Source organism: Actinophytocola sp. (assembly GCF_036378875.1).
Lineage (GTDB): Bacteria > Actinomycetota > Actinomycetes > Mycobacteriales > Pseudonocardiaceae > Actinophytocola.
In genome coordinates this window covers 227,198-340,023 of sequence record NZ_DASUVO010000101.1, presented here as the reverse complement: position 1 = coordinate 340,023, position 112,826 = coordinate 227,198, and the positions used below count along the sequence as shown (strand labels likewise).

Sequence of the window (112,826 nt, the reverse complement as noted above, 5' to 3'; positions counted from 1 at the left end):
CACCCGGTCCGCGTACGCGGCGGCGTTGGCGTCGTGCGTCACCATCACGATGGTCTGGTGGAACTCGTCGACGGAACGGCGCAGGAAGGCCAGGATCTCCCCGCCCGAGCGGGTGTCGAGGTTCCCGGTCGGCTCGTCCGCGAAGATCACGTCCGGTTTCGGCAGCAACGCACGCGCGCACGCCACCCGCTGCTGCTGCCCGCCCGACAGCTCGCTCGGCCGGTGTGTCAGCCGGTCCGCCAGCCCGACCGCGCCCACCACCTGGTCGAACCACGCCGGGTCCGGCCGCCGCTTGGCGATCGCGAGCGGGAGCATGATGTTCTCCTCGGCGGACAGCGTCGGCAGCAGGTTGAACTGCTGGAAGACGAACCCGACCCGGTTGCGGCGCAGGTCGGCGAGTCCCTTGTCGGACAACGAGGTCAACTGCGTCTCCCCGACCCGCACCTCGCCGGAGTCCACTGTGTCCAGACCGGCCAGCGCGTGCATGAGCGTGGACTTGCCGGACCCGGACGGCCCCATGATGGCGGTGAACCGGCCGCGTCGGATGTCGACGGAGATGTTGTCGAGCGCGGTCACGGCGGTCGCGCCGGTGCCGTACCGCTTGGTCACGCCGACCGCGCTGGCCGCCAACCCGGTGATCGTGGTCGTCATCGCACACCGCCGAACCGGACGGCCCGCGTGTGCACCAGGAAGCTGCCCCACAGCAGGAGCATCGGTCCGGCCGGCCAGAAGAACGGCACGTCCATCGCGACCCAGCGCGCGATGAGCAGCACGGAGACGACAACGGCGATCGCCGCGTGCAACCGGAGCCGGGTGGGGAAGCGCTCGAGCGGACGCGCCGGCGCCTGCCGCTGCGGCAGGTCGGCCACGAACTCGGCCAGCTCGTGCCGGAAGGTGGCCGCGTAGACGCGTTCGAGGCGCTCGTCCGCCTCGGTGATGGAGAGCCGCCCCTCGGCGGTGGCCTCGCTGATCTGCTTCGCGATGCGTTCCCGTTCAGTGTCCGAGGCCCGCACCGCCTCGATTTCCTGTCGCTCGTTCATGACTACCAATGTCGACTCCTCCGCGCCGAAAATCGTCGGACCGCGGACGGCACCTGCGGTACGACGTGCGGATACGCTCGCGAAGTCGATCTGCGCCCGACGGAGTACGCGTACGCTTCCACCACGTGAACTCCTACCGCGCGTTCTCGTTCGGGGCACTGCACCCGCTCGTGATCGTCGTGCCCATCGCGGTCGTGCAGGTCGCCTTCACCTTCGGTGCGGCGGCAGGCCAGGAGCTTCTCCACCGGGTGAACGCGCTGACGATCGTGCTGGCGCTGCTGTCGGCGGTCGCGCTCTCATGGCGTCGCCGCTACCCGATCACGGTGCTGGTCGTGGTGTACGCGTTGCTCACGACGTACTTCGCGTTGAAGAACCCGTACGGCCCGGTGTTCCTCAGCCTCGTGGTCGCGCTGTTCAACGCCACGGCGAACGGCCGGCGCCTGTACGCGTGGACCGCCGGCTACACGGCGGCCGCCGTGATGTACACCGCCATGGTCACCTTCCGCGACGACGCACCATCCTCATGGGCCGGTGCCGGCGCGATCTTCGCGTGGATCTCGCTGGTCATGGGCCTCGGTGAGCTCGCGAGGGCCCGCAGGGACCGGGCCGAACAGGCCGCCGCGGCGAAGGCCGAACAGGACAAGCGGCAGGCGAGCGAGGAACGGCTGCGCATCGCCCGCGAGGTGCACGACGTGCTCGCCCACCACGTCTCGCTGATCAACGTCCAGTCCGGGGTGGCGCTGCACCTGATCGACTCGCAGCCGGAGCAGGTTCGCGAGGCACTGACAGCGATCAAGCAGTCGTCGAAGGAAGTACTGGTCGAGCTGCGCAACATCCTCGGCGTGCTGCGCGACGTCGACCGGGCCGCGCCCCGGCACCCGGTGGCGAGCCTGGACCAGCTGGACGCGCTGCTGGAGCGGATGCGCACGGCCGGCCTGCCGGTCACGCTGACGGTCGAGGGCGACAGGCGGCCGGTGCCGAAGGGCGTGGACGCGGCGGCGCTGCGGATCGTGCAGGAGTCGCTCACGAACACCTACCGGCACGCGGGCCCCACGTCGGCGACTGTCACACTCAGCTACCAGCCGGACGAGCTACGCGTCCAGGTCGACGACGACGGCCGCGGCGAGCCGGGCGGGTCGGCGGTGGGCACCGGCAGTGGCCTGACGGGCATGCGGCAGCGGGCCGAGGCGCTGTCGGGGACGTTCGAGGCAGGCGCGCGGCCGGGTGGCGGGTTCCGAGTGCTGGCTACTTTTCCGACTGGGGGCGAAGAATGACGATCCGAGTGGCACTGGCCGACGACCAGGCGTTGGTGCGAGCCGGTTTCCGCGCACTGCTGAACGCGCAGGACGACGTGGAGGTGGTCGCCGAGGCGGCGGACGGCGACGAGGCCGTGCGGGTCGCCCGCGAGCACACGCCGGACGTGATGCTGATGGACATCCGCATGCCGGGCACCGACGGCCTGGCCGCCACCCGCACGATCTCGGCCGACCCCGCGCTGTCCACTGTGCACATTCTGATCCTGACGACCTTCGAGGAGGACGAGTACGTCTTCGAGGCCATCCGCGTCGGCGCCAGCGGCTTCCTGGTGAAGGACACCGAACCGGCCGAACTGCTCCACGCCGTGCGCGTCCTGGCCCGAGGTGACGCGCTGCTGTCCCCCGGCGTGACCCGCCGCCTGATCGCGGAGTTCGCGACGAAGGCGAAGAAGGTGCGGGCCCCCGCCGCGCTGGACGTGCTGACCGAACGCGAGCGCGAGGTGGTCGCCCTGGTCGGCGAGGGCCTGACGAACGACGAGATCGCCGCCCGCCTGGTGGTGAGCCCGGCGACGGCCAAGACACACGTCTCCCGCGCGATGATCAAACTCAACGCGCGGGACCGTGCGCAGGTGGTGGTCCTGGCCTACGAGTCCGGCCTGGTCCGCCCGGGCTGGGCCTAGCTCTTGAAATACATCGTGACAATGGGGAACGCGATGCCGAGAAACGCCATGGCCAGCTCGCGCACCATCTCCGGTGTCGCGTTCCCTTTGAACCACCAGATCGCGACCGCGAAAATGCCGAAGAGCAGGTAGACGAGGGCGTAAACGCCGCCGATCGCGGTCCGCATCCGCAGTGGCGCGTGGTCGGTGAAAGCCAGCACACCTAATCCGCTCAGCGGGTTCCTGCCGCCCGGCGGGTCGTTCGGCGCTGGTAGCCGAAGCCCGAAGCCGGCCGCCACGACCCCACCGACAAAGACGATGAGGCCGTTCCACAGGTCCGTGGAAACGCCACCGGAATTCGCGGGCGCCGAATTCGACAACGTTTCCAGTATGGCGATCCCGCCGATGATGACGAACAGGCCGATCGCCCCGAGGGCGACGATTCCGGACGCGATACTTCTGAGGAAAACAGTCATGGTGGCTCCTCCTTGAGCGCGACTATCTAGATCTAGATGTCGGCTCGAGGCAGGTTCGGTTAGGGCCTGCCACCACCACGATCGGGTGACTTATCGATTTGCTGTCACCGCAGGTCAGCGCCCGATGACCGTCAGGCTTTGGCGGCCGCCACGAACTGGGTGATGAGCGCCGCGTCCTTGACGCCACGGCTGGACTCCACGCCACTGGACACGTCGACGCCCCACGCGCCCGAGATCTCCCGGGCGGTGGCGACGGTCGCCGGGGTCAACCCGCCGGCGAGGATCCACTGACCGGACAGGCCCGCCACGGACTCGTAGTCCCAGGCCTCGCCGGAGCCGCCCCTGGGTGCGTCCACCAGCAACAGGTCCTCGCCGTACGCACCGACCCGCAGGTCGGGCGCGGAGTGCGGGACCGCGCGGATCAGCTGCCAGGCGGGATCGGCGACCTCGGTGAACGCGTCCTTGGAGTAGTCGCCGTGAAGCTGCACGGCACGCACCCCGGACTCAGCGGCGATCGCCCGGACCTGAGCCGCCGGCATGTCCTTGAACACCCCGACCGTGAGCACGGACCCGGCGGCTTCGCCCAGCTCACGCGCGGTCCGCGGGTCGATCTGCCGAGGGCTCCGCGCGAAAAGGAACCCGATCGCGTCCGCGCCGGCCGTCACCGCGGCGTCGACGTCGCCCGCCGTGCGCAGGCCGCAGATCTTCACGAACGTGGTCACGGCCCCAGCCTACGTCGCGGTGTCCTGACCTCCCGCTTGATCTCCGGCTTGGCGATCTCCGCGGCGCGGTGTAGTGTCGAACACATGGTCGAAATGGTCGCCTCGTTCATCGAGAGTCTCAGCGAGGAAGAGACCCTCGAACTCACCCGTGAGCTGGACCGCCGCCGCGAGAAGATCGACCTCTTGCAGGAGCAGGCCGTCGCTCGATTAGCACGGCTGCGAGGATCGGCACAGCCCTCGGTGGCCTAGGCAGCCAACACCAGCAACCTAGAGCGCGTTTCGGGAGTGTGCTTCGGCTAGCGCGCTCGGAAGTGGGCTTCGGGAGTGGGCTGGGGTCGCCAGTCTTTGGCGAGGGCGGCCGCCGCACGATGCCAAGGGCAGGGGTGAGGAACGAGCCCCTGGCCGCGGGCATCGTCAGGTGACCACCTACGGCAAGCAACCACGCACCCCGGCCCGCAGCCGCCTAAGCAAGCCGACCCGAGGCCTCTCGCCGGAGGCGAGAGGCGGACTTGCCCGAGCTAGAAGACACAGCCGTCTAGGACCAGGGGCTGCCATGCCGCCGCGCCCGTGCGTCCGTGCTTCGGGTCGACGCCGATGAACAGGCGTCCCCCGACGCGGACCCGCACGTGGCGGGCGTGCCAGTCGACGGCGGCGCGTTGGCGGATCCGGCCGGCGCAGCGCCACTGCTGGTCGGTGTAGCCCACGAGCGCCGAGTGCCCGTGGATCTGCCCGAAGGGCACGATGCCGTGGTAAGCCATCCACGGCTCGTGCAGCGCCGCGCCCGACTCCGCCCACAGTGGACCGGCCCGGTCGTCACGCGCGTGCTCGCCGACCTCCCAGATCAGCTCGGGCCGCTGGTTGAGCAGGTCGGCGGCAAGCGTCGCCGACATGGGCTCACCCAGTTGTCGCCACGCGGCGAGAGTCAGTCCGGCGTGGGTCACCAGCAACTCGTCGCCGTCGGCGGTGTGCACGGCCGCCGCCACGCGGAGGGTGCCGTCGGCCCACCACGTGCGCAGCCGGTCCACCTCCGCCGCGCCGATCGGCTCCCGCCAGAAGACGCTTCGACCAGGCAGGTACTGCGCCTCGTGGTTCCCGGTGAGCTGAACCCACTGCCGCGGCTGCTCAACCATGATCCGCCCGACGATGTCGAGCACACCCGAACTGTCCGGCCCCCGGTCGACGAGGTCCCCGACCTGAACCACCGTCAACCCGTCCGGCAACCGTCCACTGTGGGCACCCAGTCGTTCGAGCGCCCATCGCAACTGGTCCGCGTGCCCGCCAACATCACCGATCACGGCCAGTCTGGCCATACCCGCCCCCAGGAGATCGACAGCCGACAACACCGACTGTACGGATCAGGCAGCCAGTGCGGGCGTGTCCCAGTCGACGCGGTGGCCGTACAGCCAGTTCATGCTCTCCTCGCCCGGCTTGTACAGCTTGAAGAACAGGGGCAGCACGCGCCGCATGACCGGGCCGAGCGACTTGCCGTCCCCGTTGCGCTTTCCTTGGGACACAACACGTTCCACGCGCTTGCGGCGCAGTGACTCGTATGCGGCGAAAGCGGCCGGCACGCTGTCCGCGTCGCGCAGGCACTTGCCGAGCGTGACCGCGTCCTCGATCGCCATGGAGGCGCCCTGGCCGGACGCCGGGGAGGTGGCGTGGGCCGCGTCGCCGATGATGATCATGTTGTCGCGGTGCCAGGTCGGCACCTTCGGGAAGTCGTAGGTGTTCCAGCCCGCGAACAGCTCGTCCGTCGCGTTGATCAGGTCCCTGGGTAGACGGTCGCCGGTCGCGAACAGGTCGAGCAGTTTCTCCCGCCACGGGGTCTCGGCCAGTTCCTGCCGGGACAGCTCGTGTGGCTGACGCGGGTTGGCGAACCACCACACGTCACCGTTCGGGTGCATGACATACGCGTAGAAGCACTCGCGCCCGAAGACCATGTGCATCACGCCTGGCTCGATGTCCAGCCCAAGGCCCTTGGCGTAGCCGCCCTCGTTGCGCAGCGGCACGTACCGCGGGGCCGGCGCGTTCGGGTCGATGATCGTGCGGACGGTCGAGCGCAGGCCGTCGGCGCCGATGAGCAGGTCGGCGTGTGCGGTGGTGCCGTCCGCGAAGGTCGCGGTCACGCCGTTCCTGGTCGGGGTGGCCGCGACGAGCTTCTTGCCGTACTCGATCGGCACGCCGCGGCGCACCGCCTCGTCCCGCAGTGCGCCGTACAGCGCGGCACGCGTGATGGTCTGGGTGCTGGTCCCGTCTGGCAGGGCGGCACCGAAACCGAACTCCGCCATCGTCTTCCCCTCGCCCATGCCGAGGGTCATCTTCGTGGTCGCGAAGCCCTTCTCGCGCACCACCGTGTGCAGGTCGAGCTCGCCGAGCGCGGCGATGCCGTTGACCGCGAGCGTCAGGAACGCCCCGACGCCGTCCGCGCTCCGGTCGTACGCCTCGTAGATCGTCGCGTCGATGCCGGCCTTCTGGAGTGCCATCGCGGTGACCGGACCGGCCACTCCGCCACCGATGATCAATGCTGAAGTCATAGTATGACTATACATAATATGACTGCGAGCGCAACGGGGGTTAGGGTCTTGTCCGTGGCGAGGAGCTCCCATCGACGGTCCGTGCTGGCACTCGTGCTGCTCTCCCTGCTGGCGGAGGAGCCGATGCACCCGTACCGAATGCACGAGATGATCAAGGAACGTGGCAAGGACCGGATCGCGAACGTCGCGCAGCGCAACAGCGTCTACCAGACAATCGACCGCCTGCTGCGCGCCGAGCTGATCGCCGTCCGGGAGACCGCGCGCGACGAGCGCCGCCCGGAACGCACGGTCTACGAGCTCACCGACGCCGGCCGGGACGCGCTGCGCACCTGGACCGCCGACATGCTCGCGAGCCCGGCCCGCGAGTTCGGCGAGTTCCCCGCCGCGCTCGCCTCGGTCATGATCCTGACCCCCGAGGACGTGACGGGCCACCTGGAGAAGCGGGCGGCCGACCTCGCCAACTCGTTGGCGGCCGACCGTGCGGCCGTGACCGCGGTCCCCGACCTGCCGCGCCTGTTCCTGCTGGACGAGGAGTACTCGATCGCGGTCCGTGAGGCAGAGCTACGGTGGGTGGAGGGCGTGCTCGCGGCCCTGCGTTCGGGTGAACTCACGTGGTCGGAAGAGTGGATCCGCGCGGTCGCCGAGCGGTTCGCGTAGTCACATTCTGTGCCCGTTCACTCGCTGGCGTCACACCTTGGCTACAGACGTCACCCATTCGTCGTCGTTTCAGTGGCAGTCCACGTAGTCGCTGCACTAAGTTCCGAACCACGTCCAGGTAGCCATGAGGGGGGTACGGACATCATGAGTGGTGCCCTGGGTCACCGATGGTGACCACTCCCGTGTCCGAGGGACCGGCCACACCGGGGACACGGCGGGTACTCAGCCTGCCGGCGACCGCGGCCCGCAGTGTCCGCAAGTCGGCCGCCAGCACACCTGGCCGGCTGTTCCTCATCGGCGTGAGTCTCGTCGTGCTCGCACTGCTGACCGGCGTCGTCGGCGCGATCGCCATGCAGGAGAAGCAGAGCACGATCGACAGCCTGATCGACCACCGCGAGCCGGTCGCCGCCGCCTCCCAGCAGATCTACCGCTCCCTGTCCGACGCCGACGCGACCGCGGCCAGCGCGTTCCTCGCCGGCGGCACCATCCCGCCCGCGCTGCGGGACCGCTACGACATGGACATCGCGACGGCGGGCGCGAACCTCGCGAAGGCGTCCGCGGACGTCAGCGGCGACCCGGAGGCCGAACGCCAGGTCAACGAGCTAGCACAGCAGCTCCCCGTCTACACCGGACTGGTCGAGACCGCGCGGGCCTACAACCGGCAGGGCTTCCCGGCGGGTGCCGCGTACCTGCGGGAGGCGTCCGGGCTGATGCGCGCGAAGCTGCTGCCGGCCGCGCAGGAGCTGTACGAGATCGACTCGGCCCGGCTCACGGCCGCGCAGGACGCGGCCACCTCGGTGCCGTGGGTCGCGTTGGGGCTGGTCGTGGTCCTGCTCGGCGCGCTGGTGGTCGCCCAGATGTACCTGACCCGGCGCACGAACCGACTGCTCAACGTCGGCATGATGGTCGCGACCGGCGCGGTGGTCGTCGCGTTGCTCTGGGGCTCGGTGGCGCTGCTGCTCGAGTCGTCGCGGGTGTCGAACGGGCGGGAGCACGGCACCGGTCAGGTCGAGGTGATCGTCCAGGCACGCATCGTGGCGCTGAAGATGCGCGCCAACGAGACGTTGACGCTGGTCGCGCGTGGCGACGGCGGCGAGTACGAGGACGAGTTCCAGAACCTTTCCGAGCAGATCACCGGGGACGGGTCGAACAACCTGATCACCAGGGCCCGCGGCCTTGCCGCGGGCCAGGAGACGACGGACCTGCTCGCCGCCGCACAGAAGAACGTCGACGACTGGCTCGCCGCGCACAAGAAGATCCGCGAGCTGGACGACGGCGGCGCCTATGGGGACGCGGTGTCCCTCGCGATCAGCCCCGACGCGAAGACAAGCGCCGCGAACATGTTCACCCAGCTCGACGACAACCTGCTGAAGGCCCTCCGGGAGGCGCGACAGCAGTTCGCCGACGACACGAGCGGTGCGAGCAACGCGATGACCGGGCTGACCCCGGGCGTCGGTGTGCTGGCACTGCTCGCCGCGGCTGGGGTCACAATGGGGATCAGGGACCGACTGCAGGAGTACCGGTGAGGGCTGTTCGGACGAGCCTCGTGTTCGTGGTGCTGCTGTTCGCCGTGACCGCGTGTGCGGGTGGCGGGCGGCCCGTCGACCTCGCCAACGTCACGTCCGTACCTGGCCCGTCGCCGGTCGGCGTCGAGGAGAACCCGTCGCAGTCGGCCACGTCGACCGCACCCGCGCCACCCTGCGACCCGATGGCGAGCTTCCGTCCGCCAGCGTCGATGCCCACGCCGGGCCAGATGCCGGACGGCAGCACGATGAGGGCCATCCAGGACACGGGCAAGCTGATCGCCGGCGTTGACCAGAACACCTTCCTGTTCGGTTTCCGCAACCCGACGACGGGCTCGCTGGAGGGTTTCGACATCGACCGCGTGCACGAGATCGCGGCGGCCATCTTCGGCGACCCGAACAAGGTGCAGTTCAAGGTCGTGACGTCGAACAACCGGATCGACGCCCTGGAGAAGGGCGAGGTCCACGTCGTGGTCCGTACGTTCACCGCCAACTGCGCGCGCTGGCAGCAGATCAACTTCTCGAACACCTACTACGTCGCTGGCCAGCGCCTGCTCGTCGACCGCCAGTCGAACGTGACGAGCCTGGACCAGCTCGGCGGCAAGAAGGTGTGCGCGGCCAAGGGCTCGACGTCGATCAAGACCATCACCGAGCACCAGGCAAAGCCGATCCCGGTGCAGGTCGACAACTGGTCGGACTGCCTGATCATGCTGCAGCAGGGCCAGGTGGTGGCGGTGTCGACCGACGACACGATCCTGGCGGGCATGGTCGCGCAGGACCCGAACGTGAAGATGGTGGGCGATCGGTTCACTCAGGAGCCGTACGGCATCGGCATCCCGAAGGCGAACGTCGACATGGTCCGCTTCGTGAACGGCGTACTGGCGCAGTCCATCGCCGACGGCAAGTGGCGTGACAGCTACGACAAGTGGCTGGGCCGCACGGGCGAGCAGGCACCAGCGCCCCCGGCGCCGGTCTACCTGCCGGAGTAGGGGGTTGGTGATGGCGCAGTCATGTCCTCGCCCCGGCTGCCCGGGCGAAGTTGTCAACGGTAACTGCCAGATCTGCGGGATCGCGGTCGCCGAAACCGCGGAACAGGCGGCCACCAGACTCCGCAAGGAAGCAGAGGACCGCGCCGCCGGACTGTCGAACCCCATGGAGGACGAGGAAGGCACCGGCTGGTTCGCCTCACCCGACGTCCTGAACGAGGAAACCCCCTTCAGGGGCGGCGCCCACCGCAAACCAGACGCTGACAAAACCGCGGTGCCGCCGGACGCGACCACACCATCGATGCCGTCCCCGTTCCCCAGGGCAGGTCAGCCGCAGCCGTCCGCCGGTCAACCCCAGACGCCTGCTGGCGGTTTCGCGCCGCCTGTCGGTCAGCCGCAGACAGCTGATGGCGGTTTCCCGCCGTCCGCCAGCCACCCCCAGACACCTGCCGGTGGCTTTGCCCCGCCCACGGGCCAGCCACAGGCTGGCGGCTTCCAGCAAGCGCAGCCAGCCGGCTCACCGGCGGCGCAGTTCGCGGGTCAACCGGCTGGTTCCCAGCCAAGCCGTGGTCAGGGCCAGTCCAGTGCGGCGCAGCCAGTGCAGGCGCAGTTCGCGGGTCAGGCGGCGGGTTCGCAGCCGAATCGGGGCCAGGGGCAGCCCGGTGCCGGTCAGCCACCTGGGTCTCAGCCCGCCCAGGCCCATGCTCAGCCGGGCGTGGGGCAGTCGGCCGGTTCCCAGCCCAGCCATGGCCAGGGCCAGTCCGGTGGTGCGCGGCCGCCGAGTCCGGGACAGGCGCGACCCGGCGCAGGGCAGGCGACCGGGTCTCAGCCGAGCCACGCCCAGGGCCAGTCCGGTACTGGGCAGGTGACCAGTTCTCAGCCGGGCAGTCCCGCCCAACCCGGGGCGCAGGCCTGGACGAACCATGGCCAGCCCGCTCAGCAGTGGTCGAGGCCGGGCGCCGCGCCGAGCCAGTCCACCTCGCCGCCGTCCCCGCCGAGGGGATGGGCGCCACCTCAGCAACAAGGCACCGGCCAGGCGCAGCAACCTCCGCCGCGGGGTTGGACGCCGCAGCAACCCGGGCCGAGTCAGCCTCAGTCCCCGCCGCGAGGGTTCACGCAGCAGTCGTCGCCGCTCCGGGAAGCCGCGACGGGTTACTCGCCGCCGCGGCCGGCTGCCGGGTCGGGGCCCGCGCCGGGCATGCAGTGGGCGCCGGGCGTTCCTGTGCCCAACGTCGCGCCACGGCAGCCCGGGGTCATGCCCGACACCGCGTTGGCGCCGGACGAGCCGCTGCCCACGAGCGTGCTCGACGAGACCCCCATCACCCTCAGCGTCGATCCGCCCGCGGCGCCGCCGAGGAACCCGGACTCGCCGCCACCCACCCAGGGCGACACGCCACACACCACCGGTTCCAGCTCGTTCCCCGGCACCGGCCGGCGCACGGGTTCCCGCACGTCCGGGCGCGGTCGGCTCGGCGCCGGGCTGGTCGACGTGCCCGTGGTGCCCGTCAAGGACCCCGCGTCCGCGGTGCTCACCGACCCGGTCGTCAGCGAGAACAAGCGGTTCTGCAGCAACTGCGGCGCCGAGGTCGGCCGGACACGCGACGGCAAGCCCGGGGAGACCGAAGGGGACTGCCCCACCTGCGGCACCTACTTCAACTTCCGCCCCCGCCTGTTCCGAGGGGACCTGGTGGGCGGGCAGTACGAGGTCCTCGGCAGCATCGCGTACGGCGGGCTCGGCTGGATCTACCTCGCCAAGGACCACAACGTCAGTGACCGGTGGGTCGTGCTCAAGGGCATGATCGACACCGGCGATCCGACCTCGATGGCGTCCGCGGTGGCCGAGCGGCGCTTCCTCGCCGAGGCGGAGCACCCGAACGTCGTCCGCATCTACAACTTCGTCCAGCATCCCGATCCGAAGACCGGCAACCTCGTCGGCTACATCGTGATGGAGTACGTGGGCGGGCAGTCGTTGCGGCAGCTCGCGCTCGAGCACCACCGCGAGGTCGGCAAGGCAGAGCCGCTGCCGATCGGGCAGGTCATCGCGTACGGGCTGGAGATCCTGCCGGCCATCGGGTACCTGCACAGCATCGACATGCTGTACTGCGACCTGAAGCCGGACAACGTGATCCAGGCCGGCGAGCAGCTCAAGCTCATCGACCTCGGCGCGGTCCGCAAGACCGACGACTGGGAATCGCCGCTGTTCTTCACCCTCGGCTACTCCGCGCCGGAGCTCGCGACCGAGGGCGCCTCCATCCCGAGCGACATCTACACGGTCGGCCGTACGCTCGCCGTCCTGTCGATCGAGTTCGCCGGCTACACGACCCGCCACAAGTACACACTGCCCGGCCCCGACGAGGAGCCGCTGTTCGCGCTGTTCGGGTCGTACCACCGGGTGCTCAAGCGCGCCACGCACCAGGATCCGCAGCAGCGGTTCACCTCCGCGGAGGAGATGGCCGACCAGCTGACCGGTGTGCTGCGCGAGGTGATGGCGCTCGGCACCGGCCGCCCGAAGCCCGGCACGTCGAACGTCTTCGCCCTGGAGACCAGGACGTTCGGCTCCGGCATGGTCATCGGCGAGCGGGGTTCGCTGCCCTCGCCCGACCCGCTCGAGGTCGCGTCGATCCTGCCGCTGCCGATGGTCGACACCAACGACCACGCGGCCAGCACCCTGGCGAGCATCACCGCGACCGAGCCGGCCGAGATGGTCGCCGCACTGCAGTCGGCGCCGCAGGACTCGATCGAGGTGCGGCTGCGCATGGTCCGCGCCCGGCTGGAACTGGGCGAACTCCGTGCCGCACAAGGGGAGTTGGAGGCCGCGCGTCGCTTCGCCATCGACCCGGCGGACTGGCGCCCTGACTGGTACCAGGGCCTCATCGCCCTCGCGAACCGCAGGCCCGCGGAGGCGGTGGCCGCGTTCGAGCGCGTGTACGACGCGGTGCCCGGCGAGGTCTCGCCGAAGCTGGCGCTGGCCGTCAGTGCCGAGTACGCGGGCAACTACTTCCAGGCCGCCAGGTACTACGAACTCGTGTGGCGCACCGACCGCAACTGGGTGAGCGCGGCGTTCGGCCTGGCACGGGTGTACCTGGCGCAGGGCGCGCGGGCCGGCGCCATCGAGGTGCTTGAGTCGGTGCCGGACACGTCCAGCCACCACATCGCGGCGCAGGTGGCGGCCATCCGGATCAAGACCCGCGTGGACGAGGCGTCCCGAGTGTCCGAACAGGACCTGCACGACGCGTCCCGCAAACTCGAACGCCTGTCACTGGACGCGGAACGCGGAACGATCCTGTCGGTGGAGGTGCTGGAGGCCGCGTACGCCTGGGTCCGCGCCGGCCGCCCGGCAGGAAGTCCCGACTCGGCCAACCGAACCGTCCTGGGCTGCCGCCTCATCGAACGCGACCTGCGCTTCGGACTGGAACGCGGCTACCGAACACTGGCAAGGCTGGCGAGCACACAGGAAAAACGCCACGAACTGGTGGACCGAGCGAACGCCATCCGCCCCCGCACGCTCACATAGGGCCGGGCCGCGTTGTCCCGAAAGACGCTCTCGAATCGTTGAACGTCCTCAGCGCGTCTTTCGCGGCAGGGGCACTGACCCGGACACTGGGCGCAGCACCCGCTGGTTTGACGGAACGGCGGCCTCCGGCCCCCGGGTTCCACGCTACCGGAGGGCACCGACATTCCTGGCCACGCGAACGAGTGGCTGTGGACAACTGGGCCGCCTGTGGACAACCGGCCTCCGGCGACGCGCGCGCGGACCGCCCTTGTCGGTGCCCGCGGCTACGCTGGAAACCGGGGGCCGGCGGCCGCCCTCTTGACCTCCACCTTGGTTGAGGTCGGACGATCGAGGCCATGAGAGCAGCGGCATTCACCGAACCCGGACCACCCGACGTACTGCGGATTCTCGACGTTCCCGCCCCCGAGCCTGGGCGTGGTGAGGTTCGGGTTCGGGTCAAGGCCGCCGGTGTCCAGCCCTACGACGCGGCCGTGCGGGCCGGGTGGACGCCCGCGTACCTGTCGGACGACGACTGGCCGCGCATCCCGGGCAACGAGTTCGCCGGCGTCACGGACGATGGCGAGGAGGTCCTTGGCTACTCGACGCTCAGGTCCTACGCCGAGTACGTCGTCGTTCCGGAAGATCAGGTCACGGCCAAGCCCGCCGCCATGCCGTGGGAGGTCGCGGGTGGGTTCTCGGCCGGCGCCCAGACCGCCCACATCGCGCTCGAGGAGCTGCGGATCGGGGCAGGGGACACCCTTCTCATCCACGGTGCCGCCGGGTCGGTCGGCACGATGGCGGTCCAGCTCGCCGGGCTCGCCGGCGCCACCGTCATCGGCACCGCCAGCGAAGCCAACCAGGACTACGTTCGTTCGCTCGGCGCCATCCCCGTCGTCTACGGCGACGGACTCGCCGACCGGGTCCGCGACCACAAGCCGACCGCCGTGCTCGACGGTGCCGGTGGCGTGGCCTTCGACCTGTCCCTCGAACTGGTCGAGGACCGGAGCCGGATTCTCACCCTCGTCGAGCACGATCGCGCGGAGAAGGAAGGCGTTCGGCTCGTGCCGTTCGGCCGGTCCAACAAGCGCCTCGCCGAGCTCGCCGGGCTCTACGCCGATGGCAAGCTCAGCTTCCACGTGCGCAGGACGTTCCCCCTGGCACAGGCCGCCGAGGCGCACCGCGAGATCGAGACCGGGCACGGTCGGGGCAAGTTAGTCCTCACTCTGGAGTGAGAGCACGGTGATGTCCGGCGGCGCGCCCACTCGCACCGGCGGGCCCCAGAAACCCGCGCCCCGCGTCACATACAGCTGCGTGCCATCCACAGTGGACAGACCAGCGAGAGAGGGCTGAGCCAGCTCCACGACGTAGTGGAACGGCCACAGCTGCCCGCCGTGTGTGTGCCCCGACAGCTGCAGGTCCACCCCGTTCTTGGCCGCCTCTTCGACCTGAATCGGTTGGTGGGCAAGCAGAACCGTTGCCTGGGCCGGGTCGCGGCCGGACAGCGCGCGGTCGAAGTTCGGGCCGTCGTCACGGGTCTCGCCGGAGATGTCGTTGACCCCGGCCAGGTTGAACGTCGCGCCGCCGAGCCGGATCGCGGTGTTCTCGTTGCGTAGTGGCTGCACGCCGAGCCGTTCCAGCTCCCGCAGCCACGCGGTCGTGTCCTCGACGAAGTACTCGTGGTTCCCGGTCACGAAGAAAGTGCCTTCCCGAGAGACCAGGTCCCGCAACGGTTCCGCGGCCGCACCCAGCTCCTCGACCGTGCCGTCCACCAGGTCGCCGACGATCGCGACGAGGTCCGGTGACGTCTCGTTGATCATCCGGACGATCCGCTCGGTGTGTGCGCGGCCGCTCAGCGGGCCGAGGTGGATGTCCGACACGACCGCGACGCGGAACCCGTTGAACGCGGGGTCGAGCTTGCGCAACCGCACCGGCACCCGCAGCAGGTCCGGCGGGCCGAGCGCGTTCGCCATGCCGACCCCGACGAGGCTTGCCGATGCCACACCCGCTGTCACGGCGGCACTTCGCGCCAGGAAGAGGCGCCGGTTGACGGTGGGAGCGGGGGGTTCCGGCTCGGTCACGGTGGGCGCGGTGTCGGTGGCCGCGGTCGCCTCCAGCGGCTTCCGCTTCACCCAGCCACGCAGCGCGAGCCGCGGCAGCTCCAGTACCACCAGCGTCAGGAACAGGTAGATGACCAGCCCGAACCAGATGTAGCCGGGCCACGCGAACCACGCCGCCGACACGGGCCCGATCACGCGCGGCAGCACCAGCGTCGCGACCACGAGCACCGTCAGCACGACGAACGCGGCCGTGAGCACCCGCCGCGTTCGGCCGGGTCTCGTCGTGTCCTTGACGAGCCGCTTCCAGAGGTAGAAATGCATCAGCCCGACGAGCGCGCTGAGTACCACGGCGAACATGCGCGTCCTTAAGGGTTGATGTCGGGGTGCACGTCCCGCGGGTCCGCGGTGCCGTGCGTGGTGAAGTGGCTGAAGTCCACGATCACGAACAGCGCCCGCGCCCGCAGCGCCAGGGGGCCGTCCGGCGCGTTCAACCGGCCGTCCGCGTGCGCGTACACCTTCCGCCCGGCGATCCCGTCCATCCGGCCCACGATGTGCAGGGTCGAACCGACCGGCACGGGACGCAGGAAGTCGGTCTCCAGCCGTCCCGTCACCGCCGGCCGGCGCAGCAACTGCCCGACCGTGTTGCCGAGCGCCTCGTCGAACGCGCAGGCCAGCAGCCCGCCGTGCGCGAGTCCCGGCGCGCCCTGGTGCGACTCGGTGACCTGGAACTGGGCGACGATCGTCGCGTCCTGCCCCATCTCGGTCTGCAGGCGCAGGCCGCTTTCGACCTCGTCACCGCAACCGAAGCACTGGTGGTAGTGCGGTCCGAGCTTGCTGCCCGCCGCGGGCGTGTCGGGGTGCGGCGCCGGCTGCTCGACCTCGACCGGCGGCCATTTCGGGGGTACACGGCTCACCCCCCAAGCCTAGATCGGCAGAGGTGTGGCCCTGTCGCTCGGCTGAGCAACAGGGCCACAAACCTCAGGACTTCTGGATGTCAGGCTGCGGTCTTGGCCAGCCACTCGTCCCAGGACAGCGCCCAGTCGTAGTAGTCCCCGTCCTCGGGACCGAGCTTCTGGGTGCTGCCGGTGATCTCCACCGGGTCGCCGACCTGCGCGATGTCGAAGTAGATCCCGGCGTTCTTCGGGGACAGGTTGACGCAGCCGTGTGACACGTTCTGCTTGCCCTGCGCCCACATCGAGTCCGCGTACCCGTGGATGAACTCGCCGTTGTTCGAGATCCGCACCGCGTACGGCACCTCGACGTCGAAGTAGTCGTACTTCGGGTTGGTCATCTTGTAGGTCCGGTGCTTGGACATCACGAGGTGCGTGCCGCTGTTGGTGACCCGGCCGGGGTCGGACTCGAGGCCGAAGCTCGCCGGGTAGTCCGCGATCTGGTTGCCGTCCTGCAGCACCTGGATGCGGTGCGTCTGCGTGTTCGCCTGCACGATCTGGGAGCGGCCGATCGTGAAGTTGGCCGTCCGGTCCTCCGCGCCGTACTTGCCGTCGCCCAGCGCCGTGCCGTACAGCTTCGCGGTCAGGCTCACCTGCGTGTTCGGCGGCCAGTACTCCTTCGGCCGCCAGTGCGCCGTGCGGTCGTCCAGCCACGCCCACGCGCCCTCGACCGGCACGGAGGTGGTCACGGTCATCGCCTTCTGCACGCCGGCCTTGTCGGTGACGTCGCGGTCGAACGTGACCGCGATGGGCATCCCGACGCCGTAGGTCTTGCCGTCACCGACGTTCAGCGACGCGTCGACCGTCCGCGCGGGTGTCACCGTGGTGAAGGAACCCGAGATCGGGGCGGACTTGCCGTCGACGCCCTTCGCCGTGCCCGTCCACGTGTACGTCTTGCTGTAGCCGAGGGGCTCGCCGACCGTCCAGGTCGTCTTGTCCGGCGACAGCTGGCCGACCACCTGCTTGTTCTCCGGGTTGGTCAGCGTCAGCGACTCGATCGTGCCGTCCTGGACCGCGACGTTGATCGGCGCCGTCGGCGAGACGTCGGCTGTGCCTGAAGCCGGGTTAAGTGTGATCTTCGCCGGCGGCTTGGGCGCGGCCTGGCCGGACGGGCTGTCCACCGATCCCGCACTTTTGTCGGCTCCCTCGTCGCCGCCGGAAGTGCACGCGGTCAGGCCAAGGATCGCCACGATCCCGGCCGCCAGCAGTGCCTTCGGCAGCCGTCTTGCCTTGCGTTCACCCACGTTTGTCCCCCTGTCGAACCACCGCGCCGTTCTCACATGCGTATCGACGCCTCTTGGTCAAGATTCGTTGGCTCGATAGCGTGTGAGGCAGATCACAAGTGTTCGCCCGGCTACAGCCTGCGGAGATCGAACCGTAGGTGTAATCAACCGTGTGCAAGTAGTAGTGCTGACAGTGGTTGTCGCGCTACGCTCTGCCGCGCAGGCCGTGGTTTCTGTGTTCGTGCTTTCACGCTCGCGGAACGAAAACGCGGGCGTGTGCCGCTCTCCCGCCGAGGTTGGTGGAGGCAGCGCCCGAGGGGCTGCCGGGGTTGCACGGTGTAACCCCATGCTGATCCTGCGATGGAGGCAGGCGGATGGCACAGGGCACTGTGAAGTGGTTCAACTCTGAGAAGGGCTTCGGCTTCATTGCCGTCGACGAAGGCGGCGACGACGTCTTCGTGCACTACTCAGAGATCCAGGGCAAGGGTTTCCGCACCCTGGAAGAGAACCAGCGTGTCGAGTTCGAGGTCGGGCAGGGCACAAAGGGCCCCCAGGCGACGAACGTGCGCGCACTGTAGGTAGCTCACCGCAGAAGGGCCCCGGTCGGGTGCGACCGGGGCCCTTCTCGTTGCGGTGACTGGGTTGTCCGGGGCGGGGTTGGTCAGCGGCGACGCAGCTGCTGGGACTCCCACTCCAGGCGTTGCATGATCCATTCCTGCGCCAGCGCGAGTGGCGAGGTCTGGTTGTGTGCCGCGATCTCACGGAGCTGCTCGTTCGCCATCAGCGACAGCCGCAGCTGGTAGACCTGCGACCCACCGAAGCGGCGGCCGGTGCCGGTCGTCTCCGCGTCGCCCTCGGGGGAGAGGGCGGCCAGGTACGACTCGAGCTCGTGGTCTGGAAGGTGCTGCTCTTCCAGTTCGCCCTCGGTGCGCTGGATTTCAGCGGTCACGTCGGCATCGGCCGACTGTTTGTCGCTGGATCGACTACGTCCGGTGAAAAGCACCTGGCGAGGATAACGAAAAGGTTGCGGTGTTACCAGCAAGGCAACCCAACTCACAGGTTGGCGTCGTGTAGGAGCTGGGCGAACTGCCCTGCAGACATGGAGAGGCCCCCGCGCCAGGGGGAGGAACGCGGGGGCCGGAGGGGATCTCCACAGGCGCTGACCGGGGGTGTGTCAGCGAGTTGATTGTTGCACGCGTGAGCGGCTCGTGCGAGGGGGCGAAGGTGAAAATCTCTAGAGAACTATTCACCGAGTGCCCGCGGTCGAGCTGAACTCCTCACTCTGGGGTAGCCCGACCAGGTCAGATGTTCGAAGAGGCGGCCGTTGGTTCCTGACGTTGCGCGCTCACGGGGCGCCTTTGTGGACAACTGCCACTCTTTCAGGGCAAGTCACTGCGCGAGGCGGTGGCCGGCCACCGCCAGGGCGGCCGCCACCCTCGGCAGGCTCAGCTCGTCGGCGCTCGCGACCGTCACCGAGCCGGTCGTCAGGTTCACCGCCACATCCGTGACGTAGTCGAGCCCGGACAGCTCCTCCGTGACCGACGCGGCGCAGTGATCGCAGGTCATACCAGCGACCCGGTAGACGTTGTAGATCGTGTGCATGGGCACTGCTGTGGGTTCCTTTCTCCCCGCTGAGCCTTCGCCCTATGCCTTCGTCGTCCTGGGTCGGGCCCTTGAGGGCCGAGGCGTCCCCCACAGGGGTCGGTTTGCCGGAGTGGTCATTACCGCAGGTCACGGGCCATTCGAACGGGTGTAGCCCGACCGGGGGCGCCCACTCAGAGATGCACGCCGTCCCTCCACTGTGACCGCCTGCGGCCATTCGGGTGATCAGCTGCCAGGCGCCAAGAACCCCGGAACGCGCGCGACCGGGTACACCCCCAACTCTGACTACTATCCGTGGGGGGCGGGATTCACTCCTCGGGGGGCTGTGGTGGGTGCCCTCCGTCTCATAGCCTTCCCCGAAACCTGATGGTCGGGGAGGCGACATGAGCGGCCCAGTCGAAGTTCGTGACTTCCTCTTGCAGCACGACAACCGGGACACTGCCCTCAACTTCGGAACAGGTGGGGTGCCGGCCCAGCGAACCGGCGAAACCTCACGCGTGTCCGAGGAGCAGGTGCGGCGGGCCCAGCTCGCCGTGGCCCGCAGCGCCCAGAGCGTCGAGGACTGCCGAGAGCTGCTGGACATGCTGGGCCTCGTGCCCGGAGAGGACGGTGAACCGCCGGTCCGCCGCTAGGACGGCCCGTCGGCAGTGGTGGTAACCCGGGTTTGTCGAGGTAGGGGCACTTCCCCAGACCCACTTTGTGGGGCCGGGGACGGGTGTCATATGCTTTCGGTGCTCCAAAGCGGGCAACCCGGGCTCCCATCGTCTAGCGGCCTAGGACTCCGCCCTTTCAAGGCGGCAGCGCGGGTTCGAATCCCGTTGGGAGCACCATCCCCGTCAGGAAACACGTCTCCGGTGTCTTGTTCCCGGGAGTTCAGTGTGTTGGTGGGAGCCGCAACATTTTTCGGAGCCAACCACTCGTGGAGAGCCTGGCCCAGGAATGTGCGAAGCGGGGGAAGAAGAACAGGACCCCGAGCACAGCGATGAACAACGGCACGACAATCAGCGGTCCCCGCGTGTAGCTGGCGACGACCCGTGGTGTGCCGGTCATGAGCGCTACCGGCTGATCACACGTGATGGTGGCGGTGCTGGTGAAGTCGGGAGACCTCGGGTCGCCGATCGTTAGGAACTGGTTGCGTCGGGTCGGCCGGCCTTCGGGTGTCAGCGTGCAGGTCGCCGTGGGATCACCCGTGTTGGGCTTGTTGGGGATCCGGTCGAGCATCATGGTTTCGCCGGCTGGCCAGATCGCCTCCTGGCCCGGCCCCGCGGGCGGAGCGTTCGACACCATGATCGCGCCCACGCCGAGCATCAGTACGGTGCCCGCCAGGCCACCGATCCGCATGCTCCAGGCCGTGCGGCGTAGCGGTTTGCGGTCCTTGGTCAGGACTCCTCCTGTCGACCTCTCGGTGACGGAACGTAGCGCCTCAGAACTTAGAGCACTCGAGAGGTAGTCAAGACCAGGGGTGCGCGCGGGCCTACACGTCTTTCAGGATCGCTACCTCCTCGTCCCACTGCTCTTCTCCGCGGTTTCTCGTGCGGTGTGGGCGTGTTGGACGAGGTGGGGTGCGGATCGCCGGGATGGCGGGGGTTTCCGCGGCGTTGAACCGGACCTCGTCCGGTTGCCAGCCCGGTTGTTCTGGCACGGGAGGCGGCTCCGGAAAGCGTCGGCGGGCGTCGGCGACCAGGAGGTGTGTGTTCGGGTCGGTGTCGCCCACCGACTCGGTCATGGCCTGTTTCAACAGGTTCGGGATGCGGGCCTGGGCGCGGCGCACGCAGTCCATCACCTGGGCCGCCAGTTCGGGTAGCGGCTTCGGTTGGCCTGACTCCGTCAGCTCCAGCCCGGTCAGCAGACCGTTGGACGACACCGTCACCCGGACCGCGCCGTCGCGGGACGTCTCGGTGATCGACAGTTGCGCCAGCCGCTCGCCCAGGTTCCGGTACCGCTGGGCGTTCTCGGCGACCTTCGACTGCCAGTCGGACATCCGTCCTCCAAAGCTAGTGCGGCCAGGTGAAGGTGAGGGTCACGATGGCGGGAAGGGCCTCGTCGAAGGAGCTGACCAGCTCGATGGACGGTAGGGCGCCGCCGATCGGGGTGGCGTCGAGTGCGGTGGTGGTGGCGGGTGCCTTTATGTTCGGCTGGTTGGTCAGCCAGGTGTCGAGCCGGCCCGTCTGGATGTCCCACTGCCTGGCCAGCCGCGTCACCCGTTGCCGGGCGTCCGCCGCGGACTCGGGTGGGAAGAACAGGTCGAGACCGGTCAGGGTGTCGGCGTCGCGGCGGCACAGGACCCTTGCGACCTGGTCGTCGAAGGTTCGGCCGCCCGGCAGGGTGATCACCGCGCGGACCGGGCCGTCGACGGAGTGGGCGGTGAGGTCGTCCGGCCAGTCGACCCGCGCGATCGTGTGATCGCGGCTGAGGTCCCAGACCAGCGTCAGCGGGGCGGTCACGGCACGAACCAGGGCAGTTGGAACCGCTTCGCGGCCTGCTCCAACGGCTCGCCGATGAGCCGGTTCGCCTCCTGCGGGTTCTTCAACAACTCCTGGTACTTGGGCAACATGTCCTTCTCGATCCAGTCCCACCGGTCCTTGAGGTTGGCGACGTTGCCGCCGTGCTCGGAGAACGGCTGGCCGCCCGGTATCGGCGACGTCGTGTTCTTGGAGGTCTCGCTGGTGAACGTGGCACCGTCGGACATCTTGGAGATCGTGTCGTAGTACGGCTGCAGCACGCGACTCTGCTCGCGGAGCAGCAGCTCCTTGTTGCCAGCGGCGATCTGGGCCGCGTCGCCCGAGTCGATCTTCCGCCAGCTGTCGATCATTCCCGGCGGCAGCTCACCGCCGCGGTTGAGCCGTTCGATCCCGGCGAGGCCCTCCTGCCGGTATACCTCGTGCGGGTAGGCCAGGTCCATGAACACCGCCTGGTGCATCTCCAGGAACTTCGTCTCGAACTGCGCGCGCTCCGTTCCGTCGATACCCCGCAACCACAGGTACGTACCGGCGGCGGTGCTCTGCATGTCCTGGAACCCGGCGTAGACGACCACCCCGGCCAGCTTCGCCATCCCCGCCCACTGCAGCTGCGGCTTGTCGGCGTACAGGCCCGCGTAGTACTCGTAGACCTTCTTGACGATCTCCTTGTTGTGCTCGAACCCCTTCTTGGGATCCCAGTCCTCGAGCCGGATGCCGAGCTTCTTCTCGGCCAGCTCACGCGCCCGGTCCGCGCGGCCGCCGGTGCCCGCCCGCCCGTTCTGGGCCAGCACGAACCCGCCGCCCGCGTCGGCGGTGGCGAGTCCACGCGTGTGGCCGCCTTCCGGCGTCCGGTCGGCGACCGTCTCGAAGCCGGCCGCCGCGGCCGACGTCGACCCGTCGAAACCGGCCAGGATCAGGTTCGGATCGCCGCCCGCCACATCGGGTCGGGGCAGGGCCGCCAGTCCCGGGGCCGGTGCGAACGCGAGGGTTTCGCGGACGGCGGCGAGGATCCCGGCCGCCGGTCCCAGTCCGGGAGCGCCGGCGAGCTGCTTCGCGGTCTGCCGCAGCTGTTCCTCGATGCCGGCCACCGGCTGGGCGTACGACTCGACGAGCCGGGTGGCCTCGCCGAGCACCTCGGCGGTCATCCCGCCCGCCGCCGAACTCGCCAGCTGGACGTAGGAGATCAGGTCGTCGACCAGCCGGTCCAGCAGGTCGTTCGCCTGCGTCCTGGCCGAACCGACCGCCTCGCCCATCATCCGTGTCGCCGCGCTTTTCGCCGCGAACACCCGCGCGGCGCCGGCCAGCGCGGCGGCGGTCGTCCGCGCACGTTCGCGGTACTGGTCGGCGGCGGCGCCGTTCCAGTCGGCCTCGTCCGCCCGCGCCGAGCGGACGAGCTGCTGACCGGCCTGCTCGACCGTGTCGGCCGCCCGCTGCCAGGCGTCCGCGAACGCCGCGACCGAGCCGTCCACCACCATCCGGTCGACCGCCTGCTGCAGCGGCTGCACCAACGGCACGAGGTCACCGAGACCGGCGGCCGCCAACCGCTGCACCGGCTTGCCGTCGACCGCACCGGACACCCCGGTCCGCAGTCCGGGCGCGATCCACGAGCCCCCGGAGACACCGGCCGCCAACCGGTCGGCGGCCTCGAGCTGTGGGGCGCTCATACGACCAGCCCCGGCGAGCCGGGCTCGGCCAGCTCGTTGTACGCCGAGCGGCCAGCGGCTTCCTGCTGCTCGTACTCGGTCGCCGTGTCACGCAGCCGGGAACCGGCTTCCGTGAGGGAGTTCATGGCGGCGACCACGGTGTCCAGGCCGGCCGTGCCGAGCCGGTCGAGCACGGTGACCGCCTCGGCCGCCGGCTCCCCGAAGGCGTTGGAGGTCAACGCCACCGAACCGGCCGTGTCGGCGGCCGTCCGCAGCTCGGCCAACACGTCGCCGACCTTGCGTGCCTGCTCGGCCAGTGCTGAAGCCGACGTCGTGTAGCTCTCCCGCATGAGCACCTCCGGAAGGACCGTCACCCACAACGATGACGCAACCACCGAACGTGACGTTCATGATTCAGGGCAGATTCGGCTGAACAGCGCAGAGCAGGCGCCCGCCAGCTGGCTTCACGTCGGGATGCATCCCCCCAAAAATCATGAAGTCCCCGTCTGCTAAGGTTCCTACCGTTGGTCCAGCACGGACAACAGCATGGCCCTGTGGCGCAGTTGGTTAGCGCGTCGCCCTGTCACGGCGAAGGTCGCGGGTTCGAGTCCCGTCAGGGTCGCGAGAGCTCCAGGTGATCTGTGCCTGCCGAAAGCGCAGGCCAGATCGCTCTCGTCATAATATTGGGGGGCCACCCCCCCAAACCCCCCGGGTGACGGTAGCTCTCGACCCAGCGTGGTTGCGTTGGGATGTGAGATCCTTCGGATCCTGCTTGGTTTGGCCAGGTAGCTCAGTTGGTATGAGCGACCGCCTGAAAAGCGGTAGGTCGGCGGTTCGATCCCGCCCCTGGCCACAAGGTTCAGCCCCGTCCGGTTCGGTCGGGGCTTTCTGCTTGTTGGGGACGACTTCCGCACAGGGTGAGCCGCGACCGCTAGGGTCGCGCGGGTGCGTACCTCTTTCGGGACCATCCTCGTCGTTCTGGGGTTTCTGCTCGCCGCTCCCGCGGTGGCGGCCTACGCGCTCGTCGGGGAGGTGACCGACGAGCAGAGCTACCTCGCCGCGGTCACCCCGCTCGCCGACGACCCGGACATCCAGCAGGCCGTGGCCACGCAGATCAACGACGCGCTCACGCCCAAGGTGCCGGAGGCCGCGCAGGACTTGGTCAGGCAGAGTGTCGACGGCTTCGTGGCCAGCGACGACTTCAAGCAGCTCTGGCTCAACGTCAACAAGGAGGCCCACCCGGAGGTACTCGCCATGCTGCGCGGCGAGCAGACTGGCAGCCTCAGCGTCCAGGACGACGCCATCGTGCTCAACCTCGGGGACGTGGCAGCACAGCTCAAGCAGCGGATGATCGCCGAGGGTGTGCCGCTCGCCGACCAGATCCCCGCCATCGACGCGTCCGTCCAGTTGATCTCTCGGCCCGCCGTCCGCCAGTTGGTGCCCGCGTTCGACCTGCTCGAGACGCTCAGCGTGCTGTTGCCGGTCCTCGCCGTGATCTTCCTGCTCGGCGGTGTGCTCCTGTCGGCCCGGCGCGGGCGGACCATGGTCGTCGGTGGCATCGGGCTCGTGGTGATGATGCTGCTGCTCGTGCTGTTCGTGTTCATCGCCCGCAGCCAGGTCGCCGCGCAGAGCTCGCAGCCGGAGCTCGCCGGCGCCTTCTACGACGCGCTCACCAACGAGGTCATGATCATCGCCTGGATCGTGTGTGCCGTTGGCGGGGTGGCCGTCGTTGCCGGTGGTTTTCTGGCCGCCGCCCAGACTCGTCGGATGGCTGCCGCGGCACGGCCGCGCCGGGCGCCCGTCGACGCGCGGTCACCGCGCCAGTTCGGTCGGTGAGCGGAGCGTCCAGCTACGGCAGAAGAATGGTCTTGGTAACGCAAACGGAGCACTCGGTTACTACCTGATCACAGACCAATTATGAAACTGTCCTGGTAACGCTGGTTACCGTGCTCGGTGACCAGATGTGATCTCCAATCTCGCGCACAGAGATGTCTCACTGTCCGTGTAACGGCTGCCCGCCTACCAGCGAATCAGAGGACGCGGCCATGGACCGGTAGGGGCAATCCGATTCGTTGGGTCGCAACGAAATTCGTCCATTTCTGGGCTTACGGGGACGCCCAACAACCCGCTGTGCGCGCGTGCGCGCATGGCGTGGGGGGACCACGATGCGTGACCAACAGCTACGCACCTCGCGGCGAAGATCGGTCATACTGCGGGGCCTCAACCGTTCGACCCAACCACCCGTCAACAGCTGGGAACCGCGTTACCGCCGCTACGTGATCACCAGCGACGTGCTGGTCACGCTGCTGACGAGCCTCTGTGTCGGCGGGCTCGTCAGTACCGGCGGGGCGGCTCTGTTCAAAGATCTGACCCTTGGCTTCCTGACGGTGATCACCGTTCTCTGCTCTCTCGCCATGAACCGGGCGTGGCACCCCACAGTGCTCGGACAGGGTGCCGAGGAGTACGTCCGCCTGGGCCGCGGCATGTTCGCCGCCGCCGTCGCGCTCGGGCTCGCCGGGCTCGCCACCGGGGTCGTCTCGACCCGGCCGTGGGTCTTCGTCGTCATCCCGGCGACCGCGGTCGTCGGACTCGGCTTCCGCTACCTGTTACGCCAGGTCCTGCACCGGGCACGGTACGAGGGCGAGTGCCTGCTTCCGGTGATGGCCGCCGGGAGTGTCGAGACAGTGCGGGACCTGATCAAACGCACCAAGGACGCACCACACGTGGGATGGCGTGTGGACGCCGTGTGCACCGTCGACGGCGAAGGGGTCGGCGGCATGGAGATCGACGGCGTCTCCGTCATCGGCACCATCGACCAGCTCGCCGATCATGTCCGGCGCGGCGGGTATCGGATCGTCGCGGTGACGTCCGACTCCTACTGGACGCCGCGCCGCCTGCAGCGGCTCGCGTGGCAACTGGAGGGCAGCGGCGCCGAGATGGTCGTGGCACCCACGCTCATGGAGGTCGCCGGTCCCCGCCTGCACGTGAGCGGCGTGCTCGGCATGCCGATGCTGCGGGTCAGCGCTCCGGCGTTCACCGGCATGCGCCGCGTGGTCAAGGGCGTCATGGACAAGGTCGGCTCGTTCGTGCTGATCATGCTCGGCCTGCCGTTGATGATCACCGCCGCGCTGGCGATCATGGTCGACAGCCGCGGCCCGGTGTTCTACACGCAGAAGCGGGTCGGCAAGGACGGCAAGGAGTTCACGATCGTCAAGTTCCGCACGATGGTGCGGGACGCCGACCGGATCAAGAAGCGCCTCGCGGACGTCAACGAGGGCGCCGGCGTGTTGTTCAAGATGCGTAAGGACCCGAGGGTGACCCGGGTCGGCTCCCTGCTGCGGCGCTACTCGATCGACGAGCTGCCGCAGCTGTTCAACGTGCTCTCCGGCTCGATGTCCCTCGTCGGGCCTCGGCCGCCGCTGCCGGAGGAGAGCGCCCGCTACGAGCCGGACGTGCGGCGCCGGCTGCTCGTGAAACCAGGTTTGACCGGATTGTGGCAGGTCAGCGGTCGTAGCGACCTGTCATGGGAGGAGGCGGTCCGCTTGGACCTGCGATATGTGGAGGACTGGTCGCTCGCGATGGACGCGATGATCCTGTGGAAGACCTTCCGAGCGGTGCTCGGCGGTCAGGGGGCCTACTAACCATGAACTGCCGTCTGTGTGGCTCGACGAACCTCGCCAGCGTTGTCGATCTCGGCGCCACCCCACCGTGTGAGCTGTTCCTGTCGCCCGACCAGGTCGACGAGCCGGAGATGACCTACCCGTTGCACCTTCGTCTGTGCACGGACTGCCTCCTGGCGCAGCTACCGCCGTTGATCACCCCCGAGGAGACGTTCACCGAGTACGCGTACTTCTCGTCGTACTCGACGAGCTGGGTCGAGCACGCCAGGAAGTTCGTCGACGAACAGATCGCGCGGATCGACCCCAAGTTCGTGGTCGAGGTCGCGTCCAACGACGGCTACCTGCTGCAACACGTCGTCGAGCGCGGGATTCCGTGCCTTGGCATCGAGCCGTCGGTCAACGTGGGCGCCGCCGCCCGCGAGAAGGGCGTGCCAACGCTCACCGCGTTCCTGACGCCCGAGATGGGCGAGGCGGTGCTCGCCGAGCACGGGCCGGCCGACCTCGTGGTGGCCAACAACGTCTACGCCCACATCCCCGACGTCGTGGGGTTCACGAAGGGCCTGCGTGCGCTGGTCGCCGACGACGGCTGGGTGTCGATCGAGGTGCAGCACCTGCTCACGCTGATCGAGCTCAACCAGTACGACACGATCTACCACGAGCACTTCCAGTACTACACGGTCGCCTCCGCACAGAAGGCGTTGGCCAGCGGCGGTCTGTCGCTTGTGGACGTCGAGCTGGTCCCGACCCACGGCGGCTCGATCCGCCTGCTCGCCCAGCCGGCCGAGACCGCGCCTGAGCCGACGCAGCGGGTGCTGGACGTGCTGGCCCGCGAGAAGGCCGCCGGCCTGCACGAGCTGGCCGGCTACACCGAGTTCGCCCGCCGTGTCGCCGGCGTCCGCCGCGACCTGCTCGGGTTCCTCGTGGACGCCGCGAACGGCGGCAAGACCGTCGTCGGCTACGGCGCCCCCGGCAAGGGCAACACCCTGCTCAACCACTGCGGCATCCGGCCGGACCTGCTGGCTTACACGGTCGACCGCAACCCGTACAAACACGGCCGCTTCACACCCGGCACGCGGATCCCGATCCTGCCCCCCGAGCAGATCGCCGTGGACAAGCCGGACTACGTGCTGGTCCTGCCGTGGAACCTGCGCCAGGAGCTGACCGCGCAGCTGTCGTACATCGGTGAGTGGGGCGGCCGGCTCGTCTTCCCCATCCCGCACCTGGAGATCGTCGAGGTGAATCCCTCATGAAGGTTGTGCTGTTCTGCGGCGGCTACGGCATGCGGATGCGCAACGGCGCCGCCGACGACGTGCCCAAGCCGATGGCCATGGTCGGGCCACGCCCGCTCATCTGGCACGTGATGCGGTACTACGCCCACTTCGGACACACCGAGTTCATCCTGTGCCTCGGCTACGGCGCCCACCACATCAAGCGGTTCTTCCTCGAGTACGAGGAGACCACCTCCAACGACTTCATCCTGGAGAACGGCGAGGCACGACTGCTGTCCACGGACCTCGCCGACTGGAAGATCACGTTCGTGCAGACCGGCATCGAGGCGGCCATCGGCGAGCGCCTGCGCCGGGTACGCCCCTACCTGGACGGCGACGAGATGTTCCTCGCCAACTACGCGGACGTGCTGACCGACGCCCCGCTGCCGGCCATGATCGAGCGGTTCACCGCGTCGGACGCCGGCGCGTCGATGATGGTCGTGCCGCCGCAGTCGTCGTTCCACTGCGTGGAGATGGGCGAGGACGGCCGGGTCGGCGCGATCACCGCGGTCAGCGAGATGCCGATGTGGGAGAACGGCGGGTACTTCGTGCTGCGCCAGGAGGTCTTCGACCACATCCCCGAGGGTGGTGACCTGGTCGCGGACGGCTGCACGGAGCTGGCCAAGCGCGGCAGGCTGCTCGCTTACCCGTACCGCGGGTTCTGGCAGCCGACCGACACGGTCAAGGAACGCACCATGCTCGACGACGGCTACACGCGTGGCGTACGGCCGTGGGCGCTGTGGGAAAAGGTGCCCGCGTGATCGCACTGGGTGCGCAGGTTCGGTCGGTGGTGGTACTCGGCGCGCACTGCGACGATATCGCCATCGGCGCGGGCGGCACGCTGCTGACGATGTGCGAGGCGAACCCGGGGATCCGGGTCGACGCGCTCGTGCTGTCGGGCGGCGGCACCGACCGCGAGGACGAGGAAAACGCGGCGCTGCGGGCGTTCTGCCCCGGCGCCGACCTCGATGTGACTGTCCACAAGGTACCGGACGGGCGGCTGCCGGCGCACTGGGACGAGGCGAAGTCCGCGCTGGAGGACCTGCGGGCCCGCACGGACCCTGACCTGATCCTGGCGCCACGCACGGACGACGCGCACCAGGACCACCGCGGCCTCGCGACGATGGTGCCGACCGCGTACCGGAACCACCTCGTCCTCGGCTACGAGATCGTCAAGTGGGACGGCGACCTCGGCCGTCCCAACGCGTACCAGCCGTTGACGGCAGGTAATGCCGAGAAAAAGGTCTCACTGCTGCAACAGCACTACGCCTCGCAGCGACACCGTCCTTGGTACGACAAGGAGGCCTTCCTCGGTTTGGCGCGGATCCGCGGTATCGAGTGCCACGCGCAGTACGCGGAGGCCTTCTACGTCGGCAAGATGACGTTCGGTTTGGAGGGCTGACGCCATGCGAGTGCTGCTCACTGGCCACAAAGGATACCTGGGCACGGTCATGGCACCGGTGCTGCGAGCGGCGGGGCACGAGGTGGTGGGGCTCGACTCCGGTCTGTTCGACCGCTGCCTGCTCGGCCCCGCACCGCAGGACCCGCCGGGACACACGGTGGACCTGCGGGACGTCCACCTGTCGCACGTCGAGGGTTTCGACGCGGTCATCCACCTGGCCGCGCTGTCGAACGACCCGCTCGGCGCGCTGGCCCCGGACCTGACCTACGACATCAACCACCGCGCGTCCACGCGGCTCGCCCGCCTGGCGCGGGACGCCGGGGTCAGCCGGTTCCTCTACGCGTCGACGTGTTCGGTGTACGGCGCGTCCGGCGGTGACGGCCTGGTCAACGAGGACGCGCCGCTGCGCCCGGTCACCCCGTACGCGGAGTCGAAGGTCCGCGTCGAGGACGATCTGCACGCGTTGGCCGACGACCACTTCACGCCCGTCTACCTGCGCAACGCCACCGCGTTCGGCTACTCGCCGCGCCTGCGTGCGGACATCGTGCTGAACAACCTGGTGGGCCACGCCTTCCTGTCCGGCGAGGTGCTGGTGCTCTCGGACGGCACGCCGTGGCGGCCGCTCGTGCACGCCGAGGACATCGCGCGGGCGTTCGCCGCAGCGCTGGCAGCGCCACGGGAAGCCGTGCACGACAAGGCGTTCAACATCGGCACCGAGCGGAACAACGTGACGGTCGCGGAGATCGCGAACGAGGTCGTCGAGGCGGTGCCGGGCTCCACGCTGCGGATCACCGGCGAGGCCGGCGCCGACCCACGCTCGTACCGGGTCGACTTCTCCCGCTTCCGCGCCGCGATCCCCGGCTTCGACTGCAAGTGGTCCATCAAGGATGGAGCGCTGGAGCTGGCCGAGGCGTACCAGAAGCACGGCCTGACCCGCGAGACCTTCGAGCGCCGGTTCACCAGGCTCGCCTGGCTGAAGGACCGGTCCGCGGACGGCACGGTCGACGACACGTTGCGGCACAAGTGATGCCTGAGCTGGGCGAGCGGATGCATGCTCTGGTACGGCGGTTGTACCCGCTGTGCCGGAGCATCACCGGCGACGGCGTGCGGGACACCCTGAAGATCATCGGCGAGCACCTTGACCTGGACGTGCACGAGGTGCCGACCGGTGCGCAGGTGCTCGACTGGACGGTGCCGCAAGAGTGGAACATCCGCGACGCCTACATCGCCCGCGACGGCAAGCGGGTCGTGGACTTCCAGGAGCTGAACCTGCACGTGGTCGGCTACAGCGTGCCGGTGCACAGGACCATGCCGCTGCACGAGCTGCGCAGCCACCTGCACACGCTGCCCAACCAGCCCGACCTCGTGCCGTACCGGACCTCGTACTACGCACCGACGTGGGGCTTCTGCCTCGCGCAGTCCACTCTGGACGCTCTGCCGGACGGTGACTACGAAGTCTGTATCGATTCGACGCTGGCCGACGGGTCCCTGACCTACGCCGAGCATGTCGTGCGCGGACAGGTCGAGGACGAGGTCATCGTGTCCTGCCACGTCTGCCACCCGTCGCTGGCCAACGACAACATGGCCGGGGTCGCGGTGGCGGTCGAGCTGGCCCGCTCGCTCGAGAACCCGTACTACACCTACCGGTTCATCTTCGCGCCAGGCACGATCGGTGCGATCACCTGGCTGGCCCGCAACCGCCACCGGGTCGACCGCGTCAAGCACGGGCTCGTGCTGGCCTGCGCCGGTGACCGGGGTTCGTTGACCTACAAGCAGAGCCGCCGCGGCGACGCCGAGATCGACCGGGTACTCGAGCACGTGCTCCGCGACCGTCCACACGAGATCCGCGAGTTCTCCCCGTACGGCTACGACGAGCGCCAGTACTGCTCGCCCGGCTTCGACCTGGGTGTCGGCTCGCTGACCCGCACCCCGTACGCCGGCTACCCGGAGTACCACACCTCGGGCGACAACCCGGACTTCGTCACGCCGGAGTCTCTTGTGGACACTCTGGGCGCATGCCTGGAAACGGTCGCGATCCTCGACCGGAACCGGACCTACGTCAACCTCAGTCCGTACGGCGAGCCGCAGCTGGGCAAGCGCGGCCTGTACGAGTCGCTCGGCGGTCGCAGTGACGCGAAAGACGCCCAACTGGCGATGTTGTGGGTGTTGAACCTGTCAGACGGCGAGCACGACCTGCTCGCCATCGCTGACCGGGCGCGGTTGCCGTTCGCCGCGGTGGCTGCCGCCGCCGAGGCACTGCAGACCGCCGGACTGCTGAAGGGCTGATATGAGCGTGGTTCGGGGGATCGCGACGCGCCTGTCCTGGGGACTGGGCGACCAAGCGGTGTCCAGCATGACGAACTTCGCGGTCGGTGTCGTCGTCGCACGCGAGCTCGGCGTGGCCGGCTTCGGTGTGTTCAGCCTCGCATGGGTCACCTACGGCGTCCTGCTCAACGTCTCCCGCGGTCTGGGGACCGACCCGTTGACCGTCCGGTACAGCGGAGTGTCCACAGCGGAATGGCGGACGGCGACGGCCCGGGCCACCGGCACGGCGCTCACCGTCGGTCTCGCGTTCGGTGTGGTGTCCGCGCTGGCGGGCCTGGTGTTCGGTGGTTCGCTCGGCAACGCGTTCGTCGCGCTCGCCGTGGTGGCGCCCGGCATGCTCCTGCAGGACAGCTGGCGGTTCGCGTTCTTCGCCGCCGGCCACGGCCACAAGGCACTCGTCAACGACGTCGTCTGGGCCGTGGCCATGATCCCGTTGCTGTTCCTGGCTTCCCTGCACGGTCAGGTGTGGACCTTCGTGCTGGCCTGGGGAGCCGCGTCGCTGCTGGCCGCCGGTTGCGGCTGGCTGCAGAGCGGGATCATGCCCCGCTTCTCCGGTGTCCGGGACTGGCTGCGGCAGCACCGGGACCTCGGCTCCCGCTACCTGCTGGAGAATGTCAGCAACAGCGGTGCGGTGCAGCTGCGGATGTACGGGCTCGGCGCCATCGCCGGGCTCGCGGACGTCGGCGCCATCCGTGGCGCCGAACTGCTGCTGGGGCCGTTCCTCGCACTGCTCATGGGGCTGAACCTGGTCGCGGTGCCGGAGGCCGCGCGAGTCCTGCGCCGCGCCCCCGAACAGCTGTCCCGGTTCTGTCTGGTCCTTGGCGGTGGCCAGGCGATCGCGGCGGCCTGCTGGGGCGCGGTGCTGTTCGTCATGCCCGACTCCGTGGGCCGACTCGCGCTCGCCGAGGTGTGGGACCACGCTGTCGACCTGATCCTGCCGGTCACCCTGTCGGTCACGGCCGCGGGCGTGATCACCGGCGCTGCCGCCGGTCTTCGTGCGCTCGGCGCCGCCCGCCGAAGCCTGCGCTCCCAGCTCTGGCAGTCGGCCGGCTACCTCGGTTTCGGCCTCGTCGGCGCCACGCTCGGTGGCGCCGAGGGCATGAGCTGGGGTTCCACGATAGCGCTCTGGCTTGGTGCCGCCCTGTGGTGGCTGCAACTACGTGCCGCATTGCGTGATCACATCGGTATGTCCGAACCCGAACTCGCGGAAGTGAGGAAAAGATGACTCCTCGGCTCACTTTGGGCCTACCGGTCTACAACGGCGAGGAGTTCCTCGCGGAGTCGCTTGATGCGTTGCTCGGACAGTCCTACGAGGACTTCGAGCTGGTCATCACCGACAATGCGTCCACCGACGGAACCCCGGAGATCTGTAAGAAGTACCTCGCCATGGACTCGCGGGTCAGCTACCACCGCCTGCCCGAGAACATCGGCGCCGCCGGCAACCACAACTACGTGTTCACGCTCGCGCGCGGCGAGTTGTTCAAGTGGGCGTCCCACGACGACCTCTACGGCGCGACGCTGCTCGAACGCTGCGTCGAGGCGCTGGACGAGCGGCCGGACTACATCCTCGCGCATGCCTACCACGCGACGATCGACAGCCAGGGCAAGATCATCGAGCCGTACGACTACCGCATCCCCACCGACTCGCCGTCCGCCGCGACCCGCTTTCGCGGGCTGCTGTACGCGTCCGGCGGCGACGACTTCTATGGCGTCATCCGCTCTGCCGCTCTGCGTCGCGTCAGGCCACACGGCAGCTACCACCACGCGGACCGCACGTTCGTGATGGACCTCGCCATGCAGGGCCGTTTTCACCAGGTGCCCGAGCTGCTGTACTTCCGCCGAGACCACGAAACCCGCGCGGAGCGGGCGAACCCGAGCGTGCGGAGCCGCTGTGCCAACCTGGACCCGAAGCGCGGCATGGGGTTCAACCCCACCATCCGCCTGCTCGCCGAGTACGCCTGGGGTTACGTGGATCTGATCAACCGCGCGCCGATCCCGGCGGCGGAGAAGCGCAGGTGCTACCGCCACGTGGCCGAGTACCTGTCGAGCCGGGTGACCCGTCGCGTGGTGAGCGCCGACAGCCGGCCGGCGGTCGCCCCGAAGGAGCAGGTGATCAGCATCGACGGGATCGTGCCGGGCCGGCCGGTGCGGCCATGAGGATCGGGCTGTTCGGCCTCCTCGGCACCGGCAACCTCGGCAACGACGGCTCACTGACCGCGGTGCTCGCCCACCTGCGGGCCGAGCACCCGCACGCGGGGATCGAGGTGTTCTGCTCCGGCCCGGACGAGGTCCGTGCCCGGCACGGCGTCTCGGCGATCCGGATGAACTGGTACCGCGACGAGTACACGACCGCCTCCCGGCTCGGCTCGGTCGTCCGAAAAGGACTTGGCAAGGTCATCGACTTCTTCCGCACGGCGAACTGGGTTCGCAAGCAGGACGTGGTGATCGTGCCGGGCATGGGGGTCCTGGAGACCACGCTGCCGCTGCGCCCGTGGGGCTGGCCGTACTCGCTGTTCCTGCTGTCACTGACGGGGAAGCTGTTCTTCACCAAGGTGGTGCTGCTCGCCGTCGGCGCTGGCACGGTCGCCGACCGCGCCAACCGCACGCTGCTGGTCGGCGCCGCCCGCCTCGCCCACTACCGGTCCTACCGCGACGAGATCTCGCGGGACGCCATGGGTGCCATGGGTGTCGACACGTCCCGCGACCCGGTGCACACCGACCTCGCGTTCGCGCTGCCGAACCCGGTGCCGCTGGCGGACCACGGCGTGGTGGGTGTGGGGGTCATGGACTACCACGGCAGCAACACCGACCGCGACAACGCCGAGCGGATCCACCGCGACTACGTGCGGCGCATGACCCAGTTCGTGAGCTGGCTCGCCGAGAACGGCCGGGTGGTCCGGTTGTTCGTCGGCGACCACGTCGACGAGGCCGTGGCCGACCGGATCATCGAGGCGGTGGACTCGCGCGCGGTGTCCGTGGTGCACACGTCCACACTGGACGAACTGTTGCGGGAGATGGCGCGCGTCGACGCGATCGTGGCGTCCCGCTACCACAACGTGCTGGCCGCGGTGAAGCTCGGCAAGCCGACGGTGGCGGTGGGGTACGCGGCGAAGAGCGACGCGCTGATGGCGGAGATGGGCGTCGGCGAGTTCTGCCAGTCCATCCGTGACCTGGACGTCGACCGGCTCGTCAAGCAGTTCACCGTGATGGAGGAACGGAGCGCCGAGCTGCGCGCCGTGCTGACCAGACGTAACACCGAGATGACCAGGCGTGTCGAGCTGCAGCTGGCCGAGCTGTCCGCGATCGTCCGAGGGAGCAGTAGATGAAAGCCATACCGCTGCCGGAGATCGACGGCGCCTACCTGTTCGAGCCGACACCGCACGTCGACGACCGCGGCTTCTTCTGCCGCACGTTCGACAAGGAGGTCGTCCGCTCGGTCGGCATCGACCCTGACTCGTTCACGCAGGACAGCGTCTCGCGGTCGGCCTTCGGCGTGCTGAGGGGCATGCACCTGCGGTCTGGCCTCGGCGAGGCCAAGCTCGTGCGGTGCTCGTACGGCCGTGTGTTCGACGTGATCGTCGACCTGCGGCCGAACTCTCTCACCCATATGAACCAGAAACATCTGGAGCTTTCGGGCGACACACAAGTAACGCTGTATGTGCCGGCCGGTTGTGCGCATGGGTTCCAGGCGCTCACCGATCCGGCGGACGTGTCGTACCGGATCGACCGAGCGCACAACCCGGCCGAGGACGTGACGATCGCGTTCGACGACGAGGAACTCGCGATCCCATGGCCGTTCCCGCCGCTGCGAATGTCCGAAAGGGACAGATCAGCGCCGCCGCTCGCGGAGGCGCTCGGAAGGACGACGATTGATCATGGACTTCACCGCGTCGAACGAGGCGAACAAACGCCTCCATGACATGGTGCCCGGCGGTGCCCACACCTACGCGAAGGGCGAGGACCAGTACCCGGCCGGCATGGCGCCAGTGATCTCGCACGGGCGCGGCGCGCGGGTGTGGGACGTCGACGGCAACGAGTACGTCGAGTACGGCTCGGGCCTGCGCGCGGTGAGCCTCGGGCACGCGCATCCGCGTGTCGTCGAGGCCGTTCACAAGCAGTTGGAGCTGGGCAGCAACTTCGTGCGCCCGAGCAAGATCGAGGTCGAGGCGGCCACGAAGTTCCTCGCGACGGTCCCGACCGCGGAGATGGTGAAGTTCGCCAAGAACGGCTCGGACGTCACGACCGCCGCCGTTCGCCTGGCCAGAGCGGCAACGGGCCGTCAGGTCGTCGCACTGTGCAAGGACCAGCCGTTCTTCTCGACCGACGACTGGTTCATCGGCACGACGCCCATGTCCGCCGGGATCCCGCCGCAGGACCTGGTGAGGACGTTCCCGTACGGCGACCTTGCAGCGGTCTCGGAGCTGTTCGACTCCACGGACGTGGCGTGCATCGTGCTGGAGGCGGCCACGCAGACCGACCCGCCCCCCGGCTACCTCGAGGGCCTGCGCGACCTGTGCACCTTCCACGGCGTGGTCATGATCTTCGACGAGATGATCACCGGTTTCCGCTGGTCCGAAGCGGGGGCCCAGGGTCTTTACGGCGTCACCCCGGACCTGTCGACGTTCGGCAAGGCGCTCGGCAACGGCTTCGCCGTGTCCGCGCTGGCCGGCAAGCGCGAGCTGATGGAACTGGGCGGCCTGCGCGACTCGCGGGAACGGGTGTTCCTGCTGTCGACGACCCACGGCGCGGAAACCCACTCCCTGGCCGCCGCGATGGCCGTGATGGACACCTACGTCGAGGAAGGCATCTCGGAGCACCTCCACATGCTGGGCACCCGCCTCGCGGCCGGGGTCCGGGAAGTGGCCACCTACGCCGGCGTCGGCGACCACGTCGTGGTGCGGGGCCGGGCGAGCAACCTCGTGTTCGCGACCCTCGACGCCGAGGGCAACCCGTCGCAGCCGTACCGGACGCTCTTCCTGCGCCAGCTCATCTCGAACGGTGTGCTCGGCCCGTCGTTCGTGGTCAGCAGCGCACTCACGGACGCCGACATCGACCACACCCTGGAGGCGGTCAAGAAGGCGTGCACGGTGTACCGGCAGGCACTCGACGCCGGCGACCCGACACCGTGGCTCGGCGGCCGCCCGGTGAAGCCGGTGTTCCGCCGCTTCGCCTAGATCGCGGGTTGATGCCGCACTCGCCCGCGTGGCGCCGCTTGTAGGTCCGCCGTTTGACCATGAACGGGCATTCTGTTCGGATGCACACGGCACCTGTTCGCGGTGTGGGATCGACGTGTGGGATCGACGCTGGGAGAAGAGCGATGAGGGCGGGGATCACGATCCTTCCGGAGTACCGCTGGGCCGAGGCGAAGCCGAGGTGGCAGGCGGCGGAGGCGTACGGCTTCGCCCACGCGTGGACGTTCGACCACCTGGGCTGGGGGCCGCTGGTCGGCGGCACGTGGTTCGGCTCGGTGCCGACGTTGAGCGCGGCGGCGCTGGCGACGTCGCGGATCGGGTTGGGCTTCATGGTGGCGTCGCCGAACTTCCGGCACCCGGTGTCGTTCGCTAAGGACGTCACGGCGCTGGACGACCTGTCGGACGGCAGGTTGACGGTGGGGGTGGGTGCCGGCGGGGTGGATGGCTACGACGTGGACGTCTTCGGCGGTACCACGAAGGCCGCGAGCCCGTCGAGGCGGTACAGGGAGTTCGTGGAACTGCTGGACGCGCTGCTGACCACGGACGGGGTCGACTACTCCGGTGAGTACTACATGGCCGTGGACGCCCGCAACGCCCCCGGCTGCGTCCAGCGTCCACGCACCCCGTTCGTGCTGGCCGCGAACGGTCCGAAGGCGTTGGCGCTGACCGCCCGGCACGGCGAGGGCTGGATCACCATCGGCACCGTCCACGACAGCCTGGACGGGTGGTGGAAGTCGCTGGCCGAGCTGTCGGCCCGGTTCGACGAGGCCCTGGCTGCCGAGTCCCGCGACCCGGCCGAGGTCCGCCGCTTCCTCCAGACCGACGCCGCACCGGTCTTCAGCCTGTCGAGCGTCGAGGTCTACCGCGACTTCCTCGGCCGTGCCGAGGAACTGGGTTTCACCGACGTCCTGGCGCCGTGGCCGCGGCACGAGGGTCCGTTCGCGGGTGACGAGGCGGTCCTCGACACCGTGGCCACGGACGTCCTGCCGACCCTGTCCTGACGCCGGGTTGTCGGACCGGCCGGTCATCGCGCCGAGCGGCGCTCCGCGAGCCAGTCGATCAGCCACGCCACCATCGGCACCACGGCCAGTGCGGCACACAGCCCGCCGATCGTGTCGGTCGGGTAGTGGGCGTTCAGCGCAACCTGCGACCACGCCATGGTCGCGGCGGCCAGCAGTGTCGCCGTCGCCGTCAGCCAGATTCGACCGGCCCACACGGTGGCGACGAGTGCGAAGGCGGCCGCGGTCGCGGTATGACCACTGGGAAACGACAGGTAGCCGTTGTTGATCGTGCGGTCCACCAACGGTTTCATGCCGGTCGTGACGGCGACGGTCGCCACCGCGCCACCGACGGTGAGCAGCGCGGCCCGCCGGTTTCCCTTGCGCAGGAACACGATCACGAGCGTGGTGAGGATGACCGCCGCGCCGACCGGTTCGCTGGTCCAGTCGACGATGAGCGCGAGCTGGGCCCATGGGGTGGCGAGCGGGCGGTGCTCGGCGGGGATCCCGAACTCGCCGGCCGTGGAGGTGCCCGCGAACACGAAGGCCAGCACCACCAACGTGACGGCGGAGAGCGCGGACAGGACCGCGAGTGGCGGCCTGATCCGGGTAGGCAACACGCGCACGCCGCTCACTTCCGGTTCGACCAGCACAACCTCACAATCGTCGACCAGGTCACGATTGTTTCGCGTTGGGTGATCACGGTAACGGTATGACGGGTACGCCCGAATCCACAGTGGAGGAAGGGAACTCACATGCGCCTTCGTACGTCGGACATCTCCGCCCGCACCATCGGCGGCGAGACCATCGTCCTGAACCTCCCCAGCTCGCAGTACTTCGCCATCACCGGGATCGGCAGCCGCGTCTTCCAGCTGCTGTCCGAGGACCGGTCCGTCGACGAGCTGGTGACCGCGATCCTCGACGAGTACGACGTGGACGAGGACACCGCGCGCAGGGACGTGGAGACGTTCGTCGACCGGCTGCGCCAGGCGCAGTTGCTCGCGTGACACCGCCCATGCGGCTGCGCCGCCGCGTCCGGTTCGTGTTCGAACTGGCCCGCGCCGTGTGGTGGCTGACGAGGATCGAGCTGGGGCTACGACGCAACGACCTGCCCGCACTGTGCGCGAAGCTGGGCATCGAGTGCGACCTGCGCAGCGCCGCACCGCCCGCGACCGAGTACGTGGTGCTGCCGAGACGCACCAGGACGACCGTCCTGGCCTGCGCCTACGCGGTGGCGAGGTGGCCGATGGGCAGCACGTGCCTGCGCCGGTGCCTGGTGCTGGGCCGCCTGCTCCGCTCGCTGGAACCGGTGCTACGCATAGGCGTCCGCCGCGACGGGGAGCTGTCCGTGCATTCCTGGCTGGAGATCGGCGGCCGCACACTGGACGCGACGTCCGCGAACTACGCGACCCTGGGCAGCCCGTGATGTTCACCTACCAGGCGTACGGCCTGCACATAGCGAGTGATGTCCTACTCCCGCTTCCGGAGGCTCCTCCCGCGACCCCGGATCTGACGCTGTGCCGGGGCAAGTCCCGAGATGTCCCGCACGAACGCCCACCTGGCGAGCGACTGGCCGAGATCGCGCGGCCGGACCACACGATCTTCTACACCCTGTCCCGAGGCACCAGAACGGTGCTGCGCTACCCGGGCCTGTGCGACTTCGTGGGCGACGCCACCTTCGAGCGGATCGTCATCCACCCACACCCGGGCGCCGACGAGGACCTGTTGCCGGTGCTGATCTCTGGTGCGCTGCTGGCCACACACATGTTGCTGCGCAACGAGTTGGTACTGCACGCGAGCGCCGTCCGCGTCGGTGACGAGGCGTTGGCGTTCGTGGGCAGGTCGGGCATGGGCAAGTCGACGCTGGCGGCGGCCCTGTGCAACCAGGGCCACGCGCTGGTGTCGGACGACCTGCTGCGGGTGGACGCCGAACTGCTGACCTACCCGGGCGCCATCGAGACCCGTCTACGCCCGAGCGCGCGCGAACTGGCCAACGGCAAGGGATACGAGACCGCGGACGGCCGCGTGGCCACCCGCCCCGACGACATGGTCGCCGACCCACTCCCACTGGCGGCCTGCGTGATCCCAGGCCCGAGCCGCGAAGCCACGGAGGTGACGGCCCGCAGGCTCGGCCCGGCGGAAGCACTGCTGCGCCTGGCCAGCTTCCCCAGAGTGCTGGGCTGGTCGGACAAGGCGACCATGGCGTCCGGTTTCCAGGCGCTGGGCGACCTGGTGGAGCGAGTCCCGGTCTTCGCGACGACGATCCCGTGGGGCCCACCGTTCGCGGACGGCGTGCTGGACGGTTTGGTGGACGCGGTACTGGGCGATCACGCGCTGGCGCCCTCCTGAGCCAGGCTAGCCGCGATCGAACCGGCCGTCCTTGATGCCCTTCAGGAAGGTGGTCAGCCGGGGTGTCGCCAGCCGAGGGCCGTTCGGGTCCTTGCTGTCCCGCAGTGCCGCCAGATCGCCCCGAACCTCGACACAGTTACCGGTGTTGGTCTTGGTCGACTTCCGCCACATGGTCACAACCCCTTCATCAGACCGCTTATCAGCTTACGGCTGTCGGTCTGCGAAAGGGCTACTCGATCGAGGCGGTCGAGAACGACGTTGAACGGCTCGACATCGTCGTCGTGGATATAGAAAGCACCCGCCGTCAGCTCGACGTGGATCACGGGTTTGGTGTTGGGGAAACTCATCCACAGCCAGGAATGCAGGACCAGGACCTGCGTCTGGTGTGTCGGGATGATCCGGACCCGCATGGCCCTGTCCTGGGCCTGCAGAAGGTGCTGCAGCTGGCCCCGCAGCGCATCGACGCCGCCATAGGAGGCGCGGAGTGCCGTCTCGTCGATGTAGGCGGTGTAGTCGACCTTCCCAAGGATCTGTTGCCGGCGCAGTCGAGCCATCCAGCGGGTCTCCATGTCCTCCGGCGGAACACCAATCGCCCGCATGACGCCGATGGCGGTCTCGTAGGTGTGAAGCAGGCCGGGCACGGCTCGGACCGATACGTCCACCAGTTCGTTGGCGTCGGCTTCGTAGCTCGCCAAGGCGCCGACCTCGGCCGGTACGCCGGGCAATGGCCGATCCCACCACCCGGACGACGTCCCGGCCTGCACCTCCGCGACCACCTCTTCCCGCTCGGCGACCGGAATCTGCCATGCGGTCAGGAGAGTCGCCACCTCGTCGGTGCTGATGTGCCGCAACCCGCGTTCGGTTCGGCTCAACCGACTGGCCGACCACCCGGCCATCGCCGCCGCGCGCTCGAGGGGAATTCCAGCCCGTTCCGTGCGGATGGCCCGCAGCTTCGCGCCGATTATCCGGTCGCGGGCGCGAGGATCGTTCCTGCTCACGGCACGTGAGATTAGCCCGCGACCGGGTAGCCGGCAGCGATTATGACATTGTGGTTCGCGGTTCGGAATTATCCGTATCAGATGAAGTAACCGGCCAGATCCGCGACCAGGTTTATCGAGCCCGAGCGGTTGAACAGCCACACGTCCGAGTTCGAGCCGACCGCGACCGACACCAGGTTCGGCACGATCTGGCCCGCGACCAGGTTCAGGTTCGACGCGCCCGGTGGCGGCGGCGTGGTGCTGGTCTTGGGGTAGACGGCCACGTACGTGTCGGCCGTCGGGGAGACGCCCGTGACGTTCATGATCACGCCGCTCGCGCCGTGGGGCACCGCGTCGATCATGGTGAGTGCGGTGGCCACGCCGCCGCCGCTGACCGGGGTCCAGGACACGCCGCCGTTGCGGGAGTCGAGCAGGCGCTGTGGCGCGACGGGCACGAACTTCGCGCCCGTGTCCGAGTAGTAGCCGGCCAGGTCGGCCACCAGGTCGACCGAACCGGTCAGGTTGTACAGGCTGACCTTCCGGTTCAGGCCCAGCTTGACCGTCACCAGGTTCGGCGTCGGGTTTCCGTTCGCCAGGTTCAGGTTGGACGCGTTCGGCCGTGCGTCGGCGCCGGTCGGGAACGCCGTCACGAACGTGCTCTCCGTCGCGCCGACACCGGTCAGGTTGAGCGTCACCGCGGTGGCGCTGGCCGGCACGTAGGCGGACAGGTCCAGGTCGCGGGTGGCGTTCGGGCCCAGCGGGCCGGCGCCGTCGCGGGTGTCGAGCACGCGTTGCGGTGACAGCGCGGTGTACAGACCGGACGCGTCGGTGGCGTACCAGCCCGCCAGGTCGACGACCAGGTGTGTGCTGCCGAGCTGGTTGCCCAGCGTGATCCTTCGGTCCGGACCGACCTGCACCGTCACCAGGTTGGGTCGGATCTCGCCCGCGACCAGGTTCAGGTTCGACGCGTTCGGGCGTGTGCCGCCGGCCGGCCACACGGTCACGAACGTCGAGGTCGAGGCGATGCCGGTGACGTTCAGGACCACGGCGGTGGCGGTCGCGGGCAGCTGGCTGGACAGGTCGAGCGTGCGAGAGCCGCCGGGGCCAAGCGCGCTGGTCTCACGGGTGTCCAGCACGCGGATCGGGTTGGACGGGGTGAAACCGGATGCCTTGGCCGCCATCGCGTCGAGTGCCGCCGCGCTGCCGCTGAAGTAGTTGCCGTCCACGTTGCCGCTGATGCCCGGCACCGTGGTGGTGGAGCTGTACTGCCAGAACGTCCAGTTCGACCAACCCGGCGGCATGGTCGGCGTGCTGACGCCCCAGTGGCTGATCCACAGTGGATTGGCGCCGAACGCCGTGCTGTTGCCGGTGCAGTCGCGCCAGAAACCGGGCGAGGTGTAGATGAGCGCCGGCACGCCGGTGCGGCGCTGCACCTCGGTCACGAACTCGCGGATCCAGGCGACGTTCTCCGCCTGCGTCTTGTTGTAGCACTGGTTCGCCGTGTTGTACGGGTTGTACTCGATGTCCAGTGTGGGATAGAGCGTCTTTCCGTCCCGCATGTACTGGGCGCGGTCGAGGAAGTAGTCGGCCTGTTCGAGGGCGCCGGTGTCGTTGGGCGTGCCGAAGTGGTAGGCGAAGGCGTACATCCCCGCGTCCCGTGCGCCGTTCTGGTCGTCGGCGAAGTACGGGTTCTGGTAGTAGTTGCCTTCGGTGGCCTTGATCCCGACGAAGCGGATACCGCTGCCGGCCACCTGGGCCCAGTCGATCGGGCCTGCGGTGTGCTGGTACCGCGAGACGTCGATGCCGCGGATGTAGTCGGCGGCGGGCGCGACGTCGTTGTTCGCCGTCGCGGCGAACTCCTCGGCGGTCAGCGGGCTGTGCGCCATGTCCACGTTGTCCCGTGCGACGCCGTCGACGACTGGAGCGGACGGCGCGGACGGCGCGGCACTCGCGGTGGTGGCGATCCCTCCCGCGGCGACGACAGACACGAACATGCTCACGAGCACACGGCGAAGGATCACGCAGTCATTATCACCAGGCGCCGAAGTGGCGTTACAGCGCCACCAGATATGAGCGTGTTACGGAAATCGGGCACAACGCTCGATCGAGGTCAACCAGGCCTCAACGGTAGGCCGCCGACTGCAGGCGGTACAGCTCCGCGTACTGACCGGCCGCCGCCATCAGCTCGTCGTGCGTGCCACACTCGACGATCCGTCCCTCGTCCATGACGTAGATCCGGTCCGCCATTCTCGTGCTCGAGAACCGGTGTGAGATCAGCAGTGCTGCGCGGCCGCCCAGCGTGGCCCGGACGTTCGTGAACAGGTCGTGCTCCGCGCGTGGGTCCAGCGCGGCCGCCGGCTCGTCCAGCACGATCAGTGGCGTGTCCCGGTACAGGGCGCGGGCCAGCGCGACCCGCTGCCACTGGCCGCCGGAGAGGTCGACGCCCTCGTCGAGGTCCCGGCCCAGCATCGTGTCCATGCCGTCGGACAGGTCCCGCACGGTCCGTTCCAGGCCGGCCGCGGCCGCCGCCCCCGACTCGTCGCCCGACGGGGCGCTGATCGTGATGTTGTCCCGCAACGTCATCTGGTATCGCACGAAGTCCTGGAAGATCACCGTCACCGACGCGCGCACGTCGGAGGCCGGCACGTCCGCGCCGTCCCACCGGCGGGTGCCCGTTTCCGGGTCGTACAGCCCCGCGACCAGCTTCGCCAGGGTGGTCTTGCCGGAGCCGTTCTCGCCGACGACCGCGACGACCTCGCCTGCCTTGATCTCGATGTCGACGCCGGCGACCGCCGGTCGTTCCTGCCCTGGGTAGGAGAAGCGCACGTTCCGCAGCGCGATTCCCTGTGTGAGTGCGCGCTTGTGCCCGGCGGCCACCCCGGTCGGTCCACTTGCGACGAACCGGGCCAGGTCGGCCAGGAACGGTGCCGACTCGAGCAGGGCGCCCACCGAACCGAACAACACCCCCAGCTGGCCGCTCAGCAGCCGCACGGCGATCGCCGCCGCGCCGGCCTCCGCCAGGCCGATCCGGCCGCTGCGGACCAGCGTGACGATGGCGAGCAGTGCGCCGGTCAGTGCGGCCGCGACACCCACGGTGGTGAGTGCGGCGATCAGCTGGCGACGCAGGACCTGTTGCCGCAGCGCGATGTTCACCTCGGCGTTGAGCACGGTGTGTCGCCTGCGCAACGGGACGGCCGCGTCGAACGCCCGAACCTCGGCGGCATAAGGCCGTTGCGTCAACAGTTCGCGGAGGTAGTGGCGGCGGCGGAACAACGCCGTGACCCGGTGCGCGAACGCGAACTCCGTGCGGCTCGCCCAGTGAGCCAGCAACACGGCCGGGATGCCGGCCGCGAGCAGCAACGGCAGCAGCAGGGGTTCGACCGCCAGGAGCACAACGGACATCGAGCCGACGCCGAGCAGGCTGCCGGCCATGCCGAGCAACGCGGAGGTGACCGCGAACGGTCGTTCCAGCGCGTGCTGTCGCACCCGTTCGAGCGCGGTGGCGAAACCGGTGGACTCGTAGGTGATGAGGTCCGCCCGTGCGGTCGTGTCGAGCAACCGGTCCCACACGCGCTGTGACACGCGCTCACCGAGGAAGCGATGCTGCTGTGTCTGAAGTGGACTGACCGACCCGGAGACCGCGGTCGCGAGCGCGAGGAGGAGCAGCGCGGGGGTGAGGCCGACCGTCGCCCGTTCCGGTGTGAGAAGCGCGTCGAACGTGAGCTTTCCCGCCGCCACCACACCGAGTGCGGCCCCGGCGCCGACCAGTTGGTACACCGTCGCGAGCACGGTGCCGCCGCGATCGGCACGCCAGACCTCGCGTGCCGCCGCCGCGATCAGACGTGGGGTCCTTGCGAGTCGTCGCACGATAAGTGAGTCCGACTACGCACAGTTTTCGTTACACGCGGAACTGTCTATTCGGTAATGAAACGGGCAGTGCGACGACCTACCGGGTACACCGGGAGGAGGTGAAACATGCGCCAACCCTACGAAGCACCAGAGCTCGTCGAGCTCGGCTCGCTCACGGACCTGACCCAGGCCAACCTGTTCGGCAAGTCCAGTGACCAACTGACGTGGATCCTGCCGATCCTCGGCGACAGAAACCGGTACTCGTGAGTTGTGCGGGCGGTGACGGAGAGCGCTAGCTCCGTCACCGTCTTTTTCGCTTTCTGGCAAGGAGTCCGCGTGGGACTGTATACAATGGATCCGCTGGAGATCGCCGGCGGTTGGGTCAACGGCTACGACCCGGTGCCGATGCCGACGGGCCCACACGAGTCGCCACGTGTCGTGCTCGACCGGTTGCTGCTCACGCACCTGCGGCGTTTGCCGTGTCTGGTGGCGTTTTCCGGTGGCCGGGACTCGTCGGTGTTGCTCGCCGCCGCGGTCACGCTGGCCCGCCGGGAGGGCATCGCGCCTCCCATCCCGATCACACTGTCCTATCCGGACATGCCGGACGCCGAGGAGTCGAGCTGGCAGGACGCCGTGCTCGAACACCTGGGCATCACTGACCGCATCGTGCTGACGGTCCATGACGAACACGACCCGCTCGGGCCCGTGGCGACACCGGTGCTGCGGCAGCACGGGCTGGTCTGGCCACCGAACTTCGCCCCGACGCTCCGCCTGATGGGCATGGCCCGCGGCGGCGTGCTGCTGACCGGCGAGGGCGGGGACGAGGCGTTCGGCCTCAAGCGTGTCACGCCGCTGACCAAGCTGCTGTCCGCGAAGGGCTGTGTCTCGCCGGGCGTGTACGGGGATGCCCTGGGTGCGCTGCGCCCGGCCTTCCTGCGCCGCAGGGCCGCGTTCCGCGGTCGCTACCGCCGCCCGTGGCTGCGCGCGGAAGCGGAGCCGACCCTGGCCCGCCGCGACGCAGAGGACGCCGCGGCGTTCGCCTTGCACGCGGGCCGTAACACGTGGCAGTTCGCGACCCGCAGGTGCGCCCGCATCGCCTACGAGACGATGCGCGTGCTGGGCACCGAGATGGACGTGACGTACGTGCAGGCGTTCGCTGAGCCGGCCCTGGTCGCCGCGGTGGCGGCGGAGGGTGACTTCTTCGGCTGGACCGGCCGCACGGCGACCATGCGTGCCCTCTACGGCGACCTGCTGCCCCGCGAGGTCCTGGAACGCCGTACGAAGGCCCTGTTCGCACGAGCGGTCTTCCGCCGCTACACCAGGGAGTTCGCCCGCACGTGGAACGGGTCCGGAGTGGACATAGACCTGGTCGACCCGGAGATCCTGCGAGAGATGTGGCTTTCCGACGACCCCCACGCCCCGTCGATGACGCTGCTGCAACAGGCGTGGCTGGCCCGCCAGAGCTGAGCGCTCCGGGGTCAGCGGGTACCGGGATCTCTGCCGCGCAGTGCTTCCCGGAAGCCGAAGCGGAGACGGGACAGTGCCGACTTGTGCCGGTCCGCCGTGTAGCTGGCGTCGGGGAGCAGCAGCGCCATGAGGAACGCGGCCTTGTCCCGCAGCCCGGGCAGCACCGGAAGGGTCGCGATCGCCTGCGCGGCATAGGTTTTATTCGTCCGTGTGTGTAGGCCGAGCCAGCGTTCCTCGCGTTGGTTCGGCACGTAGGACACCGCCCACTCCCGTAGGACGCCGGTGGTGGACAGGCCGAGCAGGCGCGTCGAGTCCGCCACGGCCGCGGCCACGACGGCCTGCACACCCCAGGCCGTCGCGCGGTCGATCAACCCGCGCTCGTCCGTCGGGTGCAGTTCCGCCACGTCCCGCAGGGAACCCAGCCGCAGCGGCCAGTCGCCCAGGGCCGCGTGGTAGCAGGCGTGCAGGAACCGGTTGGGCGCGGACAGCGCGGTCAGCCGGTGGTCGCCGATCGCGAAGGACTCGCCAGCGTCCCACAGTGCGTCGAGTTGGACCCGCACGCCCCACGGCCCCAGCACGAACGTCCGGTGGAGGTCGATCTCGAAGTCCGCACCCCGCACCGTGGTGCCCTTGTCGAACCGCCGGTCGAACCCGGGCCGTGGCTCGGCGAGGATCCTGGTCAGGCCGGCATCGACCAGAGTGGACACCGCGTGCGGGATGTCGTCCGGCCGGAACAGCAGGTCGAGGTCGATGAACGAGCGCAACGCCGGATCCGGGTAGTCCAGGTGCGCGTACGCGCTGCCCTTCAGCACGCGGGTCTCGATCCCGGCCTCGGACAGCAGCGCGGTCATCGTGACGAGGTACCGCTCCAGCGACAGCACCCGCATTAACGCCGTGCGGTGCGCGGCCCGTGCCTCCTGGCGCTGTGCGCTGGTCGCCGGCATGGCTCCGCTGTCCACAGTGGAGCGCAGAAGTCCGACCACACGGTTCGACCTGGCGGCGGCCAGCAGGACCGACCAGGTGTCGTCGTCCAGGGGAGCGGATGGGAAAGACCTCGCGGCGCCGGGCAAACCGTGTCCGGCCACCGCGAGCAGCGCGGTCGGGTAGGCGGACTCATCGCACAGGATGCGCGCCAAGACGTTCCCCCTCGATGACGTGGCGGTAGTGCTTCAGTAGGTTCGTGAGCCCCACCGACCGCGTGAACTCCCGTTCGTACCGTTCCCGCGCGGCGTGCCCGAGTGACGCGGGAGTCCGCACGACCCGGCCGAGCGCGGCGGCGAGCGACGCGGCGTCACCGGGTGTGTGGGTCAGGCCGGTCACCCCGTCGGTCACCAACTCGGCGAGCGAGCTGTGCCCGGCAACGACCGCCGGCACGCCGGCCGCCATCGCCTCGACCACCACCAGCCCGAACGTCTCCAGCCACTCCGACGGCACCACCACGGCCACCGACCGCGCCACTGTCGCTTGGCAGGTCTGTTTGTCCAGCCGACCGATGAACCGCACGTCGCGCCGGGTCGCGGCCCATGTGGACACGTCGTCGGCCAGCGGCCCGGCGCCCGCGATCACCAGCGGTACCCCGAGCCCACCGGACGCGGCGATCCGGTCCCACGCGGCCATGAGCAGCCGCACGCCCTTCTCCACCGTCAACCGTCCCAGGTAGAGCAGGTGCTCGCCGGAGCCGGTCCTACGGACGTCGGTGTCGGGCACGAAGTTGTACTTCACGTACAGCTTGTCCGTCGGCATGCCGTTGGCGATCAGCGTCTGGCGCTGCGCGTCGGAGATGCACAGGAACCGCGACACGGACGACCACCACCGGCGCTGGTTGGCCACCAGGTTGAGCGCCAGTGGCACCGTCGCCAACGACGAACCCCGATAGCAGCCGTGCCGCACCGCGGGCAGCGGGAGCCGGCCGACACAGGACGTGCACACCGCGCCGTCCCGGTACAGCGTCCCGGATGGACAGACCTGGGTGTAGTTGTGCAGTGTCGCCACGACCGGCACGTCGGCGGCACGGCAGGCGTCCAGCACCGAGGCCGACAGCAACGGGAAGGTGTTGTGGACGTGCACCACGTCCGGCCGGTCCTGCCGCAGTCGGGTGGTCAGCGCGACTCGGGCGGCCGGGTTCCACGGCACACCCAACGGCACCAGTGCCTTGCGTGGCAACGAGAAGTCCGCGATGTCGTCGCTGCGCCGCTCGAACCGGTCGACTACGTGCCCGGCCTCGCGCAGCAGCGCGACCTCCTGGTCGACGACGTTGTCCTCGCCGCTCGGCTGCTCGCTGCGGTACCGGTTGTGCACGACGAGAATCTTCATGTTGTCTCTCCAGGTCGCACGTTCGTGAGCAACACGGCCGCGATGGTCAGGTTGAGCAGGTACGGGGAGGCGTCACCGAGCCCGGCCTCTGTGTACGACGCGATCACGCAGTAGACGACCAGGAACAACGCGGTCGCGCGGGTCAGCGACGGCGGCCGCAGCGCGGCGACGCCGAACAGTGTCAGCAGGAACGCCGCGACGATCGTGAGCCCGAGATACCCCTGCTCGTGGTAGATCGCGAGCCAGCTCGAGTCGATCGGCAGGCCGCTGAACGACTTGTTGGTCAGCCCGACCCCGAAAATCCGCTCGCTGAGCGTGCGTGGTGCGGCCAGCAACGCCTCCCACACCTTCTCCCGGCCGGTCAGCTCGGTGAGGTCGTTCTGCCCGCGCCGGAACCACGTCTGGACCGCGGCACCCGCGATCATCCCGCCCACCCCGGCGACGAGCGCGGTCGTGGTGAACACGCGCCGGGCCCGCGCGGAGGTCGAGATCAGCGACAGGATCGCCACGACGAGGCCACCGATCAGGCCGAGCAGCGCCGTTCGGGTGTGGCTGAGCAACAGCAGACCCACGGCCGGCACGGCGACCACGAGGGCGCTCGTGCGTGTGGTGTGGCGGCCGAGCCACAGCATGATCACCAGTCCGGCCACGGTCGCCGCGTACTGCCCGACCTGCGGCGGGGTCAGCGGCCAGATCGCGCCGACGAGACGGCCGCCGTAGGTCTCCGGCCTCGCGAGGCCTGGCGCGACCACCAGCCCGACCGCGACCGTGAGCAACACGAAGCTCAGCGCGAGGACGTGTGTGCGCACGAACGCGAGCCAGTCGTCCCACCAGCGGGTCAGCAACCACAGCGTGGCGACGAACATCGTGAAGCGGAAGCAGCGGAACAACGCGCCGTAGCCGGACTCCAACTGCATGCTCGACACGATGCTGACCGTCAGCAGCAACGTGAGCAGCAGCAGATAGGCACTCGACCGCAGCTGGATCTTCGGGTTGAGCAGCAACGCGAACAGGAACGCGGCGACGACCGCCCCCATGGTGACCATCTGGGCCACCGGCCGGGGGATCGGCAGCACGGTGATCGCGCCCTGGGAACCCAGGGTGTTGATCACCAGCAGTGCCCACACCAGACCGAGCAGCCGAGGCGCGGTGCGCTGCTCGACGAAGTCGGTGGGACGGTCGGCCGCGATGCTCACTGCCGTGCTCGCAATGTCACCCAGAGGTGCCAGCCGAACCGGTCACCGTAGGGCAGGCCGTGCACCGGCAGCGGCGGCGCGTGCATGTACCGCTGGAACGACTCCGCCAGCTCGAAGTTCGGGAAGTCCCGCTCGACCTCCGCCGGCGAGTACACGCGGGCGAACGGGTTCAGCGGGCCGTCGGTGTTGCGGTGCGTGAACGTCTCGACGTCCAGATAGGACCGCAGCCCCATCTCTTCCGCGTTGTCCAGGTGCTGTCGCAGAATCCCCTTGAACGGCACCATCCTCCGCAGCGGGTAGGCGGCGGCCAGCACGGCGCGCCGCACGAACCTGATGCTGACCTGGAAGTTCAACGACTTCCGCGCGTACAGCATCGCCACCAGCGTGCCACCCGGCTTGAGCACCCGGTGGATCTCCTTCTGCGCGGTGAGGATGTCCGGGATGTGGTGCAGCACCCCGTGGCTGAACACGAAGTCGAAACTGCCGGTCGGGTAGGGGATCTCCAGCGCGGAACCCTGCTTGAGGTCGTCGTACGGCAGGTCACGCAACGCCAGCCGCGCACTCACCCGCGCGACCGACTCGGCCGTCAGGTCCAAACCGGACCACCGGGCGCCGCGGCGGATCAGCTGCTCGGACTCCGCGCCCTGCCCCAGCCCGATCTCGAGAACCTTCTTGCCCTGCCAGTCGAACCGGTCGAGACAGGCAGGGATGTGACCCTCCTGTTCGTACCGCCACTTGTCGTAGGCGGTGAAGAACCGCTCGTAGTCGTCCGCGAACTCCTGCCGCAGTCCGCCCACGATGTGGTCACCGCAGGGGTGTGCGTTCCAGAACGACTGGACCTCGGTCTCGTTCATGAGAAGACTCTCAACCTCCCGACTGGACGAACGTGCTGTGTTGGTCTTGCGAGTACGGCGCCGACTGCCACTGGGAGGGGTGGATCACCCGTCCCGTGTCCTTCGCCATGAAGGTCCACGGCCCCGAGTAGTAGTTGTCGCGCCACGTGTTGTGCTGGGCGAACGTGATGGACTGCTGCACCGTGTCCGCCCGGTACGGTGACCAGTCCGGGAAGGTGCCGTAGTTGGAGATGACCGCCATCCGCGCGCACAGCGCGTTGCAACCGATCTCCCGGGTGTCGACGGCGAACCGGTTGTCGTGGATGTCCACGTTCTGCGTCTTCCACCGGCAGTCGTCGAAGAGCGGGTCCTTCGCGATGGCCGGCTGTGTGCAGCGGTCCGTGTCGTTCACCAGCAGCGTGCAGCTCCCACCGGACGTGTTGGCCGCGCTGTTGCAGAACCGGTCGGCGTTCTCCCACAGGGTGATGCCCGACCAGTTGTTCTCCAGCACGTTGGCGTAGATGTCGATCTTGCTGGTGCGAGCGGGGACCCGGGGTTCGCCACCTGCCTCGGACAGGTAGATCGCAGCCGACGGGAAGACCTCCCCTCGGTCGGCGAACGCGCGACCCTCGACGAGGTTGTTCCGCCGCAACGTGTTGGCCCGGATCACCGCGTTGTAGCTGATCTCGTAGAAGATGGCGGGACCGTCGTTGTCCTCGATCAGGTTGCCCTCGATGAGGAAGTCGTTGTTGTTCGTGTCCGCCCACAGGCCGGCGCCCCGGTTGTCGTGCACCCAGTTGTTCCGCACGTCGGCCTTGTCCACGGCCCAGAACTTCACGCCGCCGGTGCACCCGCAGCCTTCTATCTTGGACTCCCAGTCGCCGGTGTTGTTACCGGTGATCTCGTTGCCCTCGACCACGAGGTCGGTCAGGTCGCCGTCCTTGTACGCGTTGATGGCGTACTGGCCGTTGTCCCGCAGGCAGTTGCCTCGGACCCGCTGGCGGGAGCCGGCCATCATCCCCGCGCCCTCGTTCTTCTCGATCGTGTTGTCCTCGATCACCCAGCCGTCGCCGGAGTCGTGGTTCACCACGCCCTCGTCGGGTGGCGGGACGAACCCGCGGATCGTGAGCCCGCGGATCGTCACGTCGGACGCGTCGAACACGAACGCGTACTTGTTGACCCGCTTGCCGTCGAGGACCGCGCCGGGAGCGCCGAGGTAGGTGTTGCCGTCCTTCGGGGTCACGGAGCCGAACTCGCCCTCGCCGAGCGTGTGCGTGCCCGGGGCGAGCCAGAACGTGGTGCCGGCCGGGTTCTCCTCGGTCTTCTCGGCCAGGTCCGCGTCGACGTCCGGATCCACCACGATCGCACCGTTCGGTGCCTGCGCCGGGCCGGGCTTGGTGTTACCGCACACGGCTGAGACCGTGCCGGTGGGTGCGACAGGCCCGGTGTTCTCGTTCGCGGAGGGAGAAGCCGTGCAGGCCGCGAGCAGGGCCGCGCCGGCCAGCGCCAGCGCGATGCCGTGGAAAGAACCCGTCCGCCTGCTCATGAGTCGTGGAATCTGAGGACCGTGACCAGCGGCAGCCGCGCCGGCCCGCCGGCCAGCCCGGCGCCGATCAACGTGGTGGCCGGTTCGCGGTGGCCGAACTCGGTGGAGTACCAGCCGAGCGGTGGGTTCTCCTCGCCGTGGTGCGCGGTCCACGTCAGCGTGGTCGGCAGTTCGAGCGACGCCGTACGGTCGCGCCACGACAGCAACGCAGAGTGCCCGTCGAGCACCGTGGTGACCTCCGGTCCCAGGTGGAACGCGAGCCGGCAGTTCCGCACCGTCGGGGCACGGACGTCGTCCTGGATGCGAACCTCGCCGCGGTCCCGGTTCAGGTGGACGGTTCTGCGGTGGGAGGCGGGTTCCCGACCCCGTGCGTAGCCGTCGTGTTCGGCCGTCCACCGCGATCCGTTGGCCACGAGCACGCTGGTACGGGCATGCCGCGTCCACATGAACGGGCCGCCGGACTGGGACTGGTCGCGGCCGTCCAACTCGAGCGTGTTGTGGCCCAACGTCGACCGGAAGTAGCTCCGCCACGCGGGTTGCCCGTGGTAGCAGTAGGTTCCGGGATCGGCGAGGATGTCGACGCCGTCGTGCCGAACCTCCACCGACAGCGCGTCGGCGTGCGCGTGTGCCGCGATGGACAGGAACCCGTGCGGGCCGCCGTCGCACCGGACCCAGATCTCACCCGTCGTGCCGGTCGTCCGCATGATCGTCATGCCTGCGTCGCTCAGGTGGGTCGGACGCTCGGCCGGCCGCACCGCCGTCGGCCGCGCACCGTCCGAGAGGGAACCGAGCAGCGGGGTCCGGACGTCCTCAGTGGACACCAGCGGCCACCACCGCTGTCGGCCGAACAGCACGTCGCCGGTGTGCAGCAGGCTCGACCACCGGTGCGCGCCAGCGCCGTCGACGATCAGCCCGTGTCCGTCGTCGGCATCCCCTTGCCTGGGCGGGTTGACCTTCACGTCGACGATCGCGGCCAGCGCGTCGCACATGCGCATCAGGACCAACCACATCGTCTCGGGCACCGCGACCCCGGCCGCGTCCGCCTCGACGGCCGCGGTGAGCCCCAGCTCCAGCACCAGACCGTGGTACTCGGTGGCCAGCTCGCGGTTGAGTCCGGACGCGAACGTGTTGCGGTGCAACTGCTCGTCGAGCTGCCGCAACGCCTGCGCCCGCCACGTCGGCGTCTCCGGGAACCAGTCGAACGCGCACGCGGTCACGAGCTGCCCGGCCGCCTCGGCGATCACGTGGTTGTTGGCCGACGAGCCGTGGCTGCCGAGCGCGGCGAGCCAGCGCTGGTGGTGCCAGATCTGGTGCAGTGCCTCGGGATTGTCCTCGAACAGCGAGGCCGCGCCGGACCAGCGGTCGAGCAGCCGGCGCACCCACACCCACGAGATGAGCCGGATACCCAGCTCGATGCCGCTCACCCAGTGCACGCCCCGCAGCGGCGGGTTGGCCGTCCACCACGAACGCAGGTGCTCGGCCACCCGCTCCGCGTACCGCTCCTCGCCGGTCAGCGCGTAGGCCGCGGCGAGAACCGTGAGGTGCTGGTGCCGCGACGGCTCCCACAGCTGCTTGATGTCCCCGACGGCGTGCTCGTCGCGGTAGGGGATGTCGAAGGCGTACCGATCGGTCGGCGCGTGCCGGCCCGTCTTGGGGTCCCACGACCAGTCCGGGTCGACCATGTCGGTCCGGGACACCCCGAAGTACTCGGCGTGCCCGGCCATCAGCTCGTCGGCCGTGTCGACCAGCCGTGCCTTGGCCGCCGGCACCACGGCCGCGAGGGCGTGATCGGGCAGCACCGGCAGGAAGCGCCGGTTGGGCAGCCAGACGGCGGCCTGCTCGGCCTCGTCGAGCACGCGCCGCCAGCGGTGGATCCGCGCCGCGACGACCGCGCGGGTGGCCATCTCACGTGGCCCCATCCGCGACAGCCGCCGCAGGTACCAAGTCGGTCTCATGGAGCTGCCTCGATACGTATGGGCGCACCAGCGGCGAGGCTGGTCTCGACGGCCAGCGTGGCCAGGGTGGTGGCGGCGAGCGACTCGACCGGCACCGGCATCGGGCCACCGGTCATGACGGCGGTCACGAACTCCTGGACCTCCCGTGCCTGTCCCTTGTCACGGCCCTTGGGGAGGCGGGAGCTGGCCCACTTCTTGCGACCGAACACCGCGGCACGGGCGAAGTCGTCGAACCGGAGCACCTTGCCGTCGGCGGTCAGGTCGATGGTCTCCTTCTGGAACTGGCTCGACCCGTTGGTGGTGTAGCTGATCGTCGCGGTCGAGCCGTCCGGGTAGCGGAGCATCGTCTGCAGGTCGCTCTGGTTCGGCGTTGCGGCGGCGTAGACGGAGGTCGGGTCGGCGCCGAGCAGCCAGGAGACGGTGTCGATGAAGTGCCCACCCTCGCCGGCGAAGCGGGTGCCCTCACTGTCCTGTGTGTACCAGCTGTTGCCGTCGAGCCGGCCCGCGTTGACGAGGTACCGCACCGAGGCCGGCCCGATACGGCGGCCGAAACGCTTCCTGGCCTCGTTGAGCAGCGGCGCGAACCGGCGGTTGAAGCCGACCTGGAGGCGGTCGTTGCCGGTCTCCGTGATGGTGTCGAGGACGCTTCTGAGCTCGTCCTGCGTGAGGGCGAGCGGCTTCTCGACGAACACGGCCTTGCCGGCGCGGAGTGCCCGGTTGGTCAGTTCGGCGTGCGTGCTGTGCCGGGTGACTACGAAGATCGCGTCCACGCTGTCGTCGTCGAGCAGGTCGTCCAGGTCCGTGGAGGCGTCGGTGAAACCGAACTTGCGCTTGGCGTTCGCCCCGGACAACGCGGACGTGGTGACGACCCGGTGGAGGTCGACTGCCTCGTTCTCGGCGAGATGCGGCAACAGCATCGACGACGCGTAGTTACCGGCCCCGATGAACCCGACCCGAAGGGTCGATTTCCGCTGCCTGACCGGCTGATCCCCGAGCGAAAGTCCCACTCGTGCGGCCGGGGGCCCCCCGATTTCAACGCTACCAGCGGGGGCTGACAATTCCGCGCCGTTTCCGCCGGCTTTGCCGTTGGTCGCCGATGTCGCTGTCTCGGGGCCGTGCGAAAGGTCCACTCGTGCACCGGAAGCCTCGCCGCTACCAGAAGACACCGACGATTCCGCGTCATCAGAACCGTCCACCGCAGACTCGTCCGGGTGATCCCCGAGCGAAAGTCCCGTTGGTGAAGCCGGGGGCCCCCCGATTTCAACGCTACTAGTGGGGTCCGACAGTTCTGGGTCGAGAGTGTCGTCCGACGTGGACTCTTTCGGGGCCAACCCGAGCGAATGGTCCTTTCGTGCCTCCGGAGGGCCCCCGATTTCCACGCTATCAGCTGCCACCGACAGTTCTGGGGTGTCGGCGGTGGCGGGCTGTGGATAGTCGAACAGCACCGCCACTGCCTTCAGTTCGCCCTCGTTCAGCGAGCGGTAGGTCTCCACCGCGTCGTCGAAGGCGGCCACGTGCGTGATCAGCGGCTCGACGTCGATCTTGTCGTGGGCGGCCAGGTCCAGGAAGCACTCGAGGTTCCGGCGTTCCGTCCAACGCACGTAACCGATCGGGTAGTCCCGGCCCTCCAGTTCGTACGACGGGTCGTACCGGCCAGGCCCGTACGACCGCGAGAAGCGAACGTCCAGCTCCTTCTCGTAGTACGCGTTCCACGGCAGGTTGAGGCTGCACTTGCCGATGTCCACCACCGTGCCGCGGTCCCGGGCCAGCTTCGCCGCCAGCTCGACCGGCTGGTTCGTGTTACCGCCCGCCGCCAGGTACACCTGGTCGACACCGAAGCCGTTGGTCAGCGACGCGACCGCGGTCTCCACCACGTCCGAGCCCGGCGCCGCGCACACCGTCGCGCCCATCGCCTCCGCCAGCTGGCAGCGCGTCGGGTCGGGGTCGACGCCGATGACCTTCGCGCCGGACGCGACCAACAGCTGCACCACCAGCTGCCCGATCAGGCCCAGCCCGATCACCAGGGTCACGTCGCCCAGCTGCGGCTCACCCCGCCGCACGCCCTGCATCGCGATCGAACCCACCGTGCCGAACGCCGCGTGCCGAGGGTCAAGCGGTGTCGGGACCTTCGCGTACAGGTTCTTCGGCACCCAGTTCAGCTCGGCGTGCAGCGCGTGCTCGTTGCCCGCGCACGCCACCAGGTCGCCGGCGGACACGTCGTCGACGCCCGCGCCGACCGACGTCACCACCCCACACAGCGAGTAACCCAGCGGCGTGTACGAGTCGAGCTTGCTCGTCACCTTGCGGTACGTGGCGGCGAGCCCGTTCGTCGCGACGCTCTGCATGACCTTCGCGACCTGGTCCGGGCGGGCCTTCGCCTTGCCCAGCAACGACTTGCTGGCCTCGCTGACCTTCATCAGCTCGGTGCCTGTGGAGATCAGCGAGTACAGCGTCCGCACCAGCACCCCGCCCGGCTTGCACGCCGGCTCCGGCACGTCCAGGAGCGCGAGCTCGCCGCTCTTGTAGTTCTGCACTACCTGCTTCAAGGCAATTCCTTCTACTTGTCGGTGGCCGCGCGGTACCAGTGTTCAAGCGTCAACACGTGCCAGAGGTGCTTCGATCGGTCCTGCTGCCCGGTCGCGTCCTCGTCGACGAGCTGCTGCAGGGCCTCCCGCCGCAGGAACCCGTTGCGCACCAGGAGACCGTCGTTGACCACCTCGCGGACCAGCGGAGCCAGGTCGCGGCTCATCCATGCCCGCAGCGGCGCGGAGAACAGACCCTTCGGCCGGTACACGATCTCGCTCGGCAGGATCGAATCGGCCGCCTTCTTCAGCGCGACCTTTCCCTGTCGGCGCGCGATCTTCGCGGCACCGGGGAGCGCGAACGCCGCCTTCACGACCTCGACGTCCACGAACGGCACCCGCACCTCGGTGGACGCGGCCATGCTCGACCGGTCCGTGTAGGTGAGGTTCAGCCCGGGCAGGAACAGGCGGGCGTCCGCCAGGCACATCCGGTTCACGAAGTCCGACAGCGAGTTGTCGTGATACGTGTCGGCGTGCTCGGTCAGCACGTCGTCCACCGTCGCGCCGAGGTCGGGGCTCAGCAGGTCACGCAGCTCCGTCCGGTCGTACATCGTGTAACTACGCCGGAAAGCGGTTTCCTCCGGCAGTTCCGCGAACGACAGGAACCTCTTGGCGAATCGCACCGAACGGTAGCCGCGTTTCGCCGTCGCGACGGGTAGTCGGTCCACAACGGACTTGACGGGACGCCGAACCGCCGACGGCACCTGTTGGTACCGCAGGGCGAGAGTGTTCGCGAGATGCTTGCGGTAGCCCGCGAACAGCTCGTCGGCGCCCATCCCGGACAACATCACCTTCACACCGGCCTCACGAGCGGCCGTGCAGATCAGGAACGTGTTGATCGCCGCCGGATCACCGATCGGCTCGTCCAGGTGGTAGGTCATCTTCGGCAGCAGGTCGAGCACCTGCGGCGCGATCTCGATCTCGTGCAGGTCCACACCGAACTTCTCGGCCACGATCCGCGCGTACTTCAGATCGTCCGGCATGGCCTCGAACTTGGCGTCCTCAGCACGGAAACCAATGGTGTACGCGGAGATCCCGGGACTGTGCCGGGCCGCGAGCGCGGTCAGGTAGCTGGAGTCGAGCCCACCGGACAGGAACGTCGCGACCGGCACGTCGGACAGCAGGTGCGCCTTCGTGGACTCCTCGACGACCGCCGCCAGGTCGACGTGCCCGACGTGCTGTGCCTCGGCGGCGACGTCCCGCAGCGACCAGTAGGTGCCCCGCGCGACCTCGCCGTTCGGCTTGATCGAAAGCCAGCTGCCCGGCGGCAGCTTCTCCGCTTCCCGGTACGCGCAGCGGCTGTCCGGCACCCAGTAGTACAGCAGCGACGCGACCAGCGCGGCGTCGTCGACGGTCAGGTCACCCAGCTCGGTCGCGAGGGCCTTCAGCTCGGACGCGAACACGAGCCCGGCGCCGCGGCGCACGTAGAACAGCGGCTTGATGCCGAGCTGGTCACGGGCCACCGTCAGCTCACCGGTCCGCTCGTCGAACACGGCGAACGCGAACATGCCCCGCAGCCGTGGCAGGCAGTCGACACCCCAGCGCCGCCACGCCCGCAACAACACCTCGGTGTCGGACGTGCCGCGGAAGCGGACGCCCTCGGCCTCGAGCACCCGCCGCAGCTCCGGCGCGTTGTACAGCTCACCGTTGTAGGTCAACGCGAGACCGTCGGCGACCATGGGCTGCGCGCCGGTCTCGGTCAGGTCGATGATCGACAGCCGGCGATGCCCGAGGTGCACCTCGCCATCGCCGGCGGCGTGGCTGTACCGGCCCGACCCGTCCGGCCCGCGGTGCGCGAGGATCTTGGTGAGCCGGTCGGTCACCGGCCCGCCGTCGGGCCACAGGTAGGCACCTGCGATGCCGCACATGTCTCAGCCTTCCTTCTTGCCAGAACGGACCGGGGAGAACCGTTTGGTGGGGAGGTCGTGCACGTTCGTGCTCATGTCGTTGAGGGTGTTCTTGTGCTTGGCGCGACCGCGCAGCGCGGTGTGCAGGCCGTCCCAGAGGGTGCCGTCGGACTTGTCGCGTGGGTCGGGGTCGGCGAGCACGACACCGACGACGGGGATGCCGGCGTCGGCGAGCTGGCTGGCCACGGTGTGCAGCCACGTCGTGTTCACGTGCCCGGCCTTCACCACCAGCAGCGTCTCGCCGCCGAGGTGCGGCAGGTCGGTCCACGCGGCGCCGGGCGCGACCGACCCGACGCCGATGCGTGCCTCGCCGGACCGTGCAGGGCTCGTGTCGTCGGCCCCGATGACCCGCACCCCGTCCGGTACCGCCTTGAACCGCTCCGCGTCCTCCGCCACCAACACCACGGCCCGGTCGCCGGCGAGTTCGGTGGCCACATCTGTGGCGAGGGTCCTGGCAAGCGGCGCCGCACCGAGCTCCAGCACCGACACGGGCCCGGACCCGTCCCGCACGAGCCGGACGAGCGTCGCCGCGACCCGCTTGCGTTCCCGCTCCGCCTTCTTGCTCGGCAGGAACCGGCGCCGCCGCACCTCCGCGATGACCGACGCACCGAGATGCTCGGCGATGTCCTTGCGCAGCACGGGTTTGTCCCGCACGACACCGGTGACCGCGGCGAGCGTGACGCCCAGGACAAGACCCAGCACGAAGCCGATGCCGGCGTTGGTGGCCCCGGTGAACGTGAGCGAGACCTTCACGGCCCGCGGCGCGTCCACGATCTGCGTGCCGGCCTCGACACGGGGCGCACCGATCCCGGCCTCCTGCGCCTGCTGGGTCAGCTGGGTGATCTGGTTGGTCAGCTCGGCGCGACGGGCGTAGAGCGTGTCGAGGGTGGCCGCGTTCGACGGCGGCGCCTCGTCCTCGTTCTCCTGCGCGGCAGCGGCCTCGGCGCCGGAGATCTCCACGTTGACCTGGTCCAGCTCAGCCTGCACCTGACCACGCTGGTCGATGAACGCCTTTGCCTCGGCGGCGGCCGCGGACTTGATCCGTCCAATGTGGTCGGCGATGAACACCTCGGCGAGCGCCTTGGCCCGACGCGCCGCCTCGGCCCCGGTCGGCCCCTCGACGCTCAACTCGAGAATGTTGTTGGTGAGCCCGACGACCTCGTACTGCTTGAGGAACTCCTCCGGCTGCTCCTGTTGCGCCAACCCGAGCTTGTCGAGCGCCTGGGCGGCGATCCGGGTCGTCGTCATGAGCGCCACGTCGGTGCGGATGAGCATGCCCCCGTCGGACGGCCCGTCCTGCTCGTGCACGACCAGGATCCGCGTCACCGCTGTGGGCGCGGGCGGCATGAGCACGGTGAGCGCACCCCCGCCGAGCAACCCGAGCATGGCGAACGCAAGCCACACCCGCCGCCCACGCCGAATCGCGACCCAAAGCCGAGCGAAGTCGAGAAGATGCTGCGGCGCATCAGGTTTCCCGGTCACCGTCCACCGCCCAGCACCATCGCCGACCAACCCCGAGCGATTGGTCCATTCGTGCCCCCAACCCACCGAGTTCTGTCGGCCCCGACAAGTAGCGTGGAAACCGGGGGGCCCCCGGGCGCATGAATGGTCCTTTCGCTCGGGTTGGTGGAACTGGCTCCCTTGACAGGCGGGCCAAGTGCGGCGGGGCCGTCAATGCCTTCCGAAACCTCCGGGCCTTTCAGTGCACGAAGGGTCCTTTCGCTCGGGTTCGTGGGAGCGGGTCTGTGGACAACCAGCCCAAGAGCGGCAGAATTGTCAGTGCCCGCCGGTAGTGTGGAAAACGGGGGGCCCCCCGCGGGCCGCGTGAATGGGACATTCATCGCGCACCTGCCAGCGCGGGCTCCGGACGTGCTTCGTCGGGCACCGGTTGGGTTCTGTGTGTGACGACCGCGCCGAGCAGTTCCTGACCGGCGTCCGCGCAGGCCTCCGCGATGCCGACTAGTTCCCAGCCCGTGCGTGTGCTGGTGGTGATCACGACCAGCACGCCAGGGGCCGGGTCGTCCGGCACGGCGGGGCGGGCCGCGTCGACCGGCCACACCGTCAGCCGCAGGCCGTCGGCCAGTTCGTCCAGGCGGGCGGCGGCTCGGGCGGCGGCCTCGTCGTCGCCGGCGATCAACACCGGGACCCGGCCCCGCCCCGGCGGCAGGTGCTCGCGCAGCCGGGACAGCACCCGTCGGTACCGGATGTCCAGCGCGGCGTCGTCCGGTGCGGTCGGCAGTTCCGCCAGGTGCCACGGCCGGTCGCCGAGCAGGAACTCCCGGACCCGCTGCTTGAGACCCTTCGGCGCGTCCACGTCCGGCACCTCCGGCACGTCGACCCCACCGAGCACACTGGTGCCGAGCGCCGCGACGATCCCCGCCTCGTCCCGCAGCCGCTGGTCCGTGCGGGCCGAAAGAAGATGCCCGAACAGGCCGAGCAGGAAGAACAGCGCCGCGCCACCCGCGACGAAGTGCGTCATCGACGGCGCCGCCGGGCCGACCGGACGTTCCGCCGGGCCCATCACGACCAGTTTCGCCTGGCCGGTCGCCGTGTCCAGCTCGTCCAGCTTCGCCACCGCCTGGGCCAGCGCCGTCCGCAGCTGCTCCAGCTCGGTCCGCACGCCCACGCTGTCGATCGTCTGCCCCTGCCCTGCCGAGTTGTGCAGTTCGGAGATCCGCTGGTTGGTCTCGATGATCTGCTGCCGCAACGTCTGCTGCTGCTCCTGCGACACCTGCGCGGACGCGTCCGATGTGGACGCCAGCAGCTGTGTCGAGAACGTCACGTACTCCTGCGCCACCCGGTCCGCGAGCTGCTGCGCGTGCTCCGGGGTGTCGGCCATCGCCGTGACCGCGATGATGTTGCCGTCGGCCACGGCGGCGGTCACCTGGTCGGCCAGGTCCGCGCCGGACACCCCCCACTTCAACGCGCCGGCGGCCCGGTCCAGCACGACCGAGCTCTGCGCCACCTGCGCCTCGGTTATCAGCTCGTCGGGGTCGCGCGGGCCCTGCAACAGCACACTCGTGGACGTCTGGTAGCCGGGGGAGAACACCATCGACGCGCCCGCCCCGACCAACGCACCCAACGCTGCGATCACGATGAGTAACCGCCATCTCAGGCGCAGCACACGCCAGATGATGGTCAGTCGTGCCGTGTCGTCATTCACCGCGTCGGGCCCCCTTTCGAGGTACTTCGGCACCTGAGCGGGGCCGGCGCCTCACGAGTCCCGTCGCGGCGAACCGCGATTTGGTTACACCCCGACGGTTACTCTTGGTCAAACTTGCCGCTTATGCGCGGATCGCCGCCTCGTAGGCCGCGAGCAGCGCCTTCTGTGAGTTCCCCCAGGCAAGCGGTCCCTCCACGCGCTCCTTGCCGATCTTGCCCATCCGTTCGCGTTCCGACGGGTCGTCGAGCAGCCGGCTCGTCAGCCTCGCGAACTCCACCTCGTCGTTCGCGGGCGCGTACACGGCGGCCTCACCTGCCGACACCCGCGCCTCCCGCAGCTCGAACGACACCATCGGCCGGCTCATGGCCATGTACTCCATGACCTTGTTCATGGTCGACACGTCGTTCAGCGGGTTGTAGGGGTCCGGTGACAGACAGACGTCCGCAGTGGACAGATAACGCACCAGGTCCTCGTCCGGGATACGGCCGGTGAACTCGACCACATCGGACAGTCCGAGCGAGTGGGACAGCGCCACCATGTCGTCGAACGTGTCGCCAGCGCCGACGAACACCGCGTGCCAGTCCTGGCGCTGGTCATGCAGCAGGGCGAGCGAGCGCAACGCGTAGTCGACGCCGTCCTGCGGACCCATCACGCCGAGGTAGCACAGCAGGTGCGGCTTGCCCTTCTTCAGTGCGGGCTCGGCAGGCACCTGCCGGAACCGCTCGACGGCCGGCGCGCTGCGGACCACGAACACCTTGTCCGCCGGCATGTTCCCGCGCGTGAGCGCCGCGTCCCGGTAGCTCTCGTTGGTCGCGATCACCACGTCCGCGGCCCGGTAGGTGGCCCGCTCCAGCCGGCACACCATCCGGTACAGGAAGTCCTCGCCACGACCGGCGAACCGCGACAAGTACAGCTCCGGGCAGAGATCGTGCTGGTCGAAGACGAACTTCGCGCCCTGCCGCTTGAGCCGCTTCGCGACCAGGTACAGCAGGTCCGGCGGGTTGCACGCGTGGACCACGTCGACCTTGCCGATCTTGCGGGCCAGCCGGAGCGTGTGCCACAGCGCGGCGCCGTACTCCTTGACGTAGCCGCGGGGCCCGCCGGTCGCCGCGACCAACGGGTATCGATGGATCGTCACCCCGTCCAGCTCGACGTACGGCTCCCTGTCCCGTTTCGTCCCCTGTGGACAGATGACGTGCACGTCCCAGCCAGCGTCGCGCAGCGTCGTGGACTCCTGCCACACGCGGCGGTCGAACGGCACGGACAGGTTCTCGACGAGGATCAGCGCTCTACCAGGCAAGGCCCACATACCCCTTGTCGTTTCGGCGAACTTCCGCATCGGGCAGGCGAACGAGGTCGATCAGCGTCCGGTCGTCGCCGGGCGGGATGGCGGCCAGCACGTCCGGGTCGGCGGAGGCGACCAGGCACACCTCCGCGTGCGCCAGCACCTCGTCGATCGAGCCGGCCAGCAGCGAACCGAGGTGCGGAAGGCGCTGCTCGATGTACTCGCGGTTCGCGCCGAGCAGCCGAGACATGCTCACGTTCGCGTCGTAGATCTTGAGGTCGTAGCCCTTGCCGAGCAGCCGCTCGGCCAGCTCGACCATCGGGCTCTCCCGCAGGTCGTCGGTGCCCGGCTTGAACGACAGCCCGAACAGCCCGACCTTGCGCTTACCCGTCCGCACCACCAGGTCGAACGCCCGCTTCAGGTGTTCCTCGTTGGACGGCAGCACGTGCGCGAGGATCGGCACACTCACGTCGGCGCGGTGCGCCGCGTGCACCAGCCCGCGCAGGTCCTTCGGCAGGCACGAACCGCCGAACGCGAACCCAGGCTTGAGGTAGGCGGGGCTGATGTTGAGCTTGCGGTCGGCGAGGAACACGTCCATCACGCGGTGTGAGTCAAGACCCAGCGCTCCGCAGATGGCGCCCAGCTCGTTCGCGAAGCCGATCTTCAAGGCGTGGAAGGAGTTGTCCGCGTACTTGGTGATCTCCGCGACCGGGATCGGCACCCGGAACACGCCCCCTGGCAGCCCGTCGTACAGAGACGCGACCGCGTCCCCGCTGGCCTCGTCCAGCTCACCGATCACGGTCTTGGGCGGGTCGAAGAAGTCACGGACGCTCGTGCCCTCACGCAGGAACTCCGGGTTCACCGCGACGCCGAAGTCCACGCCCGCGGTGCGGCCGGACGCCTTCTCCAGGATCGGCACCAGCAGGTTCAGGCACGTGCCGGGCAGCATGGTGCTGCGGAAGACGACCGTGTGACGCGTCTCTCGCCGCGCGAGGGCCTCGCCGATCTCCTCAGCCACCCGCTCCAGGAAGGCGGTGGAAAGGCTGCCGTTCGGTGCGGACGGGGTGCCGACGCAGACGAGTGAGATGTCGGAGTTGGCCACCGCGAACGCGACGTCCGTGGTCGCGCGGAGCTTCCCGGAGGCCACGACCTCGGCGGTCAGCTCACCGATCCGCTCCTCGACGACCGGCGCGTTCCCACCCATGATCAGATCGACCTTGGTGGGGTTGACGTCGACGCCGATGACGTCGTTGCCGCGGGATGCCAGGCACGCGGCGGAGACACAGCCCACGTAGCCGAGACCGAAGACGCTGATCCTCATCGCCGCACCAGCCCTCGGGCAGCACAAAACAAGCGTGCCATCACCACGCCTCTCTCTATCTGCTGGGAATGCAGACCCCGCGGGCCCCGAAACCGCACCGTTGTCCAGTCACTGAGTCGGCCGTCGGGGGTCCGCCGTTACGACGCATGTAGGTTCAGTTGCGGACGTGTCGTATGCCAGGAGGGGAGTCCGAACCGTGTTCGTACGACGGATCGCGGTAGTGGGAACCGGTTATGTCGGGCTCACCACAGGTGCTTGCCTTGCTTCGCTCGGTCACCACGTGGTGTGCGCTGACGTGGACGCCGACAAGGTGAAGCGCCTGGCAGGCGGCGAGGTGGACATCCTCGAACCGGGCCTCGCCAACCTGGTGCAGGGCGGGCTCGCGGCCGGCCGGCTGTCGTTCGTGCTCGGCGCGGCCGCGGCCGTCGAGGGCTGCGAGGTCGTGTTCCTGTGCGTCCCGACGCCGATGGGTGTGGGCGGCGTCGCCGACCTCTCCGTCGTCGAGTCGGTACTGGAGGAGATCGCGCAGCTGCTGCCCGCCGGGTCGGTCGTGGTCAACAAGTCGACCGTGCCGGTCGGCACCGCGCAGCGCACCGCCGAACTGCTGGAGCGCGACGACGTCGCCGTGGTGAGCAACCCCGAGTTCCTGCGCGAGGGCTCGGCCGTCCACGACTTCCTCAACCCCGACCGGATCGTCGTCGGCTGCGACAAGCAGGACGCCGCGGAGAAGGTGGCCGCGCTGTACGCGCGCCTCGGCGCCCCGACCGTGCTCACCGACGCGGCGTCGGCAGAGCTGGTCAAGTACGCCGCCAACTGCTTCCTCGCGATGAAGCTGTCCTACGTCAACGCGGTGGCCGAACTGTGCGACCGCCTCGGCGCGGATATTTCGGACGTCACCGAGGGCATGGGCTACGACAAGCGCATCGGCCAGGCGTTCCTGCAGCCCGGCCCCGGCTGGGGCGGTTCGTGCCTGCCGAAGGACACCTCGGCGATGCTGCAGCTCGCGGACGCGGCGGACTTCGAGTTCCGGCTCATCCGCGCCACCATCGACACGAACAACCGTCAGCGGCAACGGATGGTCGAGAAGGTCCGCCTGGCGGTCACCGGCAAGCGCGGCGGCTCGCTGTCGAAGGTCCGGCTGGGCGTCCTGGGCCTGACGTTCAAGGCGGGCACGGACGACCTGCGCGACTCCCCGGCCCTCGCGGTGGCGGCACTGCTCCGCCAGGCCGGCGCCAAGCTGACGGCCTACGACCCGGCAATCCGCTCCGGCGACGTCCGCTCGGACCTCGACGGCATCACAATCGTCGACGACCCGTACGGCGCCGCCGAGGGCGTTGAGGCCCTGGTCGTACTGACCGAGTGGCCCGAGTTCCGCGGCCTCGACTGGGCCAAGCTCGCGGGCGTGGTGGCCAACCCGGTCGTCGTGGACACCCGCAACCTGCTCGACCCGGACGTCCTCCGCCGCGCGGGCTTCGCATGGAACGGCCTCGGCCGCCGCTAGGCGGTTCCCGGCTGGACTGGTGCCATACCCACCCGGCCCCTCGTGGGCCGGGTTTCGTGTCTGTGGGTTCGACTGGGCGAAGCTCGCGGGCGTGGTGGCCAACCCGGTCGTCGTGGACACCCGCAACCTGCTCGACCCGGACCGAACCCGAGCGAAAGGTCCGTTCGCGCAACTCTCAGCCCGATTTCGTCGGTGCCCCGAAGTAGCGTGGAAACCGGGGGGCCCCCGGGCGCACGAATGGTCCTTTCGCGCGGGTGGTGCCAGCCAGCTGCCAACGCGATGAAGGACGCCCAGCGTGAGGAAGGCTCCCTTCCGCGCACCGCCGAGTTCGTAACGCGTGCAGCAAGGACGCTCGGGACTTCGCTGCTGTCGTGAGCGACGCGCTGGGGACGTTCAACGACACGAGCGCGTCTTTCGGGACAACGCTGATGGACGCCGGAGGCAGAGCGCCTAACCGCAGAATCATGAACGCGATCTTGCTGCGCGGTCAGCTGGCCTTTGCCAGTTGGGCTCGGACGTCCAGGTAGCTCAACCCGTGTGCGGCGAGTAGCTGGCCGGCCACGCCCTCGTGTTCGGCGAGCGCGAGGAGTAGGTGCTCGTTGCTCAGTTCCTTGTGCCGCAGCGATCGTGCCTGGCTGAGTGCGCCGCGGATGATGTCCTTCGCGGTGGGGGCGAACGGGGGCCGGTGGTGGCGGCGTGGTCGGGCCACGCCGACCAGGGCCTTCTCGCCGAGGGACTGTTCGACGCGGGCGACGACCTCGTCCAGGTCTATGCCCAGTTCCCGCAGCAGTGTCGCGGCCTCGGCGTCGGACAGGCCTGCCTTTCGCTCCGCGGTGCGGAAGGCGGCGTCGACCTTCGCTGAGGTCACCCCGGCCTGCCGCAGTAGTTCGGCCGACGTCGTTTCCGGCTGGTTGATCAGTGCGAGCAACAGGTGCTCGTCGGTCACCTCCGCCGCGGCGCGGTTCTGCGCGTCGCGGGCCGCCTCGAGTACGGCGAGGCGGGCGGCACGCGCGAACTGGTTGAACATGTCACGCCCTCCCGTGCTTCTTGTGTACCGCCTGGCGGGAGACCCCCAGTTCGGCGGCGATTTCCTGCCAGGACCAGCCCTTGGTCCTGGCGTTGCGCACCTGGACGGCTTCGAGCCGTTCGAGGAGCTTGCGTAGCGCCGCGACCGCCTGGAGGCCGACCCGTGGATCCCGGTCCCCAGCAGCGGCGGCGAGCTGGGTCGCTTCTGTCATGCTGTCAACATAGGTTGACGCGAGCCGGGTTGTCAACCTGAGTTGACGTTATGATCATGCCCGTGACCCCGCGCATCGAGGTGGCCGAGCGTCCAGGTGTCGGCTCGGACGGTGTCGTCCGGCCGAGCGAGGACGTGGTGGTCGTACTGCCCCATGCGGTGGTGCTGCTGGACGGCGCCACCGCCCCGGATCCGGCGCTGCCCACCGGCATCTGGTACGCGTCGCGGCTGGCCGGCGAGCTGGCGGGCCGCCTGGCCGGCTATCCGGACACCGACCTCGAGGACCTCGTCGCGGCGTCGATCAAGACGGTGGCCCGCGACCGCGAGCTGACCCCCGGCAGGTCGCCGTCCAGCACGGTGGCCGTGTTGCGCTGGAACGAGACCACGATCGAGGGTCTGGTGCTGGGCAACAGCCCGATCGTGGTGTTCATCGACGACGGGGTGACCGCGCTGACCGGCCACGACTCGGACGGCCTGGCCGAAGCCGACCCCGACGTGGCCTACAGCGCCGCACACACGACCTGGCCCCGCGCGCACGTGACGACGGCCCTGATGGCCAGCGACGGCGTCACGCTCGAGGCCGTGCCGGACTGGTACGCGATCCGCGAGCTGGCCGTCCACTCCGGACCGGAGGCGGTGCTGAACCAGATCCCGTCCGAGGACGGCGACGACCAGGCCCTCGTGGTCGCACACTTCGCCTAGTCGGGCGACGACAGGTACGCCTCGGTCAGCCACGCCCGCACCTCGTCGTCCACATCGGACGGCTCACGCAGCTTCGTCTCGTGGTACGTGCGGTTCGTGGACACCGTCACCCGCCGGCTGATCCGGTTGTCGGCCACCACCATCGGCACGATGAACGACAGCACCACCCATCGCGTCTTCGGGCGCAGTTGCGCGAACGTGCGGGACCGCTTGAAGAACACGCCGACCTGCACCGGCTCCACCAACACCGGCCCCAGCGACTCGACGTGCTCCCGCACCACCTCGAAGATCGGCCGCTCGAAGTCCGGGCCGGTGGCGAAGTACTCCTCCACCGTCAACGCGGGCGCGCACTCGTGTGGCTGGTTCCGGCGTCCGAAACCGCGACCGCACGAGGGGCACGTCCATCTCACTCCTTCATTCTCCACGCCACCAGCGGCAGGAAGGCCTGAGTGACCGGCCCGATCGCCAGCGCGTACACGACCGTCCCCACGCCGGCCGTGCCACCCAGCAGCCAACCCGTCGCCAGCACGGTCAGCTCGATCCCCGTCCGTACCAGCCGGATCGACAGGCCGGTCCTCGCGGTGAACCCCGTCATCAGCCCGTCCCTCGGCCCCGGACCAAGCCGCACCCCGATGTAGGCGGCGGTCGCCAGCCCGTTCAGGACAACGCCCGCCACCAGGAACCCGATCCGCACAGCGAGCGCGGACGCCGGCGCGAGCACCGCCAGCGTCACGTCCACCGCCACCGCGATCACCAGGATGTTCGCCACCGTGCCGATGCCCGGGCGCTGCCGCAGCGGGATCCAGCCCAGCAGCACCACCACGCCCGTAATAGCCGTGATCGTGCCGAACGTCAGGCCCGTCCGCTCCGACAACGCCTCGTGCAGCACGTCCCACGGGTCCAGGCCCAGACCCGACCGGATCAGCAACGCCATGCTCACGCCGTAGAGCCACAGCCCGCCCAGCAACTGGGGGAGCCGGCGAACCGGTGAGGTCGTGACGGGAACCGGACGCAGGTCGAGAGAAGCCATGTGGCCATGCTTGACAATTCATTGGTCCCATATCAAGGGCCAATCTGCAAGAATTGGTCTTGTGAACGCGAGACGTGTCGCACAACTCCTCGGCAACTGGCGCCGTCACGGCTCCCGGCACGGTGCCGCCGACCTCGCCGCGGGGCTCCGGCTCCTCATCCTCGACGGCCGCATTCCGGTCGGCGACGCCCTCCCGCCGGAACGCGAGCTGGCCGCCGCCCTCGACGTGAGCCGCACGATGATCGGCGCGGCCTGGGAACGTCTCCGGGCCGACGGGCTCGTGGTCAGCCGCCGCGGCGCCGGCTCGTGGGCCGCCCTTCCTGTCGGGCGTGGCATCGGTGACCACCCACAGACCGCGGACCTGATCGACCTCGCCCGTGCCGTGCCGCCCGCGATCAGCGGCATCTCCGCGGCGGCCGAGGCCGTGCTGCCGCGCCTCGCCGCCGAGCTGTCCTCACACGGCTACTACGAGCAGGGCCATCCTGAGCTGCGCGAACGCGTCGCCCACCGGTACACCGAGCGTGGCCTGCCGACCACGCCGGACCAGATCCTCATCACCAGCGGCGCCCACCTCGCCCTGACCATGGTGCTGCGCCTGTTCGTCGGGCCGGGCGACCGCGTGCTCGTCGAGCAGCCGACGTACCCGAACGCGATCGAGGCCGTGCGCGGCGCCCACGGTGTGCCGGTGCCCGTCGCCATGACCGACGACGGATGGGACCTGGACGGCATCGAAGCCACCCTGCGCCAGGTGGCGCCCCGGCTCGCGTACCTCATCGTCGACTTCCAGAACCCGACCGGCCACCGCCTCGACGCCGCCGGCCGGGAACGGCTCGCCGCCGCGTTCCGCCGGGCCCGCACGCCGGTCGTGATCGACGAGACGCACGTCGAGCTGGACTTCACGGACTCGCCGCCGCTGCCGTTCAGCGCGTTCGGCGGCGATCTCGTGCTCGCCACCGGCTCCGGCGACAAGTCGCACTGGGGTGGTCTGCGGACCGGCTGGATCCGGGCGTCGGCGGACCTCATCTCGCGGCTCACCGCCGTCCGTCGCGGCCTGGACCTCGGCACCCCGGTGTTCGAGCAGCTCGTGCTCGCGGAACTGCTCGCCGTTTCACCCGACCCGCTGCTCGAACGTCGTGCGCTGTTCGCCGCGCATCGCGACGCGCTCGTCACGGAGGTCCGCGCGCAGCTCCCGGACTGGCGGTTCGCCGTGCCCGACGGGGGGTTGAGCCTGTGGTGCGAGCTGCCGGCGCCGGTCAGCACACGGATCGCGGCGATCGCCCAGAACTCCGGCGTTCGGGTGGTGCCCGGTTCGTTCTTTACCCCACATGGGGGAATGGAGCGCTGGCTTCGCGTGCCTTACACCCAACCGGTTGACGTGCTGCGCGAAGCAACGCGCCGATTGGCGGCTGCCGCCGCCTCAGTGGCTGAAAGTGGTGCCCCGATCGCGGAGAACGGGCTTATTCCGGTCACATGACTGGACTGAAGACGGTATACAGGGTAGAAAGCAGTGCGCTGGATGGCCTAGCGACGTTTCGGCCGATCGGCCGGGCCAGGCCACCCAGCGCACGTGCGCCTCTGACCGCCCGGTTAGGGGCCGGCCGGCACAGCCCCTCGTTGTGCCGACCGAGCCGAGCTGTCAGAGGGGGAGCCCCGGCGCCGCGGGGGCATCGCGGCGCCGGGGCCAGGTCCCGACCTGACCGGGCGCGGTCGGCAGGTCGGGTAGCTGTTGAGATGTTCGGGGACGCCGGGGTTGGCGCTTTTGGTCCAAGGGGTTCGACCGGTCAGGTCACGCGTGCGCTGTGTCGAGGCTCTCGAGGACAGACGTGTCCATCGCGGTGGGCGCCGTTCAGTCGGGCGAGGAGGACGGTAAGCCGGCTTCGCGACCGGCCGCGTCCACCGCCAGACTGCGCGTTGTGTACCCGGCGCCGGCCGGGTGAAGGACGTCCTGCGCCGGCAGCACGCCGTGGGCGCCGCGGACGCCGCCGAAGCTGTCATGCGTCGTCGACGCGAACGTGACCGTGCCAGCCGGTGCCGTGGGCGCCTTCGCGGGTTGGCGCTGGTGACCGCCGCCCTGCGCGGCGTGTTCCTCGGCGTCGGGTCCGGGGTCCTGGACCACCGGCATGGCGGGCAGGGCTGGCGCGGCGACGGGGACGACCGGCACGACGACGACCGGCGGCACCGCGCGAGCTGGCGCGACCGCCGGCGTGGACGGCACGAAGATCATTTCGGCCGGTGGCGCGTCGGCGGGCGCTGTGGCCACCTCGCCGATCGGGGCGGCGACCGGAAGCGTCTCCGGTGTCTCGGCAACGGGGGCCGGCGGCGTCACGCTCGGTGACACGGAGTCGGCCGGCTCGCCGGTCAGCGAGTCGGTGATCTCGGCGGCCGCGTCGGTCATGCCGCCGAGCGTGTCGGTGAGGCCGCCGAGGAGATTCCTGAGCAGTCCGTCGGACTGTCCACTGTGCACCGGCACGTCGTCGACGGGCAGTTCGTCGGCACTGGCCGTCGAGGCGGCGAAGGCACTGAGCAGCCACCCGGCCACGGCGACGGCGGCGACGAGCAGCACGCGGCGCAGCAGGCGCGAAAGCTCCACCGCGACCACCACCGTCCGTCAACGCAGTGAGAGTCGGCATGCGGGTCGCACGCCGACAATGCACGTGCACACTATCTGGCACGGCCCCGACAATGGCACCCCAACACTGCCGATTCCACCCGGAAAGACGGCAAAAGCGCACCGTATCGGCCGTATGGGCCAATGTTGATCACTTCAGGTCACGCTGTCGGTAGTCCTACTCAATTCGGGCGCGCGTGGGGTCCGGACGTGCCCGCGCTCCGTCACAACTCCATGCTGCTGCCCGAGTTGATCGCCCGCGCCGGCGCAGGCGACGAGGACGCCTGGCACGAACTCGTGCGCCGGCACGCGGCCATCGTCTGGTCGGTGACCAGAGCGCACCGCCTCCGCGGCGCCGACGCGGCCGACGCGTCCCAGAACACGTGGGCGGCGCTCGCCGAACACCTCCCGAAGCTCCGCAAACCCGACCGCCTGCCGGCCTGGCTGGCGACGACCGCCCGCCGCGAGTGCCTCCGTATCCTGCTGCAGGGCCGCCGCGAGGTGCCGCTGGACGACCTGGAGGTGCCCGGCGCGGACCAGGAACCACCCGTGTTCCGCACGCTCCGTGATCGGCTGCTGTGGCAGGCGTTCGGCTCGCTGCCGGAACGGTGCCGCCAACTGCTCGGCCTGCTGGCACACGCGCCGGAGCTGACGTACGTGCAGGTCAGCAGGGCCCTCGGGCTCAAAGTGAGCAGCATCGGCCGCACGAGGGGCCGATGCCTGGACCAGCTGCGCCATCGGCTGCTCGCCCTCGGCGGCGGTCCCGAATGAGGTACACGGCCGCTGACCTGCGACTTCTCGCCGCACTGGCCAGCCTGCTCCGCCGCGTGGACCCGGTCCCACCAGAGGTCCTGGCAGACGCACAGGCCGCGGGCCTACGCCTCACGCGCCGCGAACCACGCCTGTCGACCCACCGCCTGGACGTGGCCTGGCTGCTCCCCTGACCGCTGTCGAAGTCTCGAGGGTGTCCTTGAGGACGCTGAACGTCTCAAAGGTGCCTTCAGGCACCCTGCCTGGCCGAGGGCGGTGCGGTGAAGAGAGCCTTCCTCACCGTGGGCGTTATGAAGGACGCATCCTTCCTCGCACGGTCACCGGGTCGAACCGTCCGCGAAGCGGGCTCTGCCCGCCGCCAGCCCGCACAACCACACGGGGATCAACGCCCCGACATCGCTTGAGCGGTTTCATGATCAACGCCAACACAGATGGTTGCATAGGCATCCCCCACCCATACCCGGGGGGCCACCCCGAGGCCATCGTACCAAGCGGCACCGACAAAACCCCTGGTCGCGGGGACCTGTGGACAACTTTCGGTGGCGAGTCCGCGCGAATGGGACACTCGTGTGCGAACCGCCGCCGTGATGGCCGCTACGTGGCCAGTTTGTGTAGGCGTTCGATGGCTTCGTCCAGGACCTCGTCCTTCTTGCAGAACGCGAACCGGACGATGTGGCGCCAGCGGTCCGGGTTGTCGGTGAACACCTGCACCGGCACCGCGGCCACGCCGATCCGTTCGGGGAGCTGCCAGCACAGTTCGGCGCCGTCGGTGAAGCCGAGTGGGCGCACGTCCGCGCACACGAAGTACGTGCCCGCGCTGGGTCGCACCTCGAACCCCGCCTCGGCCAGTCCGGCGGACAGCCGGTCCCGCTTCACCTCGAGTGATGACCGCAGGTTGGACACCCATGCCGACTCGTTGGCCAGCGCGTACGCCACGGCGGGCTGGAACGGTGCCCCGCCAACGAAGGTCAGGAACTGTTTCGCCGCCCGCACGGCCGCGACCAGCGGCGCCGGTGCGCACACCCACCCGATCTTCCAGCCGGTGCAGTTGAACGTCTTCCCCGCGCTCGAGATCGTCACGGTTCGCGCGGCCATGCCCGGGAACGTGCACAGCGGCACGTGCGGCGTGCCGTCGTAGGTCAGGGCCTCGTAGACCTCGTCGGTAATCGCGATCAGGTCGTGTTCGACGCACAGCGAGGCGATGCCCGCCAGTTCCTCCCGCGTGAACACCGTTCCGGTCGGGTTGTGCGGTGAGTTCAGCAGGATCGCACGCGTGCGTGGTGTGATCGCCGCCCGCGCCGCGTCAAGGTCCACCGAGAAGCGTGGCCCGTCCACCAGCGACACCACCCGCCGCGTGGCGCCCGCGAGTGCGACCGACGCCGCGTACGAGTCGTAGTACGGCTCGAACAGGATCACCTCGTCACCCGCGTCGACCAGTGCCAGCAGCGCGGCCGCGATGGCCTCCGTCGCGCCAACGGTCACCAGGACCTCGGTGTTCGGGTCGAACTCGACGCCGTAGGCGGCGCGCTGAGCGGCGATGGCCTCCCGCAGCTCCTGTCGGCCGGGGCCTGGCGGGTACTGGTTGACCCCGTCCGCGATGGCCCGGCGCGCCTCCTCCAGCATGCCGGCCGGCCCGTCCGTGTCCGGGAAGCCCTGCCCGAGGTTCACCGCCCCGGTCCTGGTCGCGAGCGCGGTCATCTCCGCGAAGATCGTCGAGGTGAACGGGGTCAGGCGGGGCACGAGAGGAGGACGGCGCACGGTCAGCCAGTCTCACGGACAATGGTGTCGTGCGGCAACTGACCGAGAGCAAAGCCATGGGCGCCCCCCTGCCGGGGGAGGCGGAGAAGCGGCAGGCCCTGCGCAGGATGAAGCTGGTCGCGCTGGCCTTCCTGCTGGGCGCTGCCCTGGTCTTCGTCGTCATGTCGTTATGGCCCGGCGAGCCGGCCTGGACCGGCTACGTCCGGGCCGCGGCGGAGGCCGGCATGGTCGGCGCGCTCGCCGACTGGTTCGCCGTCACCGCGTTGTTCCGGCACCCGCTCGGCATCCCGATCCCCCACACCGCGATCATCCCGTCCCGCAAGGACGCCCTGGGTGACAGCCTCGGCGAGTTCGTCGGCGTCAACTTCCTGTCCGAGCAGGTCGTCCGGGAGCGGCTCCGCCGGGTCGGGGTCTCGGCGCGGCTGGGCGGCTGGCTGTCCGAGCCCGACAACGCCGAACGCGTGACCGCGGAACTGGCGACCGTCGTGCGCGGCGTGGTCGCGGTGCTCCGGGACGAGGACGTCCAGGAGGTCATGGAGCAGGCCGTGGTCAAGCGGGTGGTGGCCGTGCCGTGGGGCCCGCCGCTGGGCAAGCTGCTGGCGGGCGTGTTCGAGGACGGCACACACCACAAGCTCGTCGACCTCATGTGCGACCGCGCCTACGAGTACGTGAAGGACAACCACGCGACGGTGCTCCGCGTGGTGTCCGACCGCGCGCCGACCTGGTCGCCGAAGTTCGTCGACTCGATGGTCGCCGACAAGGTGTACGGCGAGGTGCTGTCGTTCGCGTGGCTGGTCAAGACCGACCCCAACCACCCGATGCGCCTCGCGATCGACAAGTTCCTCGCCGAGTTCGCGTCGGACCTGCAGACCGACCCGGCCACGATGGAACGTGCCGAGGTCGTGAAACAGCAGGTCCTCGAACACCCCGAGGTCCAGCACGTGATCGGCTCGGCGTGGACGACGGCCAAGCGGCTGCTGCTCGACGCCGCCGAGGACCCGTCCAGTGAGCTGCGGAAACGTGTCCGCGAGGGGCTGATCTCCCTGGGGCGGCGGCTCGTCACCGACGACACGATGAGGGAGAAGGCCGACAGCTGGGTCGAGGGCGCGGCCGCGTACGTCGTCATCAACTACCGCGACGAGATCACCACGCTGATCACCGACACCGTGCAGCGCTGGAACGCGGAGGAGACGTCCCGCAAGATCGAGCTCCAGGTCGGCAGGGACCTGCAGTTCATCCGGATCAACGGCACGGTCGTCGGCGCGCTCGCCGGCCTACTGATCTACACGGTCGCGCACCTGTTCCTCTGAGCGGCGCCGCCAGGCCCGTGCCTTCTCCCGGTTGCCGCACAGCTGCATGGAGCACCAGGTGCGGGAGTGGTTGCGGGAACGGTCGTAGAAGGCCCAGCGGCAGTCGTGCGCCCCGCAGATCTTCACGCGGTCCCACTCACCCCGGACGCTGAGCCGGGCCGCCGCCGCGAGGACCGCACCGGTCACGTCGGCCGCGACCAGCCGAGGCGGGCCGCCGGCCGGCAGTTCGACGGTCACGGACACCGAAGCGGAGGTGGCGGCCACCGGATCGCCGACCGCCGCGCGCAACGCCTCGCGGACCGCGCGCACGTCGTCGGCTCCCTCGGACAGTTCGTGCTCGGCCAGCCACTTCTGCCAGGCGGCGGGATCGTCCAGGACGTCGGTGTGCGCGTCGTGGTCCACGGTGTTCAGGAAGTCGATCACCAGGTCCACGTCACTCACACAACCACTGTAGCCGCGACGGGGGTTGCGGCGGGCTGTCGTAACCTGCATAGTCTGTTTGCTGGTTATCGCGATGAAGGAGGTAGCACCGTGTCCGCCGTGCCCCGCTTCGGTTCCGTCGTGCTGGACTGTCCCGATCCCGCTGCTCTCGCCGGCTTCTACGCACGGCTCCTCGACTGGTCGGCGGCCGAGGTCGACGACGACAACAGGTGGGCGACGCTCAACGGGCCGGGGGTGAAGGTCGAGTTCCAGCGTGCCGACGACTACCTGCCGCCGACGTGGCCCAAGCCCGAGCGTCAACAGATGTTCCACCTGGACCTGGTCGTCGACGACCTGCCCGCCGGACACGACCGGGCGCTCGAGTTGGGCGCGCGCCACCTGGACACGCAGCGGACGTTCCGCGTCTACGCCGATCCGGCAGGTCACCCGTTCTGCCTCTGCGCCTGCTAAGTAACCGCAGGTGAAAGGCTATACATGGGGTGTATACGCGGTAGCTATACACTCCATGTATAGTCGCGATCATGTCAATCGGGCACACCCTGCTGGGGCTGCTTGAGCGTGGGCCGAGGCATGGCTACGACCTCAAGCGGGAGTACGACGACCACTTCGGTCACGACCGGCCACTGCACTATGGCCAGGTCTACGCGACCCTGTCCCGCCTACTGAAGAACGGCCTCATCTCCGAGACCGGCGTCGAACAGGGCGGTGGGCCGGACCGCAAGCGCTACACGGTCACCGCCGAGGGCGTCACGGACGTCGAGAAGTGGCTCAGCACGCCGGAGAAGCCGGAGCTGTACCTGCAGAACACGCTCTACACCAAGGTGGTCATCGCGCTGATGTCGGAGCGCGACGCCGAGGACGTGCTCGACGCCCAGCGCCACGCGCATCTGCGTGCCATGCGTGAGCTCACGGCACGCAAGGCCGACGGCGATCTCGCCGACCAGCTGATCTGCGACCACGCGCTGTTCCACCTGGAAGCCGACCTTCGTTGGCTGGAGCTGACCGCTGCCCGCCTCAACCAGCTGCGCACGAAGGTGGTGTCCTCATGAGCGGAGCTTGCGGAGCGAATCATCGATATTCAGGAAGCCACGGAGCCCGCGGAGGGCGCCGGAGGAGCAGAGCCTGCGGAGCCGTGAGCGGAGCTTGCGGAGCGAACCATCAAGCGCTGCGGCGCCACGCAGCGGGCGAGGGGGCGTCATGAGTGGACCGCTGATCGTCGCGACCGGTCTCGTCAAGTCGTTCGGTCCCACCAAGGCGCTGGACGGCGCGAGCATGTCCGTCCAGGCAGGCGAGGTCGTGGCCGTGATGGGGTCCTCCGGCTCCGGCAAGTCGACGCTGCTGCACTGCCTGGCCGGCATCATCACCCCCGACTCGGGCACGGTGGTCTACGACGGCCGCGAGCTGTCCGCCATGCCGGACGGCCCACGCAGCGCGTTGCGCCGCACCGACTTCGGCTTCGTCTTCCAGTTCGGCCAGCTCGTCCCGGAGCTGACGTGCCTGGAGAACGTCGCGCTGCCGCTACGGCTGGACGGGACCCGCAGGAAGGTGGCGGAGGCGAAGGCCCGTGAGTGGCTGGACCGCCTGGAGGTCGCCGACGTCGCCACCAAACGGCCCGGCGAGGCGTCCGGCGGGCAGGGCCAGCGGGTCGCGGTCGCCCGCGCGCTGGTCACCGGCCCGAAGGTGATCTTCGCCGACGAGCCGACCGGCGCGCTGGACTCGCTGAACGGCGAACACGTCATGCGCCTGCTCACCGGCGCCGCGAAGGACACCGGCGCCGCGGTGATCCTCGTGACGCACGAGCCAAGGGTGGCCGCGTACTCCAACCGCGAGGTCGTCGTGCGGGACGGGCACACCAAGCAGGTGGAGTTCGCGTGAGCGGAGCTTGCGGAGCGAACCATCAGGTACAGAACGGCCGTCACCCGGCCTCTCGGAGCCTGCGAGGAGAGGGCGAGGTGCGGCCGTGAGGTGGGCCAGTGACCTCACGCTGGGGGTGCGGTTGGCGGTCAGCGGCCGGACCTCCATCGCGCGGCTCGTGCTGAGTGTCGTGGGGATCGCCGTCGCGACGGCTGTGCTGCTGGTCGCCGCGTCGATCGGCACGATCAACAACAACCGGATGGCCCGGGTGGCCGCGACCATGTACTCGCCCGAACCTGTCGCGGGCGTGTCCCCGACGTATGTCCGGACCATGTCGACCAAGTTCCGCGACGAGTACGTCAACCTCACCTACGTGTCGGGCAGCGGTCCGGACTCGCCGAAGCCGGCCGGCCTGCCCACGCTGCCGAAGCCGGGCGAGATGTACGCCTCACCCGCCCTCATCGAGCTGTTGCGCTCCGCCGACGGCGAGCTGTTGCGCCCACGGTTCCCGGAGAAGATCGTCGGCACGCTCGACAAGAGCCTGGTGGTCGAACCGGGCTATCTCGTGGCGTGGGTCGGTGCGGACAGCACGGTGGCCGACTGGGACAACACGGAGAAGGTGTACGGCTTCAACGTGTCGCCACCGCTGATGAACATGGACCCGGCGGTGATGGCGCTGCTCCTGATCGGAGCGGTCGTGTTGCTGCTGCCGGTGTTCGTCTTCGTCAGCACGGCCAGCCGGATCGCGGGTGCGGAACGCGATCGCAGGCTGTCGGCGCTTCGCCTGGTCGGCGCCGGATCGTCGCAGGTCCGGCGCATCGCGGCCGCGGAGTCGTTGGTGAGCGCCGTCATCGGCCTGACGGTCGGCGCCGCTGTCTTCGCTTTCGCGCGCCCGTTCGCTGACGACATCAACGTGATGGGCGAGCAGGTGTACGCGTCGGACGTGGTCCCCGACCCGCTGATGGCGGTGCTCGTGGTGCTGCTGATCCCGACCCTCACGGTAATGACCGCGCTGTTCGCGTTGCGCCGCACGATCATCGAGCCGCTGGGCGTCGTCCGGCACACCAAACCCGTACGCAGGCGGGCATGGTGGCGGTTCGCGTTGATCGCGGTCGGCGTCGTGCTGTTGACGACACAGCTCGGAGCGGACGACAAGTCCGATTCCTGGGCCTGGACCTTGTTCGGTGGCGCCACGCTGCTGCTGATCGGCGTGCCGGTACTGCTGCCCTGGGTGGTGGAACGGGTCGCGGGACGTGCCAGCGGCGGCCCGCCGTCCTGGGTGCTGGCGATTCGCCGGCTCCAACTGGACAGCGGCACGTCGGCACGGGTCGTCGGCGGCGTGGCCGTGGTGCTGGCCGGCGCCATCGCGCTGCAGACGATGTTGATGTCCGTCGAGGACGGTCTCGACCTACCGGACGAGGACACCAACGCCCACCCCGGGGTGGTGAGTGTGATTGCCGACCCGGCACTGGCCGGTGAGATCCAGGACAACCTCGGCGGGGCGGCTGGGGTGCGGAGTGTCTATCCGGTGCGGACCGTCACCGCTTCCCGGGGCGGCGAGGAGGAACCGCTGTTCAGCGTCGCGATCCTGGACTGCGCCGCGATCAAAGCGCTGGCCAACATCAGGTCCTGTGTGGACGGCGATGTGTTCCGGTCGTGGGACAGCGGGGCGCAAGGCCCGCAACCGGGAAAGCCGCTGGAGTTCCGCGAGTACGACGAGGCCGGGGGCAGCGACCGCCCACGTTACGACGTGGTCGCTGACTGGACGATCCCCGAGAACCTCAAGGATGTGACCCTGTCCGAGCAGTCGATCCTCTACGACCCACTGCTCGTCACTCCTGGCGCGCTCAAGGATGTGGCGCTCGACGGCGGTTCGACCACGGTGGTCGCCACGGTGACCAGGGACCTGACGGACGACCAGCTCGAAGGGATCCGCAACTCGGTGGCCGACTTCCGCTATCAGTCCTATGTCTACTCGTACAACACAGGTCCGGAACTGACCGTGGACCAGCAGACGTACGTTTCCGTTCGAACAGGCCTGTACGCGGGCTCGATCTTCACGCTGATGCTGGCGGCGGTCAGCCTGCTCGTCCTCGCACTGGAACACATCCGCGAACGCCGTCGTCCACTGGCCGTGCTGGCGGCAAGCGGTGTGCCGAGGAGTGTCCTGGCCAGGTCGTTGCTCTGGCAGGTCGCGCTCCCCATCGTTCTGGGCGTGGCGATGGCGCTGGCCACCGGGGTCGGCCTGGCGGCGGTGATCATCCAGCAGGTGGGCGAGACGCTGTCCGTCGACTGGCCCGGCATCGCGATCCTGTGCGCCGGCGCGCTCACCCTGAGCCTGCTGGTGAGCGCGACGACGCTGCCGTTCCTCAGAAGTGCGACCCGTCTGACGACGATCCGCATGGAGTGATCTCCGGTCAGTCGGCCAGGTGCCACGCCGACGCCATGTGCCAGGCGGCGCAGATGTTCACGTCCAGCAGGTATGCGCCCGCCTGGCCGCACTGACCGGTGCCAGCACCGGGATCCACCGGTTGTCCGTGTCCCATACCGGTGATCGTGTACGTCTCGACCACGGACCGGCCGCCGGCCTCGTACACCGCGTGCGGATACCCGGCCACCGTGTCGGTCCTGGTCGGGGTCGCGGGGACACCGTGGACGTTCGTCCACTGTTCGACCAGTTCCGTCGCGTTGGCCGGCGCCACCGTGTGGTCGGCGCTGCCCTGCCAGACGCTGACCGTCGGCCATGGACCGGTGTGGGGTGACGCGGCGCGGACCGCGTCACCGTGTGCCGCGGGGGACAGGTTCCTGCCCGGGTTCATGCATGAGAACGCGTCGATCATGCTTGCCGCGCACCGGTACGCGACGCCGGCGACGACCCCGCCGCCCGCGAACAGTTCCGGGTAGGTCGCCAGCATCACCGCGGTCATCGCGCCGCCCGCAGACAGGCCCGTGACGTACACCCGCGACGGGTCGGCGCCGGTGTCGGCCAGCGTCTGCCGCACCATCTGCGCGATCGACTCCGCCTCGCCCTGGCCGCGGGTCGTGTCGCCGCGCTCGAACCAGTTGAAGCACCTGCTGACGTTGTTGGCGGTCTTCTGTTCCGGCAGCACAACCGTGAACCTGAGGCGGTCGGCCAGTTCGATCCAGCCCGCGCCCGTGCCGTACCCGTTCGCGTTCTGTGTGCAGCCGTGCAGTGCCACGACAACCGGTCTGTCCGCCGGGAGCCCGGCCGGCACGTGGCGATACATCGCCAGATTGCCTGGATTGGTCCCGAAATCGGGCGTCACGAGTGTCAACAGGGCAACGATGACCAGTCGAAACATGCTTACACGCTAAGAAAAACCCGGTTCGCGGCCCAGGTCGGCCGGCACTACATTCAGGATTCGAACTGTGTAGCTGTGACCCTGATCCGATCGGAGGAGCGTGACCCGTCTCATCATCGACACCGATCCGGGAGTCGACGACGCCTTCGCCATCGCCCTCGCGGCACGTGAGCCCGGCATCGACCTGCTCGCGGTGACCACCGTCGCCGGGAACATCGGCCTCGACCTCACGACCCGCAACGCACTCGGCGTGCTCGCACTCTGCGACCGCCCGGACGTCCCGGTCGCGGCCGGCGCGCATCGACCGTTCTCCCGCCCGGTCCGTGGCGACACCGCGCACGGGGTGGACGGACTCGGGGGTGCCGCCGCGGTGCTCCCGGAGCCGTCCGCCCAGCCCGACCCCCGCGGTGCCGTCCAGCTCATGGTCGACGTGCTCACCGCGTCCGACGAGCCGGTGACCATCGTCGCGATCGGTCCGCTGACCAACGTGGCGCTGCTGCTCGCCGCGTACCCGAGCGTGCGCCAGAAGATCGAACGACTGGTGATCATGGGTGGCGGGATCGCGGGCGGCAACATCACCACCGCCGCGGAGTTCAACATCTGGGTGGACCCCGAGGCGGCGCGACGCGTGCTGGTCGAGGAGGACGTTCCGACCACCCTGGTCCCGCTCGACGTCACCATGCGCTGCTCGGTCGGTGACGACTGGCTGAACCGGCTCGCCCGGTCGGGCCCGGTCGGCTCCGCACTCGCCGCCATCACCCCGCACTACCGCGCCTGGTACGCGGAGTTCTTCGGCCGCGACGACTTCGTCATGCACGACGCCCTGGCGGTAGCGGAGGTGATCCAGCCAGGACTGCTGCGGACGACACCCCTGCGACTGGAGGTGGACTGCTCGGACGGCCCGTCAAGCGGCGCGACCCTCGCCGACCGCCGAGGAGGCGTACACCAGGATCCGGGGCGCCTGGTGGACGTGGCACTGGACGCCGACCCGGACACCATCCGCTCGTTCATCCTCGAGCGGCTGACCTAAATGTACGGAAGCGTTGAACGGCAGGTCACGTTCTGCGAGGGCAGTTCGCCGTGCACAAGGTAGCGAGTGACCGTGTCGTCGGCGCAGTTGCCCGGGTACGCGCCATGTCGCCAGGATCCTTCGATCAGCGCCAGCCGGGAGTTGTCGTTCAGCAGTTCGCGCAGGTTCATCGCGCCCTCGACCGGGGTCTGCGTGTCGTGCGAACTCTGCACGAGAAGCACGCTCTCGGCCCGGTTGTCGCGGATCTCGGTGCGTGGCTCCCTCGGGTCCGGCCAGAAGGCGCACGGGGCGATGTTCGAGGTCTGCCCGCCCATCATGGGATAGCGCTGGGTGTCCCGGATGGCGTCCCGCAGGTACTGGTCGACGTCGGTCGGCCACCGCGCGTCCCCGCACATGACGCCGAGCAACGCGGCGACGCGGTTGTCCGGGGGTGACCAGCTCATGGGTGGCGTCGGCAGCGACGGGGCCGAGGCCGTCGCTACTTCCGCGGCCAGTAGTTTCCGCAGCAGTTCGGCGAGCGCGATGTTTCTCTCCTCGTGCTGCCCGATGCCCCGCGCGAACAGCCGCACCCGGTTCCCGTCGTAGGTCTGGCCGTCGACGGTCACCGGCTGGCGGTCGAGTTCGTTCAGCAGAGTCCTGAACGTCTCCCGCACCTCGGGAACGGTGGTGCCCAGCCCGTAGGTCTCGTCGCGTTCCACGGCCCAGCCGGCGAAAATGTCGAACGCCCGTTCCGCGATGACCGCCCAGAGTCGCACCATGCCACGCCATGTGCGCTCCGGATCCACGTTGCTGTCCAACACGATCCGGTCGGACTGGCGAGGGAACATCTGCGTGTAGACCGCGCCCAGGTAGGTGCCGTAGGAGACGCCGTAGTAGGAGATCTTCCGCTCGCCCAGCACCTGACGGATGACGTTCATGTCGCGTGCGGTGTTGCGAGTGGTGATGTAGGGCAGGAGATCCGACTGGGTGGCCCAGCACTTGTTCGCGATCTCCTTTGTCTGCGCGACATGCTCGTCGAACTTCGCCCTGTCGAACTGGATCGGTGACCAGCCACGCGACTCGCCGAGGCCGCACGTGACCGGTGTGCTCGCTCCGATTCCCCGCGGGTCGAAGCCGATCAGGTCGTACCGTTCGGACACTTCTTTCGGCAGCTGCTTGGTCAACGGCATGGTCAGGCCCGGGCTGCCGGGCCCGCCCGGGTTCATCAGCAGCACCCCGCGACGTGTGCCCGGCTCGGCCTTCACACGGGAAATCGCGATGTCGATCCACCTGCCGCCCGGGCGTGCGTAGTCCAACGGCACCCGCACCGTCGCGCACTCGAAGTTCTCCGGCTGGTCCGGCGCACATCGATGCCATTGGGGAGGTCCCTGCCCACTCGCCGGCACCGACGGTTCGCCGGTCGCAGCGGGGGCCACCAGAACGCTGAACAGCAGGATCGCGGGCAGTGTCAGCCCGAGTCGCCTTCGCGCCACCTTACACCCTTTCACTAATTAAGTAGTGAAAGAGTGTAAGGTCCGAGGGTGTCTTGTCAAGCCCGTTGTCCGGCACATATGCGGCACGCGAACTGTGTTGCCGCCATGGATGTTCACGCGCGGGTGGGACCTCGTACGGTCGCCGACATGTTCGTACGTGCCGCCCTGCTGGCGTTCGTCGCCACGGTCACCCCCGCGACGGCCGTGGCGGATGGCTCCGTCTGCGTCAGCCCGCATGTGCCGATGGCCGAGCGGCAGGTCGTGTCGTGCCTGGACGAGCTGACGACCGCCGGAACTGTCGCATCAGGACACACCGTCGCCGCCGACTGGGCCGGGCTCACCCATGCGGGACTGCCGCAACTCGTTGGTGTGCCGGGAATCCAGATCGACGGATACTTCCCGGACACCTCCACCACGAACGCCAACCACGGCTGGCAACATGACGCCCAGTTCGTGCTGCGGTTGCCCGACCGGTGGAACGGCGGCCTCGTGGTGTCCGGCTCGCCCGGCAACCGGCGACAGTACGCGAACGACCGCGCGATCTCGGACTTCGTGCTGTCCAAGGGATACGCGTTCGCGGCGACCGACAAGGGCAACACCGGCCTGACGTTCTACCGTGACGGCCGCCGCCCGGGCGACGCCGTCGCCGAGTGGCATCGACGCGTCACTCAGCTGACGATCGCCGCGAAAGCCGTTGTGGCGCAACGCTATGGCCGCCTCCCGGCCCGCACGATCGCCGCCGGCATCTCCAACGGCGGCTACCTGGTGCGCTGGCAGTTGGAGAACAACCCGTGGCTGTTCGACGGTGGCGTCGACTGGGAAGGGACGCTGTGGCGGGCGGACGGTCCGAACCTGTTCACGTTCCTGCCGACCGCACTGCGGAACTACCCGGCATACGCGGCAGGCGACCAGGCCGCGCACGACCGCATACTGGCCGCGGGCTACCCGCCGGGCTCGGAGTTCCTGTGGCCGTACCACAACCAGGTCTACTGGGACCTGACCCAACGCATCTACCGCGAGGAGTTCGACCCCACGTTCGACGGCGCGCTGGAGGCCGGCATCCCGTACTGCGCCAGCGGCACCCCGAACTGCGACGCGGACTACGACTACGCGTCCCGCCCGCCGGAGGTGAAACGGGCGGTGAGCCGCATCGCGCTGACCGGCCGCATCGGCAAACCGCTGATTACCTTGCAGGGCACGCTGGACACGCTGCTCCCGATCAGTCAGTCGGGGGACGTGTACGCGGCCATGGTTCAAAACAAGCGCCTGCACCGCTACCACCGCATCGAGAACGGCACGCACGCGGACGGTCTGGTCGACGTCTACCCGGACCGGCTCGTCCCCATGGCTCCGGAGTTCCAGAAGGCGGTCATCGAACTGGAACACTGGCTGGGTTGACCGCCTCGTCGGGCAGCCGGGCGCCAAACCACTGAAATGCAAGGGCTCCCGCACCAGCACACAAGGCGACGACGAGCCATGGCACCCACACACCCGCCGCGAACAAGGCGACCACGGCCGGCGCCACGACGACCGGCACGGTGAACGCGTACTGGAACGCCGCGAGATGACGCCCGCGCGTGGCCGCCGGCGCCAGCTCGACCGCGAGCGCGTTCACCCGCGCCCCGAAGAACAGCGAGCTGACGGCGAGGACGAGCGTCGCGCCGAGCAGCCAAACGGTCCGCCACCCAGCGGGCGCCCACACGGCCGCGAGGCACAACGCACACCACAGCACCAGCAACCAGCCGCCGACGGCGAGGGTCGTGGTGCGGAGGAAGCGGTCGGTCATGCGCACCGCGAGCGTGCCGCCGATGCTGGTCATGGCCGTGTGCAGCCCCAGGATCACACCCGGCAGCCACGACGGCGACCCGAGACCGAGCACGAAGACCGGGAGCCCGACGAGAAAGAAGTCGATCCCGAGCGCCACCAACCCGGTCAACAGGATCAGCACGAGAAACCGCCGCGACAGCCGCCCTTTCCCCGCGTCCGCGGCCGGCACGTGCGGCGCCCGCACCCATCCCGCCAGCAACACGGCACACAAGAGAAAACTCACCGCGTTCAGCACCACGGCGAACCGCAACGCACCAACGGTCAACAGCCAAGCCGCGACAAGCGCCCCGACCCCGAAACACGCGGACCGCACCATCGCCACCACCGCGAACGGCCGGTCTTTCTGGCGCGCCCCAACAACATCCGAGATCAACGCGAACAGCGAGCTGTAGAAAAGCTGCTGCCCAGCGGCAAGCAGACACACCGCCACCGCGACAGAGACCACCCCACCGGCGACCGAGTAGACCAACGCCCCCAACGCCTGGACCACCTGCGAAGCGATCACCACAGGCCTCGGCCCGACCCGATCGACAAGACGCCCAGCCAGAGGCGGCACAAGCAACCCGACAACGGTCCCCACGGTCACGGTCACACCAGCCACGGCCAGCGGCAACCCAACCACCCGAGTCGCGTAGACCAGCGTCAACGGCAGAAAGAGCCCGGACCCGACATTGTCGATCCCCAACGCCACCAAGAGCGGAACCACAACACTCCCCAGCCACGGCCTCCGGCCCCCGGCACCACGCTACGGCACCCCACCGACACCGCCAGCCACGCGCGACGCTGTAAACCCCAGTTATCCACAGCCGCCGTGGTTATCCACAACCAAGATCGACATCCCCCAGCCCGTCACCCCCTACCGGTAGACTGGCACGGCGGGACGCCCCCGGGATCGGGTGGGGGCTGGGATTCTCTACTGGGCCGCGGCAAATTTTCGGCTTTGGTGTCGCTGTTGGGTGCTTTGTGACCGGGCCGAGGGCTGTGGCGCGTTGAGACGCTCGACCTCGGATGATCGTGCGGCTGGGCCCTTTCTTGTGCGGGGCGCGGCCTCGTCGGGTCCGCTTCCGCGTGCCGCGAACACCGCGCCTGGCCGCCTGCGGGCGCTTGAGTCCGTCGCCCGCTGATGGTCGATGTCCCGAGGGTGCCCTTGGGGGCGCTGAACGTCCCAGGGCCCCTTCAGGATGCCCGGACGAGGCTTGGCTTGCGCGGGCGATGTCCTGAAGGTGCCCCTCGGGACGTTGAGCGTCCTGAAGGTGTCCTTCGGGTCATGCGGGATGTCTCGATCGTCCGCGGCGCAAACACGCCGTCGCAGCGCGCTGGGCTTACTGGTCGGGCGCGCAGCGCCTGCCCGTACAGCGGGCGAAGCGCCGCTCCGCTTTGCTCACGTGCCGTCGGCGGACAGGCTCGCCGCCCCGCGGACATTGGCGCTGGTCGCGGTGACTGCGTGGTGAAGGCTCCCTTCCTCGCGCTGGGCGTGAGCGTCCTTCATCGCATGGCCGTGAAGCGCCGACCGGGCCGTTCTCCGCGCACCGTCGAGGCGTGGGCACCAGCATCCTTCAGAGTGGGCCGCCGCCCTGAAGGGCCGCTTCCAGGCGGCGTTGGCGGGTTTCCGGGCGTTTGGCCGTGGCGATCCATTCCAGCGTCAGGCGCTTCCTGGAGGGCGGGAGTCGGTGGAAGGACGGTTGTTCCTCAAGCAGCGCACGGATGTCCTCGGGTACGGGCACCTCCCAGCGGCCCGTCGCCTTGGCCAGGTCGATCATGGCCTGGCCGGCCGGGGTCATCAGGCCCAGCGTGGTCAGTCGCGTGGCGCGTTCTCGGTTCAGCGCGCTCCATGTGCTGCTCGGACGACGCGGAGTGAAGCGCAGCTGTGAACTGTCGGCGTCCCGCTTGCGGTGTAGGCCGTCGATCCAGCCGAAGCACAGCGCCTGCTCGACCGCCTCGTGGACGCGCGAGCTCGGTTTTCCGCTGTGCTTGTGTTGGATGACCAGCCAGGCCTCGGTGGCCGACCGGCAGTTCCGGGCCAGCCACGCCCGCCACTCGGCGACTGTGTTCGCGACAACCAGTTCCATGCCCTCAGCATCCAGGGCAAAGTGCTCAACTAATGAGCACTTAACTGATGTAATCGCAGCGCGATCTGGATTTCCAGCGCACGCGCGGGCGTCTGCCAGTCGGCGCCCAGCAGTGAGCCGATTCGATCCAAGCGCTGCACCACGGTGTTCACGTGGACGTGCAGCACGTCCTTGGCGCGGGTCAGGTTGGTGCCGCACTCGAAGTACGCCCGCAGTGTCGCCAGCAGATCCGTGCCGCGTCGCTCGTCGTAGGCCAGTACCGGGCCCAGTGTGGCGCGTACGTAGCCGGCCAGGTCCGTCGTGTCGCCGATCAGTTGGCCGACGAAACCGAGGTCGGCGAGTGTGGCGCCGCGGCCCGCGCGGCCCAGTGCCAGCAACGAACGTACGCACCGGCGCGCCTCGTCGAACGCGGCGGCCAGTGCGGCCGGGCCGGCGGCGGGGCCGGACGCGCCGACGGTCACCTGTGCTTCGACCGCCGTGCTCAGCGCGGGGGCGAGCCGGGCGGCCAGTGCGGCCGGGTCGCCGTCCGCGACCAGCAACACCACCTGCTCGGCATGCAGACCGACGAGCGTGGCGTACCGGCCGCACGCCATCGCCAGTCGCCTGCGGGGTACGCCGTCGACATGGGCGATCAGCACCGCGTGGGGCGCGGCGAGGTCGATGCCAAGGCGGCGGCCACGCGCGAGCAGTGCGGTGGGGTTGCGGGTCGGCGCGGTGAGAAGGTCCGTGAGCAGCTCGCCGCGCACCTCGTCCTCGGCCTTCGCGACCGAGCGGCGCAGCAGTAACAGGAGCGCCGCGACCACCCCCGAGCGCTCGAACAGGCGTCGGTCGGCGTCGTCCAGGGACGCGCGGCCGGTCAACACCAGGCTGCCCAGCACCTCCGGGCCCGCGAGCACGGCGCACACCCACCGCTCGCCGACCCGTACGGCCCGTCCCGCCGCCCGTGACTGCGAGACCGCCTCCTCCGGCCACGTCACGGCGGCGCCCGCGAACCCGGACCGGGTGGCCGCGTTGCTGGTTCCGACGACGGCCTCGGTACCGGCCCGTGCCAGCTGCGCGCCCGTCGCGTCGAAGAACACGATGCCGCCGCCGAGGAACGCGGCCACCTCCGCCGCCACGTCCGAGACGTCCCCGCCGCGGAGGACCAGTTCCATCAGCCGGTCGTGGGTCTCCTCCGCGCGGCGCATGGTCTCGTTCGCGTGGCGGGTCTTCTCCAGCAACTGCGCGTTGTCGATCGCGACCGCGGCGTGGTCGGCCAGCGACGACAGCAGCGCGACCTCTTCCGCGGTGAACTCCCGCCGCTGGCGGTCCGCGGCGAACAGCACGCCGATCACCTTGCTGCCCAGCATCAGCGGCACACCGAGGATGCCCACCATCCGCTCCGCCGTCACCGCCTCGTCGATGCCCGGGGTGTGGGCGAAGCGCGAGTCGGACAGGTAGTCGGCACTCGCGTACGGGTGGGCGGTCTGCGCCACGAGCCCGCCAAGTCCCTCGCCGTGACCGATGCGCAGCTGCGGCAGCGACGGGGACACCGAACCCTCGGTGACTCGCATGTACGTCGTGCCCGCCGCCTCGTCGTTCAGGCTCAGGTACGACAGGTCCGCACGCAGCAGCATCCGTGCCCGGTGCACGATCGAGCGCAGCACCGCGTCGAGGTCCCGCAGCTTCGCCAGGTCGCTCGCCGTGTCGAACAGCGCGCGCAGCTCGGCCTCGCGGCGGCGGTGTTCGGTCAGCGTGTGCCGGATCCGCAGGGCCACCTCGGTCGCCCTGGCCAGCTCCGCGCGTTCGGTGTCGGACAGCCCGTCCACCGGCACGTGCGCCAGCTGCTCGCTGTTCGCGTCGGCCGCGAGCAGATCCAGCAGCCGGCGCACGGCATCGGTGACGGCGGCATCCACGCTGGTCATCGTGTCACTTGAAGTTCCTCGGACGCAGCAGGTGCGGTCGGTTCCAGCGAGCTGCCCCTCGTCTCCCGCGCCGACAGCACCGCGACCACGGTGAGCAGACACATCGCCAGCAGGTACAGCGAGACCGGCACGGTCGAGCCCCACGCGTCGAGCAGTGCCACGGCGATCAGCGGGGCCACCGCGCCGGCGAGGATCGACGCCAGCTGGTAGCCGACCGACGCGCCCGAGTACCGCACCCGCGTGCCGAACAGCTCGGAGAAGAACGCCGCCTGCGGGCCGTACATCGCACCGTGCAGCACCAGCCCGACCGTCGTGGCCAGCGCGATCACCGCGAACGAGCGGGTGTCCAGCAACGCGAAGAACACGAAACCCCACACGGCCATGCCGACGGCGCCGAACAGGTACACCCCGCGCCGGCCGACCTTGTCGGACAGCATGCCCCACAGCGGAATGGTCGCGAAGTGCACGGCCGACCCGATGAGCACCGCGTTCAGCCCGACGGACTTCGTGAGCCCCAGCGACTCCGTGATGTACACCAGGATGAACGCGGTGATCACGTAGTACGACACGTTCTCGCCCATCCGCGCGCCCATCGCGATCAGCACCTGCCGCCAGCCGTCCCTGAAGACCTGCACGATCGGCGCCTTCTCCGGCGCTCCTTCGCGCTGGGCCGCGAGGAACACCGGCGACTCGGAGACCGCCAGCCGGATCCACAGCCCGATCACCACGAGCACCGCGGACAGCAGGAACGGGATCCGCCAGCCCCACGACAGGAACGCCGCGTCGGTCTGCACGGCCGCGAGCACCGCCAGCACCGCGGTGGCCAGCAGGTTCCCGCCCGGCGCACCGCACTGCGGCCACGACGCCCAGAACCCACGCCGGGCCGGGTCGCCGTGCTCGGACACGATGAGGACCGCCCCACCCCACTCGCCGCCGAGCGCGAAGCCCTGCACCAGCCGCAGCAGCGTGAGCAGGATCGGCGCGCCCACCCCGATCGTGGCGTACGTCGGCAGCAGGCCCATGGCGAACGTGGCGCCACCCATCAACAGCAGGCTGAGCACGAGCAGCTTCTTGCGGCCGACCCTGTCGCCGAAGTGCCCGAACACGAGCCCGCCGATCGGCCGCGCGAGGAAGCCGATGGCGTAGGTGGTGAACGCGAGCAGCGTCCCGGTCAGCGGGTCGGCCGTCGGGAAGAACAGCTTGTTGAACACCAGCGCGGCGGCCGAGGAGTAGAGGAAGAAGTCGTACCACTCCACCGTGGTGCCGATCAGGCTGGCGGCGACGATGCGAGGCAGGGAGCGGGTGTGATCAGGACCACTGTTCATGTGAGAAAACGTTAGGTATCGAGAATGCCCTGAACCATGTGGCAAACGGACATATCACGCACGTTCTCAGTGTGGTCTCAGGCCACGTGTGGGCGTGTCACATGTTCTCTGGCTAATGTTGGCCGTGTGATTTGCCCGAAGTGTCAGAACACGATGCGCACCGTGGACCGCCAAGGCATCCACATCGACCAGTGCGACGGCTGCCGTGGGATCTTCCTCGACCGCGGCGAGCTGGAGACCATTCTGTCCGCCGAGCAGCGGTACTCCGCTGCCGCCGCACCGCCGCCGCCGTACCAGGGCGGGGGTGGGGGCGGATACGCGGCGCCGCCGCCCCCGGGGGTGCGCTACGGCGACTCCCCGCGTGGCTACCGCGACTCGCCGAAGGGTTACCAAGGCGGCTACTCCGACTCGCCCCGTGGCTACCACGGCGGGCACGGACATCGCCGCCGCAAGAGCTTCCTGGAGGGACTGTTCGACTGACCGACCGTCCATGAACCCGATGATCTGCGCGGGTTGCGGACGCTGGACCGATGAACCGCGGGCGGAGACCGACGGCGCCGGCACGGTGCTCGTGTGTGTCGCATGTGGACACCGCGAGCCGTACCGGCGCCTCCCGCTGTTCGCGGTCACCGGGCCGAGCGGGACGGGCAAGTCGACGGTCGGCAGGGTGCTGGTCGACCGTCTCGCCGACTCCTGTGTCGTGGTCGAGCAGGACCTGCTGTGGGTCGGCGCGCTGCGGGACCCGTCGGGTGACTCGGCCGCGTTCCGGCAGACCTGGCTGCGGTTGGCGGCGAGCATCCAGCAGTCCGGCCGCCCTGTCGTGCTGTGCGGCACGGTCGCGCCGCCACAGTTCGAGCCGTGGCCGGAACGCGTGCTGTTCGACCCCATCCACTACCTGGCCCTGACCTGCGACGACGCCGTGCTGCGGGCACGGCTGCTCTCGCGCCCGGCCTGGCGTGGCTGGGACGAGGCCAGGGTCGACGAGATGCTCGAGTTCGCCGAATGGGTCCGCACCGCGACGACGGACCCCCCGATGACCCTGCTCGACACGACCACCCGCACGGTCGACGAGACCGCGGAGATGATCGAGAAATGGGTGCGGGCCCGCCTACGGCCGCGCGATGATCGACAACTCGACGCCGAACGGGTCGCGGAAGGTCGCTGACCTGCCGTAGGGCGTGTCCTCCGGCGTCACGTCGCTGTCCGTCCTCGCCAGTGTCGCGTCGGTGTCCGCCACCTCGAACGTGGTGTTCCACACCGACGGCGCGCCCGGCAGGCCCATGATGCCGCCGACCTCGTGCCCGTCCGGGCGGCGCAGGAACGTGAAGTCGAAGTCAGGCAGGTCCGGGTTGCCGTCGAGCGTGAACCCGAAGACCGCCGGGTAGAACTCACGGGCTCGCGCGGCGGACGCCGTGAGAAGGTCGTTGCGCACCAACGTGTCCGGCTCGTTCACCAACCGGCAGCCGGGAAACGCGCGGCCCTGCCACAGCCCGAACACCGCGCCGACGGTGTCCACCACCAGGGCGGTACGCCCCAGCTCGCCGACGTCGTGCGGTTCCTCGACCACCGTCCCGCCCGCGGCGAGGACGGCCTTGGCCGTGGCTTCGCAGTCGTCGGTGGCCAGGTGCACCCGCCACGCCTTCGCGTCGCCCGGCCGGATCCCCGCCACGGGGAGGCCACGCAGCAAGCACATCGTGCCCAGTTCGTTCTCGTCGAACTTCCAGCCGAACACCCGGCCGTAGTAGTCCTTCGCCGCGGTGACGTCCGGCACGTGCAGGTCCAGCCACGTCGGGGTACCCAGGGGTTGGTTCTCGTTGACTTCGCTCATGCGAATGACGGTAGAGCGCATGTAGGCCAGATGCAGTCCTACTTGCGACGTGCGCCACGAGTGCAAGCAGACTGCTTGCAACTGCTAGCACTCCGGCGTACCGTCGAAGACGTCACGAGGAGGTGACCCGGTGAACGAGAACCCGATCGACAAGGTCGCCGACCTCGGGCGGGACATCGGCGAGTACATCAAGCTGCAGCGCAACAACGCGAAGATCTCGTTGCGCCAGCTCTCGAAGCTCGCCGGCGTGTCCAACCCCTACCTCAGCCAGATCGAGCGGGGCCTGCGCAAGCCGAGCGCGGAGATCCTGCAGCAGATCGCCAAGGGTCTGCGGATCTCGGCGGAGGCGCTCTACGTACAGGCCGGGATTCTCGACCTGCCGCAGGGCGGACCAGTGGTGGATGCGGTGCGCGCGGACGCGACGCTCACCGAACGTCAGAAGCAGGTGCTGCTCGACGTGTACGAGTCCTTCCGCCGCGAGAACGCCACCACCACCCAAGAGCCCGATAACAAGGAGTGAAAGAAATGCCCGCACTGCCGACCACTGAAGACGTCCGGAAGGCCCGTGAGCAGGCCGTCGCGGTGCTCAACACGGCCGCGGAGAGCGTCCGCACGCCGCTGCTCGCCGCGCTCGGCGCCGGTGACCTGGCCACGCACGCCGTCATCGACGCCGTGAACAAGGCCCGCACCAAGGTCAACGAGGGCTCGGTGCCCACGGACCTGACCGGCCTGCGCGAGAAGGTCGACCCGGCCGAGCTGCGCAAGCTCGTCGACGAGTACACCGACGCCGCGCAGAAGCTGTACCACAAGCTGGCCGACCAGGGCGAGGACGCGCTGACGAAGCTGAAGTCGTCGCCGCAGGTCAGCAAGGCCATCGACCAGGTCGAGGAAGCCATCGCCACCCTGCAGGAGCGGGTCGGCGACGTGGCCGGCGACGCTCGCGAGCTGGCCGAGGAGGTCCTCTCGAAGGTGACCCGCCGCACCCGCGTCGCGGGCGAGAAGGCCGCCGACGTCGTCGAGAAGGCCGCCGAGGACACCGCGCTGGCGGTCGAGGAGGCCGGCGGCGAGGTGGCGAGCGCCACACGTAAGGCCACGACCCGCACGGCCCCGCGTAAGGCCGCCCCGGGCACCGCGTCGACCACGCGGAAGACCAACGGCACGGCGAAGCCGACCACCAAGTAACACCGCAGGTCACATCCCCCGGCGCCCTCCCAGGCGCTGGGGGATTTGCGTAGTCCGCTGGTCACGACGGCGGGTCCGCACGTAGGCTGGCGAAGTGCCGGCAGCAGCTCTCGCGATACTCGAGATCATCAAGTGGTGCGGAGTGCCCGTGGGGCTCTACGCGTTCTTCCACGCACTGATGCAACGTCCGGACGCGTACACGGCCATTGACCGCCTCACCAAACCCGCCTGGCTCGGCATCACCGCGGGTGGCACCGCGGCCCTGGTTCTGTTCTGGCTCTCCGGCATCGGCTGGATGTTCTGGATCGCGGGCCTGGTCGCCGCACTCGTCTACATCGTCGACGTGCGTCCTCGGCTGATCGAGGTACAGCGCGGGAACCGATGGTGAGCTGGAGCATCGCCGGGTCCCTCACCGTTCTGCGAGCCGTCGACCACCCCGAGTTGTTGGCCGACCCCGTCGCGAAGGCCCTGCCCGCGCTGCCGGACCCGGCTGACGTCGGCGTCGCGGCGATCGATCCCGACCTGGCCGACACTGCCGCGTTCTGCGAGACCTACGGCTCGCCACTGGAGGCCTCGGCCAACTGCGTGGTGGTCGCTGGCAAACGCGCTGGCGAGGAACGGTTCGCGGCGTGCCTGGTGCTCGCCACGACCCGCGCGGACGTCAACGGCGTGGTCCGACGCAGGCTGGACGTCCGCAAGGCGTCCTTCGCCCCGATGGACACGGCCGTCGAGCTCACCGGTATGGCGTACGGCGGGATCACCCCGCTCGGCCTGCCCGCCGACTGGCCCCTGCTGATCGACCCGGCCGTTGCCGCGGCCCCGGAACTGGTCATCGGAAGCGGCATCCGCGCGAGCAAACTCCTCATCCCGGGCCCAACACTGGCACTGCTCCCCAACGCCGAAGTAGTAGAGGCCCTAGCCCGCTAAAACTCGCGTGTCCAACCGTGCGGACCCGCGTGTCCAACACAACTGACCCCTGAGTTCAACAATCCGAATCAATCTTGTCAGTGGTAACTTCCGGCGCTATCTTGTCAGTGACAAGACTGGAGGTTGGACATGACCGTCGAGCTGAGCATGGTTCGGCAGATGTGGAAGTTGCTGGAGCCCGTCCACGCGATCCTGTACTACGCGCCCGAGGTGTTCGCCCGGGCCGAGAAGCTCGGCTACGACACCGCCACCCGCTGGCCCAGCTACTTCGCGTGGCGGGCCGCGCCGCTCGGACCGGCCGGCCACGAACTGGTGTCCGCCACCTTCTACAGCTTCAACCCCGCCATGGTGCGTGAGCACGTCCCGGCGGCGTGGCGTGTCGCGACGCCCGGCGAGGTGCTCGAAGCCCGGCTGGACGGCGTCGGCGAGGCACTCCAGAAACTCATCGGCGACCAGGACCTCACGGAAGCCGTGGCGTTGACCAGGAAGCTGGTGGACGCCACCAGCACCGCCGCCCGTCCACTGGCGGCCGCCAACACCAACCTGCCCTGGCCGGACGAGCCGCACCTGGCGCTGTGGCACGCGATCACGATCCTGCGGGAAGCCCGTGGTGACGGCCATGTCGCCTCCCTGCTCACCGCGGGGCTCGACCCGATCGAGTCGCTCGTCTCGTTCGCGGGGGTCGGGGCCGCGCCCGAGGAGGTGTTCGCGAGCCGCGGTTGGTCGGACGAACAGTGGGCGGCCGCGACGAGGCGGCTCGTCGAGCGGGGCTGGTTGACCGAGGACGGCACCGCCACCGAGGCCGGGCACGCCGGACGCGACGAGGTCGAACGGATCACCGACGAGCTCGCCGCGCCGGCCTACCGGGCACTGGGGGCGGACGACGTCGGCCGGCTCGCGCAGCTGGTCATGCCCGCCACCATGGCGATCGTGAGCAGTGGGTTGCTGCCGATGCGGAGCACGCTCGGGATGGGCCGGTAACCACTGGGCGGGCGGGGAGTCTGATCCCAGACTCCCCGCCCTCGTTGGTTAGCTTCGGGACCCCCAGGTGATAGACGCTCCTACCGGTTCTTTGGTTGCTGCAATCCCGCATGCAATTGCGGGAAGACTTTTGCCACCTTCGCCGTCAGGTAGTCGCCGTACGTGCCCTCGAACGCGAGCGGCGACTGCCCGTCCCAGCGGCGCCGGCCGTCCGAGGTCACCGCGGCGCGGTCCGGCAGCGGGGGCACAGTGGCCGAGAAGTCCGGGTCGAAGAAGAACGGGAACGACAACCGGTCCCGGCCCGACGTGTTGCGGACCCGGTGCGGCGTGGAGCGATACCACCCGCTGGTCAACCGTTCCAACATGTCGCCGATGTTGCACACGAACGTGTCCGGCAGCGGCGGCGCGTCGATCCACCCGTCGGGCGTGTGCACCTGCAGGCCACCGTTGTCGTCCTGCAGCAGCAACGTCAGCAGGCCGTAGTCGGTGTGTTCGCCGACGCCCCAGCCTTCACCGGCCGCCGGCGGATAGTGGAAGATCCGGAACAGGATCGTGGGATCGCTGGTGTAGCCCGCCGAGAAGTAGTCAGCCGCCAACCCCAGGCTCAGCGCCACGCCACGCAGCACTTCCTGCGCCACGCGGGTCATCTCGTCGACGTAGGTCAACACCAGCCGCCGCAACTCCGGCACCTGGCGGGGAAACAGGTTGGGGCCGTGCAGCGGCAGCGGGTGCCCGGCCGGCAGCTCCGTGCCGAAGTACAGGCCCTCCTTGAGGTCCGGCTTCCCGGACGTCAGCTCGTCGCCGACCGGGAACCAGCCCCGCCACGCCGTGCCGCCGCGGGCCATCTCGATCCCACGCTTCTCCTTCTCCGGCAGTGCGAAGAACTCGCGGGCCGCGGCGTCCAAATCGGACCGCAGCCTAGGCGAAACCCCGTGTCCCGCAACGTAGAAGAAGCCCGTCGAGCGGCACGCCTCCTCGATCCGCGCGGGCAGGTCCGCCTCCCGCAGGTCGATCACGGGCAGCATCAGAACACCACGGTCTTGTTGCCGTGCACCAGGATCCGGTTCTCCAGGTGCCAGCGCAGCCCACGCGCGAGCACGACCTTCTCGATGTCCCGGCCCTTGCGGACCATGTCCTGGATCGTGTCGTCGTGGCCGACGCGGATCACGTCCTGCTCGATGATCGGGCCTTCGTCCAGCTCCGCCGTGACGTAGTGGCACGTCGCCCCGATCAGCTTCACCCCCCGCCGGTACGCCTGGTGATATGGCTTCGCACCAACGAAGGACGGCAGGAAGCTGTGGTGGATGTTCAGTGCTCGCCCCGTCCAGTCCGCGCACAGCCGCGCCGGCAGGATCTGCATGAACCGGGCCAGCACGATCGCGTGCGGGTCCGCCTCGCCGACCAGCTTCTCGACCTGCGCGAACGCGGCCGCCTTGTCGTCGGCGGGAAACGGCACGTGGTGGAACGGGATGCCGTGTGCCTCGGTGATCTTCGCCAGGTCGGGGTGGTTGCCGATGACGGCCGGCACGTCCACGTCCAGCTCCCCGGACGCGACACGCCCCAGGAAGTCGTACAGGCAGTGCCCTTCCTTCGACACCAGGACCACCACGCGCCGCCGCTCCTCGGTGTCGAGGATCTGCCACTCGCCGTTCAGCTCCTCGACGGCGGCCGCGAACCGGGTCCGCATCTCCTCCGGCCCGAACGGCAGCGTCTCGGCGGCCACCTCCTGGCGCGTGAAGAACCAGCCGGTGTCCTGGTCGGTGTGGTACGCGGCCTCGACGATCGTGCCGCCTGCGTCGGCGAGGAACGACGCGATGGTCGCCACGATGCCGATGCGGTCCGGGCAGCCGAAAGTGATCACGTAACGGCGGGCCATGGCGTGCCTTCCTAGGGGGTGCGCAGTGCGGCGACGAGCGCGCTGTCGCCGCTGACGACGGCGTGGCTCGGTCGTCCCCATATCGCCCGGTAGACCGCGTCCGCGGTCCCGACCAGCGACGCGTCCGTGTCGATCTCCGTCGCCCGCCCGATGTTCGGGGTCTTCCCGGCCGTCAAGGTGACCAGCCACGCCCGCCCTGCGTCCGCGGCGTGGATGAGCACTGTCCCGCTGACCTCGACGGGGTTGCGGGCGATCATGAGGGTGAGTGCCTCGTCGATGCCGTCCGCCGCGAGCTCGGGGTCGAAGACCAGGTGGTCGACGGCGTCGCCGTGTGCGGCGTGCTCGGCGTCGAGCCGGTGGATGGCGGTCTCGTGTGCCTGGCGGCGCGCCCAGAACCCGACGGTCTTGTCGGAGCTGAAGGTCCAGGCCGGCGAGGCGGGGCCCCGCTTCCGTAGCTCGTGGAGCATGCCGTCGAGGGTCTCGTCCCAGAAGGCGAGCGTGCCGTCCCAGTCCTCAGGAGGCTGTGCCCTGCCCGGCCTCTCCTCCGCCGGATCCGTGTCCAAGGAGCGCCGGACCCAGTCATGCACCCGCGCGATGTGTCGTACGAGGTGCCGCACCGTCCAACCCGGCGCGGTCGGCATATCGGCGCCCGGCCCGGCCTTCACCGCGGCGGCCCGCAACGCGGCGGCCTGCTCCCGCACGTGTTCGAGGTAAACATCGAAGTCCACGTACCGAACCCTAGTGGCGGCGCGGGTTCACAGGAGGATCTGCAGCTCCTCCTGTGGGTTACAGCCGCGCCTGTGCGTACGCGGCCATCGCCGCACGCAGGAACTCCGCGAGTCGCGGGTCCGTCCGGTCGAAGTTCGCGCGGAACCTCGGTTCGTCGGCGTACGTGTCGCCGAGACCGGTGTAGGACTCGCGGTTCGGCGTCCAGAACCCGGACAGCCACTGGTAGTGGCCGTCGAGGACGTCCAGCACCTCGGCGTCGCCCGGCGCGTGGCCGGCGTCGATCAGCGCGACGAGCGTGGTGAGCGTGCCGGCCCACTGCTTGCCCTGCTCCTGCCACCACTCCTGCGTCTTGCCCTTGACGTGCGCGTTCGCGGCGTCCACTTTCTCGGCGCCCCAGCGCTGGCGCGCCTCCTCCTGCAGCTCCTCCTGCTTGGCGGGGTCGAACCCCTCGAACCAGTGCGCCATGGACTTGTCGTTCACTTCTTCACCTCCTTCCAGCTCCTCGATCGTCCGCGTGACGGTCCGCGCGAGCCGCGCGAAGCGGTCCCGCTCGGCAAGCAGCCATCCGCGGTGCATCCTCAACACCTCGACCTGGTCGCGGCCCTGCCGCACGATCTGCTTGATCGCCTCCAGGCCGAGCCCCAGCTCCCGCATGACCAGGATTTGCTGCAGCCGAAGCAGCTGTTCCTGCTCGTAGTAGCGGTAGCCGTTGGCGCCGACCCAAGCCGGCGGCAGCAACCCGATCTCGTCGTAGTGCCGCAGCGTCCGGGACGTCACCTTGGACATCCGCGCCACCTGAGCGATCGACCAGGCCATGCGAACCACGATAGAAGTTGACGTAACGTGAACGTCAAACCGAATGTGCTACTAACCATCCATGCGTGAAAGATCTCGGGCGAGCCTGGTCGGCACGGCGGTCGGTGACGCCTTCGGTGAGCGTCTTGACCTGGAGAAGCGGGGCCGCGCGACGGCGAACCCCTGGCGCTGGACGGACGACACCGAGATGGCCTGCTCGGTCTTCCACGTGCTCGACCAGCACGGGCGTCTCGACCCGGACGCACTGGCGGCGAGCTTCGTCGCGCACTACGACGCTCGTCGCAACTACGGCGCCGGTGTCGACTCGATGATGCGCGAGGTCGCGCGTGGCGCGAAGCTGCGTGCGCTGGCGGCGCAAACGTTTGGCGGCACCGGTTCCTGGGGCAACGGCGGCGCCATGCGGGTCGCGCCGCTGGGCGCGTGGTTCACGGGCGACCCGGCCCGCGCCGCGGAGGAGGCCGAGGCGTCCGCCCTCGTCACCCACACCCACCCGGAGGGCGTGGCCGGGGCGATCGCGACGGCGGTGGCCGCGTCGGTCTCGCCCGACAAGCTCTTCACGGAGGTACTCGCCCGCACACCACCCGGCCTGGTGCACGACGGCATCCGCGCCGCCACCACGATGCCCGACGCCACCCCGGCCGAGGCGGCCGAGGCACTGGGCGACGGCCGCAAGCTGAGCGCCCCGGACACCGTGCCACTCGCACTCTGGACCGTCGCGCGTCACCCGGACGACTACGAGGCAGCCCTGACGGCGGTCGCACCGGTCGCCTGGGACGTGGACACGGTGTGCGCGATCGTCGGCGGCATCATCGCGGGACGAGTCGGCGAGGACGGCATCCCGTCGGCCTGGCGCCAGTCGACGGAGCCCTTGCCTAGCTGGGTGTGACCGCTGCCCAGTCGAGGGTGACCTCGCCCAGCCGCCAGCGTTGCCGGCGGTCCCGCACCGGCCAGTCGACGGCGAGCAGGCGCACGGCCTCGGTCCAGCGGGCGCGTGGACCGAAGTTCGCGAACGGCGCCGCGCGGGCCCAGCAGCGGTCCAGCGCGGTGAACAGGGCGTGCACCCGCTCGCCGGGGACATTGCGGTGGATCAGCACCTTCGGCAGCCGTTCAGCCAGGTCGGAGGGCTGTTCGAGGTCCGAGGGCAGGCACGCCAGCGTGAGCGTGCGCGGGCCGGTCGCGTCGAGGGTGACCCAGCAGCAGCGCCGGCCCAGCTCGTCGCACGTGCCCTCGACGAGCAGGCCGCCGGGCGCGAGGCGGCCGGTCATGGTCGCCCAGGCCGCCTCGACCTCGGCCTCCTCGTACTGGCGCAACACGTTGAACGCCCGCACCAGCACCGGCCGCGTCCCGGCCAGCTCGAAACCGCCACGGGCGAACGAAAGGAACGGCGGGTCGGCAGCCGGTTCGGCAAGAGCCACCCGCTCGGGGTCGATCTCCAGGCCGAGCACCCGGACGTCCGGCCGGACGGACGCGAGCCGGCGGGCCAGCTCGACGGTCGTCACCGGGGTGGCCCCGTACCCGAGGTCGACGACGAGCGGGTCGGCCGCGCCCAGCAGGGGTTCGCGGACCCAGTGCGTGCCGGCGACCCAGCGATCGGAGCGCCGGAGCCGGTTCGGGTTGGTGGTGCCGCGGGTCGGGTTGCCGAGCGGCCTCAGGCGCGCTCGGCCAGCCACTTCTCGACGTACTCCGCCTCGGCCGCCAGCAGCTTGGTGACCTGCTCGACGACCACCTTCTCGATCTTCCCGCCGATCAGCGGGATGCTGACCTTCACCTCGGCGCTGACCATCAGCTCGGTGCCGTCACCGCGGGGGGTGAGCCGGCTCCTCGACTTGATCTCGGCCGGCACGCCGTTGATGGTGGCCTTCCCCGTCGACTCGCGGCCGTGCCAACGTTCCTCCCGCTCCACGAGGAGGTCGCCGCTCAGGACCGAGCGGATCACGCTGGGCAGGTGCTTGGCGTCGACGCCCTGGCGGAGGCGGAACGTGGCACCGTCTTCGCTGGTCCGGTGGTCGAGCAGCGTGGCGCCCTTACCCCCGATGTCCTTCAGGCGCGCGGTCAGGAAGGCTTCGTCGACCAGCGTCGAGTAGACGGTGTCGACCGGCGCGGGCAGACTCGCGCGGTGCTCGAAGCGGCTGGGCATGCACGGGAGGTTACCGTTGGTGCCCATGACGAGCCTCCCCCTCGCCGCCGTGCCGCTTTCCGGGTACACGACCCTTCGTGTCGGCGGCCCCGCCACGCGGTTCGTGCCGGCCGAGTCGGCGGAGGAGGTCGTGACGGCCGTCCGCGAGACCTCGGACCGGCTGCTGGTCCTGGGCGGCGGCTCGAACCTCGTGATCGCCGACGACGGCTTCGCCGGCACGGTCGTCCAGGTCGCCAACAAGGGCAGCAAGATCGACTCCTTGGGCGACGGTCGTGTGGCGCTGACCGTGGAGGCCGGTGAGGACTGGGACGCGGTCGTCCGCCAGACGGTGGAGGCGGGCCTCGGCGGTCTCGAGTGCCTGTCCGGCATCCCGGGTTCGGTCGGTGCCACGCCCGTGCAGAACGTCGGCGCGTACGGGGTGGAGATCGCGCAGCTGCTGATCTCTGTGGACCTGCTCGACCGGGCGTCCGGCGAGGTCCGCACGCTGGCCGCGGCCGAGCTGGCCCTGGGGTACCGGACGAGCATGCTGAAGAACACCGAGCGCGCGGTCGTCCTGCGGGTCCGCTTCGAGCTGGCCGACGGCGGCCGGTCCGCACCCATCCGGTACACGGAGCTGGCCCGGGTTCTCGGTGTGCGGCAAGGAAAGCAGGTCCCTGCCGCGGACGCGCGCGCCGCCGTGCTCGAGCTGCGCCGCGGCAAGGGCATGGTCCTTGACCCGGCCGACCACGACACGTGGAGCGTCGGCTCGTTCTTCACCAACCCCGTCGTGGCGGACTCGGAGCTGCCGTCCGTGCTGGCCCGCATCGCGTCGGTCGTCGGCGCGGACACGCCGGTGCCGCAGTACCCGGCCGGTGTCGGCACGTCGAAGCTGTCGGCGGCGTGGCTGATCGAACGCGCCGGGTTCGCGAAGGGCTACCCGGGTGTGGACGCCCGGGTGAGGCTGTCGAACAAGCACACCCTGGCGCTGACCAACCGCGGCCATGCCACGACGGCCGACATCCTCACCCTGGCGCGGGAGGTCCGCGACGGCGTCCGCGCGAGGTTCGGCGTCACGCTGGCACCCGAGCCCGTGCTCGTGGGCTGCGAGCTCTAGATTCCACGGGTCGTCACCGCCTGAGACGGGTAACCCCACACCGTGGGTGGGTGGCCAAGTGACAACCGTCACACTGTAGGCGGCACACCCTCGGTGCCGATGAGGCGTCCTTAAGTCATTGAGGGAATTCGGTAAGGCGGAGGTTGAACGGTGAGATCCGGACGGCGGTTTCTCGGCATGGTCGCGACGATGGTCGCCGCCATCGCGTTGCTCGCGTCCTGCACGTCGGAGGGCGGCGGCGGGATCGCCGGGTCGCCCGAAGCGAAGGACGCGGCGGCCGCCAAGATCGCCTTCGCGCCGGCCAACGGCACCGCCGACGTCGCGGTCACCGAGCCGGTGAAGATCACGGTCGACGGGGGAGAGTTGACCGAGGCGACCGTGACCAACCCGGAGGGCGCGCCGCTCGCCGGCCAGATCGCGGCGGACAAGAAGAGCTGGACCAGCGGCGAGGTCCTCGGCTACGGCAAGACCTACAACTACACGGCCAAGGCGAAGAACGCCGACGGCAAGGAGACGACCGAGTCCGGGTCGTTCACCACGCTGGCGCCGGCCTCGACCCCACGCGCGACGATCAACCCGGGCGACAACGCCACCGTCGGCGTCGGCATGCCGGTCAGCATCAAGTTCCCCGAGGGCGCGCCGGAGGACAAGGCCGCCGTCGAGAAGGCGCTGAAGGTGGAGACCTCGGTGCCGGTCGAGGGCTCGTGGGCGTGGATCAGCAAGACCCAGGTCGACTGGCGGCCCAAGGAGTACTGGCCGGCGAACACCCAGGTCAAGGTCACCGCGAGCCTGTACGGCGTGGCCTACGGCGGCGGCGCGTACGGCAAGGCCGACCTGTCGACGAGCTTCACCATCGGCCGCAACCAGGTCGTGAAGGTCAACACGCCGGACCACGTGATGAACGTCTACCGGGACGGTTCCCTCTACGCGAGCTACCCGTCCAGCAACGGTGAGGACGCCAACCCCGACCTCAACACGCCGAACGGCACCGTGATCGTCATGGCGAAGGAGGAGGTCGGCGACTTCTCGAACCCGCGCTACGGGTACACGAACGTGATGAAGAAGTGGGCCGTCCGCATCTCCAACCACGGCGAGTTCATCCACGAGAACAACGACAACGCCGCCAACATCGGCAAGCGGAACACCTCCCACGGGTGTGTCAACCTGCTGGAGGCCGACGCCAAGGCGTACTTCGACAGCGCGCTGATCGGCGACCCGGTGGAGATCACCGGCTCGCAGGCCAACTACCCGACCACCTCGGACGTCTTCGACTGGCTCATCTCGTGGGAGCAGTGGAAGTCCATGTCGGCGCTGAGCTAGATGCGGGACCTGTTGGGTGCCGGCGGGGTACGCATCGCGGTGCGGACCGCCGGTGACCCACAGGGGCCGCCGATCGTGTTCGTGCACGGCTGGGCGTCGTCGAGCGCGACGTGGGTCGGCCAGCTGACCGACCTCGAGCTGGCCGCACGGCACCGGCTCATCGCTCTCGACCTGCGTGGGCACGGCGCCTCGGCGGTCGCGGTCGACGGCTACGACGACCCGGCGACCTGGGCCGACGACCTCGCGGCCGTGCTGGCCCACGCCGGCCGGCCCGCGGTGCTCGTCGGCTGGTCGTACGGCGGTGTCGTGATCACCGACTACCTGCGGCAACGCGGCACCGCGGGTGTCGCGGGCCTGGTGTTCGTCGGTGCGCTCACCGAGTTGGGCCCCGGCCACCCCGGCGGGGCGATCGGCGCGGCCTGGGACGGCATCCTGCGTGCGGTCCTGTCCGAGGACCCGGACGAGGCGGTGCCCGCGCTGACCACACTCGCGAAGCGGATGACCGCGACGCCCCGGTCCGGCGCCGAGATCCAACGGAATACCGGCGAGATGCTGTCCGTGCCGCCCGCGGTCAGGAAAGCTCTGTTCCGGCGGGATGTCGGCAGCGCCGACGTGCTGGCCGCCGTGGACGTGCCCACCCTGGTCGTGCACGGCACCGAGGACGCCGTGGTGAGCCCGGCCACAGCGGAGTACGTGGCCGGGAAGATTCCGGGGGCTGTCCTGCGTTGGTACGTCGCAGGAGGACATATGCCGTTCGCTGAGCGCCGTGAGGAGTTCAACGCGGCCCTGCTGGAGTTCGCGGGGTCGGTTGCCAACCACTGATTCGGGGGTGGATGTGTCGGTCCGAGAAGGGTCAGTCGTCCGGTTGCGGCGGCTACCTCGCCGGGTCGCCGTGCTGTCGCTGCACACCTCGCCGCTTGAGCAGCCGGGCACCGGTGACGCGGGCGGTATGAACGTGTACATCACGCAGACCGCGACGAGAATGGCCCGGCAGGGCATCGCCGTCGAGGTGTTCACCCGCGCGACCTCCTCGGACCTGCCGCCGGTCGCCGAACTGGCTCCCGGCGTGCTCGTGCGGCACCTCAACGCCGGCCCGTACGAGCCGCTCGCGCGTGACGAACTGCCCGCGCAGCTGTGCCAGTTCACCGCGGGCGTGCTGCGGACCGAGGCCCGCCACGAACCCGGCTACTACGACCTCCTGCACTCGCACTACTGGCTGTCCGGCCAGGTCGGCTACCTCGCGCGGGACCGCTGGGGCGTCCCGCTCGTGCACTCCGCGCACACGCTCGCGAAGGTCAAGAACGCCGCGCTCGCCGACGGGGACACCCCGGAGCCGAGGACGCGGGTGATCGGCGAGCAGCAGGTGGTGGACGAGGCCGACCAGCTGATCGCCAACACCGACGTCGAGGCCGGGCAGCTCGTCGACCTGTACGGCGCGCTGCCCGACAAGGTGCACACGGTCGCGCCCGGCGTCGATTTGGACCTGTTCCGGCCCGGCTCCCGTGCTTCCGCTCGCCGCGCGCTTGGCATCGACCAGTCCGCGCACGTGCTCGCGTTCGTCGGCCGGATCCAGCCGCTGAAGGCGCCGGACGTGCTCCTGCGCGCGGCGGCCGAACTGCTTGATCGGGGCGCGGTGTCCAGGTCGCGACTGGTCGTGGTCGTGGTCGGTGGGCCGTCGGGGAGCGGGCTCGAAGCGCCGACCGCGCTGCAGGAGCTGGCCGCGTCGCTCGGTATCGACGACGTCGTCCGGTTCCTGCCACCGCGGCGGGGCGCGGAGCTGCGGGACGTGTACCGCGCCGCCGACGTGGTCGCGGTGCCAAGCCACAACGAGTCGTTCGGGCTGGTCGCGCTGGAGGCGCAGGCCTGCGGCACCCCGGTGGTCGCGGCCGCGGTCGGCGGGCTGCCGGTGGCGGTCGCCCACGGCCGGTCCGGCCTGCTCGTGCCGGGTCACCGCGCCGGCACCTGGGCGTCGGCCCTGTCGTCCGCGCTGCGGATGCGTACCCGACTGTCGGTGGGCGCCGTCGAGCACGCCGCCGAGTTCTCGTGGGACCGTACGACTGACACGCTGGTGGCCGGGTACGCCGACGCCGCGAGCGCGTTCCGACGTGCGGTCTTCGAGGCGGAGGTGGCGGTGTGAGCGGAGCTTGCGGAGCGAACCATCGATATTCAGACTGGCAGCTCGACCGCGGAGGGCGCCGGTGGAGCGGAGCCTGCGGAGCGTTCCGGCGCCACGGAGCGGGCGAGGTGGCGGTGTGACGGAGCCTGGTTCGGTCATCGAGGCGTTCTTGGCCGAGCGGGAGCTGAAGTTCACCTCACCGGGGGCCGGCCGGTATTTCGTGACCCTGCCGGGGACCAAGAAGCTGCAGACCAACGTGTGGTTGCGGGTGAACCCGCACGCGCTGGTGGTGGAGGCGTTCGTGTGCCGGCGACCGGACGAGGCGCACGAGGACGTGTACCGGTTCATGTTGCGCCGCAACGCGAAGCTCTACGGGGTGGCGTACACGGTCGACCAGCTCGGCGACATCTACCTGGTGGGGCGGGTGTCCCACGAGGCCGTGACGTCCGACGAGCTGGACCGGCTGCTCGGCCAGGTGCTCGAGGCGGCCGACGGGGACTTCAACTCGTTGCTGGAGTTGGGGTTCGCCGCGTCGATCCGCCGGGAGTACGAGTGGCGCGTGTCGCGCGGGGAGTCGCTCGCGAACCTGAAGGCGTTCGAGCACATGCTGACGCCGTCGTCGCCGAACACGTGACATGGGTTCGCGGAGCGGCTTGGGCGAGGGGGGAGTCGCGATCCCAAGCCGCCCCGCGTAAGGTTCCCGCCGCGTCGGAGCCCTGAGCGGGGGGCACCCATGGGAATCCGGGCGGGGTACGGCTCGGCAGGGGAGACGAGCCGTACTGCTTGCCCTCTCGGATCAGGGAGTGCGTGGGAGCTGATCCGCTAGGGCCTCGTCAACCTGTCAGAAGTCGCGCGGTTACACAAGGCCACCTGTCACTCCGCGAAAGGGTAAATGCGTTCCGTAGGTAACGATTGGGTGACGACCCTTACGAGCGGTGTCGACATAGCGTTGTTCGGAGCACTCAGTTTGATCCGAACGGGTGGCCCTGAATCGTGGCCCCTGATTTGAAGATCGAGGTGGTCTGGCAGGCTGCTCAGCATGTCTGGATCGATTTCGGTCGGAACGCTGATCCTGCTCCGCCACGGCGAGAGCGTGTGGAACGCGGAAAACCTGTTCACAGGCTGGGTCGACGTGGCGCTTTCGGACAAGGGCGTCGCGGAGGCACAGCGGGGCGGCGAGCTGCTCCGTGACGCCGGGCTGCTGCCCGACATCGTGCACACGTCCGTGCTGCGCCGGGCCATCTCGACCGCGAACATCGCGCTGGACGTGGCAGAACGTCACTGGATCCCGGTGCGCCGGGACTGGCGGCTGAACGAGCGTCACTACGGTGCGCTACAGGGCAAGAACAAGAAGCAGACGCTGGCGGAGTTCGGCGAGGAGCAGTTCATGCTCTGGCGCCGCTCCTACGACACCCCGCCGCCGCCGATCGAGCTGGGCGCGGAGTACTCCCAGGACGGCGACGCCCGGTACGCCGGCACGGAGATCCCCCGCACCGAATGCCTGAAGGACGTGGTCGCCCGGATGCTCCCGTACTGGGAGGCCGAGGTGGTCCCGGACCTGCGCGCCGGCAAGACGGTGCTGCTGGCCGCCCACGGCAACTCGCTGCGCGCACTGGTGAAGTACCTGGACCGCATCTCGGACGACGCGATCGCCAGCCTGAACATCCCAACGGGAATTCCCCTGCGCTACGACCTGAACGAGCAGCTGGAACCCCTGAACCCAGGCGGCACCTACCTGGACCCGACAGCAGCGGAAGCCGCGGCAGCAGCAGTAGCCAACCAGGGCCGCTAACCCGCGAGTCCAACGCTCCAGACCCGCGTGTCCAACAAACGGGACCGCCGAGTTCGACATTCGGTTGTCCACAGCCCCCGGGGTTGTCCACACCCACGATCGACAACCCCGGGACTGTCACCCCCCACCGGTAGACTGGCCAGTGGGTGGCCCCCCGGGAGTGGTGGGGTGTGCCATCGCGTGGGGCTGGTGGCGTCGCACGTTGCGAGGGGTGTGGGCCTGGTCAGGCTCAGCTTTTTCGCGGGCGGCGGCACCCGCAGGGTGTTGCGCGAGCCACCCGTTTCGGGACACTGACGCGCGGCCCGGGGAAGCCCAGCGCTGCGTCACTGGCGATGTCTCGAAAGACGCTCTCCTGTCGTTGAACGTCATCAGCGCGTCTTTCAGTACGTGCGCCTGGCCGTTAGATCAGGCCAAGGTCGCGGGCTCGGGCGCCGGCCTGGAAGCGGGATTCCGCGCCGAGGGCGTTCATCAGTTCGGCCACCCGGCGTCGGTAGGTGCGCACCCCAAGTCCGAGTGTCCGGGCCGCGGTCTCGTCCTTGCAGCCGGATGCGAGCAGTTCCAACACCCGCGGCGCCACGTCGCACAGTTCTGCGTGCTGGGCGTCGTACACGGCGAGGTCCGTCGCGGAGCGCCAGGCCGCGTCGAACAGGGACGCCACGTTCTGCACCACGGCCGGCTCCGACACCACGCCGTAGCCACGCCGTCCGTCGCGCAGGTCGCCGGCCAGGATGGCGAACCTGCGGTCGATGATGATCGTCTCGTTGAGGTCGTCCGACGTGATGCGGACCTCGGCGCCGTGCTTCTCGGCGATGTTCCGCAGGTGTTGCGCCATCGACGGGTTCAGCAGCACCCCTGGCCGGTACAGCTTCCGCAGCCGTGCCGGCTTCGTGACCGGCGCCGGCGAGCGGACCTGCCGGGTGGCCGCCCACGTGTTCATGTCCCGTGCCGCGCAGATGATCTCGCTGGCCGTCGCGAACAGGTGTGCCGTGCGGGCGAACAGTTCTTCCTCGCCGTGGAGGACCGGCACCTGCTCGAGGCTCATGCCATCCAGTGTTCCCCACTCGCAACCCGGTCGCCAAAGTCGGCAAGAAGTTGCCAATCCCAGCAGGCCGAACGCCGGATTCGGAAGCTGGCCTTATGACCACAACAGCAGCGGCTGCCGGCACCTGGCAGTTCGGCGACCTCACCGTCAACCGCCTCGGGTTCGGGGCCATGAGGCTCATGGCCAAGGCCGACGGGACGCCCAGTGACCGCAAGACCGCCATCGAGGTCCTGCAGCGGGCGGTCGAGCTGGGTGTCAACCACATCGACACCGCCGCCTTCTACTTCTCCAACCTCCGCTCCGCCAACGAGCTGATCAACACCGCGCTGGCGCCCTACCCGGACGACCTGGTCATCACCACCAAGGTCGGGCCCGGTCGGGACCCGGCAGGCGTCTGGCTGCACGTCGACACGAAGGACGGCCTCCGCGGCCAGGTCGAGGAGAACATCCGCCAGCTCGGCCTCGACCGGCTCGACGTCGTCAACCTCCGCATCGGCCAGGGACTCGAGCGGGGCACGGGCTCGGTCCGTGCGCGTTTCGAGGCACTCGCCGAGCTTCAGCAGGAAGGTCTCATTCGACACCTCGGCATCTCCAACGTCGGCGCCGAACACCTGAAGGAGGCACTCGACATCGCGCCCGTGGTCTGCGTCCAAAACCAGTACGGACTCGTCACCCGCCGCGAGGACGACGCGCTCATCGAGCTGTGCGCGGAGCACGACGTCGCTTTCGTCCCGTTCTTCGCGATCGGTGCGGCAGTGCCCGGCGCGTCGCCCTTCGGTCCGGCCAACGAGGCGGGCAAGGAGGTGATCGCCGAGGTCGCCGGCCGGCACGGCGCCACCGAGGCGCAGGTCCGGCTCGCGTGGACACTCCACAAGGGACCGAACGTCCTCGCCATCCCCGGCACCGGCAACCCGGCTCATCTGGAGGAGAACGTCGCCGCCGCCGATCTGCGGCTGACCGACGAGGACCTGTCCCACTTGGACACGATTGGGTAAACGACTGCTTTCACCAGGGCGAACAACACCCCGATTAGGTGTCGGGACAATCACCTCTGGCCGTGCCGGTCTGGTACACACCACCCCTCGACTGCTTACGATTCGCCCGTGACCGACGTGGTCTGGACTTTCCTGACATTCGGTGCGCTGGTCGTCGGCCTGCTCGGGGGTGCGGGTATCGCCAGGGCACGACACCGGTCGGCGGCGCAGCCCCCGACCGGTCCGACCATTTCGGTTTTACTGCAACGGCTCTTCCAGTCCTCGCACAACGCGGTCGTCATCCTCAACGAGTTCGGTGACGTCGTGCAGCACAACCCGCGATCCGAGGAGCTGGGCGTGGTCCGCAACCGCCGCGTCGACACCCCCACCAAGAAGGCCGCAGAGCTCGCCAAGGAGACCGGTGAGCCGGTGGAGATCGAGTTACGGCCGCAGGAACGCTCCCTCGGCCGCGGCCCGGAGGCCGTGCGTGGCGAGATCCGCCCGCTCGGTGACGGGTTCCTGGCGGTCGACGCGGCCGACGAGTCCGAGGCGGTCCGCCTTGAGGCCACCCGCCGTGACTTCGTCGCCAACGTGAGCCACGAGCTGAAGACCCCGGTCGGCGCGATGGCGCTGCTCGCCGAGGCCGTGCTGGACGCGGCGGACGACCCCGAGGCCGTCCGCCGCTTCACCACGAAGGTCCTCCACGAGGCCACCCGGCTGGGCACCCTCGTCACCGAGCTGATCGCGCTCTCCCGGCTCCAGGGCGCCGAGCGGCTGCCCGAGCTGAACACGGTCGACATCGACGCGGTCGTCCGCGACGCGCTGTCCCGCGCCAAGCTCTCGGCCGAGAACACCGGCATCGACATCGCCACCGACGCCGACAGCGCGCTGCTCGTCGAGGGCGACCGCGCCCTGCTGGTCACCGCGCTCGCGAACCTCCTCGAGAACGCCGTCGCCTACTCCCAACCGGGCAGCCCAGTCTCGATCAGCCGCCGCCGCGTCGGCGACTTCGTCGAGATCTCGGTCACCGACCGGGGCATCGGCATTCCCGAGGAGGAGCAGCAGCGCGTGTTCGAGCGGTTCTACCGGCTCGACAAGGCCCGCTCCCGCGCGACCGGCGGCACCGGTCTCGGGCTGGCCATCGTCAAGCACGTCGCCGCCAACCACGGCGGTGAGGTCAAGCTGTGGAGCCGGCCGGGCACCGGCTCCACGTTCACGCTGCGGATCCCCGCCCATGTCAACTCCAGCAGCGTCAACTCAGGAGGAAAGCCGTGACCAGGGTGCTGATCGTGGAGGACGAGGAGTCGTTCGCCGACCCGCTCGCCTTCCTGCTGCGCAAGGAGGGCTTCACGGCGGCCGTCGCGAGCACCGGACAGCAGGCGCTCGAGGAGTTCGACCGCAACGGCGCCGACATCGTCCTGCTCGACCTGATGCTGCCCGGGATGAGCGGCACGGACGTGTGCAAGGCGCTGCGCCAGCGCTCGACCGTGCCGGTGATCATGGTGACTGCGCGGGACAGTGAGATCGACAAGGTCGTGGGCCTGGAGATCGGCGCGGACGACTATGTGACGAAGCCGTACTCGGCCCGTGAGCTGATCGCACGGGTGCGCGCGGTGCTGCGTCGCGGCGGCGAGTCGGCCGACAGCGAGCTGTTGCCGCAGGTGCTCGCGGCCGGCCCGGTCCGGATGGACGTGGAGCGGCACGTGGTGACCGTCGACGGTGTCGAGATCCCGCTCCCGCTGAAGGAGTTCGACCTGCTCGAGTACCTTCTTCGCAACGTCGGCCGGGTCCTGACCCGAGGTCAGCTGATCGACCGGGTCTGGGGCGCGGACTACGTCGGTGACACCAAGACGCTCGATGTCCACGTCAAGCGCCTGCGGTCCAAGATCGAGCCCGATCCGGCGTCGCCGAGGCACCTCGTCACCGTGCGTGGCCTCGGTTACAAGTTCGAATCGTGAAGAAACCCTTCCCATAACGCGACCTCCGGGTAACCTTCGGCCCGTGCGCCTAGGGGTTTTGGACGTCGGGTCCAACACCGTCCACCTGCTCGTCGTGGACGCGCATCGTGGTGCGCACCCGACGCCGGCCAGCTCGCAGCGCTCGGTGCTGCGTCTCGCCGAGCGGCTGACCGAGTGCGGCGACCTGTCGGACGAGGGCATCGAGGCCCTGGTGACCACGGTCACCGAGGCCAAGAGGTCGGCCCGCCGGCTCGGCTGCGAGGACCTGATGGCCTTCGCGACCTCGGCGGTCCGTGACTGCGGCAACGTCGCTGACGTGCTGGCCAGGGTCCGCGACGAGACCGGGGTGGAGCTGCGGGTCCTCACCGGCAAGGACGAGGCGAAGCTCACGTTCCTGGCCGCCCGCCGCTGGCTCGGGTGGTCCGCCGGCCGGCTGCTCGTGCTCGACATCGGCGGCGGCTCGCTCGAACTCGCGATCGGTATCGACGAGGCGCCGGACTACGCCAAATCCGTACCCTTCGGGGCCGGCCGGCTCACCCGAGAGCGGTTCACCAGTGACCCTCCGTCACGAGACGAGGTCGTGAAGACCGCGGACTGGCTGGCCGACCAGCTCACGCCGATCGCGCGGAAGGTCGCGAAACAGGGCGTGCCCGACCACGTGGTCGCCACGTCGAAGACGTTCCGGACGCTGGCCAGGCTGACGGGCGCGGCGCCGTCGTCGGCCGGGCCGAGGGCGCGCCGGGTACTGACCGAGCCGGGCCTGCGGCAGCTCATCGCGTTCATCAGCCGGATGAGCGCCGCCGACCTGGCCGAGCTCGAGGGAGTGAGCGCGAGCCGGTCACACCAGCTCGTGGCGGGGGCGCTGGTGGCGCAGGCCACCATGCGTGCGCTGGAGCGGGACGAGCTGGAGATCTGTCCGTGGGCGCTGCGCGAGGGAGTCATATTGCGACGGCTTGACCAGGCCGATGGGGAGGAGCCGTGATGCGCGACGAGGACCTCAGCGGGGGGCATTCATAATGTGGTCTGCACGTTGCGAGCAAGAGGGCCTGGAGTGCTCGGCCGCTG

At 69.4% G+C, this 112,826-nt stretch carries 113 protein-coding genes and 3 tRNA genes (1 of these 116 cut by a window edge); 61 read left to right on the top strand and 55 right to left on the bottom strand.

The window, feature by feature from the left end; translation table 11 throughout:
• Together VF106_RS30795 and VF106_RS30790 are read right to left on the bottom strand one after the other, a co-directional pair.
• Nucleotides 1-651 carry the 5' portion of an ABC transporter ATP-binding protein gene (locus VF106_RS30795; protein WP_330843376.1) on the bottom strand. 93 nt of this gene lie to the left of the window's left edge, so 651 of the gene's 744 nt are visible here — the first part of the coding sequence; the start codon lies at nucleotides 649-651; the stop codon falls past the left edge of the window.
• Complete coding sequence (locus VF106_RS30790; protein ID WP_330843375.1) at nucleotides 648-1,040, bottom strand: DUF1707 SHOCT-like domain-containing protein; 393 nt, start codon at nucleotides 1,038-1,040, stop codon at nucleotides 648-650. Before VF106_RS30790 ends, VF106_RS30795 begins: the two co-directional genes overlap by 4 nt.
• A gap of 125 nt (nucleotides 1,041-1,165) precedes the next feature.
• On the opposite strand from VF106_RS30790, the gene VF106_RS30785 reads away from it, so the two are divergent.
• A complete protein-coding gene (locus VF106_RS30785) occupies nucleotides 1,166-2,314 on the top strand; it encodes a sensor histidine kinase (protein ID WP_330843374.1) in 1,149 nt (382 codons plus the stop codon).
• A complete protein-coding gene (locus VF106_RS30780) occupies nucleotides 2,311-2,976 on the top strand; it encodes a response regulator transcription factor (protein WP_330843373.1) in 666 nt (221 codons plus the stop codon). Before VF106_RS30785 ends, VF106_RS30780 begins: the two co-directional genes overlap by 4 nt.
• On the opposite strand, the gene VF106_RS30775 is transcribed toward VF106_RS30780, so the two are convergent.
• Entirely contained in the window at nucleotides 2,973-3,431 is a 459-nt protein-coding gene (locus VF106_RS30775) for a hypothetical protein (protein ID WP_330843372.1), read from the bottom strand. The two genes, VF106_RS30780 and VF106_RS30775, sit on opposite strands and share 4 nt — an antisense overlap.
• Nucleotides 3,432-3,562: 131 nt before the next feature.
• Nucleotides 3,563-4,153: a phosphoribosylanthranilate isomerase gene (locus VF106_RS30770; protein WP_330843371.1), complete on the bottom strand. Its 591-nt coding sequence runs from the start codon at nucleotides 4,151-4,153 to the stop codon at nucleotides 3,563-3,565.
• 84 nt (nucleotides 4,154-4,237) lie between these two features.
• Here VF106_RS30770 and VF106_RS30765 point away from each other — a divergent pair, with 84 nt between their 5' ends.
• Entirely contained in the window at nucleotides 4,238-4,402 is a 165-nt protein-coding gene (locus VF106_RS30765) for a hypothetical protein (protein WP_330843370.1), read from the top strand.
• Nucleotides 4,403-4,671: 269 nt separating this feature from the next.
• Here VF106_RS30765 and VF106_RS30760 read toward each other — a convergent pair whose 3' ends face one another.
• Nucleotides 4,672-5,463, bottom strand: coding sequence for a metallophosphoesterase (locus VF106_RS30760; RefSeq protein ID WP_330843369.1), 792 nt, complete (start codon nucleotides 5,461-5,463; stop codon nucleotides 4,672-4,674).
• Nucleotides 5,464-5,508: 45 nt separating this feature from the next.
• A complete protein-coding gene (locus tag VF106_RS30755; protein WP_330843368.1) occupies nucleotides 5,509-6,687 on the bottom strand; it encodes an FAD-dependent oxidoreductase in 1,179 nt (392 codons plus the stop codon).
• A gap of 54 nt (nucleotides 6,688-6,741) precedes the next feature.
• Between VF106_RS30755 and VF106_RS30750 the strand changes: the two genes are divergently transcribed.
• The 3 genes from VF106_RS30750 (at nucleotide 6,742) to VF106_RS30740 (ending at nucleotide 9,856) form a co-directional block, all read left to right on the top strand.
• A complete protein-coding gene (locus VF106_RS30750; protein ID WP_330843367.1) occupies nucleotides 6,742-7,344 on the top strand; it encodes a PadR family transcriptional regulator in 603 nt (200 codons plus the stop codon).
• A 167-nt stretch (nucleotides 7,345-7,511) separates the two neighbouring features.
• Complete coding sequence (locus VF106_RS30745) at nucleotides 7,512-8,870, top strand: GlnX family signal transduction membrane protein (RefSeq protein WP_414639101.1); 1,359 nt, start codon at nucleotides 7,512-7,514, stop codon at nucleotides 8,868-8,870.
• Nucleotides 8,867-9,856, top strand: a complete 990-nt coding sequence (locus tag VF106_RS30740) for a glutamate ABC transporter substrate-binding protein (protein ID WP_330843365.1) — start codon at nucleotides 8,867-8,869, stop codon at nucleotides 9,854-9,856. Before VF106_RS30745 ends, VF106_RS30740 begins: the two co-directional genes overlap by 4 nt.
• Nucleotides 9,857-10,370: 514 nt before the next feature.
• Here VF106_RS30740 and VF106_RS30735 read toward each other — a convergent pair.
• The gene (locus VF106_RS30735; RefSeq protein WP_330843364.1) at nucleotides 10,371-10,601 is read right to left on the bottom strand and encodes a hypothetical protein; all 231 of its coding nucleotides are present in this window, start codon (nucleotides 10,599-10,601) and stop codon (nucleotides 10,371-10,373) included.
• A 507-nt stretch (nucleotides 10,602-11,108) separates the two neighbouring features.
• Between VF106_RS30735 and VF106_RS30730 the strand changes: the two genes are divergently transcribed.
• Entirely contained in the window at nucleotides 11,109-13,367 is a 2,259-nt protein-coding gene (locus tag VF106_RS30730) for a serine/threonine-protein kinase (RefSeq protein WP_330843363.1), read from the top strand.
• 335 nt (nucleotides 13,368-13,702) lie between these two features.
• Nucleotides 13,703-14,578 (top strand): NADP-dependent oxidoreductase, encoded by an 876-nt coding sequence (locus VF106_RS30725; RefSeq protein ID WP_330843362.1) that lies wholly within the window; start codon nucleotides 13,703-13,705, stop codon nucleotides 14,576-14,578.
• Here VF106_RS30725 and VF106_RS30720 read toward each other — a convergent pair.
• The 3 genes from VF106_RS30720 to VF106_RS30710 all read right to left on the bottom strand — a co-directional run bounded on the left by VF106_RS30720 (nucleotide 14,558) and on the right by VF106_RS30710 (nucleotide 17,597).
• On the bottom strand, nucleotides 14,558-15,760 hold the full coding sequence (locus tag VF106_RS30720; RefSeq protein WP_330843361.1) for a metallophosphoesterase: 1,203 nt from the start codon (nucleotides 15,758-15,760) through the stop codon (nucleotides 14,558-14,560). The two genes, VF106_RS30725 and VF106_RS30720, sit on opposite strands and share 21 nt — an antisense overlap.
• An 8-nt stretch (nucleotides 15,761-15,768) precedes the next feature.
• Nucleotides 15,769-16,317 (bottom strand): PaaI family thioesterase, encoded by a 549-nt coding sequence (locus tag VF106_RS30715; RefSeq protein ID WP_330843360.1) that lies wholly within the window; start codon nucleotides 16,315-16,317, stop codon nucleotides 15,769-15,771.
• Between the two features lie 80 nt (nucleotides 16,318-16,397).
• The gene (locus tag VF106_RS30710; RefSeq protein WP_330843359.1) at nucleotides 16,398-17,597 is read right to left on the bottom strand and encodes a L,D-transpeptidase; all 1,200 of its coding nucleotides are present in this window, start codon (nucleotides 17,595-17,597) and stop codon (nucleotides 16,398-16,400) included.
• A gap of 353 nt (nucleotides 17,598-17,950) precedes the next feature.
• On the opposite strand from VF106_RS30710, the gene VF106_RS30705 reads away from it, so the two are divergent.
• Entirely contained in the window at nucleotides 17,951-18,154 is a 204-nt protein-coding gene (locus tag VF106_RS30705) for a cold-shock protein (protein ID WP_133905397.1), read from the top strand.
• A gap of 83 nt (nucleotides 18,155-18,237) precedes the next feature.
• On the opposite strand, the gene VF106_RS30700 is transcribed toward VF106_RS30705, so the two are convergent.
• A complete protein-coding gene (locus VF106_RS30700) occupies nucleotides 18,238-18,525 on the bottom strand; it encodes a hypothetical protein (RefSeq protein ID WP_330843358.1) in 288 nt (95 codons plus the stop codon).
• 440 nt (nucleotides 18,526-18,965) lie between these two features.
• Nucleotides 18,966-19,178 carry a heavy-metal-associated domain-containing protein gene (locus tag VF106_RS30695; RefSeq protein ID WP_330843357.1) on the bottom strand — a complete coding sequence of 71 codons (213 nt, stop codon included), beginning with the start codon at nucleotides 19,176-19,178 and terminating at the stop codon, nucleotides 18,966-18,968.
• Between the two features lie 383 nt (nucleotides 19,179-19,561).
• Between VF106_RS30695 and VF106_RS30690 the strand changes: the two genes are divergently transcribed.
• Together VF106_RS30690 and VF106_RS30685 are read left to right on the top strand one after the other, a co-directional pair.
• On the top strand, nucleotides 19,562-19,810 hold the full coding sequence (locus tag VF106_RS30690) for a hypothetical protein (RefSeq protein WP_330843356.1): 249 nt from the start codon (nucleotides 19,562-19,564) through the stop codon (nucleotides 19,808-19,810).
• A gap of 122 nt (nucleotides 19,811-19,932) precedes the next feature.
• Nucleotides 19,933-20,008 (top strand) — tRNA-Glu (locus VF106_RS30685).
• 43 nt (nucleotides 20,009-20,051) lie between these two features.
• Here the strand turns inward: VF106_RS30685 and VF106_RS30680 are convergent.
• The 5 genes from VF106_RS30680 to VF106_RS30660 form a co-directional block, all read right to left on the bottom strand.
• Nucleotides 20,052-20,519: a hypothetical protein gene (locus VF106_RS30680; protein WP_330843355.1), complete on the bottom strand. Its 468-nt coding sequence runs from the start codon at nucleotides 20,517-20,519 to the stop codon at nucleotides 20,052-20,054.
• A gap of 133 nt (nucleotides 20,520-20,652) precedes the next feature.
• A complete protein-coding gene (locus VF106_RS30675; protein WP_330843354.1) occupies nucleotides 20,653-21,159 on the bottom strand; it encodes a YbaB/EbfC family nucleoid-associated protein in 507 nt (168 codons plus the stop codon).
• Nucleotides 21,160-21,172: 13 nt separating this feature from the next.
• Complete coding sequence (locus VF106_RS30670) at nucleotides 21,173-21,622, bottom strand: hypothetical protein (RefSeq protein ID WP_330843353.1); 450 nt, start codon at nucleotides 21,620-21,622, stop codon at nucleotides 21,173-21,175.
• Complete coding sequence (locus tag VF106_RS30665) at nucleotides 21,619-23,301, bottom strand: WXG100-like domain-containing protein (RefSeq protein WP_330843352.1); 1,683 nt, start codon at nucleotides 23,299-23,301, stop codon at nucleotides 21,619-21,621. Before VF106_RS30665 ends, VF106_RS30670 begins: the two co-directional genes overlap by 4 nt.
• Complete coding sequence (locus VF106_RS30660; protein WP_330843351.1) at nucleotides 23,298-23,654, bottom strand: hypothetical protein; 357 nt, start codon at nucleotides 23,652-23,654, stop codon at nucleotides 23,298-23,300. The genes VF106_RS30665 and VF106_RS30660 overlap by 4 nt, the downstream gene beginning before the upstream one ends.
• Nucleotides 23,655-23,828: 174 nt before the next feature.
• On the opposite strand from VF106_RS30660, the gene VF106_RS30655 reads away from it, so the two are divergent.
• From VF106_RS30655 to VF106_RS30585, 15 genes are all read left to right on the top strand, one after another.
• A tRNA-Asp gene (locus VF106_RS30655) sits at nucleotides 23,829-23,902 on the top strand.
• Nucleotides 23,903-24,059: 157 nt separating this feature from the next.
• Nucleotides 24,060-24,133, top strand: a tRNA-Phe gene (locus tag VF106_RS30650).
• A 92-nt stretch (nucleotides 24,134-24,225) separates the two neighbouring features.
• Complete coding sequence (locus VF106_RS30645) at nucleotides 24,226-25,116, top strand: hypothetical protein (RefSeq protein ID WP_330843350.1); 891 nt, start codon at nucleotides 24,226-24,228, stop codon at nucleotides 25,114-25,116.
• Nucleotides 25,117-25,445: 329 nt separating this feature from the next.
• Nucleotides 25,446-26,921 carry a sugar transferase gene (locus tag VF106_RS30640; RefSeq protein WP_330843349.1) on the top strand — a complete coding sequence of 492 codons (1,476 nt, stop codon included), beginning with the start codon at nucleotides 25,446-25,448 and terminating at the stop codon, nucleotides 26,919-26,921.
• Nucleotides 26,922-26,923: 2 nt separating this feature from the next.
• A complete protein-coding gene (locus tag VF106_RS30635; RefSeq protein ID WP_330843348.1) occupies nucleotides 26,924-28,150 on the top strand; it encodes a class I SAM-dependent methyltransferase in 1,227 nt (408 codons plus the stop codon).
• Nucleotides 28,147-28,929, top strand: coding sequence for a sugar phosphate nucleotidyltransferase (locus VF106_RS30630; RefSeq protein ID WP_330843347.1), 783 nt, complete (start codon nucleotides 28,147-28,149; stop codon nucleotides 28,927-28,929). The genes VF106_RS30635 and VF106_RS30630 overlap by 4 nt, the downstream gene beginning before the upstream one ends.
• Nucleotides 28,926-29,570, top strand: coding sequence for a PIG-L deacetylase family protein (locus VF106_RS30625; RefSeq protein ID WP_330843346.1), 645 nt, complete (start codon nucleotides 28,926-28,928; stop codon nucleotides 29,568-29,570). Before VF106_RS30630 ends, VF106_RS30625 begins: the two co-directional genes overlap by 4 nt.
• Nucleotides 29,571-29,574: 4 nt before the next feature.
• Complete coding sequence (locus VF106_RS30620; protein WP_330843345.1) at nucleotides 29,575-30,597, top strand: NAD-dependent epimerase/dehydratase family protein; 1,023 nt, start codon at nucleotides 29,575-29,577, stop codon at nucleotides 30,595-30,597.
• A complete protein-coding gene (locus VF106_RS30615; RefSeq protein WP_330843344.1) occupies nucleotides 30,597-31,856 on the top strand; it encodes a DUF4910 domain-containing protein in 1,260 nt (419 codons plus the stop codon). Before VF106_RS30620 ends, VF106_RS30615 begins: the two co-directional genes overlap by 1 nt.
• Nucleotides 31,857-31,923: 67 nt before the next feature.
• Nucleotides 31,924-33,120 (top strand): MATE family efflux transporter, encoded by a 1,197-nt coding sequence (locus tag VF106_RS30610; RefSeq protein ID WP_330843343.1) that lies wholly within the window; start codon nucleotides 31,924-31,926, stop codon nucleotides 33,118-33,120.
• A complete protein-coding gene (locus VF106_RS30605; protein WP_330843342.1) occupies nucleotides 33,117-34,052 on the top strand; it encodes a glycosyltransferase family 2 protein in 936 nt (311 codons plus the stop codon). The genes VF106_RS30610 and VF106_RS30605 overlap by 4 nt, the downstream gene beginning before the upstream one ends.
• Nucleotides 34,049-35,221, top strand: a complete 1,173-nt coding sequence (locus tag VF106_RS30600) for a polysaccharide pyruvyl transferase family protein (protein ID WP_330843341.1) — start codon at nucleotides 34,049-34,051, stop codon at nucleotides 35,219-35,221. The genes VF106_RS30605 and VF106_RS30600 overlap by 4 nt, the downstream gene beginning before the upstream one ends.
• Nucleotides 35,218-35,814, top strand: coding sequence for a dTDP-4-dehydrorhamnose 3,5-epimerase family protein (locus VF106_RS30595; RefSeq protein ID WP_330843340.1), 597 nt, complete (start codon nucleotides 35,218-35,220; stop codon nucleotides 35,812-35,814). The genes VF106_RS30600 and VF106_RS30595 overlap by 4 nt, the downstream gene beginning before the upstream one ends.
• Nucleotides 35,771-37,069 carry a glutamate-1-semialdehyde 2,1-aminomutase gene (locus tag VF106_RS30590; RefSeq protein ID WP_330843339.1) on the top strand — a complete coding sequence of 433 codons (1,299 nt, stop codon included), beginning with the start codon at nucleotides 35,771-35,773 and terminating at the stop codon, nucleotides 37,067-37,069. The genes VF106_RS30595 and VF106_RS30590 overlap by 44 nt, the downstream gene beginning before the upstream one ends.
• Nucleotides 37,070-37,212: 143 nt before the next feature.
• Entirely contained in the window at nucleotides 37,213-38,088 is an 876-nt protein-coding gene (locus VF106_RS30585; RefSeq protein ID WP_330843338.1) for an LLM class flavin-dependent oxidoreductase, read from the top strand.
• 23 nt (nucleotides 38,089-38,111) lie between these two features.
• Here the strand turns inward: VF106_RS30585 and VF106_RS30580 are convergent, their stop codons facing one another.
• Nucleotides 38,112-38,711, bottom strand: coding sequence for a phosphatase PAP2 family protein (locus tag VF106_RS30580; RefSeq protein ID WP_330843337.1), 600 nt, complete (start codon nucleotides 38,709-38,711; stop codon nucleotides 38,112-38,114).
• Nucleotides 38,712-38,840: 129 nt separating this feature from the next.
• On the opposite strand from VF106_RS30580, the gene VF106_RS30575 reads away from it, so the two are divergent.
• The 3 genes from VF106_RS30575 to VF106_RS30565 are packed head-to-tail and all read left to right on the top strand — an operon-like array spanning nucleotide 38,841 to nucleotide 40,434.
• Nucleotides 38,841-39,092 (top strand): PqqD family protein, encoded by a 252-nt coding sequence (locus VF106_RS30575; protein ID WP_330843336.1) that lies wholly within the window; start codon nucleotides 38,841-38,843, stop codon nucleotides 39,090-39,092.
• A complete protein-coding gene (locus tag VF106_RS30570; protein WP_330843335.1) occupies nucleotides 39,089-39,511 on the top strand; it encodes a lasso peptide biosynthesis B2 protein in 423 nt (140 codons plus the stop codon). The genes VF106_RS30575 and VF106_RS30570 overlap by 4 nt, the downstream gene beginning before the upstream one ends.
• On the top strand, nucleotides 39,511-40,434 hold the full coding sequence (locus tag VF106_RS30565) for a hypothetical protein (protein ID WP_330843334.1): 924 nt from the start codon (nucleotides 39,511-39,513) through the stop codon (nucleotides 40,432-40,434). The genes VF106_RS30570 and VF106_RS30565 overlap by 1 nt, the downstream gene beginning before the upstream one ends.
• A gap of 6 nt (nucleotides 40,435-40,440) precedes the next feature.
• Here VF106_RS30565 and VF106_RS30560 read toward each other — a convergent pair whose 3' ends face one another.
• The 4 genes from VF106_RS30560 to VF106_RS30545 all read right to left on the bottom strand — a co-directional run bounded on the left by VF106_RS30560 (nucleotide 40,441) and on the right by VF106_RS30545 (nucleotide 45,278).
• Nucleotides 40,441-40,605: a DUF397 domain-containing protein gene (locus VF106_RS30560; protein ID WP_330843333.1), complete on the bottom strand. Its 165-nt coding sequence runs from the start codon at nucleotides 40,603-40,605 to the stop codon at nucleotides 40,441-40,443.
• Nucleotides 40,606-40,607: 2 nt separating this feature from the next.
• On the bottom strand, nucleotides 40,608-41,432 hold the full coding sequence (locus tag VF106_RS30555) for a helix-turn-helix domain-containing protein (RefSeq protein WP_330843332.1): 825 nt from the start codon (nucleotides 41,430-41,432) through the stop codon (nucleotides 40,608-40,610).
• 77 nt (nucleotides 41,433-41,509) lie between these two features.
• Entirely contained in the window at nucleotides 41,510-43,432 is a 1,923-nt protein-coding gene (locus tag VF106_RS30550; RefSeq protein WP_330843331.1) for a GH25 family lysozyme, read from the bottom strand.
• A gap of 100 nt (nucleotides 43,433-43,532) precedes the next feature.
• Nucleotides 43,533-45,278, bottom strand: a complete 1,746-nt coding sequence (locus tag VF106_RS30545; protein ID WP_330843330.1) for an ABC transporter ATP-binding protein — start codon at nucleotides 45,276-45,278, stop codon at nucleotides 43,533-43,535.
• Nucleotides 45,279-45,386: 108 nt separating this feature from the next.
• Between VF106_RS30545 and VF106_RS30540 the strand changes: the two genes are divergently transcribed.
• Both VF106_RS30540 and VF106_RS30535 read left to right on the top strand, forming a co-directional pair.
• A complete protein-coding gene (locus VF106_RS30540; RefSeq protein ID WP_330843329.1) occupies nucleotides 45,387-45,527 on the top strand; it encodes a lasso RiPP family leader peptide-containing protein in 141 nt (46 codons plus the stop codon).
• A 69-nt stretch (nucleotides 45,528-45,596) separates the two neighbouring features.
• Entirely contained in the window at nucleotides 45,597-46,727 is a 1,131-nt protein-coding gene (locus VF106_RS30535; protein WP_330843328.1) for an asparagine synthase-related protein, read from the top strand.
• A gap of 11 nt (nucleotides 46,728-46,738) precedes the next feature.
• Here the strand turns inward: VF106_RS30535 and VF106_RS30530 are convergent, their stop codons facing one another.
• The 12 genes from VF106_RS30530 to VF106_RS30475 form a co-directional block, all read right to left on the bottom strand.
• Complete coding sequence (locus tag VF106_RS30530; protein ID WP_330843327.1) at nucleotides 46,739-47,863, bottom strand: nucleotidyltransferase family protein; 1,125 nt, start codon at nucleotides 47,861-47,863, stop codon at nucleotides 46,739-46,741.
• The gene (locus tag VF106_RS30525) at nucleotides 47,841-49,040 is read right to left on the bottom strand and encodes a glycosyltransferase (protein WP_330843326.1); all 1,200 of its coding nucleotides are present in this window, start codon (nucleotides 49,038-49,040) and stop codon (nucleotides 47,841-47,843) included. Before VF106_RS30525 ends, VF106_RS30530 begins: the two co-directional genes overlap by 23 nt.
• Entirely contained in the window at nucleotides 49,037-50,230 is a 1,194-nt protein-coding gene (locus VF106_RS30520) for an O-antigen ligase family protein (RefSeq protein ID WP_414639104.1), read from the bottom strand. Before VF106_RS30520 ends, VF106_RS30525 begins: the two co-directional genes overlap by 4 nt.
• Nucleotides 50,231-50,232: 2 nt before the next feature.
• Nucleotides 50,233-51,090 carry a class I SAM-dependent methyltransferase gene (locus VF106_RS30515; protein ID WP_330843324.1) on the bottom strand — a complete coding sequence of 286 codons (858 nt, stop codon included), beginning with the start codon at nucleotides 51,088-51,090 and terminating at the stop codon, nucleotides 50,233-50,235.
• A 10-nt stretch (nucleotides 51,091-51,100) separates the two neighbouring features.
• Nucleotides 51,101-52,615 carry a right-handed parallel beta-helix repeat-containing protein gene (locus tag VF106_RS30510; protein WP_330843323.1) on the bottom strand — a complete coding sequence of 505 codons (1,515 nt, stop codon included), beginning with the start codon at nucleotides 52,613-52,615 and terminating at the stop codon, nucleotides 51,101-51,103.
• A complete protein-coding gene (locus tag VF106_RS30505; RefSeq protein ID WP_330843322.1) occupies nucleotides 52,612-54,570 on the bottom strand; it encodes a heparinase II/III family protein in 1,959 nt (652 codons plus the stop codon). Before VF106_RS30505 ends, VF106_RS30510 begins: the two co-directional genes overlap by 4 nt.
• Nucleotides 54,567-57,116, bottom strand: coding sequence for a bi-domain-containing oxidoreductase (locus tag VF106_RS30500; RefSeq protein ID WP_330843321.1), 2,550 nt, complete (start codon nucleotides 57,114-57,116; stop codon nucleotides 54,567-54,569). The genes VF106_RS30505 and VF106_RS30500 overlap by 4 nt, the downstream gene beginning before the upstream one ends.
• Before the next feature lie 11 nt (nucleotides 57,117-57,127).
• Nucleotides 57,128-59,020, bottom strand: coding sequence for an asparagine synthase (glutamine-hydrolyzing) (gene asnB, locus VF106_RS30495; RefSeq protein WP_330843320.1), 1,893 nt, complete (start codon nucleotides 59,018-59,020; stop codon nucleotides 57,128-57,130).
• 3 nt (nucleotides 59,021-59,023) lie between these two features.
• Entirely contained in the window at nucleotides 59,024-60,541 is a 1,518-nt protein-coding gene (locus VF106_RS30490) for a Wzz/FepE/Etk N-terminal domain-containing protein (protein ID WP_330843319.1), read from the bottom strand.
• Between the two features lie 355 nt (nucleotides 60,542-60,896).
• The gene (locus tag VF106_RS30485) at nucleotides 60,897-62,222 is read right to left on the bottom strand and encodes a YveK family protein (protein ID WP_330843318.1); all 1,326 of its coding nucleotides are present in this window, start codon (nucleotides 62,220-62,222) and stop codon (nucleotides 60,897-60,899) included.
• A 121-nt stretch (nucleotides 62,223-62,343) separates the two neighbouring features.
• Nucleotides 62,344-63,531 (bottom strand): glycosyltransferase family 4 protein, encoded by a 1,188-nt coding sequence (locus tag VF106_RS30480; protein WP_330843317.1) that lies wholly within the window; start codon nucleotides 63,529-63,531, stop codon nucleotides 62,344-62,346.
• Complete coding sequence (locus VF106_RS30475) at nucleotides 63,512-64,828, bottom strand: nucleotide sugar dehydrogenase (RefSeq protein WP_330843316.1); 1,317 nt, start codon at nucleotides 64,826-64,828, stop codon at nucleotides 63,512-63,514. The genes VF106_RS30480 and VF106_RS30475 overlap by 20 nt, the downstream gene beginning before the upstream one ends.
• A gap of 196 nt (nucleotides 64,829-65,024) precedes the next feature.
• Here VF106_RS30475 and VF106_RS30470 point away from each other — a divergent pair, with 196 nt between their 5' ends.
• Nucleotides 65,025-66,329, top strand: a complete 1,305-nt coding sequence (locus tag VF106_RS30470; RefSeq protein WP_330843315.1) for a UDP-glucose dehydrogenase family protein — start codon at nucleotides 65,025-65,027, stop codon at nucleotides 66,327-66,329.
• A 487-nt stretch (nucleotides 66,330-66,816) separates the two neighbouring features.
• Here the strand turns inward: VF106_RS30470 and VF106_RS30465 are convergent, their stop codons facing one another.
• Nucleotides 66,817-67,356: a Clp protease N-terminal domain-containing protein gene (locus VF106_RS30465; protein WP_330843314.1), complete on the bottom strand. Its 540-nt coding sequence runs from the start codon at nucleotides 67,354-67,356 to the stop codon at nucleotides 66,817-66,819.
• A gap of 1 nt (nucleotide 67,357) precedes the next feature.
• On the bottom strand, nucleotides 67,358-67,567 hold the full coding sequence (locus tag VF106_RS30460; protein WP_330843313.1) for a helix-turn-helix domain-containing protein: 210 nt from the start codon (nucleotides 67,565-67,567) through the stop codon (nucleotides 67,358-67,360).
• Nucleotides 67,568-67,629: 62 nt separating this feature from the next.
• Between VF106_RS30460 and VF106_RS30455 the strand changes: the two genes are divergently transcribed.
• On the top strand, nucleotides 67,630-68,268 hold the full coding sequence (locus VF106_RS30455; RefSeq protein WP_330843312.1) for a hypothetical protein: 639 nt from the start codon (nucleotides 67,630-67,632) through the stop codon (nucleotides 68,266-68,268).
• Here the strand turns inward: VF106_RS30455 and VF106_RS30450 are convergent.
• Both VF106_RS30450 and yczE read right to left on the bottom strand, forming a co-directional pair.
• Nucleotides 68,265-68,600 carry a DUF5655 domain-containing protein gene (locus VF106_RS30450; protein WP_330843427.1) on the bottom strand — a complete coding sequence of 112 codons (336 nt, stop codon included), beginning with the start codon at nucleotides 68,598-68,600 and terminating at the stop codon, nucleotides 68,265-68,267. The genes VF106_RS30455 and VF106_RS30450 overlap by 4 nt on opposite strands.
• A gap of 74 nt (nucleotides 68,601-68,674) precedes the next feature.
• Complete coding sequence (gene yczE, locus VF106_RS30445) at nucleotides 68,675-69,298, bottom strand: membrane protein YczE (RefSeq protein WP_330843311.1); 624 nt, start codon at nucleotides 69,296-69,298, stop codon at nucleotides 68,675-68,677.
• A 61-nt stretch (nucleotides 69,299-69,359) separates the two neighbouring features.
• On the opposite strand from yczE, the gene yczR reads away from it, so the two are divergent.
• Nucleotides 69,360-70,772: a MocR-like transcription factor YczR gene (gene yczR / locus VF106_RS30440; RefSeq protein WP_414639100.1), complete on the top strand. Its 1,413-nt coding sequence runs from the start codon at nucleotides 69,360-69,362 to the stop codon at nucleotides 70,770-70,772.
• A gap of 372 nt (nucleotides 70,773-71,144) precedes the next feature.
• Here yczR and VF106_RS30435 read toward each other — a convergent pair whose 3' ends face one another.
• A complete protein-coding gene (locus VF106_RS30435; protein ID WP_330843309.1) occupies nucleotides 71,145-71,888 on the bottom strand; it encodes a hypothetical protein in 744 nt (247 codons plus the stop codon).
• A 228-nt stretch (nucleotides 71,889-72,116) separates the two neighbouring features.
• Here VF106_RS30435 and VF106_RS30430 point away from each other — a divergent pair, with 228 nt between their 5' ends.
• Both VF106_RS30430 and VF106_RS30425 read left to right on the top strand, forming a co-directional pair.
• Complete coding sequence (locus VF106_RS30430) at nucleotides 72,117-72,677, top strand: RNA polymerase sigma factor (protein WP_330843308.1); 561 nt, start codon at nucleotides 72,117-72,119, stop codon at nucleotides 72,675-72,677.
• Entirely contained in the window at nucleotides 72,674-72,850 is a 177-nt protein-coding gene (locus VF106_RS30425; protein WP_330843307.1) for a hypothetical protein, read from the top strand. Before VF106_RS30430 ends, VF106_RS30425 begins: the two co-directional genes overlap by 4 nt.
• A gap of 421 nt (nucleotides 72,851-73,271) precedes the next feature.
• On the opposite strand, the gene VF106_RS30420 is transcribed toward VF106_RS30425, so the two are convergent.
• Nucleotides 73,272-74,435: a pyridoxal phosphate-dependent aminotransferase gene (locus tag VF106_RS30420; protein WP_330843306.1), complete on the bottom strand. Its 1,164-nt coding sequence runs from the start codon at nucleotides 74,433-74,435 to the stop codon at nucleotides 73,272-73,274.
• A 29-nt stretch (nucleotides 74,436-74,464) separates the two neighbouring features.
• Here VF106_RS30420 and VF106_RS30415 point away from each other — a divergent pair, with 29 nt between their 5' ends.
• A complete protein-coding gene (locus tag VF106_RS30415; RefSeq protein WP_414639099.1) occupies nucleotides 74,465-75,745 on the top strand; it encodes a DUF445 domain-containing protein in 1,281 nt (426 codons plus the stop codon).
• Here the strand turns inward: VF106_RS30415 and VF106_RS30410 are convergent.
• On the bottom strand, nucleotides 75,710-76,237 hold the full coding sequence (locus VF106_RS30410; protein ID WP_414639098.1) for a CGNR zinc finger domain-containing protein: 528 nt from the start codon (nucleotides 76,235-76,237) through the stop codon (nucleotides 75,710-75,712). The genes VF106_RS30415 and VF106_RS30410 overlap by 36 nt on opposite strands.
• A 39-nt stretch (nucleotides 76,238-76,276) precedes the next feature.
• Between VF106_RS30410 and VF106_RS30405 the strand changes: the two genes are divergently transcribed.
• From VF106_RS30405 to VF106_RS30390, 4 genes are all read left to right on the top strand, one after another.
• Complete coding sequence (locus tag VF106_RS30405) at nucleotides 76,277-76,636, top strand: VOC family protein (RefSeq protein ID WP_330843304.1); 360 nt, start codon at nucleotides 76,277-76,279, stop codon at nucleotides 76,634-76,636.
• A gap of 71 nt (nucleotides 76,637-76,707) precedes the next feature.
• Nucleotides 76,708-77,235, top strand: a complete 528-nt coding sequence (locus VF106_RS30400; RefSeq protein WP_330843303.1) for a PadR family transcriptional regulator — start codon at nucleotides 76,708-76,710, stop codon at nucleotides 77,233-77,235.
• A gap of 148 nt (nucleotides 77,236-77,383) precedes the next feature.
• Nucleotides 77,384-78,061 carry an ABC transporter ATP-binding protein gene (locus VF106_RS30395; protein ID WP_330843302.1) on the top strand — a complete coding sequence of 226 codons (678 nt, stop codon included), beginning with the start codon at nucleotides 77,384-77,386 and terminating at the stop codon, nucleotides 78,059-78,061.
• An 85-nt stretch (nucleotides 78,062-78,146) separates the two neighbouring features.
• Nucleotides 78,147-80,450 (top strand): ABC transporter permease, encoded by a 2,304-nt coding sequence (locus VF106_RS30390; protein WP_330843301.1) that lies wholly within the window; start codon nucleotides 78,147-78,149, stop codon nucleotides 80,448-80,450.
• Between the two features lie 7 nt (nucleotides 80,451-80,457).
• Here the strand turns inward: VF106_RS30390 and VF106_RS30385 are convergent, their stop codons facing one another.
• Nucleotides 80,458-81,363: an extracellular catalytic domain type 1 short-chain-length polyhydroxyalkanoate depolymerase gene (locus tag VF106_RS30385; RefSeq protein WP_330843300.1), complete on the bottom strand. Its 906-nt coding sequence runs from the start codon at nucleotides 81,361-81,363 to the stop codon at nucleotides 80,458-80,460.
• 100 nt (nucleotides 81,364-81,463) lie between these two features.
• Between VF106_RS30385 and VF106_RS30380 the strand changes: the two genes are divergently transcribed.
• Nucleotides 81,464-82,393: a nucleoside hydrolase gene (locus VF106_RS30380; RefSeq protein ID WP_330843299.1), complete on the top strand. Its 930-nt coding sequence runs from the start codon at nucleotides 81,464-81,466 to the stop codon at nucleotides 82,391-82,393.
• On the opposite strand, the gene VF106_RS30375 is transcribed toward VF106_RS30380, so the two are convergent.
• On the bottom strand, nucleotides 82,390-83,865 hold the full coding sequence (locus VF106_RS30375; RefSeq protein ID WP_330843298.1) for an alpha/beta fold hydrolase: 1,476 nt from the start codon (nucleotides 83,863-83,865) through the stop codon (nucleotides 82,390-82,392). The two genes, VF106_RS30380 and VF106_RS30375, sit on opposite strands and share 4 nt — an antisense overlap.
• A 147-nt stretch (nucleotides 83,866-84,012) precedes the next feature.
• Here VF106_RS30375 and VF106_RS30370 point away from each other — a divergent pair, with 147 nt between their 5' ends.
• Entirely contained in the window at nucleotides 84,013-85,263 is a 1,251-nt protein-coding gene (locus VF106_RS30370) for a 3-hydroxybutyrate oligomer hydrolase family protein (RefSeq protein ID WP_414639097.1), read from the top strand.
• Here VF106_RS30370 and VF106_RS30365 read toward each other — a convergent pair.
• The 4 genes from VF106_RS30365 to VF106_RS30350 form a co-directional block, all read right to left on the bottom strand.
• Nucleotides 85,235-86,383, bottom strand: coding sequence for an MFS transporter (locus VF106_RS30365; RefSeq protein ID WP_330843424.1), 1,149 nt, complete (start codon nucleotides 86,381-86,383; stop codon nucleotides 85,235-85,237). The two genes, VF106_RS30370 and VF106_RS30365, sit on opposite strands and share 29 nt — an antisense overlap.
• An 865-nt stretch (nucleotides 86,384-87,248) precedes the next feature.
• Nucleotides 87,249-87,761, bottom strand: coding sequence for a YdeI/OmpD-associated family protein (locus VF106_RS30360; RefSeq protein ID WP_330843297.1), 513 nt, complete (start codon nucleotides 87,759-87,761; stop codon nucleotides 87,249-87,251).
• A gap of 29 nt (nucleotides 87,762-87,790) precedes the next feature.
• On the bottom strand, nucleotides 87,791-89,665 hold the full coding sequence (locus VF106_RS30355) for a helix-turn-helix domain-containing protein (RefSeq protein WP_330843296.1): 1,875 nt from the start codon (nucleotides 89,663-89,665) through the stop codon (nucleotides 87,791-87,793).
• Complete coding sequence (locus tag VF106_RS30350; RefSeq protein ID WP_330843295.1) at nucleotides 89,662-90,990, bottom strand: MFS transporter; 1,329 nt, start codon at nucleotides 90,988-90,990, stop codon at nucleotides 89,662-89,664. Before VF106_RS30350 ends, VF106_RS30355 begins: the two co-directional genes overlap by 4 nt.
• Nucleotides 90,991-91,116: 126 nt before the next feature.
• Between VF106_RS30350 and VF106_RS30345 the strand changes: the two genes are divergently transcribed.
• Together VF106_RS30345 and VF106_RS30340 are read left to right on the top strand one after the other, a co-directional pair.
• Entirely contained in the window at nucleotides 91,117-91,470 is a 354-nt protein-coding gene (locus tag VF106_RS30345; RefSeq protein WP_330843294.1) for a TFIIB-type zinc ribbon-containing protein, read from the top strand.
• A gap of 19 nt (nucleotides 91,471-91,489) precedes the next feature.
• Nucleotides 91,490-92,155, top strand: coding sequence for a P-loop nucleotide/nucleoside kinase family protein (locus VF106_RS30340; protein ID WP_330843423.1), 666 nt, complete (start codon nucleotides 91,490-91,492; stop codon nucleotides 92,153-92,155).
• Here VF106_RS30340 and VF106_RS30335 read toward each other — a convergent pair.
• Nucleotides 92,099-92,818, bottom strand: coding sequence for a VOC family protein (locus VF106_RS30335; RefSeq protein ID WP_330843293.1), 720 nt, complete (start codon nucleotides 92,816-92,818; stop codon nucleotides 92,099-92,101). The genes VF106_RS30340 and VF106_RS30335 overlap by 57 nt on opposite strands.
• Before the next feature lie 130 nt (nucleotides 92,819-92,948).
• Here VF106_RS30335 and VF106_RS30330 point away from each other — a divergent pair, with 130 nt between their 5' ends.
• The 5 genes from VF106_RS30330 (at nucleotide 92,949) to VF106_RS30310 (ending at nucleotide 95,908) form a co-directional block, all read left to right on the top strand.
• Nucleotides 92,949-93,338 carry a helix-turn-helix domain-containing protein gene (locus VF106_RS30330; RefSeq protein ID WP_330843292.1) on the top strand — a complete coding sequence of 130 codons (390 nt, stop codon included), beginning with the start codon at nucleotides 92,949-92,951 and terminating at the stop codon, nucleotides 93,336-93,338.
• 5 nt (nucleotides 93,339-93,343) lie between these two features.
• On the top strand, nucleotides 93,344-94,000 hold the full coding sequence (locus tag VF106_RS30325) for a hypothetical protein (RefSeq protein WP_330843291.1): 657 nt from the start codon (nucleotides 93,344-93,346) through the stop codon (nucleotides 93,998-94,000).
• 94 nt (nucleotides 94,001-94,094) lie between these two features.
• Nucleotides 94,095-94,388 carry a DUF2516 family protein gene (locus tag VF106_RS30320; protein WP_330843290.1) on the top strand — a complete coding sequence of 98 codons (294 nt, stop codon included), beginning with the start codon at nucleotides 94,095-94,097 and terminating at the stop codon, nucleotides 94,386-94,388.
• A complete protein-coding gene (locus tag VF106_RS30315; protein WP_330843289.1) occupies nucleotides 94,382-94,927 on the top strand; it encodes a YbaK/EbsC family protein in 546 nt (181 codons plus the stop codon). Before VF106_RS30320 ends, VF106_RS30315 begins: the two co-directional genes overlap by 7 nt.
• 129 nt (nucleotides 94,928-95,056) lie before the next feature.
• Nucleotides 95,057-95,908, top strand: coding sequence for an SCO6745 family protein (locus tag VF106_RS30310; protein WP_330843288.1), 852 nt, complete (start codon nucleotides 95,057-95,059; stop codon nucleotides 95,906-95,908).
• An 80-nt stretch (nucleotides 95,909-95,988) separates the two neighbouring features.
• Here the strand turns inward: VF106_RS30310 and VF106_RS30305 are convergent, their stop codons facing one another.
• From VF106_RS30305 to VF106_RS30290, 4 genes are read right to left on the bottom strand one after another with little or no spacing between them, the layout of a single operon-like run.
• The gene (locus tag VF106_RS30305) at nucleotides 95,989-96,933 is read right to left on the bottom strand and encodes an isopenicillin N synthase family dioxygenase (protein WP_330843287.1); all 945 of its coding nucleotides are present in this window, start codon (nucleotides 96,931-96,933) and stop codon (nucleotides 95,989-95,991) included.
• Nucleotides 96,933-97,784, bottom strand: a complete 852-nt coding sequence (gene purU, locus VF106_RS30300) for a formyltetrahydrofolate deformylase (RefSeq protein ID WP_330843286.1) — start codon at nucleotides 97,782-97,784, stop codon at nucleotides 96,933-96,935. Before purU ends, VF106_RS30305 begins: the two co-directional genes overlap by 1 nt.
• Before the next feature lie 11 nt (nucleotides 97,785-97,795).
• Nucleotides 97,796-98,512 carry a maleylpyruvate isomerase N-terminal domain-containing protein gene (locus VF106_RS30295; protein WP_330843285.1) on the bottom strand — a complete coding sequence of 239 codons (717 nt, stop codon included), beginning with the start codon at nucleotides 98,510-98,512 and terminating at the stop codon, nucleotides 97,796-97,798.
• 58 nt (nucleotides 98,513-98,570) lie between these two features.
• On the bottom strand, nucleotides 98,571-99,329 hold the full coding sequence (locus VF106_RS30290) for a MerR family transcriptional regulator (RefSeq protein ID WP_330843284.1): 759 nt from the start codon (nucleotides 99,327-99,329) through the stop codon (nucleotides 98,571-98,573).
• A gap of 61 nt (nucleotides 99,330-99,390) precedes the next feature.
• On the opposite strand from VF106_RS30290, the gene VF106_RS30285 reads away from it, so the two are divergent.
• A complete protein-coding gene (locus VF106_RS30285) occupies nucleotides 99,391-100,215 on the top strand; it encodes an ADP-ribosylglycohydrolase family protein (protein ID WP_330843283.1) in 825 nt (274 codons plus the stop codon).
• Here the strand turns inward: VF106_RS30285 and VF106_RS30280 are convergent.
• Nucleotides 100,202-100,999: a class I SAM-dependent methyltransferase gene (locus VF106_RS30280; RefSeq protein ID WP_330843282.1), complete on the bottom strand. Its 798-nt coding sequence runs from the start codon at nucleotides 100,997-100,999 to the stop codon at nucleotides 100,202-100,204. The two genes, VF106_RS30285 and VF106_RS30280, sit on opposite strands and share 14 nt — an antisense overlap.
• Nucleotides 100,978-101,466: a DUF2505 domain-containing protein gene (locus VF106_RS30275; RefSeq protein ID WP_330843281.1), complete on the bottom strand. Its 489-nt coding sequence runs from the start codon at nucleotides 101,464-101,466 to the stop codon at nucleotides 100,978-100,980. Before VF106_RS30275 ends, VF106_RS30280 begins: the two co-directional genes overlap by 22 nt.
• A 25-nt stretch (nucleotides 101,467-101,491) precedes the next feature.
• On the opposite strand from VF106_RS30275, the gene VF106_RS30270 reads away from it, so the two are divergent.
• From VF106_RS30270 to VF106_RS30245, 6 genes are all read left to right on the top strand, one after another.
• Nucleotides 101,492-102,559: a UDP-N-acetylmuramate dehydrogenase gene (locus tag VF106_RS30270; RefSeq protein WP_330843280.1), complete on the top strand. Its 1,068-nt coding sequence runs from the start codon at nucleotides 101,492-101,494 to the stop codon at nucleotides 102,557-102,559.
• Nucleotides 102,560-102,736: 177 nt separating this feature from the next.
• On the top strand, nucleotides 102,737-103,879 hold the full coding sequence (locus VF106_RS30265) for a L,D-transpeptidase (RefSeq protein ID WP_414639103.1): 1,143 nt from the start codon (nucleotides 102,737-102,739) through the stop codon (nucleotides 103,877-103,879).
• The gene (locus VF106_RS30260) at nucleotides 103,880-104,701 is read left to right on the top strand and encodes an alpha/beta fold hydrolase (protein ID WP_330843278.1); all 822 of its coding nucleotides are present in this window, start codon (nucleotides 103,880-103,882) and stop codon (nucleotides 104,699-104,701) included. It abuts the gene before it with no gap.
• A 43-nt stretch (nucleotides 104,702-104,744) separates the two neighbouring features.
• Nucleotides 104,745-106,016, top strand: a complete 1,272-nt coding sequence (gene mshA / locus VF106_RS30255; protein WP_330843277.1) for a D-inositol-3-phosphate glycosyltransferase — start codon at nucleotides 104,745-104,747, stop codon at nucleotides 106,014-106,016.
• Between the two features lie 136 nt (nucleotides 106,017-106,152).
• Nucleotides 106,153-106,629, top strand: coding sequence for a type III secretion system chaperone family protein (locus VF106_RS30250; protein ID WP_330843422.1), 477 nt, complete (start codon nucleotides 106,153-106,155; stop codon nucleotides 106,627-106,629).
• A gap of 405 nt (nucleotides 106,630-107,034) precedes the next feature.
• On the top strand, nucleotides 107,035-107,787 hold the full coding sequence (locus VF106_RS30245; RefSeq protein ID WP_330843276.1) for a phosphoglyceromutase: 753 nt from the start codon (nucleotides 107,035-107,037) through the stop codon (nucleotides 107,785-107,787).
• 400 nt (nucleotides 107,788-108,187) lie between these two features.
• Here VF106_RS30245 and VF106_RS30240 read toward each other — a convergent pair whose 3' ends face one another.
• Complete coding sequence (locus tag VF106_RS30240; RefSeq protein WP_330843275.1) at nucleotides 108,188-108,829, bottom strand: DNA-binding response regulator; 642 nt, start codon at nucleotides 108,827-108,829, stop codon at nucleotides 108,188-108,190.
• 95 nt (nucleotides 108,830-108,924) lie between these two features.
• Between VF106_RS30240 and VF106_RS30235 the strand changes: the two genes are divergently transcribed.
• The 4 genes from VF106_RS30235 to VF106_RS30220 all read left to right on the top strand — a co-directional run bounded on the left by VF106_RS30235 (nucleotide 108,925) and on the right by VF106_RS30220 (nucleotide 112,743).
• Nucleotides 108,925-109,824 (top strand): oxidoreductase, encoded by a 900-nt coding sequence (locus VF106_RS30235; protein WP_330843274.1) that lies wholly within the window; start codon nucleotides 108,925-108,927, stop codon nucleotides 109,822-109,824.
• A gap of 108 nt (nucleotides 109,825-109,932) precedes the next feature.
• Nucleotides 109,933-111,078, top strand: coding sequence for a sensor histidine kinase (locus VF106_RS30230; RefSeq protein WP_414639096.1), 1,146 nt, complete (start codon nucleotides 109,933-109,935; stop codon nucleotides 111,076-111,078).
• Entirely contained in the window at nucleotides 111,075-111,761 is a 687-nt protein-coding gene (locus tag VF106_RS30225) for a response regulator (RefSeq protein ID WP_330843273.1), read from the top strand. The genes VF106_RS30230 and VF106_RS30225 overlap by 4 nt, the downstream gene beginning before the upstream one ends.
• 43 nt (nucleotides 111,762-111,804) lie before the next feature.
• On the top strand, nucleotides 111,805-112,743 hold the full coding sequence (locus tag VF106_RS30220) for a Ppx/GppA phosphatase family protein (RefSeq protein WP_330843272.1): 939 nt from the start codon (nucleotides 111,805-111,807) through the stop codon (nucleotides 112,741-112,743).
• The last annotated feature ends 83 nt before the right edge of the window (nucleotides 112,744-112,826 follow it).

Coding starts and splice junctions, on each gene's coding strand:
- VF106_RS30790 (WP_330843375.1), bottom strand. CDS start 1,040: ATGAACGAGCGACAGGAAATCGAGGCGGTGCGGGCCTCGGACACTGAA.
- VF106_RS30780 (WP_330843373.1), top strand. CDS start 2,311: ATGACGATCCGAGTGGCACTGGCCGACGACCAGGCGTTGGTGCGAGCC.
- VF106_RS30775 (WP_330843372.1), bottom strand. CDS start 3,431: ATGACTGTTTTCCTCAGAAGTATCGCGTCCGGAATCGTCGCCCTCGGG.
- VF106_RS30765 (WP_330843370.1), top strand. CDS start 4,238: ATGGTCGAAATGGTCGCCTCGTTCATCGAGAGTCTCAGCGAGGAAGAG.
- VF106_RS30760 (WP_330843369.1), bottom strand. CDS start 5,463: ATGGCCAGACTGGCCGTGATCGGTGATGTTGGCGGGCACGCGGACCAG.
- VF106_RS30755 (WP_330843368.1), bottom strand. CDS start 6,687: ATGACTTCAGCATTGATCATCGGTGGCGGAGTGGCCGGTCCGGTCACC.
- VF106_RS30745 (WP_414639101.1), top strand. CDS start 7,512: ATGGTGACCACTCCCGTGTCCGAGGGACCGGCCACACCGGGGACACGG.
- VF106_RS30735 (WP_330843364.1), bottom strand. CDS start 10,601: ATGGCTGGGCTGGGAACCGGCCGACTGCCCCACGCCCGGCTGAGCATG.
- VF106_RS30730 (WP_330843363.1), top strand. CDS start 11,109: ATGCCCGACACCGCGTTGGCGCCGGACGAGCCGCTGCCCACGAGCGTG.
- VF106_RS30725 (WP_330843362.1), top strand. CDS start 13,703: ATGAGAGCAGCGGCATTCACCGAACCCGGACCACCCGACGTACTGCGG.
- VF106_RS30720 (WP_330843361.1), bottom strand. CDS start 15,760: ATGTTCGCCGTGGTACTCAGCGCGCTCGTCGGGCTGATGCATTTCTAC.
- VF106_RS30705 (WP_133905397.1), top strand. CDS start 17,951: ATGGCACAGGGCACTGTGAAGTGGTTCAACTCTGAGAAGGGCTTCGGC.
- VF106_RS30695 (WP_330843357.1), bottom strand. CDS start 19,178: ATGCACACGATCTACAACGTCTACCGGGTCGCTGGTATGACCTGCGAT.
- VF106_RS30690 (WP_330843356.1), top strand. CDS start 19,562: ATGAGCGGCCCAGTCGAAGTTCGTGACTTCCTCTTGCAGCACGACAAC.
- VF106_RS30680 (WP_330843355.1), bottom strand. CDS start 20,519: ATGCGGATCGGTGGCCTGGCGGGCACCGTACTGATGCTCGGCGTGGGC.
- VF106_RS30675 (WP_330843354.1), bottom strand. CDS start 21,159: ATGTCCGACTGGCAGTCGAAGGTCGCCGAGAACGCCCAGCGGTACCGG.
- VF106_RS30665 (WP_330843352.1), bottom strand. CDS start 23,301: ATGAGCGCCCCACAGCTCGAGGCCGCCGACCGGTTGGCGGCCGGTGTC.
- VF106_RS30640 (WP_330843349.1), top strand. CDS start 25,446: ATGCGTGACCAACAGCTACGCACCTCGCGGCGAAGATCGGTCATACTG.
- VF106_RS30635 (WP_330843348.1), top strand. CDS start 26,924: ATGAACTGCCGTCTGTGTGGCTCGACGAACCTCGCCAGCGTTGTCGAT.
- VF106_RS30630 (WP_330843347.1), top strand. CDS start 28,147: ATGAAGGTTGTGCTGTTCTGCGGCGGCTACGGCATGCGGATGCGCAAC.
- VF106_RS30620 (WP_330843345.1), top strand. CDS start 29,575: ATGCGAGTGCTGCTCACTGGCCACAAAGGATACCTGGGCACGGTCATG.
- VF106_RS30615 (WP_330843344.1), top strand. CDS start 30,597: ATGCCTGAGCTGGGCGAGCGGATGCATGCTCTGGTACGGCGGTTGTAC.
- VF106_RS30610 (WP_330843343.1), top strand. CDS start 31,924: ATGACGAACTTCGCGGTCGGTGTCGTCGTCGCACGCGAGCTCGGCGTG.
- VF106_RS30605 (WP_330843342.1), top strand. CDS start 33,117: ATGACTCCTCGGCTCACTTTGGGCCTACCGGTCTACAACGGCGAGGAG.
- VF106_RS30600 (WP_330843341.1), top strand. CDS start 34,049: ATGAGGATCGGGCTGTTCGGCCTCCTCGGCACCGGCAACCTCGGCAAC.
- VF106_RS30595 (WP_330843340.1), top strand. CDS start 35,218: ATGAAAGCCATACCGCTGCCGGAGATCGACGGCGCCTACCTGTTCGAG.
- VF106_RS30590 (WP_330843339.1), top strand. CDS start 35,771: ATGGACTTCACCGCGTCGAACGAGGCGAACAAACGCCTCCATGACATG.
- VF106_RS30585 (WP_330843338.1), top strand. CDS start 37,213: ATGAGGGCGGGGATCACGATCCTTCCGGAGTACCGCTGGGCCGAGGCG.
- VF106_RS30575 (WP_330843336.1), top strand. CDS start 38,841: ATGCGCCTTCGTACGTCGGACATCTCCGCCCGCACCATCGGCGGCGAG.
- VF106_RS30565 (WP_330843334.1), top strand. CDS start 39,511: ATGTTCACCTACCAGGCGTACGGCCTGCACATAGCGAGTGATGTCCTA.
- VF106_RS30560 (WP_330843333.1), bottom strand. CDS start 40,605: ATGTGGCGGAAGTCGACCAAGACCAACACCGGTAACTGTGTCGAGGTT.
- VF106_RS30540 (WP_330843329.1), top strand. CDS start 45,387: ATGCGCCAACCCTACGAAGCACCAGAGCTCGTCGAGCTCGGCTCGCTC.
- VF106_RS30525 (WP_330843326.1), bottom strand. CDS start 49,040: ATGAAGATTCTCGTCGTGCACAACCGGTACCGCAGCGAGCAGCCGAGC.
- VF106_RS30515 (WP_330843324.1), bottom strand. CDS start 51,090: ATGAACGAGACCGAGGTCCAGTCGTTCTGGAACGCACACCCCTGCGGT.
- VF106_RS30510 (WP_330843323.1), bottom strand. CDS start 52,615: ATGAGCAGGCGGACGGGTTCTTTCCACGGCATCGCGCTGGCGCTGGCC.
- VF106_RS30505 (WP_330843322.1), bottom strand. CDS start 54,570: ATGAGACCGACTTGGTACCTGCGGCGGCTGTCGCGGATGGGGCCACGT.
- asnB (WP_330843320.1), bottom strand. CDS start 59,020: ATGTGCGGCATCGCAGGTGCCTACCTGTGGCCCGACGGCGGGCCGGTG.
- VF106_RS30480 (WP_330843317.1), bottom strand. CDS start 63,531: ATGTGGGCCTTGCCTGGTAGAGCGCTGATCCTCGTCGAGAACCTGTCC.
- VF106_RS30475 (WP_330843316.1), bottom strand. CDS start 64,828: ATGAGGATCAGCGTCTTCGGTCTCGGCTACGTGGGCTGTGTCTCCGCC.
- VF106_RS30465 (WP_330843314.1), bottom strand. CDS start 67,356: ATGTTCAACCAGTTCGCGCGTGCCGCCCGCCTCGCCGTACTCGAGGCG.
- VF106_RS30460 (WP_330843313.1), bottom strand. CDS start 67,567: ATGACAGAAGCGACCCAGCTCGCCGCCGCTGCTGGGGACCGGGATCCA.
- yczE (WP_330843311.1), bottom strand. CDS start 69,298: ATGGCTTCTCTCGACCTGCGTCCGGTTCCCGTCACGACCTCACCGGTT.
- VF106_RS30425 (WP_330843307.1), top strand. CDS start 72,674: ATGAGGTACACGGCCGCTGACCTGCGACTTCTCGCCGCACTGGCCAGC.
- VF106_RS30410 (WP_414639098.1), bottom strand. CDS start 76,237: ATGCAGGTTACGACAGCCCGCCGCAACCCCCGTCGCGGCTACAGTGGT.
- VF106_RS30400 (WP_330843303.1), top strand. CDS start 76,708: ATGTCAATCGGGCACACCCTGCTGGGGCTGCTTGAGCGTGGGCCGAGG.
- VF106_RS30395 (WP_330843302.1), top strand. CDS start 77,384: ATGAGTGGACCGCTGATCGTCGCGACCGGTCTCGTCAAGTCGTTCGGT.
- VF106_RS30385 (WP_330843300.1), bottom strand. CDS start 81,363: ATGTTTCGACTGGTCATCGTTGCCCTGTTGACACTCGTGACGCCCGAT.
- VF106_RS30370 (WP_414639097.1), top strand. CDS start 84,013: ATGTTCGTACGTGCCGCCCTGCTGGCGTTCGTCGCCACGGTCACCCCC.
- VF106_RS30360 (WP_330843297.1), bottom strand. CDS start 87,761: ATGGAACTGGTTGTCGCGAACACAGTCGCCGAGTGGCGGGCGTGGCTG.
- VF106_RS30355 (WP_330843296.1), bottom strand. CDS start 89,665: ATGACCAGCGTGGATGCCGCCGTCACCGATGCCGTGCGCCGGCTGCTG.
- VF106_RS30350 (WP_330843295.1), bottom strand. CDS start 90,990: ATGAACAGTGGTCCTGATCACACCCGCTCCCTGCCTCGCATCGTCGCC.
- VF106_RS30340 (WP_330843423.1), top strand. CDS start 91,490: ATGATCTGCGCGGGTTGCGGACGCTGGACCGATGAACCGCGGGCGGAG.
- VF106_RS30335 (WP_330843293.1), bottom strand. CDS start 92,818: ATGAGCGAAGTCAACGAGAACCAACCCCTGGGTACCCCGACGTGGCTG.
- VF106_RS30325 (WP_330843291.1), top strand. CDS start 93,344: ATGCCCGCACTGCCGACCACTGAAGACGTCCGGAAGGCCCGTGAGCAG.
- VF106_RS30315 (WP_330843289.1), top strand. CDS start 94,382: ATGGTGAGCTGGAGCATCGCCGGGTCCCTCACCGTTCTGCGAGCCGTC.
- VF106_RS30310 (WP_330843288.1), top strand. CDS start 95,057: ATGACCGTCGAGCTGAGCATGGTTCGGCAGATGTGGAAGTTGCTGGAG.
- VF106_RS30305 (WP_330843287.1), bottom strand. CDS start 96,933: ATGCTGCCCGTGATCGACCTGCGGGAGGCGGACCTGCCCGCGCGGATC.
- purU (WP_330843286.1), bottom strand. CDS start 97,784: ATGGCCCGCCGTTACGTGATCACTTTCGGCTGCCCGGACCGCATCGGC.
- VF106_RS30290 (WP_330843284.1), bottom strand. CDS start 99,329: ATGGCCTGGTCGATCGCTCAGGTGGCGCGGATGTCCAAGGTGACGTCC.
- VF106_RS30285 (WP_330843283.1), top strand. CDS start 99,391: ATGCGTGAAAGATCTCGGGCGAGCCTGGTCGGCACGGCGGTCGGTGAC.
- VF106_RS30275 (WP_330843281.1), bottom strand. CDS start 101,466: ATGCCCAGCCGCTTCGAGCACCGCGCGAGTCTGCCCGCGCCGGTCGAC.
- VF106_RS30270 (WP_330843280.1), top strand. CDS start 101,492: ATGACGAGCCTCCCCCTCGCCGCCGTGCCGCTTTCCGGGTACACGACC.
- VF106_RS30265 (WP_414639103.1), top strand. CDS start 102,737: ATGGTCGCGACGATGGTCGCCGCCATCGCGTTGCTCGCGTCCTGCACG.
- VF106_RS30260 (WP_330843278.1), top strand. CDS start 103,880: ATGCGGGACCTGTTGGGTGCCGGCGGGGTACGCATCGCGGTGCGGACC.
- VF106_RS30245 (WP_330843276.1), top strand. CDS start 107,035: ATGTCTGGATCGATTTCGGTCGGAACGCTGATCCTGCTCCGCCACGGC.
- VF106_RS30240 (WP_330843275.1), bottom strand. CDS start 108,829: ATGAGCCTCGAGCAGGTGCCGGTCCTCCACGGCGAGGAAGAACTGTTC.
- VF106_RS30235 (WP_330843274.1), top strand. CDS start 108,925: ATGACCACAACAGCAGCGGCTGCCGGCACCTGGCAGTTCGGCGACCTC.